The 115,343-nt window shown below is 50.5% G+C and carries 90 protein-coding genes and 2 other RNA genes (1 of these 92 running past the window's edge); 50 read left to right on the forward strand and 42 right to left on the reverse strand.

Annotation, left to right across the window (positions count from 1 at the left end; genetic code table 11):
- Both IXB28_RS04235 and IXB28_RS04240 read right to left on the reverse strand, forming a co-directional pair.
- The coding region (locus tag IXB28_RS04235; protein ID WP_215617292.1) for an nSTAND1 domain-containing NTPase at nt 1–2,492 on the reverse strand (2,492 nt) is incomplete at its 3' end.
- Nucleotides 2,493–2,494: 2 nt separating this feature from the next.
- Nucleotides 2,495–4,081 (reverse strand): toll/interleukin-1 receptor domain-containing protein, encoded by a 1,587-nt coding sequence (locus tag IXB28_RS04240; RefSeq protein WP_215617293.1) that lies wholly within the window; start codon nt 4,079–4,081, stop codon nt 2,495–2,497.
- A 355-nt stretch (nt 4,082–4,436) separates the two neighbouring features.
- On the opposite strand from IXB28_RS04240, the gene IXB28_RS04245 reads away from it, so the two are divergent.
- The 9 genes from IXB28_RS04245 (at nt 4,437) to IXB28_RS04285 (ending at nt 17,939) form a co-directional block, all read left to right on the forward strand.
- Nucleotides 4,437–5,396 carry a putative 2-dehydropantoate 2-reductase gene (locus IXB28_RS04245; protein ID WP_215617294.1) on the forward strand — a complete coding sequence of 320 codons (960 nt, stop codon included), beginning with the start codon at nt 4,437–4,439 and terminating at the stop codon, nt 5,394–5,396.
- A 117-nt stretch (nt 5,397–5,513) separates the two neighbouring features.
- Nucleotides 5,514–6,992 (forward strand): alanine/glycine:cation symporter family protein, encoded by a 1,479-nt coding sequence (locus IXB28_RS04250; protein WP_215617295.1) that lies wholly within the window; start codon nt 5,514–5,516, stop codon nt 6,990–6,992.
- A 99-nt stretch (nt 6,993–7,091) separates the two neighbouring features.
- Nucleotides 7,092–7,982, forward strand: a complete 891-nt coding sequence (locus IXB28_RS04255) for a hypothetical protein (protein WP_215617296.1) — start codon at nt 7,092–7,094, stop codon at nt 7,980–7,982.
- Nucleotides 7,983–8,404: 422 nt separating this feature from the next.
- Entirely contained in the window at nt 8,405–8,998 is a 594-nt protein-coding gene (locus tag IXB28_RS04260) for a LabA-like NYN domain-containing protein (RefSeq protein WP_215617297.1), read from the forward strand.
- A gap of 1,113 nt (nt 8,999–10,111) precedes the next feature.
- Nucleotides 10,112–12,403 carry an ATP-binding protein gene (locus tag IXB28_RS04265; protein ID WP_215617298.1) on the forward strand — a complete coding sequence of 764 codons (2,292 nt, stop codon included), beginning with the start codon at nt 10,112–10,114 and terminating at the stop codon, nt 12,401–12,403.
- Nucleotides 12,404–12,439: 36 nt separating this feature from the next.
- On the forward strand, nt 12,440–12,901 hold the full coding sequence (locus IXB28_RS04270) for a response regulator (RefSeq protein WP_215617299.1): 462 nt from the start codon (nt 12,440–12,442) through the stop codon (nt 12,899–12,901).
- 143 nt (nt 12,902–13,044) lie between these two features.
- Nucleotides 13,045–14,664, forward strand: a complete 1,620-nt coding sequence (locus tag IXB28_RS04275; RefSeq protein ID WP_215617300.1) for a hybrid sensor histidine kinase/response regulator — start codon at nt 13,045–13,047, stop codon at nt 14,662–14,664.
- A 977-nt stretch (nt 14,665–15,641) separates the two neighbouring features.
- On the forward strand, nt 15,642–16,775 hold the full coding sequence (locus IXB28_RS04280) for a glycosyltransferase family 2 protein (protein ID WP_215617301.1): 1,134 nt from the start codon (nt 15,642–15,644) through the stop codon (nt 16,773–16,775).
- A gap of 129 nt (nt 16,776–16,904) precedes the next feature.
- Complete coding sequence (locus IXB28_RS04285) at nt 16,905–17,939, forward strand: glycosyltransferase family 2 protein (protein WP_215617302.1); 1,035 nt, start codon at nt 16,905–16,907, stop codon at nt 17,937–17,939.
- Between the two features lie 524 nt (nt 17,940–18,463).
- Here IXB28_RS04285 and IXB28_RS04290 read toward each other — a convergent pair.
- On the reverse strand, nt 18,464–21,019 hold the full coding sequence (locus tag IXB28_RS04290) for a COR domain-containing protein (protein WP_215617303.1): 2,556 nt from the start codon (nt 21,017–21,019) through the stop codon (nt 18,464–18,466).
- 180 nt (nt 21,020–21,199) lie between these two features.
- On the opposite strand from IXB28_RS04290, the gene IXB28_RS04295 reads away from it, so the two are divergent.
- From IXB28_RS04295 to IXB28_RS04315, 5 genes are all read left to right on the forward strand, one after another.
- Nucleotides 21,200–22,378, forward strand: a complete 1,179-nt coding sequence (locus IXB28_RS04295) for an MFS transporter (protein ID WP_215617304.1) — start codon at nt 21,200–21,202, stop codon at nt 22,376–22,378.
- Between the two features lie 42 nt (nt 22,379–22,420).
- Nucleotides 22,421–22,651 (forward strand): YdeI/OmpD-associated family protein, encoded by a 231-nt coding sequence (locus tag IXB28_RS16505; protein ID WP_246559605.1) that lies wholly within the window; start codon nt 22,421–22,423, stop codon nt 22,649–22,651.
- 114 nt (nt 22,652–22,765) lie between these two features.
- The gene (locus IXB28_RS04305) at nt 22,766–23,248 is read left to right on the forward strand and encodes an MOSC domain-containing protein (RefSeq protein WP_215617306.1); all 483 of its coding nucleotides are present in this window, start codon (nt 22,766–22,768) and stop codon (nt 23,246–23,248) included.
- A gap of 342 nt (nt 23,249–23,590) precedes the next feature.
- The gene (locus tag IXB28_RS04310; protein WP_215617307.1) at nt 23,591–24,385 is read left to right on the forward strand and encodes an ADP-ribosylglycohydrolase family protein; all 795 of its coding nucleotides are present in this window, start codon (nt 23,591–23,593) and stop codon (nt 24,383–24,385) included.
- A gap of 1,230 nt (nt 24,386–25,615) precedes the next feature.
- Nucleotides 25,616–25,915 carry an RNA recognition motif domain-containing protein gene (locus IXB28_RS04315; protein ID WP_215617308.1) on the forward strand — a complete coding sequence of 100 codons (300 nt, stop codon included), beginning with the start codon at nt 25,616–25,618 and terminating at the stop codon, nt 25,913–25,915.
- 202 nt (nt 25,916–26,117) lie between these two features.
- On the opposite strand, the gene IXB28_RS04320 is transcribed toward IXB28_RS04315, so the two are convergent.
- From IXB28_RS04320 to IXB28_RS04330, 3 genes are all read right to left on the reverse strand, one after another.
- Nucleotides 26,118–26,723 carry a DNA-3-methyladenine glycosylase family protein gene (locus IXB28_RS04320; protein ID WP_215617309.1) on the reverse strand — a complete coding sequence of 202 codons (606 nt, stop codon included), beginning with the start codon at nt 26,721–26,723 and terminating at the stop codon, nt 26,118–26,120.
- Between the two features lie 306 nt (nt 26,724–27,029).
- Entirely contained in the window at nt 27,030–27,248 is a 219-nt protein-coding gene (locus IXB28_RS04325; protein ID WP_215617310.1) for a DUF2811 domain-containing protein, read from the reverse strand.
- Nucleotides 27,249–27,758: 510 nt separating this feature from the next.
- Nucleotides 27,759–30,035 carry a transglycosylase domain-containing protein gene (locus IXB28_RS04330; RefSeq protein ID WP_215617311.1) on the reverse strand — a complete coding sequence of 759 codons (2,277 nt, stop codon included), beginning with the start codon at nt 30,033–30,035 and terminating at the stop codon, nt 27,759–27,761.
- 375 nt (nt 30,036–30,410) lie between these two features.
- Between IXB28_RS04330 and IXB28_RS04335 the strand changes: the two genes are divergently transcribed.
- Entirely contained in the window at nt 30,411–31,790 is a 1,380-nt protein-coding gene (locus IXB28_RS04335; RefSeq protein ID WP_215617312.1) for a glycosyltransferase, read from the forward strand.
- Nucleotides 31,791–31,975: 185 nt separating this feature from the next.
- Here IXB28_RS04335 and lspA read toward each other — a convergent pair whose 3' ends face one another.
- Nucleotides 31,976–32,473: a signal peptidase II gene (gene lspA, locus IXB28_RS04340; protein ID WP_215617313.1), complete on the reverse strand. Its 498-nt coding sequence runs from the start codon at nt 32,471–32,473 to the stop codon at nt 31,976–31,978.
- A gap of 36 nt (nt 32,474–32,509) precedes the next feature.
- Nucleotides 32,510–33,106, reverse strand: a complete 597-nt coding sequence (locus IXB28_RS04345; protein WP_215617314.1) for a biotin transporter BioY — start codon at nt 33,104–33,106, stop codon at nt 32,510–32,512.
- A gap of 389 nt (nt 33,107–33,495) precedes the next feature.
- Between IXB28_RS04345 and hemB the strand changes: the two genes are divergently transcribed.
- The 5 genes from hemB to IXB28_RS04370 all read left to right on the forward strand — a co-directional run bounded on the left by hemB (nt 33,496) and on the right by IXB28_RS04370 (nt 38,917).
- Nucleotides 33,496–34,482: a porphobilinogen synthase gene (gene hemB / locus IXB28_RS04350; RefSeq protein ID WP_215617315.1), complete on the forward strand. Its 987-nt coding sequence runs from the start codon at nt 33,496–33,498 to the stop codon at nt 34,480–34,482.
- Nucleotides 34,483–34,617: 135 nt separating this feature from the next.
- Nucleotides 34,618–34,938 carry a metal-sensing transcriptional repressor gene (locus tag IXB28_RS04355; RefSeq protein ID WP_216862955.1) on the forward strand — a complete coding sequence of 107 codons (321 nt, stop codon included), beginning with the start codon at nt 34,618–34,620 and terminating at the stop codon, nt 34,936–34,938.
- Between the two features lie 383 nt (nt 34,939–35,321).
- Nucleotides 35,322–36,038, forward strand: a complete 717-nt coding sequence (locus IXB28_RS04360) for a biliverdin-producing heme oxygenase (protein WP_215617316.1) — start codon at nt 35,322–35,324, stop codon at nt 36,036–36,038.
- Between the two features lie 456 nt (nt 36,039–36,494).
- Nucleotides 36,495–37,037, forward strand: a complete 543-nt coding sequence (locus tag IXB28_RS04365; protein WP_215617317.1) for a hypothetical protein — start codon at nt 36,495–36,497, stop codon at nt 37,035–37,037.
- 101 nt (nt 37,038–37,138) lie between these two features.
- Nucleotides 37,139–38,917: a peptidoglycan D,D-transpeptidase FtsI family protein gene (locus IXB28_RS04370; protein ID WP_246559606.1), complete on the forward strand. Its 1,779-nt coding sequence runs from the start codon at nt 37,139–37,141 to the stop codon at nt 38,915–38,917.
- On the opposite strand, the gene gmk is transcribed toward IXB28_RS04370, so the two are convergent.
- Together gmk and IXB28_RS04380 are read right to left on the reverse strand one after the other, a co-directional pair.
- Nucleotides 38,856–39,515 (reverse strand): guanylate kinase, encoded by a 660-nt coding sequence (gene gmk / locus IXB28_RS04375; protein ID WP_215617318.1) that lies wholly within the window; start codon nt 39,513–39,515, stop codon nt 38,856–38,858. The two genes, IXB28_RS04370 and gmk, sit on opposite strands and share 62 nt — an antisense overlap.
- A 174-nt stretch (nt 39,516–39,689) precedes the next feature.
- Entirely contained in the window at nt 39,690–40,424 is a 735-nt protein-coding gene (locus tag IXB28_RS04380) for a phycocyanobilin:ferredoxin oxidoreductase (RefSeq protein ID WP_215617319.1), read from the reverse strand.
- 520 nt (nt 40,425–40,944) lie between these two features.
- Between IXB28_RS04380 and IXB28_RS04385 the strand changes: the two genes are divergently transcribed.
- Nucleotides 40,945–42,888, forward strand: coding sequence for a tetratricopeptide repeat protein (locus IXB28_RS04385; RefSeq protein WP_215617320.1), 1,944 nt, complete (start codon nt 40,945–40,947; stop codon nt 42,886–42,888).
- Between the two features lie 49 nt (nt 42,889–42,937).
- On the opposite strand, the gene IXB28_RS04390 is transcribed toward IXB28_RS04385, so the two are convergent.
- A complete protein-coding gene (locus IXB28_RS04390) occupies nt 42,938–43,318 on the reverse strand; it encodes a hypothetical protein (protein ID WP_215617321.1) in 381 nt (126 codons plus the stop codon).
- Nucleotides 43,319–43,545: 227 nt separating this feature from the next.
- Here IXB28_RS04390 and IXB28_RS04395 point away from each other — a divergent pair, with 227 nt between their 5' ends.
- From IXB28_RS04395 to ilvD, 4 genes are all read left to right on the forward strand, one after another.
- A complete protein-coding gene (locus IXB28_RS04395) occupies nt 43,546–44,388 on the forward strand; it encodes a lipopolysaccharide assembly protein LapA domain-containing protein (protein ID WP_215617322.1) in 843 nt (280 codons plus the stop codon).
- A gap of 221 nt (nt 44,389–44,609) precedes the next feature.
- Nucleotides 44,610–45,563: a phosphoribulokinase gene (locus IXB28_RS04400; protein WP_215617323.1), complete on the forward strand. Its 954-nt coding sequence runs from the start codon at nt 44,610–44,612 to the stop codon at nt 45,561–45,563.
- Nucleotides 45,564–45,925: 362 nt separating this feature from the next.
- Nucleotides 45,926–47,233, forward strand: coding sequence for an adenylate cyclase (locus IXB28_RS04405; RefSeq protein WP_215617324.1), 1,308 nt, complete (start codon nt 45,926–45,928; stop codon nt 47,231–47,233).
- 130 nt (nt 47,234–47,363) lie between these two features.
- On the forward strand, nt 47,364–49,049 hold the full coding sequence (gene ilvD, locus IXB28_RS04410; RefSeq protein WP_215617325.1) for a dihydroxy-acid dehydratase: 1,686 nt from the start codon (nt 47,364–47,366) through the stop codon (nt 49,047–49,049).
- A 104-nt stretch (nt 49,050–49,153) separates the two neighbouring features.
- Here the strand turns inward: ilvD and IXB28_RS04415 are convergent, their stop codons facing one another.
- Complete coding sequence (locus IXB28_RS04415; RefSeq protein WP_215617326.1) at nt 49,154–49,726, reverse strand: Uma2 family endonuclease; 573 nt, start codon at nt 49,724–49,726, stop codon at nt 49,154–49,156.
- A gap of 212 nt (nt 49,727–49,938) precedes the next feature.
- Between IXB28_RS04415 and IXB28_RS04420 the strand changes: the two genes are divergently transcribed.
- Nucleotides 49,939–50,349: a hypothetical protein gene (locus IXB28_RS04420; protein ID WP_215617327.1), complete on the forward strand. Its 411-nt coding sequence runs from the start codon at nt 49,939–49,941 to the stop codon at nt 50,347–50,349.
- Between the two features lie 27 nt (nt 50,350–50,376).
- Here IXB28_RS04420 and IXB28_RS04425 read toward each other — a convergent pair whose 3' ends face one another.
- The gene (locus IXB28_RS04425; RefSeq protein WP_215617328.1) at nt 50,377–50,979 is read right to left on the reverse strand and encodes a Uma2 family endonuclease; all 603 of its coding nucleotides are present in this window, start codon (nt 50,977–50,979) and stop codon (nt 50,377–50,379) included.
- Between the two features lie 129 nt (nt 50,980–51,108).
- On the reverse strand, nt 51,109–52,314 hold the full coding sequence (locus IXB28_RS04430) for a phosphoglycerate kinase (RefSeq protein ID WP_215617329.1): 1,206 nt from the start codon (nt 52,312–52,314) through the stop codon (nt 51,109–51,111).
- Nucleotides 52,315–52,492: 178 nt separating this feature from the next.
- Here IXB28_RS04430 and IXB28_RS04435 point away from each other — a divergent pair, with 178 nt between their 5' ends.
- From IXB28_RS04435 to IXB28_RS04465, 7 genes are all read left to right on the forward strand, one after another.
- Nucleotides 52,493–52,891, forward strand: coding sequence for a universal stress protein (locus IXB28_RS04435; protein WP_215617330.1), 399 nt, complete (start codon nt 52,493–52,495; stop codon nt 52,889–52,891).
- Nucleotides 52,892–52,984: 93 nt separating this feature from the next.
- Nucleotides 52,985–53,899, forward strand: a complete 915-nt coding sequence (ylqF, locus tag IXB28_RS04440; RefSeq protein ID WP_215617331.1) for a ribosome biogenesis GTPase YlqF — start codon at nt 52,985–52,987, stop codon at nt 53,897–53,899.
- Between the two features lie 399 nt (nt 53,900–54,298).
- On the forward strand, nt 54,299–55,459 hold the full coding sequence (locus IXB28_RS04445; RefSeq protein WP_246559660.1) for a glycosyltransferase family 4 protein: 1,161 nt from the start codon (nt 54,299–54,301) through the stop codon (nt 55,457–55,459).
- Nucleotides 55,460–55,494: 35 nt separating this feature from the next.
- On the forward strand, nt 55,495–57,576 hold the full coding sequence (locus IXB28_RS04450) for an ABC transporter ATP-binding protein (RefSeq protein WP_215617333.1): 2,082 nt from the start codon (nt 55,495–55,497) through the stop codon (nt 57,574–57,576).
- Nucleotides 57,577–57,641: 65 nt separating this feature from the next.
- Nucleotides 57,642–58,640: an Npun_R2821/Npun_R2822 family protein gene (locus IXB28_RS04455; protein WP_215617334.1), complete on the forward strand. Its 999-nt coding sequence runs from the start codon at nt 57,642–57,644 to the stop codon at nt 58,638–58,640.
- Nucleotides 58,641–58,653: 13 nt separating this feature from the next.
- Nucleotides 58,654–59,595 carry an Npun_R2821/Npun_R2822 family protein gene (locus IXB28_RS04460; protein WP_215617335.1) on the forward strand — a complete coding sequence of 314 codons (942 nt, stop codon included), beginning with the start codon at nt 58,654–58,656 and terminating at the stop codon, nt 59,593–59,595.
- Nucleotides 59,596–59,724: 129 nt separating this feature from the next.
- Nucleotides 59,725–60,687, forward strand: a complete 963-nt coding sequence (locus IXB28_RS04465; protein WP_215617913.1) for a hypothetical protein — start codon at nt 59,725–59,727, stop codon at nt 60,685–60,687.
- Nucleotides 60,688–60,711: 24 nt separating this feature from the next.
- Here the strand turns inward: IXB28_RS04465 and IXB28_RS04470 are convergent, their stop codons facing one another.
- Together IXB28_RS04470 and IXB28_RS04475 are read right to left on the reverse strand one after the other, a co-directional pair.
- Nucleotides 60,712–61,500 (reverse strand): N-acetylmuramoyl-L-alanine amidase, encoded by a 789-nt coding sequence (locus tag IXB28_RS04470; protein WP_215617336.1) that lies wholly within the window; start codon nt 61,498–61,500, stop codon nt 60,712–60,714.
- 200 nt (nt 61,501–61,700) lie between these two features.
- On the reverse strand, nt 61,701–62,354 hold the full coding sequence (locus IXB28_RS04475) for a MotA/TolQ/ExbB proton channel family protein (protein WP_215617337.1): 654 nt from the start codon (nt 62,352–62,354) through the stop codon (nt 61,701–61,703).
- A gap of 628 nt (nt 62,355–62,982) precedes the next feature.
- On the opposite strand from IXB28_RS04475, the gene IXB28_RS04480 reads away from it, so the two are divergent.
- Nucleotides 62,983–63,618, forward strand: a complete 636-nt coding sequence (locus tag IXB28_RS04480; RefSeq protein ID WP_215617338.1) for a LabA-like NYN domain-containing protein — start codon at nt 62,983–62,985, stop codon at nt 63,616–63,618.
- Between the two features lie 158 nt (nt 63,619–63,776).
- Nucleotides 63,777–64,931, forward strand: coding sequence for an LPS export ABC transporter periplasmic protein LptC (gene lptC / locus IXB28_RS04485; protein ID WP_215617339.1), 1,155 nt, complete (start codon nt 63,777–63,779; stop codon nt 64,929–64,931).
- Here the strand turns inward: lptC and IXB28_RS04490 are convergent.
- Nucleotides 64,900–66,240, reverse strand: coding sequence for a D-alanyl-D-alanine carboxypeptidase (locus tag IXB28_RS04490; protein WP_326520948.1), 1,341 nt, complete (start codon nt 66,238–66,240; stop codon nt 64,900–64,902). The two genes, lptC and IXB28_RS04490, sit on opposite strands and share 32 nt — an antisense overlap.
- A 175-nt stretch (nt 66,241–66,415) precedes the next feature.
- Between IXB28_RS04490 and IXB28_RS04495 the strand changes: the two genes are divergently transcribed.
- The 3 genes from IXB28_RS04495 (at nt 66,416) to IXB28_RS04505 (ending at nt 68,669) form a co-directional block, all read left to right on the forward strand.
- Nucleotides 66,416–67,069: a cofactor assembly of complex C subunit B gene (locus tag IXB28_RS04495; RefSeq protein ID WP_215617340.1), complete on the forward strand. Its 654-nt coding sequence runs from the start codon at nt 66,416–66,418 to the stop codon at nt 67,067–67,069.
- Between the two features lie 110 nt (nt 67,070–67,179).
- Nucleotides 67,180–67,449, forward strand: coding sequence for a YciI family protein (locus IXB28_RS04500; RefSeq protein WP_215617341.1), 270 nt, complete (start codon nt 67,180–67,182; stop codon nt 67,447–67,449).
- Nucleotides 67,450–67,679: 230 nt separating this feature from the next.
- Nucleotides 67,680–68,669 carry a glycosyltransferase family 2 protein gene (locus tag IXB28_RS04505; protein WP_215617342.1) on the forward strand — a complete coding sequence of 330 codons (990 nt, stop codon included), beginning with the start codon at nt 67,680–67,682 and terminating at the stop codon, nt 68,667–68,669.
- Here IXB28_RS04505 and IXB28_RS04510 read toward each other — a convergent pair.
- The 3 genes from IXB28_RS04510 to IXB28_RS04520 form a co-directional block, all read right to left on the reverse strand.
- Complete coding sequence (locus IXB28_RS04510) at nt 68,666–69,073, reverse strand: DUF4346 domain-containing protein (RefSeq protein ID WP_215617343.1); 408 nt, start codon at nt 69,071–69,073, stop codon at nt 68,666–68,668. The genes IXB28_RS04505 and IXB28_RS04510 overlap by 4 nt on opposite strands.
- Before the next feature lie 68 nt (nt 69,074–69,141).
- Entirely contained in the window at nt 69,142–70,341 is a 1,200-nt protein-coding gene (locus tag IXB28_RS04515; protein WP_215617344.1) for a GNAT family N-acetyltransferase, read from the reverse strand.
- An 18-nt stretch (nt 70,342–70,359) separates the two neighbouring features.
- Nucleotides 70,360–71,091, reverse strand: coding sequence for a RibD family protein (locus IXB28_RS04520; RefSeq protein ID WP_215617345.1), 732 nt, complete (start codon nt 71,089–71,091; stop codon nt 70,360–70,362).
- 419 nt (nt 71,092–71,510) lie between these two features.
- On the opposite strand from IXB28_RS04520, the gene IXB28_RS04525 reads away from it, so the two are divergent.
- On the forward strand, nt 71,511–73,508 hold the full coding sequence (locus IXB28_RS04525; RefSeq protein ID WP_215617346.1) for a sensor histidine kinase: 1,998 nt from the start codon (nt 71,511–71,513) through the stop codon (nt 73,506–73,508).
- Between the two features lie 17 nt (nt 73,509–73,525).
- Here the strand turns inward: IXB28_RS04525 and IXB28_RS04530 are convergent, their stop codons facing one another.
- The 4 genes from IXB28_RS04530 to IXB28_RS04545 form a co-directional block, all read right to left on the reverse strand.
- Nucleotides 73,526–74,542, reverse strand: coding sequence for a Gfo/Idh/MocA family oxidoreductase (locus tag IXB28_RS04530; protein WP_215617347.1), 1,017 nt, complete (start codon nt 74,540–74,542; stop codon nt 73,526–73,528).
- Between the two features lie 33 nt (nt 74,543–74,575).
- A complete protein-coding gene (gene rnc / locus IXB28_RS04535; RefSeq protein WP_215617348.1) occupies nt 74,576–75,337 on the reverse strand; it encodes a ribonuclease III in 762 nt (253 codons plus the stop codon).
- Nucleotides 75,338–75,489: 152 nt separating this feature from the next.
- Nucleotides 75,490–75,906: RNase P RNA component class A (gene rnpB, locus IXB28_RS04540), an RNA gene on the reverse strand.
- Nucleotides 75,907–76,130: 224 nt separating this feature from the next.
- Nucleotides 76,131–76,412, reverse strand: a complete 282-nt coding sequence (locus IXB28_RS04545) for an STAS domain-containing protein (protein ID WP_215617349.1) — start codon at nt 76,410–76,412, stop codon at nt 76,131–76,133.
- A gap of 290 nt (nt 76,413–76,702) precedes the next feature.
- On the opposite strand from IXB28_RS04545, the gene IXB28_RS04550 reads away from it, so the two are divergent.
- A complete protein-coding gene (locus IXB28_RS04550; protein ID WP_215617350.1) occupies nt 76,703–77,470 on the forward strand; it encodes a ZIP family metal transporter in 768 nt (255 codons plus the stop codon).
- Nucleotides 77,471–77,475: 5 nt separating this feature from the next.
- On the opposite strand, the gene IXB28_RS04555 is transcribed toward IXB28_RS04550, so the two are convergent.
- The 3 genes from IXB28_RS04555 to IXB28_RS04565 form a co-directional block, all read right to left on the reverse strand.
- Nucleotides 77,476–77,724, reverse strand: a complete 249-nt coding sequence (locus IXB28_RS04555) for a hypothetical protein (RefSeq protein WP_215617351.1) — start codon at nt 77,722–77,724, stop codon at nt 77,476–77,478.
- An 80-nt stretch (nt 77,725–77,804) separates the two neighbouring features.
- Nucleotides 77,805–78,113 (reverse strand): cupin domain-containing protein, encoded by a 309-nt coding sequence (locus tag IXB28_RS04560; protein WP_215617352.1) that lies wholly within the window; start codon nt 78,111–78,113, stop codon nt 77,805–77,807.
- A gap of 12 nt (nt 78,114–78,125) precedes the next feature.
- Nucleotides 78,126–78,926, reverse strand: a complete 801-nt coding sequence (locus IXB28_RS04565; RefSeq protein ID WP_215617353.1) for a phytanoyl-CoA dioxygenase family protein — start codon at nt 78,924–78,926, stop codon at nt 78,126–78,128.
- 216 nt (nt 78,927–79,142) lie between these two features.
- Between IXB28_RS04565 and IXB28_RS04570 the strand changes: the two genes are divergently transcribed.
- Both IXB28_RS04570 and IXB28_RS04575 read left to right on the forward strand, forming a co-directional pair.
- Nucleotides 79,143–79,625 carry a flavin reductase family protein gene (locus tag IXB28_RS04570; protein ID WP_215617354.1) on the forward strand — a complete coding sequence of 161 codons (483 nt, stop codon included), beginning with the start codon at nt 79,143–79,145 and terminating at the stop codon, nt 79,623–79,625.
- 205 nt (nt 79,626–79,830) lie between these two features.
- Entirely contained in the window at nt 79,831–80,181 is a 351-nt protein-coding gene (locus tag IXB28_RS04575; RefSeq protein WP_215617355.1) for a phenylpyruvate tautomerase MIF-related protein, read from the forward strand.
- A gap of 1,121 nt (nt 80,182–81,302) precedes the next feature.
- On the opposite strand, the gene IXB28_RS04580 is transcribed toward IXB28_RS04575, so the two are convergent.
- From IXB28_RS04580 to IXB28_RS04600, 5 genes are all read right to left on the reverse strand, one after another.
- Nucleotides 81,303–83,888, reverse strand: a complete 2,586-nt coding sequence (locus IXB28_RS04580; protein WP_215617356.1) for a U32 family peptidase — start codon at nt 83,886–83,888, stop codon at nt 81,303–81,305.
- A 95-nt stretch (nt 83,889–83,983) separates the two neighbouring features.
- On the reverse strand, nt 83,984–85,258 hold the full coding sequence (locus tag IXB28_RS04585) for a CHAT domain-containing protein (protein ID WP_215617357.1): 1,275 nt from the start codon (nt 85,256–85,258) through the stop codon (nt 83,984–83,986).
- A gap of 729 nt (nt 85,259–85,987) precedes the next feature.
- Nucleotides 85,988–86,461, reverse strand: coding sequence for a hypothetical protein (locus IXB28_RS04590; RefSeq protein ID WP_215617358.1), 474 nt, complete (start codon nt 86,459–86,461; stop codon nt 85,988–85,990).
- A 108-nt stretch (nt 86,462–86,569) separates the two neighbouring features.
- Nucleotides 86,570–86,753: non-coding RNA, 6S RNA (gene ssrS / locus IXB28_RS04595), on the reverse strand.
- 220 nt (nt 86,754–86,973) lie between these two features.
- Nucleotides 86,974–88,143 carry a 5-(carboxyamino)imidazole ribonucleotide synthase gene (locus IXB28_RS04600; protein WP_215617359.1) on the reverse strand — a complete coding sequence of 390 codons (1,170 nt, stop codon included), beginning with the start codon at nt 88,141–88,143 and terminating at the stop codon, nt 86,974–86,976.
- A 476-nt stretch (nt 88,144–88,619) separates the two neighbouring features.
- Between IXB28_RS04600 and IXB28_RS04605 the strand changes: the two genes are divergently transcribed.
- Nucleotides 88,620–89,138, forward strand: coding sequence for an XdhC family protein (locus IXB28_RS04605; protein ID WP_215617360.1), 519 nt, complete (start codon nt 88,620–88,622; stop codon nt 89,136–89,138).
- 126 nt (nt 89,139–89,264) lie between these two features.
- Here the strand turns inward: IXB28_RS04605 and IXB28_RS04610 are convergent, their stop codons facing one another.
- The 4 genes from IXB28_RS04610 to IXB28_RS04625 form a co-directional block, all read right to left on the reverse strand.
- Nucleotides 89,265–90,119 carry a WecB/TagA/CpsF family glycosyltransferase gene (locus IXB28_RS04610; protein WP_215617361.1) on the reverse strand — a complete coding sequence of 285 codons (855 nt, stop codon included), beginning with the start codon at nt 90,117–90,119 and terminating at the stop codon, nt 89,265–89,267.
- A 1,015-nt stretch (nt 90,120–91,134) separates the two neighbouring features.
- Complete coding sequence (gene modB / locus IXB28_RS04615) at nt 91,135–93,063, reverse strand: molybdate ABC transporter permease subunit (protein WP_215617362.1); 1,929 nt, start codon at nt 93,061–93,063, stop codon at nt 91,135–91,137.
- 39 nt (nt 93,064–93,102) lie between these two features.
- Entirely contained in the window at nt 93,103–93,903 is an 801-nt protein-coding gene (gene modA / locus IXB28_RS04620; RefSeq protein ID WP_215617363.1) for a molybdate ABC transporter substrate-binding protein, read from the reverse strand.
- Between the two features lie 119 nt (nt 93,904–94,022).
- Complete coding sequence (locus IXB28_RS04625) at nt 94,023–94,631, reverse strand: hypothetical protein (RefSeq protein ID WP_215617364.1); 609 nt, start codon at nt 94,629–94,631, stop codon at nt 94,023–94,025.
- A 203-nt stretch (nt 94,632–94,834) separates the two neighbouring features.
- Between IXB28_RS04625 and IXB28_RS04630 the strand changes: the two genes are divergently transcribed.
- Nucleotides 94,835–95,776 (forward strand): phosphodiester glycosidase family protein, encoded by a 942-nt coding sequence (locus tag IXB28_RS04630; protein ID WP_215617365.1) that lies wholly within the window; start codon nt 94,835–94,837, stop codon nt 95,774–95,776.
- Nucleotides 95,777–95,850: 74 nt separating this feature from the next.
- Here IXB28_RS04630 and IXB28_RS04635 read toward each other — a convergent pair whose 3' ends face one another.
- Nucleotides 95,851–98,163 carry an NACHT domain-containing protein gene (locus IXB28_RS04635; RefSeq protein ID WP_215617366.1) on the reverse strand — a complete coding sequence of 771 codons (2,313 nt, stop codon included), beginning with the start codon at nt 98,161–98,163 and terminating at the stop codon, nt 95,851–95,853.
- 1,274 nt (nt 98,164–99,437) lie between these two features.
- Between IXB28_RS04635 and IXB28_RS04640 the strand changes: the two genes are divergently transcribed.
- From IXB28_RS04640 to IXB28_RS04650, 3 genes are all read left to right on the forward strand, one after another.
- Nucleotides 99,438–99,926, forward strand: coding sequence for a YHS domain-containing (seleno)protein (locus IXB28_RS04640; RefSeq protein ID WP_215617367.1), 489 nt, complete (start codon nt 99,438–99,440; stop codon nt 99,924–99,926).
- A gap of 107 nt (nt 99,927–100,033) precedes the next feature.
- Nucleotides 100,034–101,722, forward strand: coding sequence for a hypothetical protein (locus tag IXB28_RS04645; protein WP_215617368.1), 1,689 nt, complete (start codon nt 100,034–100,036; stop codon nt 101,720–101,722).
- Nucleotides 101,723–101,893: 171 nt separating this feature from the next.
- Nucleotides 101,894–103,507, forward strand: coding sequence for a hypothetical protein (locus IXB28_RS04650; protein WP_215617369.1), 1,614 nt, complete (start codon nt 101,894–101,896; stop codon nt 103,505–103,507).
- Between the two features lie 3 nt (nt 103,508–103,510).
- Here IXB28_RS04650 and IXB28_RS04655 read toward each other — a convergent pair whose 3' ends face one another.
- The 5 genes from IXB28_RS04655 to IXB28_RS04675 all read right to left on the reverse strand — a co-directional run bounded on the left by IXB28_RS04655 (nt 103,511) and on the right by IXB28_RS04675 (nt 109,636).
- Entirely contained in the window at nt 103,511–104,311 is an 801-nt protein-coding gene (locus tag IXB28_RS04655) for an outer membrane protein (protein WP_215617370.1), read from the reverse strand.
- Nucleotides 104,312–104,547: 236 nt separating this feature from the next.
- On the reverse strand, nt 104,548–106,752 hold the full coding sequence (locus IXB28_RS04660; RefSeq protein ID WP_215617371.1) for a phosphoketolase family protein: 2,205 nt from the start codon (nt 106,750–106,752) through the stop codon (nt 104,548–104,550).
- A gap of 188 nt (nt 106,753–106,940) precedes the next feature.
- Nucleotides 106,941–108,155, reverse strand: a complete 1,215-nt coding sequence (locus IXB28_RS04665; RefSeq protein WP_215617372.1) for an NAD(P)/FAD-dependent oxidoreductase — start codon at nt 108,153–108,155, stop codon at nt 106,941–106,943.
- 228 nt (nt 108,156–108,383) lie between these two features.
- A complete protein-coding gene (locus IXB28_RS04670; RefSeq protein WP_215617373.1) occupies nt 108,384–108,602 on the reverse strand; it encodes a DUF2811 domain-containing protein in 219 nt (72 codons plus the stop codon).
- Nucleotides 108,603–109,444: 842 nt separating this feature from the next.
- Nucleotides 109,445–109,636 (reverse strand): hypothetical protein, encoded by a 192-nt coding sequence (locus IXB28_RS04675; RefSeq protein WP_215617374.1) that lies wholly within the window; start codon nt 109,634–109,636, stop codon nt 109,445–109,447.
- Nucleotides 109,637–110,500: 864 nt separating this feature from the next.
- Here IXB28_RS04675 and IXB28_RS04680 point away from each other — a divergent pair.
- The 3 genes from IXB28_RS04680 to IXB28_RS04690 all read left to right on the forward strand — a co-directional run.
- A complete protein-coding gene (locus IXB28_RS04680; RefSeq protein WP_215617375.1) occupies nt 110,501–111,217 on the forward strand; it encodes a GGDEF domain-containing protein in 717 nt (238 codons plus the stop codon).
- A 991-nt stretch (nt 111,218–112,208) separates the two neighbouring features.
- A complete protein-coding gene (locus tag IXB28_RS04685) occupies nt 112,209–112,376 on the forward strand; it encodes a hypothetical protein (RefSeq protein WP_215617376.1) in 168 nt (55 codons plus the stop codon).
- Between the two features lie 1,132 nt (nt 112,377–113,508).
- On the forward strand, nt 113,509–115,343 hold the 5' portion of the coding sequence (locus IXB28_RS04690) for a beta strand repeat-containing protein (RefSeq protein ID WP_215617377.1). It continues 763 nt past the right edge of the window; the window shows 1,835 of its 2,598 coding nt (coding positions 1–1,835); it begins with the start codon at nt 113,509–113,511; the stop codon falls past the right edge of the window.

A 115,343-nucleotide genomic window follows, 5' to 3' on the forward strand; every position in this document is an offset into this window, starting at 1 on the left:
GAGGCGAGGGTCTGTCCATCGGGAGAGAAACTCACGCTCCTGACACTCCCCGTATGGCCCTCTAGGGTTTGCAGTTCTCGTCCAGAGCGGTCCCACAGCTTGACGGTGCCATCGTCGCTACCGGAGGCGATGGTCTGGCCATCGGGAGAGAAACTCACGCTCAAGACCCAACCCGTATGGCCCTCTAGGGTTTGCAGTTCTCGGCCTGAGCGGTCCCACAGCTTCACGGTGCCATCGGAGCTACCGGAGGCGATGGTCTGGCCATCGGGAGAGAAACTCACGCTACTGACACTCCCCGTATGGCCTGGAAAGGTATTTTTTTCTGGATAGCTAGGCAGATAGTAAGCCTCTCGTAAGCTAGATGTTGCCTGTAGGCCAAGCTCAGAACGAACAGGGTCTTGATAGGGTGAGGTTCCTGCAGGGTTACGAATGTCTTTACCAAGCTCAATGGCATTGAGTAAAGCCTTAAAATTTAGCTTTGATGCAATTAAGTTCTCAACTGTCAGACTGTCTGCCAGTATCTCTGAGTTAAGAGCTTGCGCTTCTGCTGCGACTGTAGCGGCTTCAGCCCGCAGAGCATTCTCCTGAGAAATTTCAGTCTGCTGGTTAGCAATAACCGTTTGTTCTCTGGCAATACCCGCCTGTCGAGTAGCTTCTGCTTCTCCTTCCTCTGCCCGCTGTAAGGCACCTTCAGCGAGTTGACGCTGCTCCGCCTCGGCTTTTTGTGCTTCTTCAGCCTGTTGTTTTTGCTCCTCAGCTTCTTTTTGTGCTTTATTTGCCCGCTCTTTTTCGGCTAAAGCAATATCTTTTTGGTCCTGTGCCTCAGTTTTTTGCGCCTCCGCTATTTGTGTTTGATCTTCGGCTATTTGCTTCTGGTCTTCGGCTTCCTTTTTCTGTTCAATGGCAATCTTAGCCTGCTCATCAGCTTTTTGTTGCTGGCTAAAAGCAAATACTGATGCTCCCCCTGTCAACAACGACAGCCCACCCAACAATACCAAAAACGTTCTTAACCGATTTATCTCTCGTTTCTTCGCCCGTTCTTTGCTAACCGCTTCCTCTTCCCGAGCATCCGCACTCGCCTGCAAAAAGCCAACGGCCTCATCAAAATTCGACGCATACCGCTCAGCCCACACTGCATTCGGCCTCTGTTCCCTTAGCCAGGTCAAACCAATCGTCAATTCTGGATCGCGCCAGTAATTGGCCTTTCCCTGCTCATACAGCTCCGTTGTCTCCGCCAACCGTCGATAAATATTCGCTGACTGATCTTCCTGATTGACCCAATCCTTAAGCTGCTGCCAGTTACGCATCAAACTCTCATGGGAAATATCAATCACGCTAGTTTCCGTCAGCCCCACCCCCGCAGGCGGCATCAAAAACGACCGACGCGCTCCCCGAAACGCATCAATAACGGCCACCACCTCAGCCACCTCAGCCTCAGCTACTCCACAAAGTTCACCCAACTGCGTCGGCCTACGAATCTCCCGATTATCCGCCCCCCGATCCGTCAGCCGCTTAAACAATATTTCCGCAATATATCGCGAGCGATCATTTGGCAGCCCCTTATAAATCTGATCCGCATGGCGCGATAGGGCCGTCGCCATGCCACCAATCGCTTCATAATGCTTTACATCAATCGGCGTCTCGGGCGTCCCCAAATCTTCCCAATAGTCCCACGTCCGCATCAACGCATGTTGCAAAATCGGCAGCTGGTCCGGGTTATCCCCCACATCATTGAGCAACCGATTAACCAGCTGTGGCGTCATCGTTGCCCCACCCACCGCCACCGGCCCCTCAATCGCCCGCCGCAGCTGCCCCCGCGTCAGCCGGGGAATTAAATACTGACTGTCATTTAACGCCTCCGGCAAATCCCGAAACTGGGCACAGTCCCCCAAAAAGTCCGACCGCATGGTCAGCACCACAAAAATCGGCACCTGCCGCTGCTTCGCCGCCGCCAGCAACAGTTTCACAAACGCCGCCGCCTCATCCTCTGCCGCTAACGAATTCGCCTGCTGCTTAAACCGAAAAATCTCCTCAAACTGGTCCACCACCACCAGCAGGTTTTCATGGGCCTCCATCCGCGCCTGCTGGGTCACCTCCACCAGCCCCAACGCCCCCCGCCGCAGCGTACTCTCCGTCAGGGCTGTACGGATCACCGCATCATCACTGGTGGGCTCCACCCCAAACACCTCGGGGTCATTCAACGCCGCTGCCAGATTGCCCATCGGCGCATTCCCCGGTCGCAAAATCGCCACCCGCCACCCCGAGCTAGCATCGGCTAAAAAGCCGCTATATAGCGATGGCAGCAGCCCCGCCCGCACCAACGACGACTTACCACTGCCGGAGGTGCCCACCACCCCCAAAAATCGGGTGCGATTAAGCCGCACCAGCAGCTCATCCGCCTGGCCTTCGCGACCAAAAAATAAATGCTCCTCATCCAGCTCAAAGGGGCGCAGTCCTGGAAATGGGTTGGTTCTGGTAGATGCTTGCACCATGGTTATGCCCCTCCCATTAGCGGAGCTAAAAACGGCTCCAATAGCCCCGGATTAAATGCCTGCAAACCGTCGATTACTGGCACATCTGACGCTGACAGGCTTTGTTTATTGGGCCGTTGCGGACCGGCCAAATATACGGCCTTGGCGACCAGCGGCTGCGGTCGGTCATAGAGGCTTTTGCGCAGGGCATTGAGCCGTCGCTTTAGCCACAGACCATTGGCCTGACCGTAGTAAATCAACACCCCCTGGCATTGCTTAATCAACGCCTCCGATTCGCTCAGGTTAGTATTGGCATGGTCCGGCAGCACCACCTCCACATTTTGCTCTAGCCACTCATACAGGGGCTCAATCTCCGCCGCATCTAGATCCCGCTGGTCGCAGTCTAGATAAACCCGCCGACCTTCACTCAGTTGGGCAACCGCCGCAGGCGGCACCAACCGATCTTCGATAATCGTCTTCAAACCCTCCAGGGGCGTACTAATAAACTCTGGCTGCCGCTGCAGCTCTTGCAAAAAGGTATCCCCTGCCCCGATTTGCACCGACGGCGGCATCCACAAAATCCGGCTAATGTCCTGCTGCTCTTGGCAGCAGTTAGACGCAATTTCTATTTGCTCCTGACTGCGAGCGGCTAATAAATTCTGCAATGCGCGACTGGACGGCGATTCATTACCTTGCGCCACCGACTGGGGACTGACCAAATGAATTGACATTACACAGTGGGCCAGGTTTTCTTGCACCCGCTGGGCAAAATCTGGCGTCATGGGCAAGGGCTGCTCTGGCAATACCTGATGCCCTGCCATGGTCAGTTCCCGTCGAATATTATCCCTGGCATCGTTCAGGTCAAACGTGGTTTCGGCCAGATAGATTGTCTTGCCAGAGATTTCTCGGACATTCGTTTGGGGCTCAGCAGGATAAGCCAAAAGCGAGTTAATGCCCATTGGTTCGGGATTCCCCTCATATAGCGCGTCTTCAGACAGCGCGTCTAAAGACAGCGTGTCTAAAGACAAAGCGTCTGAAGACAGGGTGTCTAAGGATAAAGCCTCTAAAATTTCTAGAGTTTGGTGAATGTCATAGGCCAGATCATTCAACCGGGCATAAAACTTACGTTCCAGCTCCGGGCCATAGATTTTGTCAAATTCCTGGGGGCGTCCGGCGGCATCAAACTCAAAAAACTCATACCCAATAAAGGATTCAAACTCCGCCGGATATTGCTCCCTGGGCACATAGGTTTTGACCACCTTAAAGAGCCGCCCCTTATTTTCACCCACGTTGAGGCCGCCGGTTTGCTGGGCGGCATTGGCGCAAAAGCTCTGTAGCTCCCGGATGCACCATTCCGACTTGATATATCGTGGCGACACAATGGATAGCAACAGCCCAGCATTTTCCAGCGCTTCGGTAATGGCATCGCCAAAGTAGTCATTACCCTGCAGCTTGGGATCGCGCCAAATCTTTGGCGGCGTGCCGCGAATCTGTGACAAACGAATCGCTAATGCCTTGTGGAACGTAGAAATCCAGCCCTCTTGGTCAGGGATCAGGGATTGGTTATCGATGTGGGCATAGCTAATGAACAGATCCTTGTCGAAATCCATCCTGGCGGCGGTTTAGGGGGCTGTTGACTAGATTAACGAAAGATCGTTGATTAGTCATCAATGGCATCGTATTGCTTAGCAATCGACTGGATGTAGAGGCTGTATATGTAGTATGTGTTGCGGGGTCGCCTACCCGGCCCTAGTACGCGTTTACTGTTAACCGTGCAAGGACGCTAAACATATACGCTAAACACATACGCTAAAGGGAGGCAGTTGCATAACAGCATCCTGTGGGGATTTTATTTTCGTGCGCCCAACCGTCGCTATCTTTGGAACCGTAATATTCGGTCAAACTGGTGCCCAAGGTTAGCATTGGCCCCATACAATTGGGGGCGCAGTAGATGGGAGACTCAGCATGGCGACTAAGCGCTACGCCATTATTGGAACGGGGGCCATTGGTGGTTACTACGGGGCGAGGCTACAGCAAAGTGGCTGTGATGTGCATTTTCTGTTGCGTAGCGACTATGACCATGTAAAAAAGCATGGTCTTGTGGTGCAATCTGTGGATGGTGATATGGAGTTGTCTCAGGTTCATGCTTACAATAGCGCCGCTAAGATGCCACTGATGGATGTTGTTGTTATTGCATTAAAAACAACTCAAAATCATCAGCTCTCAGAGTTAATGCCTCCACTGCGAGAGAACGGGGTTGTTCTTGTATTGCAAAATGGGCTGGACACTGAAGCTGATGTGGCCAAACTGGTGCCGCCACAACAGATTATGGGGGGGCTGTGCTTTATTTGTTCTAACAAGGTGGGGGTGGGCCATATTCGCCATTTGGACTATGGCAAAATCCAACTGGGGGCCTATAGTGCCACCAAGCAACGGCGTGGGCTGACACCCTTGATGACGGAGATTGCGGATGATCTGCGGGGGGCGAATATTCCTATTCATGTGACGGATGATTTGTTTATGGCTCGTTGGCGCAAGTTGGTGTGGAATGTGCCCTATAACGGCCTGTCGGTGGTTTTGGATGCAACGACCAATGAGCTGATGGCGGATGAGGGTATCCGCCAGCGGATTTATGCCTTGATGGCGGAGGTGATTGCCACGGGCAATGGATGGGCGGCTCGGTTGGCGACATCAGCCATGACCGACCGAGAGATTCCAATGAGTTTTGCGACGGATATGCTGGCAGCCACGGCACGGATGAAGCCCTATCGCACCAGTATGAAAATCGACTTTGATGCGGGCCGACCGTTGGAAGTGGAGGCAATTTTAGGGAAACCGTTGCGGGCCGCTAGGGAATTGGGGCTGGCGGTGCCCGCCATGGAAAAACTGTATGGGCAGGTGCAGACGCTGGTTCAGCAGTGTTAGATGTGCGGGTCCATACAGTTGGCCCCAACTGTATGGGGCACTGGCGTTAGGATCGCCGTTTACATAGGTTTACAATGCTAGGGATATGGCACCCTAGCGTTACCTACCCCATCGTTGATGAAAATCGAAGGCTTGAATCAATTGCTTCCCACCATTGACCAGGGCTTTGAGGCTGGGGTGACGCTGTTGGAGCGGACCCTGTTTTTTCAGATCGGGGGGATGCCGCTGATTGTGCTGTGGCTGGTGCTAGGGTCTGCCTATCTCACCCTGCGCATGGGGTTTATTAATGTGCGTGGGTTGGGCCATAGTGTGCGGGTTTTGCGGGGGGACTACGATGACCCCAATGAAGTGGGGGAGGTGAGCCACTTTCAGGCGGTGGCGACGGCGCTGTCGGCCACGGTGGGGTTGGGAAATATTGCGGGCGTTGCGATCGCACTCCAACTCGGTGGACCCGGTGCTGTGCTGTGGATGACCGTGGCCGGGCTGCTGGGCATGACCACAAAATTTACCGAATGTACCCTAGCCCAGCAATATCGCATTATCAACGACGATGGCCAGGTCCAGGGTGGCCCCATGTATTACCTGGGCCAGGGCTTGGCGGAGCGGGGGCTAAAGCCCATGGGGCAGCTGTTGGCCGTTACCTTTGCCGCGCTCTGTATGGTGGGCGTGTTGGGCGGCAGCAACATGTTTCAATCCAACCAATCGGGGATGGCCGTGGCCGCCCTGGGGCAACGGCTACATTGGAGCTGGCTGAGCGACCCACGGGTCTATGGTTTTGGGCTGGCCCTCACCGTGGCCGCAGTGGTGATTGGCGGACTACGGCGCATTGCCCAAGTTGCCGCTACCGTGGTGCCAACCATGGTGGTCCTATATTTGGCGGCGGCCCTGTGGATTGTGGCTCACCACCTCCATGGCATTCCGGGGGCCATGGCACAAATTTGGCAATCTGCCTGGCATCCCAGCGCCGTTGAAGGTGGGGTGATTGGGGTGATGTTGCAGGGGCTGCAGCGGGGCGTATTTTCCAATGGTGCCGGCAATGGCTGCGCGGGCATTGCCCATGCCACCACCAAAAATTCTGAACCCGTGCGGGAGGGCCTGGTTGCCCTGATAGAACCGCTGATCGATACGGTCATTATTTGCAACCTGACTGCCCTGGTGTGTTTACTAACCGGGGTCTATGAACCCGGCAGCGCCGTTAGTGGTATTGAACTCACCACCGCCGCCTTTGCGTCAGATATTCCCCTGATGAGCTGGGGGCTAACCCTAATTGTCTGTCTATTTAGCTTTTCAACTATTATTTCTTGCTATTACTACGGTGCGACCTGTTGGCAATATCTTTTTGGCCAACGTAGCTTGTTCGTTTATAAGCTGATTTATATCTTGAGTTGTTTCGGCGGCACCGTCATTCACCTAGACACGGTGATTCGCTTTAGCGATGTGATGGTGTTTACCCTAGCGATTCCCAACATGTTAGGTCTGCTGTTGCTGTCTAATCAGGTGGCCCATAGCCTCGAAAAATACTGGCAACCCCCGGTTAAATCAGCCGTTCAATCCACATCTGCGACAAATCCGCCAATCCAGGGCAACACTTTCTAAAAATAGGTGTAACCTATAGTCACCTTTTTGTTATATGGGCTATTGCCCTACCTGAAAGGCGCACGCATTCGTACATCGATAGGACTGTGGACAGGTCGCATGGGTAATGACGTTCTGATTCTGACCATCTACTTTTTGGTAGTGATTTATGTGCTTTACCAAATGGCACTGTCGGTGGAAAGCAGTTTAGAAGATAAGCTCAGAATTGTGCTGGATCTGGATTTCCTGAAGGCCCAGGCCCAACAACAGCTAGAGCGGCAGTCGCCAGCCCACCCCAAGATCACGTCAACGGTGGAGCAGCTGCAGTTTAGGGGACGCAAGATGCCCCCCTATTTGGTGCTGAATGTGGCATCACCCCATAATCCATCACAAGTGCGTAAGGTCATGGTGACCGTGGGCCCCATGGGTAATATGAGTCGCAGAACGGCCCTGACAAATTTGACGGTGTCCGTTTCCAATGGCACCGACGATGCCCAGGTATATATCGATTGGGACAATAGTTCGATCACCGTTGATAAGACGCGCCAAACGCAGCGGGTATTTCGGGCCGGTATTCCCATTAGCAGTGATTTATCGCGATCGCAAATCTTCAGCGTGGTGAACCCCGGGGAAAAATTCGACAGCCGCATTACGGGCGAAGGGTGTCTGAGCTTAGATCCTGAATCGAATACATTGCAGCCCCGTCGCCCCTTGGTAAACATGGGGGATTTGATCGAGCTGCTGGCCGATCCGATCATGGCCCCAGACGATGAAAATGACCTGCCCCAAACCCTGGCCTATAGTTTGCAACTGCGCCTGGGCGTGCGCCATATTACCGACCAGCAGGATAGCAACACGACCTATTTGCTGCTTCCCTTTGAATTTATAGCCATTTTGCTACCAGACGAAATCGCCTTTCCTCCGTTACGGTGGTTACTTAATCGTCCGCGCCCCGAAAATGCCCGCGATGCACTCACGTCTCTTTTACTGGGCCGGTCTTACCGCCGTTAGTTTTTGCCGTAGCCGCTTTGTGGGCTGCCATTACTGGGCCTATGGGAAACCGAAACAGCCAGGCTAATAAAGCGGCTAACGCTGGCCAATGGACAAATGTCAGCTCATAACAAGATTTTTTGTAACTTTTCGCAACATGGATTGTAAAGCAATCCTGGAAATCTTAAGATATTATTAAGTTGCTACTGTGACCTAGTTTTACATTTCAGTAGCGTTGGTAAGCGAGTCAAAGTTGCTTTGGTTGGTTTGCCCTGAGAGCTTTCGAAAATTCATTTTGAGTTTAATGAGAGGCTTTAGTTCTTTATTGGGCTGACCTACCTACCAAGCGGGTGAACCTTGCTTGCGTGGGGTCATGCTTCATCCAGAAGAATTCCTCGAATCTCTCTTCAATTTATTGTGTCAGTAGAGGATTCTTGTCTGCGATGTTGAGTCACAACAGCGTTATTGTGGATGAACAGTCAAACTATGGCTATGGTCGGCACTCCGACCGAGTGTCTATTTTTATTGACGCAGCCCATGTGTTTTATGCGGCTTCTACCCTCGGTATCGAGATTGATTACAGTAAGTTGGTGACCCGACTGGTGGACCATGGGCAGCTACTGCGGGCCTATTTTTACACTGGTGTGGATCCGCACAATACTAAACAACAAGGCTTTCTACTGTGGATGAAACGCAATGGCTACCGGGTGATTAGTAAGGAGATTGCGTCGAAAGATGCCACCGATGCTGCCCATAACCATCGACCAGTAGATTTTTGTGTGGAAATCACAACGGATATGCTGACCCAAGCTGCATATTCTGACACCGTGATTTTAGTGACGGGGGATGGTCGTTTTACCCATCTGATGAAACATTTCTCCCGGTCTGGCACCCGGACAAAGCTGGTGAGCCTGCAGTCAATTACCAGCGAGCGCCTCCTAAATGAGGTGGATCAGGTATTGGACGTTGCGAACTTAAAGGATGAGATTGCCAAGCGGCACATTAGCTATAAGCGGTCTCGTTTTAATGTGGCCTAGGGGCGACACAAAGCGGAACGATGTTTTCGGACGTTAGGGTTCGGAAGTCGCGGAAATCGGAGTTTCCGACTTCCGAACCCTAGGGCGTATGTACAAAAAAAGTCCCAGACAGGATTCTGTTAAGCAACGTCTTCCCCTTACGAGGGCTACGGTGTATATACAACTGGAAGATTACTGGCATTAAGCATGTCGTCTAATCAGGGTTTTTCCCCTTGCCCTAGGCTTTAGCTCATGCCTAAAGGTCTTATGGGGGACCCCACGGAGGGGGCTTGGTCTTAGCCGCGCTGAATAGTGGCGAGAGATAGCAACCTGCTGGATGCATGCAGCAGGTTGCTGCGCACATAGCTGTTGTCAGCTAAAGCTTCCAGGGATCATCTATGCATTGAACTATGTGCGCCAAGCTGTATTTTCTATCAGCAGTCATTAAGGCCGATCCTTTCAAAGGTCTTAATGACTGTTTTTTGCTGTTGGCCGGAAATGTGGTTTAAAGTCCCATGCTGGCGGCCCCGTAGAGCTTCCAAAGAATAAAGCAATAAAGGCCCACAGGCACCACCACCAAACTGGCAAAGAATAGGCATGTTGCTTTTACTGGCCAGGATGTGTGGACAATAGCTCGTTTTGTTTTCCAAAGCATTACTGGAGTCCCGATTTTAATTGCGGGGCTAAGCCCCATCCGTTGACAACAGGATTTCAAAACAAATTAAGGAAACGCGGGGCGACAGTCTTAAAAGCTCGGACCAAAAGCCGAGGCCAAAAAACGGTCATAAACCCTGGTGGTTTTACGATTGCTGACTTTAGTCAGTAACAAATAAGCTTGATGAAGGCATGCCAAATTCAGAACCACTGGTCGTTTTTGGCGCATAGGACCCAGATTTTTCCTTCGTTGCAATCGGCTCGGTGATTGGCTGCTTGACCGTGGCTAAATGCTATACACACTAGCTAGGGGCTAGGACTGCACCCACTGGCTAGATAGTTGTAAACAAACTTATAACTAATCCCACGGACAATGTTAAGAGAATTTCAGGTTTGCTTAATATTCTGTAATACCTGCAATGGTAGGAAAATGTATTAAGTTGTTTCCTATGATTCAACACCCTCCCTTTGTCCATCACCATGAGACAGTTCGATCCAAGCCATGGTCCAGGTAGGCTCCAGGAAGATCATGATAGGTTTCCTGTCCATCTAATTGGATTGATTCAGCCCCATGGTGTATTGCTGTTGCTAGACGCTAGCCTGACCATTACCCAGGTGAGTGAAAATAGTGCTCAGCATTTTGGTCTTAGGGCTGAGGCCTTGCTTGGCCAGTCTTTGTTGGAGGTATGTACGCCAGCCACCTCTGTTGATCATTTGCTCCAGGTGGTTGCCACCTGCACCCAAAAGCCGGTTTACATTCCCTTTGATTTTTCTGCGGGGGAGAGTGTTCGCCATTGTGATGGTCTTATCCATCGTATGGAAAATGGCATTGTTTTGGAATTGGAGCCTGCGGTGCCCCGAACAGGTTGGGATGTGACATTGTTGCAAAATACGGTGCAGCGGGCCATTGGCCACCTGCGGTCGATTGAAGCTATTGATGATTTTTTGCAGGCTGCGATCGCACAAATTCAAACCATTACGGGCTACGACCGCGTCATGGTTTACCAATTTGATGAACAAAATGCGGGGGCTGTGATTGCCGAGGTTAAGCCGCCCGAGGCTGTGTCCTATTTGGGGCTGCACTATCCAGCGACGGATATTCCCCAAATCGTACGGGGGTTGTATCACCAAAACCTGTTGCGGCTGATTCCAGACTTAAATGCGACCTTAGTCGAGCTTGTGTCTGTCGATGGGTCAGCAGGGGCTGTGGATTTGAGCCACGCTGTTCTCCGGGGGGTGGCCCCCTGCTGCCTGGAGTATCACCAAAATATGGATGTGACGGCGCTAATGGTGATTGCGCTAGTGCGGGAAAATCAGCTTTGGGGGCTGATTGCCTGCCATCATCCCACGGCCAAGTTTTTGTCCTACCCTGTGCGGGCGGCCTGTGAAATGCTGGGGCAGCTCGTGGCCGCAGAAGTTACCAGCAAGGTGGATCGCGATGCCCTGAACTATCTTCACCAGTTGCGCGCCATCCAAACCGAGTTTGTTAATTCCATTGCCCAGGCCCAGGACTTTAAACAGGCGCTCATCCATCCAGAACCGCGATTATTGGAGATGGTAAATGCCCAGGGGGCGGCCATTTGTTTAGATGACGACATTACGCTGATTGGTGATACGCCCCCGCTGGACGCGATGCAAACGCTGATTCAATGGGCGTTGACCCCATCCTCTGGCGAGTTGTTTCACACGAATTGTTTGGCCAATCACTATGCCCATGCAGATGGCATCCAGGCCAAGGCCAGTGGTTTGATTGTGCTGACCATCTCGCGGCTGCGGCGCTATCTGATTCTTTGGTTTCGGCCAGAAAAGCTACAGGTGGTGAACTGGGCGGGCAATCCTGGGGATTCGGTGCAAACAACGGAGGACGGGGCGATCATGCTGTGCCCCCGGAATTCTTTTGAGGCTTGGAAGGAAACGGTGGAGGCCACGGCCCAACCCTGGCAACCGGCTGAATTGGATAATGCGATCGCGCTCAAGAACGCCATTGTGGGCATTGTGCTCAATAAAGCCGATGAGCTAGCCGAAATTAACCTAGAGCTTGCACGGAGCAACGATGAGCTAGAGTCGTTTGCCTACGCCGCATCCCACGATCTGAAAGAACCTCTGCGCGGGATTACCAATTTCTCCCATCTGCTGCTGCGGCGCTATGGTGAAACCCTTGATGACGTCGGTATTCAGCGTTTAAAGACCCTGGTCAAACTAGCAGAACGCATGGATCGTTTAATTGACGCGCTGCTGAAATTTTCCCGGCTTGGCCAAACCTCATTACGGTGCCAGCCCACGGATCTCAATCAACTATTGCCAAAGGTCATTGAAATTTTGCAGGCCAGCGATCCAGCAAGGTCGCCCCTAACGATTGCAGTGCCCCACCCATTGCCCACGGTGGATGCGGACCCCACCCTGCTAATCGATGTGTTCAGCAATCTGTTGGGTAACGCCCTCAAATATACCGATAGGCCCCAACCCGCCATTGAAGTTGGCAGCCTATTCCCAGAGGCGCCCCAATTGATTCGCCAGGGGAAACATCTTCCCCCCAACACCTGTGCGATTTACGTCAAAGACGATGGCATTGGCATTCAACCGAGGCACTTTCAAAACATATTTCGCCTATTCAAACGCCTGCACGAACGAGACAGTTATGGCGGCGGTACAGGGGTGGGCCTAACGATTGCCAAAAAGATAATTGAACGCCACGGTGGTGAAATCTGGGTAGAGTCTATCCTTGGCGAAGGAACCACTTTTTACTTCGTGCTAAACTGTAAAGAAAAATAATAAACTCTGACAAAAAATTAAGTTTTTCTTAAGCTTATGCGCGATAAGATCAACACTCCTTTAATAGTCGTTGAGGATAGTGACGAAGACTTTGAAGTCCTGCAAATCTTCATGGAAGATATGGACGTTGCTAACCCCATCTATCGCTTTACCACTGGGGATAAAGCCCTCGACTTCCTATATCGCAGCCAGGATGAGAATGTGGTGCAACCCGACCGCCCATCCATGATTTTATTGGATCTAAATTTGCCTGGAACCGATGGCCGTGAAGTGTTAGAACGGCTGAAGCAAGACGAACAATTTCGGGAAATTCCCATTGTTATTTTCACCACTAATTCTGACCCTAGAGATATCAAGTTTTGTTATCGCAAAGGGGCCAATGGCTACTTAATAAAGCCGGTGAAAACGGCACAATTTGAGAAAGCGGTGCAGGCATTTGTAGACTATTGGCTCAACACAAATACCCCGCCAGATTGGGTGGAGTTGACGGGAATGTAGGCACGCCAAGGGGCCAATGGGGTACGTTCAGGTTTTTAAAATCCTCCATGGGTAGGTATTAAAAAACTTGAAGCGATTTTTATATTTTATTAACAATTAAAAAAAGGTGTCACTGTGATGGATGAGAAGCCCTCTTCAAGTCCATGTCTGCAGATCACACCTTGCTCATCGTTGATGATTGTGCAGAGGATCGAGAAGTTTATCGCGACTATCTTTCTCGTGATCCCCACAATACCTATGAATTTTGCGAAGCCGCTTTGGCAGAAGTGGCCTTAGACCTATTTTTGAAACAGCATTTTGATGTGGTGCTGTTGGATTTTTATATGCCCGATATGACCGGGTTGGAGTTTTTGGGGCAGCTGCAGAAGCGGCAAAGCAAGGTGAGCTCGCCCATTATTATGTTGACCGGCCAGGGCAATGAAGAGCTGGCGGTGCAGGCGATGAAGCAGGGGGTGCATGACTATTTAGGAAAACAGCACCTGCAGCCTGAGATTTTGCAACGGACGGTGCGTAGCGTAATTCAACAGTCTCACCTGCATGTGGCGCTCCACAAAACCCGCGAACAGCAGCGGCTGATTGCAACGACGGCCCTACGGATTCGGCAATCCCTAGATCTGGAGCAGGTGTTGGATACAACCGTGGCTGAGGTGCAGCAGCTGCTGGAATGTGATCATGTGGCGGTGTATCAACGGGCCGAGCAGGGTGAGCCTACGATTAAGGCGGAACTGGGTACCCGCTGTGGGCCGCCGTCCTTGTTTCCCACCGGTAATGAAAAGGGAGCGGTCCCCCAGGACGCTCTCCTGGGGCAAACGTATGCTGCCGACGCCGTTGAACCGCAGGACTATCGTGAGTTACAGGCCCCCATTGTTATTCATTCTTCTCCATCTGACCGGGGGCAAACCTGGGGCTATTTGGTGGCGCACCAATGTGCCAAGCTAAAGGCCTGGCAGCCGGAAGAGCATAGTTTGTTGCATGAACTGGCGGTGCAGTTAGCGATCGCAATTCAACAGTCAGAATTGCTTTCCCAAACCCAAACCGCCTTAGAAAAGGCCCAGGAGCTCAGCCATTTCAAGTCCCAAATCCTGGCCACCGTCTCCCACGAATACCGCTCGCCCCTGGCCGCTATTCTAGCGGCGGCGTCCACCATCGCCCGCCATGGTGAGCGGTTAGAGCCTGACCAATGCAAGCGTTTTCTCGGCATGATTCAGGACAAAGCCCGCCATATGACCCGGTTAGTGGACAATATGCTCGTCATGCATCAATGTGAGCTAGATCAAAGCCGATTTGAACCCGCTCCGATGAATTTTCTCCAATTTGTTGCCGATATTGTTGAAGAACATCGAGAAATCTCCCCCGACCATGTCCTTATCCTTCAGGTTAGCGGCAAAACTAGCGGTTGCTGGGGCGACCAAGGCATGTTGCGTCTAGCCATCGACAATGTCCTCTCCAATGCCATCAAATTTTCTCCCCAGGGTGGGCAAATTGATCTGCATCTAGCCGGAGATGCCACCCACATTACCCTGTCGATCTCAGATAGCGGCATTGGCATTCCCACAAAAGATCAGCCCGATTTATTTCAATCCTTTAGCCGTGGCAGTAATGCCAGCCACATTCAAGGGGTGGGGCTAGGCCTTTCCATTGCCAAAGCCTGTATTGACTTACATGGCGGTAGCCTGGGGCTAGAAAGTGAGGAAGATCAAGGCACCCAGGTGTTTTTACGCCTGCCCAAACATCCCAAAGGTGTGGAAGACCTTGTGGCTTAGGTCTTTTGGGAACCCGACATCAAAAGATCCGGATAGGGACGGTGGAATTTATGAAATAAATAATGTCCCATAAGAGCAACGTTAAGGGAAACATAATGGACCCTCCCAACGTTATTTATCCTAGGGGATTGGCCATGGCGTATCCAGTTGGGTAAATCGGCCTAATAGTTTGCCGTCTGCGTATTCGCTAGCAACAATATTTTGTGTTGCCCAATACATTTCTCTCAGTAGCGGTCGCCAAACCTATTTTCTCTTGTCAGTGGGCAATGGCAAGCCCAGCGCCATCGACAGTTTGGGGCTGCCGTCCTCATATAAATGGCCCATTTATTACCATTGCTGTGGGTATTCGTGTATCCATTCATCAACTAATCGTTTATATTGTTGGTGGAACTACTACAGCCTATTCGTAGAAAGCTACATCAGTATATCTGCAGACAATCTTTAGAAAACCTCTCCATATCTAGAGATATTGTTGTTAGACAGCCCAAAACCCTGGTTTCTAATGGGCCAAAAAAAAATACCTATTTATACTGAGTTTTCTTGATGGGAACTCTCCTATGATTTGAGTGCACCGGGCAGCAGCACTTGATATGCTCCTGTAGCAAGTTATCTAAGCTAATGGTTATCTCCAAATGTCATCTGTGGTGGCATTTGCAAGAAAGGGTCTAGGGACGAGGTCACTGGGCTTTAGATGAGACTGCCATGATTTAGCTAGATTTTTGTAGCATTACTACCTTTGTAGTATTTCTATCTGTTAGGCATACAGTAACGCCTTTAAAACCGTTGCTGATTTAGGGCATGGCACGGTCTTTAGGGCCGGGTCATTGTCTTGGGGTAACCAAAAATATCCCAAAGACCAGCAGTGCCCTTTCAAAATATCAGGGAAAGCCAACAATTTGCATATGGACGTTTAATGTCCTCGGTCATTGTGACCGCTACTATCCCTTGCGCCTGCTTACGAATTTTGGATAGTTTCCATGACTGCCACACTTTTAAAGCCAACCACTGTTAGACATGTAACTTCCCAGCCAGCTATTACCATTGTAGTTGTTCCGCAAGAGCGATTTAGCTATACCCAGCAATCTTTAGAGAGTATTTACAGGCACACGCACTGCCCATTTAATCTGATTTATGTTGATGCAGGTTCTCCTAGGCGTATTCAAAAATATTTAACCCGTGAGGCGACTAAGCGGGGCTTTACGCTATTGCGTAGTGAACAGTTTTTGGCCCCCAACCAAGCTCGCAATTTGGGCCTCAGCCAGGTTTCGACGGAGTACGTTGTTTTTGTTGACAATGACATCCATGTGGCGCCCGGTTGGTTAGATCAGCTGTGGCGGTGCGCTAAGGAAACCAATGCGGCTGTGGTCAGCCCGCTCACTTGTGTCGGTCAACCCCTTCACGATCGGATTCAATCTGCAGGTGGGGAAGTTAGAATTTTTATGGATGTTAAGGGCAAACAGATTCGCCGTTGCCTATACGAGAAGAGGTTTTTGGTAAATCGCTCTGCCGCTGGCATTAAGGATCAGCTATATAGGCGGGGCTGTGAATTTGCGACGTTGGACTGCCTCTTGGTAAAGCGCGATATTTTTGACCGCCTAGGGCCGCTGGATGAAAAACTGTTGGGTGCCCAAGAGGATGCTGACTTTTGTTTAGGGGTGAACCGCTTGGGGGGGCAGATGTTTTGTGAGCCCACAGCGCTGGTGACCCATGTGCCCCAAACCTCCTATCGTTGGTCGGATATGGCGTACTTTATGTTGCGCTGGAGCGACACGTGGGAAGTGGAAAGCCTGATGTATTTCCAACAAAAGTGGGATCTAGATATGGACCAATATTTTCTAGACCGCTATAGACAGCTAGGTCATCGTCGGCACAATCGATTTATCTATCCACTACTGGATCAGGTGATGGGCGAGCTCAACCTGCCCTGGCTAGAAAAATTGGCCATTGGTCTAGAACGTTGGTTCAACCAAGTGATCGCCGACCGCCATGCCCGGCTATCTGACAACATCACCATCAAAAAAATCTCCCAAACGCCTGTTGCTAAAACAACAAAACAGCGTCCGCAGCGCCAAGCTGCATCCTTATCCCAGCCTCGTCTGATGCTGCATTAGCAGCCTGCCGTTGCCGATTTGCAGGATATCTGGCTATGTGTCGCTATCCCAACAATCAGCAACGGCCCCACGACATAGCTGGCTAACACTAAACCAACCTTCCTAAAAATCTTCACTTGCCTTCGACCTATGGTTATTAATACACAAACGCTGGCCAAAACTGCCAAAACTGCCGTCAGTACGCCCCCATCCATTACCCTAGTCGTCTCCCCACGGGAGCGGTTTAGCTATATTCAACCTTCCCTAGAAAGTATCTATCGCCATACCCATCTGCCCTTTGATCTCATCTATGTCGATGTCGATTCGCCCAAATATCTGCGGCACTACCTGGCCCAGTCGGCGGCGGAAAAAGCCTTTACCCTGTTGCGCACCAACCACTTCCTATCGCCTAATCAGGTGCGTAATTTAGCCCTGAGCCATGTGACCACGGAGTATGTGCTATTTATCGACAATGATATCCATGTGTCACCGGGTTGGTTAGAGCGGCTGTGGCGCTGCGCCCAGGAAACCGATGCCTCGGTGGTGGCTCCGCTGCTCTGCGTCGGTAAGCCACTGCATGAAAGAATTTTAATGGCCGGTGGTGAAGCGCGCATTGTGACCGAACGCTATGGCAGCACGGTCAACCGTCGGTTATATAAAGAGTGTTACCACGTGAACCGTTCGGCGTCTTTGATGAAGCGGCAGCTAAAGCGCCAGATCTGTGAGTATGCGGAATTAAACTGCGTGCTAGTGAAGCGGGAGATTTTTGAGCAAATTGGGCCGTTTGACGAAAAGCTGTTGAGTGCGCGGGAAAATGTAGACTTTTGTTTGAGTGTGGCTAAGGCTGGCGGCAAGATTTTTTGTGAGCCCCAGGCGGTTGTGACCTGTGTGCCGACCATGCCAAAGCGGTGGTCCGACCTGGCGTATTTTATGTTGCGCTGGAGCGATGCTTGGGAAGCCGCCAGCCTGATCCATTTTCAGGATAAGTGGGACCTGGATATGGACCACAATTTTATGTACAGCTTTAGGCATTTAGGGCATCAGCGGCATCAGTTGTTTTTGTTGCCCCTGCTGCGTCGGTTGATGGTGGGTCGTCGAGTGCGGGTGCTAGAAAAGCTGGCGATTCGGTTTGAGCGTTGGTTGAATCAGTGTATTACTGACCGTCATCGACGATTGGTGAACTGAGTGCCTAGTGGTCTGTCAAGCCTAAGATTTAGGATAAGGTCAGTAAAGAGTAAAGGGTAAACGAGATGAAGCGTGACTCTTGACCCTTTACTCTTCATCAAGGCAGAATCCCAATTTTTAGCGTTGACGCTGCACTAGTGGTCCGTCAAGACTAAATTTTAGGATCGATAAGTGATTGGCAAAAACATTGCTAAACCTCATGCACCACTCACTACTCACCATTCCCCACTCCCTGTTCTTACCCCAATTTTTAGCGTTGACGCTGTACTAGGCACTTTGGGATCACTAATTCCCCTCTTGTGAGGGGCATCGGGGTGGGTTTTCGGAATGTTGAGGCCATAGTTGTCCATCGGCTTTTGCGATGGTGGTTAACCCACCCCGCCCTTTGGGCACCCCTCCCGAGAGGGGATTTTTGGGGTGTAAGGCATTTTTTTTGCAAGCACAGCCTTTATTTTTTGATCAAATGTCTGTAGGCATTTTGGGAGAACTAATTCCCTCCTGGAAGATGCAACGGGGTGGGCTTGCTAGCCACCAAAAGCTGCTTGAATCTGTTTACTAACCTCTACTAAAATTTCCTCTTGGGCTGCGTCGTTTAGTCCTTTCAAAGGCTTGTCTGGATTGCAGGCTGCTTGATAGTTGGCAATATCAGTTTCTGTATACATGCTGTGGCCGATGGGTACCCAAATAATTGTTACCCCTTCCTTCTTTACGGCCTCCAATAGTGGTGGCAGCTCATTTTTATAGATAAAATCTGACGCTAAAAAGTCTTGGCTCACCAGCAACACGGCTACTTTCGTGGTCGCTAGTGCAGTATCGATTTCCTGTCGCCAGTTATCACCGGCTTGGATGCGCCGATCGTCCCATGTGGTCAGTCGGCCTTCCCGCTCGTAGGTTTTTAGGAACTTTTGCAGCTTGGTGAGCCATTCGCCATCCGCATGGCTGTAGCTAATAAAGACCTTGTCCCTGGCTGGATAATATTCAACGTGCTGCGCTTTTAGCTGCTCAAACTTATCCTGCTCGGCTTTTTTGTCGAGTTCATCAAAGCGATCCGATAGCACCACCGCCGTCAGCCTGCGCACATTCACATCAATGCAGCTTCTGTCGCAGGTGATTTCATAACGGCCCTTTTCCAAATAGCGATCCAGCGTTTTCATCCGAAAGAAGTGGGGCTGGGTGTTCCCTTGGCATTCTTCACAGATGCAGGGAATCATTTTAGTGACTCGGATTTTTTCAAAGGAGCCGTTGATTTGGTCAATTTCATTGGCCACGACGCTCAGCAGCTCTTTGCGGTGCACACCGGATACACGAATGCTAAGTTCCCCCTTGTAGGGGCGATAGTTTTCGATCACTTCTGCCCGGGCACGACCGTTGTTGAGCACCACGCCGCTGCGCCATACGATTTGCTGTTGTTCAATCCAGCGATAAAGACGCACAATTAGCTGGGTGGCGATGCCCTTGGGCATAAACTCATATTCGTAGCGCAGCATCAGGTTGTTGCTAGGCTCCCAGTCGTAGTCGGGCGGGTCGAAGTCTAGCAGCTGGGGCGAAATATAATTGTCTTTTAGGCCGGGGATGGGATAGCACAGCTTAAAGTTTTCCATTAGCTGCAGCAGTTCGTCGCCCATGTTGGCATATTGATCGTCATGCCAAATGTCGTCTAGCTGATCGCGGGTGAACTGGCCTTTGGTTTTGGCGACATCTGGGTTGGTGGTGACGGCATAGACGGCATTGGTGGCCCACTCGGGGCGCAGGATAACAACATTTTTTAGCACCCGATCTTTTTGGAAGTGGAGGCAAATGCCCAGCTTGTGGAGAAAGTCGCTGATGCGCAACATTTCGGTGCGCTCCCCAACGCCGTTGCCCCGGCATAGGGCAAAATAGTCGCTCTGGTCGATGTAGTTGCGGGAGTCGTTTTCCAGGGCGTAGCGGACCAGGGCCCACTTTTGCGGTAATGGCGTGCCAACAAACTCTAGTTTGGTAATGTAATAGCGGATGGCTTTTTTAATGGCCTCCAGACCACGACCATCGTCCAGATTGGTGGGGATAAACTCTTCAATATATTGAAAATCTTGTTTAAGCTGGCGTTCATTAACGTTGCAAGGTCTGTTGCCCTTTTCGTTTTTGATTAGTAGCACCGGGCTATCGCCACCAAATAGCTCAATGGAGTTGAGCCAATAGGGGAAGTCGGTATTTTCCTTGCGGGTGTCGGCCACTAGGGCATAGAGGGAACGCTCGGTGAGAAAAAACTGGTGGGTTTGGTGATAGATCTCTTGTCCGCCAAAGTCCCATAAATTCACGCGAAATTCCTGGCCATTGTCTAACGGAAATTTCCATTCAATTACCTGAATGCCATGGGTGGATTCTTCCTCCGGGTCTAAGTTGTAGTTAGGATCTTGAATCTTTTTAGCCAGGGAGGTTTTGCCAGCACCCCCTTCTCCCACGATTAGAAACTTAGCTTCTTGCAAAAAGAAATCTTCTGTTGCTTTAGACGTATCCTCATAAAAATCGATGATAGTTTTGAGGTTTTCATTATCCAGCCATGACGTTTCATCCCCTAAAAGTTCTGGAGGAATTGGGAGAGGATTACCACTTAACCCAATTTCCTCAAGAGGTAACCACTTCAGCACTAGAGGCAGCTTAGAAAACTTATTTTTATCTAACGCAAGAGTATTTAAGTCTCTAAGTTGTTTTATTTCTGAAGGCAGTTCACTGAGCTGGTTATTGCGGAGGTCAAGGGACGTGAGACTGGTTAGCTGTCCAATTTGTGGAGGCAGTTCACTGAGCTGGTTAAAGCTGAGGTAAAGGGACGTGAGACTGGTTAGCTGTCCAATTTGTGGAGGCAGTTCACTGAGCTGGTTAAAGCTGAGGTAAAGGGACGTGAGACTGGTTAGCTGTCCAATTTGTGGAGGCAGTTCACTGAGCTGGTTATTGCTGAGGTCAAGGGACGTGAGACTGGTTAGCTGTCCAATTTGTGGAGGCAGCTCCGTCAGCTCATTCCCCGACAAATCCAACTCCGTCGCCCCAGTTCTGGCCGCTTCCCCAATCACCTCCAACAGCTCATCCCGCGTCATCCCAGCCATCTCCAACCACCATCCCCGCTATTCTGCCAAACCCCCACCCAAAAATCCTAAAATTTAACCCAAACTAAACCTCAGCCGCCCGTTCTCCCCATTTATCCCATCGATGGCCATACTACAAGCCATCAATAGCCCCCACGGGATCACCATGCTAGGCTCAAACCCTACGCATCCACCCATCCCATGAAATCCGCCAAAACCCAGGTCGCCATCCTCGCCCTTTGCCAAGCAACGGCCATGACCACCAACACCGTCATGGTCACCGTTGCCGCCCTCATTGGCTATGCCCTGGCCACCGACAAAGCCCTGGCCACCCTACCCCTAGCCGTGCGCCAGGTGGCTACCATGGTGGCCACCATCCCCGCCTCTTTACTGATGCAGCGCATGGGCCGACGGGGCGGTTTTCTGGCCGGTGCCTGCATCGGTGCGATGGGTGCCGTCCTAGGCATTTATAGCCTCACCCAGGCCAGCTTTTTTCTGTTTAACCTAGCCATGGGGCTGTTGGGGGTGTCCAATAGCTTTGTTGGCTACTACCGCTTTGCCGCTGCCGATGTGGCCGACGAAGCCTTTCGGCCCCAGGCAATTTCCTGGGTGCTGGCGGGGGGCATTCTGGCCGCTATTTTGGGTCCGTGGGTGGCAACGGGTTCCCAGGGCTGGTTCAATGGCGAACTCTACATCGGTGCCCTGGTTGCCATGCTGGGGCTGCAGCTGCTGACGGGGTTCTTGTTGCTTGGTTTAAATATGCCTGCCCCTGCGACCAACCATCGGTCCACCCGCACCCGGCCATTGATCCAAATTATGCGACAGCCAACATTTTTGGTGGCCACCCTGGGCAGCACCGTCAGCTATAGCATCATGGTGTTTGTGATGACCGCCACCCCCCTAGCCATGGCAGCGGTTGAGCATTCCTTTGACCAAACCGCATCGGTGATTCAGTGGCATGTGTTGGGCATGTTTGCCCCATCGTTAATAACGGGCTGGTTAATTAAACGCCTGGGGGTGCTGCGGATTATTTTGACGGGCACCGTGCTTACCCTGGCCTGCATGGGGCTCAACTTGGCGGGCACCACATTTTGGCATTTTGCCATGGCCCTGTTGCTGCTGGGGCTGGGCTGGAATTTTATGTATGTGGGGGCCACCACGCTACTGACCGAAACCCACACCCCTGAAGAAAAGGGAAAAGTGCAGGCGGTGCATGATTTTATTATGTTTAGCTTTGTTGCCCTGGCCACGTTTCTGGCGGGGAGAGTGTTCCACCGATTCGACTGGGCGCTCCTAAATCAGCTAAGCTGGCCCATTGTTTTGTGTACGTTGCTGGTGGTGCTATGGCTACAACGGTGGCGAAAGCAAACGGTCGCCTAGGGGAACGGCGCAAAAATAAATATTTTATGGCGTGAGTGGCCGGTGGCAAACCATATTGATGGCCTACCTCGTAAGCTAGACGCAGACCGTACCATGCTGTTGTTGTCCCCCCGTCGAGCCAAAAGTCCCTGGTCGAAACTGAATAAAGATCGGGTGACCAAAATGGAGGCCCAAGGGCTGATGACCCCCGCCGGTCAGACCAAGATCGATCAAGCGAAAGCCGATGGCTCGTGGCGCCAAACGACCGGCCACCCGACAAAAGCGCATCGCTAAAACAGTGGCACGTGCGGCTCAAAATATTAAGGCAAATGGATAAAGCTGGGGAGGGCTCTCAATCTCGGGTATATAAGAGGAGCTGTTATTGGCGTATTTTTTCTCTCGAACGCTATGGCTGTGCCAGCATCAGGTCGCATCCTTCACATTAATATTTCCGATGGCGGTACGCCGAAGTTGCCGATTCCAACGGTGGATATTGGTGTTGATGGTTTGGTGGGAGACCGCCAGAAAAATCTTAAATACCATGGTGGGCCTGACCGGGCCGTGTGTCTCTGGTCCGCTGAAATTATTCAGATGTTGCAAACTGAGGGCCATCCGATTCACCCCGGGAGTGCGGGGGAAAATATTACGGTGGAAGGTCTGCCTTGGCAGGATCTACAGCCCGATACTCTTTTGCAAGTAGGCGATACGGTGCGTTTGATGATTACTGACTATGCCGCCCCCTGTCGGACGATTGGGAAATGTTTTAGCGATCGCAAATACAGCCGCATCAGCCAAAAACATTTCCCCGGCACCAGCCGTCTCTATGCTCGGGTGCTCACCCCCGGCACCGTTGCCGTTGGCAATTCCATCTTTGTTCCCAACGCCCCCTAACCCCTGGGGCTACCAACCAGCTGCCGCAACAAACCGCCTGGGGCGCACTAGGGCAACTATCAAAAGCAGCGGTCTGCGGCACCAAAACAGCCGCTATCCATTGCAACAGCAACCTAGCACCAGGATAGGGCCATGCCAATTTACATATCCATTACTAAAGTTATGGAATAATGTTAAATCCAAACAAATTGTTTTCCTCACCCCAGAGACAGCCTATTCCAGCGTCTGCCCTAGGACATTTGCAGGATATTTATCAGTTTTTGATAGCAACATTATCCCAGTTGTTCACATATACGCTAGAATGCTGTAGCGAAGAATGTCAATGACACACAAAATTAGAATATGCTTGGAGCAATTCTTGGAGATGCGATTGGCTCTGCCCATCAGCGTATTAAGATCCAAGATTTTGAAATCATCTCTCCAGATAGTCACTGGACAGAGAACACTATCTTCATGTTAGCTACCGCAGACTACTTGCTATATGGTGGTGACTATGAAGAAGCTTACGGTCGTTGGTACGAGTGGTATCCCAAGATCGCAGGCGGATATAACAACAGTTTTAGTAATTGGGTAGCGACAGATTGTTCGAAACCCTACTATAGCTGCCGCAATGATGGCGCCGTTAGGGTTATCCCCATTGCCTATGCCTTCGATACTTTGAAGGAAGTAATGGAAGAAGCAGAACGCTCTGCCACGGTTAGCCACAATCACCCTGAGGGGGTCAAAGGCGCCCAGATAACTGCGGTTGCGGTCTTCCTAGCCAAAACAGGCACGCCGAAAGAGACCATGGCCGCCCTGCTAACCAACATCTTTGGTTATGACTTTCAAACTCCTTACGAGTCTCTTCAAGAAAGTTATCAATATAGTACGCTGGCGCAGGACACCGTTGGGGCTGCGGTGATTGCATTTTTGGCGTCCAGTGACTTTGAAGATGCTATTCGCAAAGCCGTTGCGTTGGGGGGAGATGCAAAAACCCTAGCCGCCATCGCAGGGGGGATTGCAGAAGCGTTTTATCCAAAGATTTTGCCATCCTTACGCAAATGGGGGTTGACCCTCTTGGACGAAGGCCAACAGGATTTGATTACGGAATTTCGCTCCGAATATAGTCAGGATGTGGCCCCCGCCTACGCTGCCTAGGTTGGCGTTCTAGCCCTTGTTCTGCTTCTCCTCATCTATATCCTAGGGACCCAGGGCATTCTATTCCTGAACAGCCGTCAACGCCGTGGTTGCTCATCACTCCGTATAACCTCACCTGATTTCTTAATGTGTTATTTCAAGACCCAAGGGAGGCCCCTGCCTTTACCTTGGGTTCTTTTTTGCTAAATGATGCGATTTTCCAAGTCACGGAATGGTGGCATTGGCTAGTCATCGTCACAGAAAAAATAGCCGCAAAGAGAGACTGATCTAGAAGATCTTAAGAAAGCCTGAAAACTTAGTGCAGTTCGTGTCTCCCGCCTGAAAAGTCAGTGGGAGACACTTCTGTCGTTGTTTTAATTAAGGTTCCGTTAGGGATACCCATGCAAATATAAGATGCTGCTGTAAGCCTGGGCACCTGGTTCCTTTCCAAGGCTGCCGCTTATCCATAAGTCCTGGAGACTGGCGGTTGCCAAACCCCTCTAGCTCCCCTAGCTCCAAAGGACAGGCTACAGCCAACGCCAGGGGAGAAAAGGCACTTCCCTGGCGTTGGTGTATTCACAACTGGAAGCGGCTGGGCATCAGTATGACCAGTAGCGGTTTCCCTAAAGCCTTCCGGGCATGGGCCCTAATCCAAGTGATCCAGCCCCCTCCCTGACGGTTCCCCTAAGTCCACAGGCTAACGCCAACGAAGGGGAACCCAGTATCGCCAATCGCAGCGGTATCTTATTTTCATACGTTGCCTGTAAGGGTAACGCCTCTACCGACTGTTTTTACCCAGCTGTTTATGGGTGGACCGTTTTTCTAAATTATCCGATGGGTGTCTTTTTAGCGGGTCTTTTTCGCCAAAATTTAGGAGACTATTTTAAAAAATCATAGAATGCCAACAACTTTATGTGTAATGTTTGCCTGACAATAGACTCCGGAATGAAGGCGATAAAAGTTCTTTTCCTTACCGGTTTTTGAGCGTACAAACGACTGGTTTTTTTTCGTGCAGCTGCGCTATGTTAACGGTTCCCCAACCAAAAATTTTTAGCTTATTTGCCCGACTATCCCTACAGTCAGTGGCGATTTTTTTGCTGTGAGGGTTCCCAAAGCTTAAAACCAAATGTTAATATTCACCTTGAGTAAGTTTTCGGTAGAGAAGTAAGCTTTGTTGGGATTTCGATTTCAGTAATAGGGATATCTCCGTTTAACTCGCTACGTTGTTTTTTTGATTAAGGGGATTTCCTTATGTCTATTTATGTGGGCAATTTGTCCTATGATGTTACACGCGAAGATTTAGAGTCTGTTTTCAACGAATATGGCCGGGTAAACCGCGTCAGCTTGCCTATGGATCGCGAAGCTGATCGCCCCCGTGGTTTTGCTTTTGTTGAAATGGCTGCTAAGGACGATGAAGCTAAAGCCATTGAAGCGCTTAACGGTGCTGAGTGGATGGGCCGTGTGATGAAGGTCAATGAAGCTAGACCCCGCACGGCTGCTGCTGGCGGCAGTGGTGGTGGCGGTGGTAACTATCGTCGTAACTCTTTCTAAGGGGACAATAGAACCCCTGTAAGGACCACTGTAAAAGGTTGATTATGTCTGGCTTGGTTAAGGATGCTAGCTGTTTATTTTGCAGATTTGCAGATTATTCAACAGTAGGTTTTGCACAGTCAGCAAGATTAGGCTTTTAATGCAGATTCCCAATGGAGGGCGGTTTATGGAAACCGCCCTTTTTGGTGTGTCTGGTTCTTTTTTAGATAATGGGGGCATCGGCTTGGTGCCACATGTACAGGGCCAAGTAGGATCGATACGGGGCAAAGTGAGCTGCCGTTGAAATTGTTGTTTGGTTATTTGTTAGGGTTGCAAGACACTTGCAGGCTGTAGCATCTCCATCGGGCCAGATATCTGGGTCGCCAAAGTAAAAGATTCCCACCATATCTGCAGTCCATGGGCCTACGCCCCAAATTTTGGTGAGCTGCTGGGTGCGTTGTTTGTGGTCGAGGTTGCCTAATGTGGCCGCATCTATTTGGTGGGTGCGGTGGGCTAGGGCAATTTCTCCCATGGCTTTCGCTTTTGCTTTGGATAACCCACAGCTGCGTAGGGTTTCAGGGGACGCGGCGGTAAAATAATCCATTAGTGGTTGCCCCGCGGCTTGGGCTAGTACCCGCGCCCAAATTGATTGGGCGGCTTTGACCGATAGCTGTTGCCCGGCGACGGCGCGACAAAGACGCACGGGAAAAGGTACATCCTGGCGAGGGGCTAATGGTAATGGTCCGGCGGCTACGATCGCACGGGCTAGGTTGTCATTTATCTGCCGAGCGATCGCAACACATTGGCTATGTACTGTTTGGGCCTTCATGGCAAATCATCCTAAATTAGGGGCATTATCCCGATAATCTGTTCGTTGAGGAATATTCTGCCAGGGTGGCGTGATCCTGCAGGAGAGTCTTTTCCTAAACCCCATAATAAAAAAGCCTGGAACCATAGGTCCAGGCATAGGCTTGTTAAAAAGATCATGGCCTTGGGCATTGCAATCATGCTTTAAAGAGCTTTTTAGGCTTAAACCGTGAATTGGTTTTTTAACAGCTCCTTAGACACGTTAGTTAACTATCGGCAAACAAGGATTAGCCTGCGATCGCAAAGCCTGCTAAACAGTTTTGCTGTTTTACACAGCGCAGCCAAACAAACTATCTAAATACAGTCTGTTCACATGGGGCTGGGGGGCACCGTTTTGCATCAAAAAGAGAGAAAGCGCAGCCTGCATCACCCGTTCCTGACTCCAGAGCTCATGGGTATTCAAATAGTCTTGAATGGACACATGTAGGGCTTCAGGAATCTCAATCATCAGGCTAACGGTAGTGGTTGGATTGGTTGCAGAGGGCATAGGGATAACGTAGTTTGAATGGACAGTTACGACAAACTAACGCCTAACTAATAAAGCCTTGCCCAGCTGCTGTAATGAGGTTCGGAACAGCAGTATTGGACCCAGGACAACACTAATTAATCAGGTCGCTTGATTCAGTGGAGCTTCATTGTGCAGGAGACGATAGCAATCCGCAATGCCTGTTGGTCTTTAGAATCTTCTAATGAAAAAAAATACCTAACGAAACCAAGCGGGTTAGAACAATATTTTTGTTACTTTCCGTTACATTTAGGCTGCGATCCCTGCCTGTGTCGTTTTTCCACAGAATTGCTGAATGGTTGATAACGTCGTCATGGGCTGTGGAAAACCGCAGGGTAACTGGGGAAAAGCTTAGGAAAACCCTGGGGAAAAAATCGCCTATTGTTAAGAAAAATAAAGTCGTAAATTTACTGAGATCCGTCTTGATTTATACGAAATTTTTGGGCCCATATACGGGGTCCAAATCATTGCGGGGAAAGGTTTAGAAAGTTTTTACCTGACCACTTGGCCCATGTAGTTGCTCCATAGCTGGGCGGCCTGGGAGCTGCTGCCGTAGGTGGGGGCATTGTCGTCATTTCCTAGCCAGACACCGGTCACTAGGTCTGCGCTGGGGACAAACCCGATAAACCACAGGTCTATGCCATCGTTGGTGGTGCCGGTTTTGCCCGCCTCCCCCAGGCCCAGGTACGCACTGCGGCCGGTGCCCTCGCTGACGGTGCCCCGCATCATGGACGCCATGGTGCGGGCCGTATTCGGAGTCAGTACATCCTGGTTGATGTCGCCGGTGCTGTCCACCGAAAAGTCGAAGATAACGCGGCAGGTGCTGCGATCGCGATTGTTTTCGCAGTCACTACTATCCAATACCCGCTGAATCCCATGGGGACGATTCCACAAGCCATCGTTTGCGATCGCGCCCACGGCTCCGGTAATTTCCAGTGGGGTGACGCTACTTTGGCCCAATACCATCCCCGGCACCGGGTCCAAGTCCGACTCAATGCCCATGGTGCGGGCCAGGTTAGCGATGTTGTCCAACCCCGCTTCCTGAGCCACCCGCAGGGCCACCACATTTTCCGACAGGGCAAAGCCATCGTACATATCCAGAGAGCCACCGCCCGAACGGCAGCCTTGGTAAAACTGACCGCCCCAGTTCAAGTCATTACAGCTAAAGCTGGCACCGGCAGAAATGCCCTGTTCGAGGGCGCTGGCATAGGCAAATACCTTAAAGGTGGACCCTGGCTGACGAATGGCCTGGGAAGCCCGATTAAACTGGCTTTGGTTATAGTCGGCTCCGCCCACTAGGGCTTGGATTTCCCCCGTGGACGATTGCAGCGTTACCAGGGCTCCTTGGGAAAAACCATAGCGGCTCCCCAGGTTATCGATGCCCGTTTGCATCGAGGCCTCGGCCTGGGTTTGAACCGCTAAATTGAGGCTGGTTTCCACATAGAAATTGCCTTCCCGCGCCAGCCCAGCCCCCAAAATTTGGTCTAGCTCATCAAATATATAGCTATAAAAATAGGGGGCGCGAATACTTTGTAGCTGGCGCCGGGCAGCGGGACTAATTTCAATCCGCGATCGGCGGGCCCGACGGCCATCTTCCTGGTTGATCATCCCCAGGACAACCATGCGCTCGATCACGCGGTTGCGATAGTCCAGGGCATCATCGTAGCTTTGCACCGGGTTAAAGGCATTGGGGGCCGGTAAAATCCCCACCAGGGTGGCCGCTTCTTGAATATTCAGGTCCTTAGCCGATTTGCCAAAGTAAAACTGGGAGGCATCTTCAAACCCGTACAGGTTATTGCCCAGGTATACCCGGTTGAGATACAGCAGCATGATCCGGTTCTTGCTGTAAAACGTTTCGAGCTTGAGGGCCACAATCATTTCGCGAATTTTGCGCATGGCGCTGTCGTCGCTGCCCACATATTCGCGGTAAATGTTGCGCGCCATCTGCTGGGTAATGGTGCTGGCCCCTTCGCGGATAGAGCCACTGCTAAGGTTGGTTTTAGCGGCGCGGGCAATGCCCCAAGGGTCCACCCCCAGGTGCCAGTAATAGCGAGAATCTTCCGAGGCCACCACCGCCATGGGGAGATACTTGGAATAGTCTCGCAGCTTGTTTTTTTCAATGTGGGCCTGGTTATTAATCGGATTGATCAATACCCGATCGCCATTTTCATTGCCATATATGGATACAGGCCCCTGTACCGATTCGGGGATGGGCCGAATGGGAATTTTGGGCCATTCAATGGCTACTACCCAAAAGGCGGCCAGGGCAATGCTGCCGGTGATGCCATAGAGGCCGTAGCGAATGGTTTTGAGATACCAGGGGGCGGGGTTTTGAAACCGCACGGTAACGGCATCGTTGAGTTCTTTTGGCCCCAAACTGAGAATGTCTCCATCCTGGAGCTTAAAGGTTTTGAGCCGCTTTTTGCCGCAGTAGGTGCCGTTGGTGGATTTTTGGTCCTTGAGGATAAATGGAGTGCCTGGCTGGCTGCGATCGCGCGTCAACGTCAAATGGGTCTGACTCACCAGGGGGCTGCGCACCACAATGTCACAGCTCTTCGAACTCCGTCCCAGCACATAGTGATCGCCCACCAAATCATAGACCTGGCGTTGGCTTTCATAGTCCACCACCAGCTTCGGCACCCGGGCCCCAGGTTTCAACGCCAGTTTGTTGAAATCCACCCGGGCAACATTTTGAATCACCTGGGTCATCGTCCCCAGGATGGTGCGCGGTGGCGTCGTCGGCGAATTACGGCGGGGCGGCTGAGTCATTCCTGGACGTAGCGATTTTAGAGAAACAAATTAAGCATATTGATGGTATAGCAAACGTCCTGATGTATGAGGGTGTTTGCGTGTCACATTGGCGTTGTAGCTTAATGCTTTTAAGGGATATGGTGTGTCCTAACCAATGTGACCAACGCTGTAACTATTCCACCTGAGCCCGAGGCCCCTGAACTGGTTATTACAGCTATAGCAAAAATAACCAGGATTGCGGACATCATGCCACAGCTCACCTGATTTGCCCACGTTATCTAAATCTTTTCTAAGTCTATGGAGGGATGACAGTCCCCATGTCTATTTTGACCGGTCCTTGATAGACAATGGTTAAAGTAGTACTTCACATGCTATTTCAGCCCACTTGTTTGGATGAAAATTCTTTTTCTACACCCCAATTTCCCGGCTCAGTTTCGTCAGGTAGCGACTCTATTGGGGGCCGATCCAGCTCACCAGGTTGTCTTTATTACCGCCTGCGAAACCGGCCAAATATCCGGGGTGCAGAAGGTCCTTTATCGGCCGTCCCGTCAGGTGAGTGAAACTACCCATCCCTATGTTCGTGAGTTTGAAGGCTCTGTCTTGGCTGGGCAAGCCGCCTGGCGTGTTGCCGATCAGTTAAAGACGAAATATGGTTTTGCACCGGATGTGATTTATTCCCATGTGGGGTGGGGACCGGGACTATTTATGCGAGATTTGTTCCCTAAGGCTCGCTACATTGGCTTTTTTGAGTGGTACTACCGTGTATGTGGCTCAGATTTTGACTTTGACCCGGCTGAACTCAATAACGCCGACAACATAGCGCGGCTGCGGGTGAAAAATGCCTCTATTTTGATTGAGTTGGCGAACTGTGATGCTGGTTTGGTACCCACCCATTGGCAAAAACAACAGTTTCCGGCTGAATTTCATCCCAAACTGATAGTTTTGCACGATGGTATCGACACCACATTTTGTCAGCCTAAGCCCGATGCTAAATTAGTTCTGCCCCCGGTACCGACGCAGACTGTGCCCACCGATAAGGGGGCAATTAGTAAAAGGTCTAAAGGGAATACCGGTAAGGGATTTGGCGTTCAGTCGTCGAATAAGAAAAAGCCAGCCCTCTCGTCTACTGAACGCATTCAGCAAGCCTTTCAGAAAAATGGTTTGGACCTGTCCCATACCCCTGAAGTTGTGACCTATGTTGCCCGTGGCATGGAGCCTTATCGAGGCTTTCCCCAATTTATGGCGGCTATTGCTCAGGTGCAAAAAATGAGATCGCACTGCCATGTTGTTGTCGTGGGCCAAGACCGAGTAGCTTATGGCTCTTCCTTGCCAGATGGTCGCACTTATCGCGAAAAAGCTTTACAGGAAATTGATTTAGACCAATCCCGCCTGCATTTTACTGGTTCCCTGACCTACAATCAGCTGCTTCAGGTTTACCAAGCTTCTTCGGTGCACGTGTATTTGACCTTTCCCTTTGTACTTTCCTGGTCCATGTTAGAAGCCATGGCTTGTGGCTGTGTGGTGTTGGGTTCAAAAACTCCCCCTGTGGAAGAGGTGATTCGCGACGGTGTAAATGGATTTCTTATAGACTTTTGGGATATCAACGCCATTGCCGAAAAAATTAATGACCTTTTAGACCGACAACAGGACCTAGGCGATATACGTCATCAGGCAAGGGCCACTATCCTGGATAGATATGACCTGAAAAAATTGTTGCCGCAACATGTTGACTTTCTAGCAGGAAACCAGAAAAAACAGGAAGAAATTAAGTAGGCCAATCACATAGGACACATTAACCTTGAGCCTGTGGCTGTCAGTTAGACCTTTACAAGGATTGAGCCTTTAGTCTGAGTTTATGCAGCTCAGCCCAAAGGCGATTGATGAATCTAAATTTCAGGATGTTGGTCATGCTGTGTCTGGTGTGAGTTCAAATATCTGGCTATTGCCTCAAACATCCCCTAAGAATGTTTCCCTTCCTGTTGGGCCGTCACCAAAATCGCAATTAACAAGCAGATGATGCCTACATTGATCCAAATATCCGCCAGATTGAAGACGGGAAATCGGGTAATGGGAAATGCCTGAATAAAATCCACCACTTCCCCCGCCTTCACCCGGTCAATGCCATTGCCCAAGGCCCCGGCCAAAATAAACCCCCAACCAGCCCGCTCCCAGCGGTCTTCAATGCGCATCAGCAGACCATAGCCAGCGATGCCGATACTCACAATTACCGACAGCCAGGGCAGCACCCAACGGCAGCCATCGCCACTACAAATGCTCCAGGCCGCGCCCCGGTTGAGCACATAGGTAAAGTTTAAGACTCCAGGAATAATGGGCACGGGTTGACCCAGGGTGAAATTTTGCACCACCCAATGCTTCGTAATCTGATCGAGGAAAAGTCCAATAAAGGCAGCCACCCAGAAGAGGCGATTAATTTGATTTCTCCGTAATCTGGTCATGCTGCGATAACGCTACCTATAAATAAATAGAACAACCTAGTAAAACATCACCTTACGCATTCCATAGGCGAGTACCGAAACGGCACAGACTAATACGAGTTGGCCAGGAATGGGCGCAATTGAATAGGTGAAAATTGCATTAGCCAGAGACGGCGTATTCTCACCAGTCCACTGTAATACATAGGCCAGGGGCAAATACACCAATCCCACCCCATGAATTGTCGCTAACCCGCCCAAACAGCTCAGGGCCAAATTTTCTAACTTCAAGGTTTCTAAAAAGGCCAAATACCCACAAACCCAGGCGGCTGGAATAAATCCTAGAAGGTAGCCAAAGCTAGGTTCTCTCAGGTAGCTCACACCACCGCCCTGGGTAAACACTTGAAGATCAAAGGCCTGAAAAAGCACAATACCTAGGCTTAGATAGGCAATCTGAGATAAGGCCGCCGCATTTTTACCCCCCAGACACCCAATTAGCAAGACCGCCCCCACCTGAAAACTTACGCCCAGAGAAATTACCGCAAATCCGTTACCCCAATGCCATGGCACGTCGGTAATGAAGACTTCTAACCAGGTCCCTCCGATGGTCAAAATTAAACCAATTAATGCCCAGAGCAACTCTGCCGTTGCAAACACTGACCCATTCCTCACGCTGACGGTGGCTTATTCTATCGTTTCTGGTGGTGCGCAAAGTGGTGTTTTTTCGCATGGTGCTGGCCTTGGCCTGCCATGGCACTCAAACCACTGGTGGGCTGGCAAGCCTAAGATTTAGGATCAAATTTAGTGAAGCGTAAAGGGGCAAACGAGATCAAGCGTCACTGTTAACCCCTCACGCTTGATCAAGGCAGAATCCCAATTTTTAGCTTTGACGCTGCCCTAGACCATCGCCCAAACCGAGCCTAGGGTGACTGTCCCGCATGAATACTGTCGAACGTTACTTTTTTTAATGTCTCTGAAAATACACCCCCAACCAGGTTTTAGACTGGTTTTCTGACCCTTTTACATGGCTCTCTCTTTTTAAAAACATGTTTCCAACTCACCGCCCTCGTCGGTTGCGCAGCCATCCCCAATTGCGCCGCATGGTTCGCGAGAACATTGTGACCACCAGCGACTTTATCTATCCGCTGTTTGCGGTTCCCGGTGAGGGGGTGGCTAATGAAGTGAAGTCCATGCCCGGTGTTTACCAGCTTTCGATAGACAAAATCGTAGAAGAAGCGAAGGAAGTCTACGATTTGGGAATTCCATCCATCATTCTCTTCGGCATTCCTGAAGGCAAGGATGATGACGCCACCGGCGCATGGCACGATTGCGGCATTGTGCAAAAGGCTACGGAAGCGGTGAAAAAAGCTGTCCCCGATTTGGTGGTCAGCGTCGATACCTGCCTCTGTGAGTACACCCCCCACGGCCATTGTGGATACCTAGAGGTGGGGGACTTGACCGGGCGAGTGCTCAACGACCCAACCCTAGAACTCCTCAAGAAGACCGCCGTCTCCCAGGCGAATGCAGGGGCTGACATTATTGCGCCTTCTGGCATGATGGATGGCTTTGTGGGGGCAATTCGCTCTGGTCTAGACGAAGCCGGGTTTGAAAATATTCCGATCATGTCTTACGCCGCCAAGTATGCATCCTCCTACTACGGACCTTTTCGGGATGTGGCAGAGTCCGCCCCTCAGTTTGGCGATCGGCGTACGTATCAGATGGATCCGGCTAATGGTAAGGAAGCCATCAAAGAAATTGAGCTGGATATTACTGAAGGCGCAGATATGCTGATGGTGAAACCAGCGCTGGCCTATATGGATATCATTTGGCGAGTGAAGGAAGCGACTAACCTCCCGGTGGCGGCCTATAACGTATCGGGTGAATATTCCATGGTGAAAGCGGCCGCGTTGAATGGCTGGGTGGATGAAGAGAAACTCGTGATGGAAACCATGATGAGCTTCAAGCGGTCAGGGGCTGATTTAATTCTGACTTACCATGCTAAGGACGTTGCTCGCTGGCTGAAGGGACAGTAGGCCAGTCGTCGAATGCATAAAAATTAATCAGGGTGACAAAACCCTATGTAGACGTAACAATAATTAACGAACATTCGCCACCGTGAATGTTCGTTATTTTTTTATCTACTGCTATCCACCTATTAGGTTTAACCCTTGAGCATCTCGCCCGATATCCGCCCCCACTCCCACGATTCCCATGGCCATACCCACAGTGAGGAATCCCTCAAACGTATTGTCAATCGTCTATCCCGGATTGAGGGGCATGTCAGGGGGATCAAAACAATGGTTCATGAAGGCAGAGCCTGCCCGGATGTATTGGTACAGGTCGCGGCTGTGCGAGGAGCCCTAGATCGGGTGGCACGGCTGATTTTAGATGAACACATTAGCGAGTGTATTAGCCGTGCCGTCACTGAAGGCAACATAGAAGAGGAGTTGACTGAGCTAAAAGCGGCCCTAGATCGTTTTTTTGATTAGGTCTGTGCGATGGCAATTGGCTAACGTGTAAACCGGTTGCAACTCAGATTTTTAGAATTGTGCTTGAAAAGTTTCAAAAGATTGCGAAATGATACAAAAGTGACATTTTTGAGGCTGCTGTGAAGCCTAGGCAGAGATAGGGTTATGTCCGTTGAAGCAGGCTCAGGACGGTCTCTTGGTCGTTTGAGTACGTAAAAAAATGTAATGAAAAGCCTCATCAAAACAGTCTAGGGTTCAAATATGGCGATGTCCCGATGGCTAAAGCGGTTCCTGTTTTGGGTGGGGTTGAGTTTTATTCGACCTCTCATCTCAGTGCCCCTTAGTTCGTCGTCACGCGCAGCGGACGATATCAAACTCCATTTAACGTCGAGATAGTTTTTAGTATGAGCAGCAATTTAGCCGAAAAGCTCAAGAAGGGTACGCAGAAAGCGCACACAATGGCCGAGAACGTAGGCTTTGTTCGCTGTTTTTTGCGTGGTGTAGTTGAGAAAAAGTCTTACCGCAAGCTGGTGGGTAACTTTTACTATATTTACGCTGCCATGGAAGAAGAGCTAGAGCGCCATAAGGCGCATCCGGTGGTTTCTTCGGTTTACTACCCTGAGCTCTATCGCAAGGAAACCTTGGAAACTGATCTGGCTTATTACTATGGCCCCAACTGGAAGGAGCAAATTTCCCTTTCTCCAGCTGGGCAGGCCTATGTAGATCGCATTCGCCAGGTGTCCAATGAGGCTCCTGAATTGCTAGTGGGTCACTCCTACACTCGTTACCTGGGTGATTTGTCCGGTGGGCAAATCCTTAAGAACATTGCCCAGCGTGCTATGAACCTAGCCGATGATGAAGGGGTGGCGTTTTATGAGTTCCCCACCATTGAAGATGAAGGGGCTTTTAAGGATAATTATCGCAGCACCATTAATGCAGCTCCTGTAGACGAAGCGATGGCCGATCGCATCGTGGAGGAAGCTAATGATGCCTTTGGTATCAATATGCATTTGTTCAAAGAACTGGAAGGCAACCTGGTCAAGGCCATTGGTCAAATGCTATTCAATAGCCTTACCCGTGGTCGCCGCCGGGGTAGCACTGAGTTGGCTACGGCTGAGTAATAGGGTATTGCTACGGCAATAATGACCAGCGGGGCAGGCTCTCTTTTTGAAGGGCCTGCCCTTTGTTTTCCCTATGGGTTGGGGCCTGGGTGCGGTAGATGTATCTAGTAAGACCTTCGTGCCAGGGTTTCTACTGTTTAAATCTGCTGGCGGAGGCTTGTATCTTGAGTTATGTGCGTGAAACTGTAGGCTAGGGCTTGTTCTTTAGAAAGGACTCGGGTAGCATGGGGCTCACTTCTACATCGGTTTAGATGAGATCGCATCAATCTATCCTGATTACTAGCAAGTGAACTAGAAAAACTCTTATTAGCCATCAGCAATTTCGTATTGGTACCAAAGAACACTTGGGAGACCTGGGTTTTCTGCTATCTTTTGTTGGTGTGTGTGTAAACGTAACCACAACGAGCGTGGCTAGCGATCGCACGTGGGGAAAATTGGTGATTAAGGAGCAATCAAGTGGGGTTTGCCGTTAGGGTTGACGCAGATGGAGCCAGACACAATGACGGCTCTAGTCAAAGCAATTTAGTATCACTGCACTCCCCATCCCATGTGGCTGGAGCGCAGTCTATTCCCGATGCCGTACACAGTCCGGCATCTAAACCGTCGACTCCGGCCGAAGTTAAACAGCTGCCCACAGCGCCACGTTTGCCCCTGGGGTTAAAGCTTCTGGTGGGGTTGCAACAGGGGTCTACTATTTTTACCGGCGGTTTGGTGGCAGCTGCCCTAGTCATTTACAGTTGGACGGTTTATCTAGACAAAAGCGTCGCTCGAGCCTTTCGAGAGTTAGAAGTCCTCAAGGTTTCGACTCAGCAGGTGACCACCGTCAATGAAACTCTGAAGCACAGTATGGCGGAGCAAGCAGAATCCCCAACAGCTGGATTTAAACCGTTTGAGCCTAAGCGTGCTATCTTCTTGGCACCCGCACCTGTTCGGCCCTCCGTAGAGCATGCTCCAATGCCTGAAGCACCTGCTCCGATGTCGCATCCTTTGGGTTACTAAAACTAGCTAACCCGATGACAATTATGGGGTATGCGATGGGTCCGTTCCATGCACCAATCGGCTGAAGATACTCAGCTGGTTGCGCTATTTTGGCGCTAATCATGGGATCAACGGGTGTCCCTTACCTATTGTTGTATCCGTTTATGGTCACGCAGCCATCTAATCCCTTCCAGCGTCCACCGGCCCGTCGGCCTCGCCACTTAGCCTCGCCACGCTTTCGGCTAGTGACCGTTTGGGCCTTTTTGGTGCTGGTGATGCTAGGTCTGAGTGCTCGGCTGATACGGCTGCAGCTGGTGATGGGGGATCAGCTTAAGGTCCAAGCCCAAGAGCAGCGCCAGAGTTTACCTCAAGTGCCCCGGGCCTCCCGCCGCCCCATTATTGATCGCCAGGCCAATGTGCTAGCGGTGGATCGGGTGGTTTACACCATTTATGCCCATCCCATGTTGTTTAGCCGCTCCCGAGAGGAAATGGCGGCGACCCTGGGAAATGTGCTCAATCGTTCTCAGGACACCCTGCTGCAACGATTTCAAGAACAGGAAACCGGAATTCAGGTTGCGGTTGATGTGTCTGAAGAACTGGCCGAGCGGCTGCGCAATTTGCGGCTAGACGGCCTAGATTTATTGCCCAGTCAGCAGCGTTTTTATCCCCAGCAGGCGCTAATGTCCCAGCTGGTGGGGTATATCAATTTGGAAGGCGAGCCCCAGGCTGGGTTGGAATATGCCCTGCAAGACCAGCTGCTATATGACCTGGAGGATGTGCCCTTTCCCAATAGTTTGCAGCAGCAGCAGCCCAATCGAGATGATTTAAGGCTACAGCTAACCTTGGATAGCCGTTTGCAGCGGGTGGCCCAGCGTAATTTAGATGCCACTGTGCGGCGCTACAGCGCTAAGCAGGGGGCGCTGATTGTGATGGATAGTCGGGATGGGGCGATTTTATCCCTGGCGGTTACGCCCACCTATGACCCCAATCGCTATTACGAAGCCAATGTGGAGCAGTTTAAGAACTGGGTCGTGAGCGATCTCTACGAGCCGGGGTCCACGTTTAAGCCAATTAATGTGGCCATTGCCCTAGAAGAAGGGTTAATTGTCCCAGATGAGTATATCTACGATGAAGGCAAGCTGGAGTATGACCAGTGGACCATTCAAAATGTCGATTACAAGGCCGTCGGTGGACGGGGATCGATCAACATTACCGATGTACTGCGCCATTCTAGCAACGTGGGCATGGTGCACATTATGGAGCGCTTAAAGCGGTCTGATTACTACAGTTGGTTGGAAAAAATGGGGCTGGGCTCTTCCACCGGCATTGAACTGCCCGCCGAGGCCTTGGCTCAGTTGAAAAGTCGTTCCCAGTTTGTGAATAACCCGGTGGAAGCGGCCACTACGGCCTTTGGCCAGGGGTTTTCGCTCAATCCTATTCAGCTGGCACAGCTCCATAGTGCCCTGGCCAATGGCGGGCAGTTAGTGAGTCCCCACGTTGTTCGTGGGCTGGTGGATCCAGAGGGCAACCTCGCCTGGCAGCCCCAGCGCCCCGATGGCAAAAAGCTATTTTCTAAAGAAACGACCCAGACCGTGGTCAAGATGATGGAAGCGGTGGTGGAGTCTGGGTCGGGCCAGCCAGCCCAGGTGGCTAACTATCGTTTGGGCGGTAAAACGGGGACAGCCCAAAAGGCGAATGAGTATGGCGAATATGGCGATGGTCGTTTGGTCAGCTTTGTGGGGATTTTGCCGGTTGAAAATCCTCGCTATGTGGTGCTAGCGGTGATTGATGAACCCTTGGGGGAAGATTCCTATGGGTCTACCGTGGCCGCTCCGTTGGTTAAATCTGTGGTGGAGTCTCTGGTGGTGATGGCTGGTGTGCCGCCGTCGACGGCTGAGTAAATACGGCAAGCTCTAGTTGTTTCACGGCGAGCTCCAGATCGTCGTTCAAAATTTGAATATCAAATTCCGACGCGGCCTGGATTTCTATCTGGGCTCGGGCCATGCGTTTTGCGATCGCATCATCCGAATCCTGGCCCCGTTCTCGAATTCTGGCTTCCAACTCTTCCACGCTGGGGGGCAACACAAAAATTTGCCGGGCGGCTGGCAGACTTTCCCGTACCTGGCGGGCCCCGTCCAATTCAATTTCTAAAATTACCGTATGGCCCCGGTCAATCATGTGTTCGAGGGGTTTGCGGGGGGTGCCGTAGAGATTGCCCGCAAACTCAGCCCATTCCAATAAGTCCCCCTGGGCCACCATCGCTTCAAATTCAGGTCTTGAAACAAAATAATAATGTTTGCCATTTTCTTCCCCTTCGCGGGGCTGACGGGTGGTGGCCGAAATGGATAGCTGAATGTCTGGGTGTTGCCCTAGCAAGTGGCGCAGCAAGGTGCCCTTACCCACACCGCTGGGGCCAGTAAAGACAATCAATTGCCCCGTCGGTTGGGATACCCTGTTTTTAGTGGCTTGGTCATTGGGGGGGACCGATGTCGAAGGCATGGCAAATCTCGAAAAAATAGCAGTGACACATCCTCAGGCCAGGCCCCTCTGGGCACCGATGCCTTCAGATCTCCGTTGTAGCAGATAGAGCCATAAAGCTCTGGACAATTTTGCTCCAGCAATGGCGCACTAGCCATGGCCGGGGAATGCCCGAAAACCTATGGTGCCCTGGAGTTACTCCGGAGGCAAGTCAAACAGCACCGTGGTCATGTAGCGCTCGGCCCAGTCTGAATCGAAGGCTTTTTCTAAAATGCGACGGGTTTTATCGTTTTGTTGCTGCTGGGTGCAATAGTTGCGTTGCCCCGCCAAAATGCTGGCCCGCTGGTTGGGGGTGGCCGGTGTGGCCACCGCCTGGTGGCAGTGCACGGTGAGATAGTGTTGGACCTGATCTAAAAAGCGGCGATGTTCCTGCTCATCAACGGGTTTGATAAAACAGCAATAGTCCGAAAAAATATGGCCCCAGCTGGGTAATTCCCTGGGTTGGGCATAGCCGGATGTGCCGGTGCCCTGTAGGGCCAGGTTATAGGCGGCTGGCAGCCCCTGGGGGCTGGTGGGGGACAGATCGACCACGGCGGCACTAATCTGACCGCGCCCGCTGACAATGTCGCAGCCAAACATGGGTAGAGCGTACTCGGGGCGGGGGAACATAACGCAGTGGAGAATGTCCAGATTGGGGCCCACCTTGGCTAGCTCTAGGTGTAATTTTCGAAATTCTGGAGTTTGATAACAGGAATTTTCAATGACCAGCCGTTCGCCCTCTAAACGGCTCTCGACATAGCCCAGGTCTGCCGGTAGATGGTAAGGCGATAGGTTCAGGGTGCGGTGCCAGGTCGCTTCAATAATATCAGCCAGTTCGGATATGACTGCATGCTGAGACTGGCGGATGGAAGACTTTACCGTAATCGACATGGATGAGTGTTCAGTTCACCTAGTAAATGGATTGGACTGCACCATTAGAAAACGGTATCGTCGCAGAAAAATAACCAACAGCCGTATTGACCTTAAGTATGACTGGCCGTTTACGAATTGCAATATGTCAACCGGTTACAGAGAGTTTGTACCCAGAATCAGCAATCCCGCTTAATCCATTTTACAGCAGTGCCTAGGCCTCAGACAGGATTACCGCTGTATGTGCCAAATCATCAGTCGATTCCTGATGTTGACTTTTTCGTGGGGAAAAGATGGATATGCAATTGTTTACTCCCTTAGGGATAGCTGTCGTTGCTGATTGAGAGGATAGATTGCTTCTGCTAACTCGCTTTGGAGCATTGAGTTTACAGAATACACCTTCTTAAATCCGATTGAGGATTAGCGACGACAAAGTTTAAGGGTCTTTCACAGGTTATCTCAACTGGTGTCTGAATGCTGGTTGTTTAATCGTGCCCTTACTTTTGTTGCCCGTTCTTTTCACACTTTTTTCGTCTGCGCTATGGTGGCCACGCAACTTAGAACTCGCCAGGTCTTGGGGTTAAATCAACGTCAGTATGAAGGCCTTAAAACCTCACTTCAGCTTAATCTCCGGCGTCAGCTTTTGATCGCAGTGTGCGACAGCGATACCCTGCAGCACCAGCTGGTGGATCGGCTCCGTTCAGATTTGGCCACCTTGAGTCCCGCTTTGGATGACTTTGGGTCTGTGGCCATAGAGCAGTTGACCTTTGACCCCCGTCAGCCAGATTTGGTGGTGCAGTTGGTGCACTGGCTGAAGCAAGCTCCTAAGCCTACGCCCCATTTGCAGGTGGTGGGTTTGGAGGCGATGACCCACCAGTCTATGCGATCGCAAAACCATTTCCTGCGGTCCCTGGAAAATATTCAATCCCTGCTACCCCATTTAGACAGCAGCCTGGTGATCTGGGTATCGTGGCCCTGGTACCGCACCCTAGAAAAATCTGCCCCCGAGTTTTGGCAGTGGCGCAGTGGTGTGTTCACCTTTGTGAGCGAACCCGTCAATGGGGTGCCGGAATCGGCTGCGACACCGATGGTGAATGGCCTTTACGGTGAAACCCCCACCAGTGAACCCGATGCGGACATTTGGCAAATTCTCAGTGAAGATTTAGCCCAGCTAGATCGGGCCTCTGGGGCTCAACAAGAGACCCAAACCGTGCCCCAGGAAGGGCGTTCCGTCGCTGCCGACGGCCCTGCACCAGCCGGTGGCACAAATATCATCAACTTGGAGAATCCCCTAGAATTTTTGGCCCAGCGGGAGAGTGAAGGGGCAGATGCGGCGGAACTCGTCGAGGGCTATCGCACCCTTGGGCATCACTATCGAGATGTGATTGAAGCGGGGACGATAACGCCCAACCTATTGGATATTGCCATTGCGACCTTTGATCGATATCTGCACTGGCTACCGGAAGGGGATACCCAGCGTGCTGCCGGGCTGAATGATCTAGGTACATTGCATTGGCTTCAGGCCCAACACCAACGCGATCGCACTGCCCTGGTGGCTGGCATGAAACACAGCGCCGACCTATACAAAACCGGGCTGCAATATGCGGATGCGGACGGCGAAATCAGCAGTCGTCTCCACGGCAATTTGGGGGCTGTGTACAGCGCATTAGCCAACTATGACGACTCCGTCACCCACCTCAAAGCAGCCGTGAATGCCTATCGTCAGGCCCTGCCCTTTAGCTCCATAGAAACCGCCCCTGAAGAATATGGCATGTTGCAAAACAGCCTGGGCTCCGTGTACTGGAAGCTGGCCTATTATGAGCAGCCCAAGTCCTACCTCCACCGTGCCATTGCCGCCTATAACGAAGCCCTACGCTGCCACAATCCTGAAACCTCTCCCCTAGACTATGCTGCCGTGCAAAACAATCTCGGCATTGCCTACTGGAGTTTATCGCGCCACGAACGGCCGATCTTTTTGCTCAAGCATGCCATTGCCGCCTACCGTGATGCGCTGAACTATCGGACGCCGGCAACGGATGCGGCCGCCTGTGCCAGCACCTATAACAATCTGGGCACCGCGTTTTGGGAATTGGCGAACCACCCTGAGGCCCCAGCCGATCCCCAGGGGCGCTATAAGCAAAACGCAGTGATTGCCTACGAAGCGGCCCTGAAAGCGTCGGAGTTGGCTCCCTCTAGTTTAGATTTAGCCTCCATTCGCCATTGTTTGGGCAGTATTTACGACAAAATGGCGCGGGGTATGGAAACCGACCCAGAACTGGTGGCGGCCCATTTAACCCGCGCCTTAGAACACTATGTCGTGGCGCTAAAAACCACACCGAAGGAGGCGGCCACCTACGAGCCTATGTTTAAGTCCCTGGTGCGCAATGTGTCTAGCCACTATGAACTCCTAGGCATGGATGGCCAAAAGCAGGCCATGAATCAGGTCCCCGCCGAACTGCTGCCTGAGGTGATGTTGAAGGTATAGGGCTGGGTATACACAGGCCCTGGAGACTAGCACTCACGAGGGAAGGCGATTATCCCTTAGAATTGGCCAGTTTTGGGGCTGATTTAGCTAATACGGCCTGCAGTTCCTTGGTTAGATCATTGTCGTTACGATGGGCCTCCCAAGGACCGCTGTGTTTGGCATCGAATTGCCATTGCCCGGTGATGTGATTGCCATCTTCTGAGACGGTGCCGCTATATTGGATGGTGTAGGTGGGGTTGTTGAAATATTGTTTGGAAAAGGTGATGCGTCGACCTGTGACGTCTCCCTGAATTTGAGCTTCTCCCAGGGGGCCATCGTCCATGGTGCGCCCACTTAGACTATTGTGGGCTTGGACAAAAGTGGCCTCGAAGCGAGTGGGAGTCTCTGCTTGCCAATAAGAGCCGAGCCAGGAACCGGTGAGTTCAGCCATTGCTATGTGTCCTCGCGCCAGCATTGCGCCATATCACTATTATTCTTGATTGTGCGATAACTGGCTTGATTTGGCGCGTTGATTTGGCGTTGATTTTATTGACCCGTTGATGGGGGCGTTGACGGTCTCCATAAAATTGAATAAATGCCCATATTTTCAGATGATAGATGGGCACTTCAGTTTCCCCAAGGCTGAGACCCTACTGTTCCTTTGTTACCCTTCGTCCCATGGCGTTGTTTCTTATTTTTGCCCTGTTGGTTGCATTTATTGCGATCGCATTTGCCCTCCAAAACGATCAGCTGATCAACATCAACCTTTTTGTCTGGCAGCTGCAGGATCAACATCTAGCCACCGTATTATTAGCCACCTCTGGGTTAGGCGTTTTGTTTGGCTTACTCGTCACCATTCCCGCCTTCCTCAAACGAGAGTGGCGGATCTCCCGCAGCAAAAAACAAACCCACAGTTTAGAAGATCAGCTCTTAGCTAAACAGCAGGAAGTCGAGAGCCAGACCCGCAGAGCTAGTACCCTACGCCACAGCTACCAAAATCTGCTGCAATCCCTAGACCTCCTCGATAACACCACCGGTTTCGTCAGCGATGCCGCCGTATCGCGCACCACCCGTTCCTTGCTGCAGCAAATGCCCCAGGGGCAGCTTCCGTCCGTTGGCCTATTGTTGGTGCAGCCCCAACCCCGCCAGAGCCTTGCCAGCGACCTCAAAAAAGAACAAGCCCTCTGGTCTGCCGTTGCCCAAATTTTGCAGCACAATTTAACCGTAGATGCCTGGTTATTTAGCAATAATCAAGGGCTATTCACCTGTAGCCTGACCGGGCTGGACCTAAAAGCCGTCAACCAATATGCAGAAACCCTACGGTCTGTCCTCACCAATGAGCCCGTAACCCTTAGCGATGGCACCCAAACGGCTTTGGATGTCAACATTGGCGGGGCGGTGACCGATACTGAACACCCCACCACCGATGAGCGGCTCCTAATCGCCAAGGCCGAAGAATCCCTGGCCCTAGCGCAGAAACGAGGTCGAAACCGTCTCCGTATTATCTGGGTAACCGATTAGGTGCTTTAGTCATGGATTCAGAATTTTTCTGTTAATTTTTTTACCAAGCTGAAAAAGCATAAAGCCTGGTTTTTCAACGGTTATGAGTATTTTTACTCACTAATTCTAAGGATCCCAAAGCGTATTCCTAGACACAGACTTCTTGAGCCCAGTACCGTTGGTGCATAAGATAAAGCTAACGACTGAGTTTAAGAAAATCTAAAGGAGCAGGAGGTATCCCTATGGCAGAACGCCCAATTATCCTTGGTATTGTAGGAGACAGTGCCGCCGGTAAAACTACTCTGACTCGCGGGATTGCTCAGGTTCTGGGTGAGCATGACGTAACAACCATTTGTACTGACGACTACCACCGTTACGATCGCCAACAGCGTAAAGAAATGGGAATTTCTGCGCTGCACCCCGATTGCAACTATGTGGACATCATTGAGCAGCACCTAGAGCTGCTTCGTCAGGGCGAACCTATTCTGAAGCCCATCTACAACCACACCACCGGTGAGTTTGATGCGCCAGAATATATCGAACCTAAGAAGTTTGTGATCGTTGAAGGCTTGTTGGGCTATTCTAGCCAGCGAGCTCGCAACGCTTACGACGTTAAGGTCTATCTAGCTCCCCCCGAAGATCTGCGCACCAAGTGGAAAATCAAGCGTGATACGCGCAAGCGTGGCTATGACGAGACTGCTGTATTAGCTGCCTTGGCTGCCCGTGAGCCCGACTCCGAGGCCTTTATCCGTCCCCAGCGTAAGTGGGCTGATGTGGTAGTCACCTTTTACCCCCCAGAGAATCCCGAAGAAGCGGCCAACGATCTGCTGCTCAACGTGAATCTGATTCTGCGCCCCACGATCCCTCACCCCGATTTCACCGACATCCTCGATAGCGACTTGGGTAAGGCGATTCGTCTGGGGCTAGAGCGTGACATGGGTAAGCCTGTGGACGTTCTATCCATCGATGGCCATGCCACTCCTGAGCAGGTTCAGCAGCTAGAGCGCACCCTGTGCAGCGATGTCCCTTATCTGGGTCAGTTCTGTAGCCTCGAAGGCAACCAGGAAGTGGGTAAGATTGTCGGCACCACCGGTGAAACTTTGCAGAGCTATCCCCTAGCCCTGACTCAGCTTTTGATCACCTATCACATGCTGATGGCCATGGGGAGTGCTGGCAAGGTTAAGGTCGCTGCATAAACAATTCCGTTGCTAATTCTTTGCGGGATGATTCTATTTGCCACATTTAGGCAATCCGCCAGTGGTGCAGGTCGTTTTATCCTTTGGGTTAGCAGCGGTAGGTGCCAAGCCTATGCTTGGCCGTAGGTGCCAAGCCTATGCTTAGCCGTAGGTGCCAAACATAGGTTTGGCCGTGGGCCTACTGACAATTTTGGAAAAAACGCTCTCCAGAGAGAATCCGGAGGGCGTTTCTTTTGGTGTTTGGCCAGCCATAGCCATTAAGGGAAAACCAGCTTCTGGGTAATGTACGAGTGCCGGAGCCCATGCCGTATGCCACAATGGCCCTGCATCATCATGTTGCGTGGCCTTAGGCCTGCTCTACCATGTTTCGTCTTACCCGGTTACCCGCTATTCACCAGTTTGCTAACTATGACCAGTGGCGTCATCGATTTATGCAGCGGCGACTGCGGCTAGGGCTTGTCTTTGGGTTACTGTACTTTGTCTCTTTTTTACCCCTAGACGCCCTTTCCTATTTTTCTACGGGCCAGGATCCATTCAAGCTGTTGTGGATTGGTATGAACCTAATTCGCATCCTATTGCTATGTCTGTGTTTATGGCTGATGCGAAAACAGGCCTATCAACCCCGCCGGGTGATGGTTGTTTTTTTGTTGGCATCCTGGTCTATCAATCTTTTACATCGATTCTATGAAACGTATCAGGGCGTGGTCACCAACACCCCGATTTCGGATCCCGATCTGTTTAGTTGGGCACTCTCATTCATTGCTCAGGCCACTTTAGTGCCGGTGGTTTGGCCGTTGCATCTGATCTCTCAGGCTGTGGCCATCGTGTATTATTTTGGCGTGAATACGCTGCTGGGGTTGCAGGTGGCTACACCGGGGGTGCCCACGGCAAAGTTGTTGCTCAATACATTTTGGATTTGTTGTATTTGCAACGTTTCTGTTTATTTCTATGAGCGCCTCTCGCGACAAAACTTTGCGATCAACCGCCAGCTACTGGAGGCCCAGGAAAAGTCAGAACGGTTGTTGCTCAATATTTTGCCTCGCTCCATTGCCGAACAGCTTAAGCAGGGGCCCGAAATTATTGCAGAGAGCTTTTCTGAGGTGACGGTGTTGTTCGCCGACATTGTGCACTTTACCCAGCTTACGGAGACCCAGCCCGCTGTGAAAATTGTCGATTTATTGAATCAAGTGTTTTCGCGGTTTGATCAGTTGGCGGAACGTCATGGTTTGGAAAAAATTAAAACCATTGGTGATGCGTATATGGTGGCCGCAGGGTTGCCCCAGCCGACGACCAACCATGCCGCTGCGGTGGCCGCCATGGCGGTGGAAATGCAGGAAACGGTGGCGGAGTTTAATGCCGAGACCCAGCAGAATCTGGCCCTACGCATTGGCATTCACACAGGGCCTGTGGTGGCCGGTGTGATTGGTTTGAAAAAGTTTGCCTACGATCTGTGGGGCGATACGGTCAATACGGCTAGTCGCATGGAGTCCCATGGGTTACCTAACCAGATTCAAATTAGTGAAGCCACGTATCAACATTTGCAGACCGAACATTATGAGTTTCGTTCGCGAGGCCCGATTTTAATTAAGGGTAAGGGGCAGATGGTGACCTATTTATTGGAGCCCTGTGGGACGGATATTCATTTGGATCGAGTCATTGTATCGCCCTAGGCTGGCTGGTTGCTGTTGGGCGAAAACAACTGGAACTCGCTAACTTATTTTTTCGCTGCTGCGACATAATCTGTCTCCGTCCCTAATCTGTAACAATATAGGGTCTGTATGGATCGCGAAGGAATTAACCATGGCTGACAATCGTAAAAGCCGCGCTATTACCCAAGGGGTACAACGTTCGCCCAACCGTGCCATGCTACGGGCCGTGGGCTTTGGAGATGATGATTTTAAGAAGCCCATCGTTGGCCTGGCGAATGGCTATAGCACCATTACCCCTTGCAATATGGGGATTAACACCTTAGCTCTGCGGGGGGAAGCGGCCCTGCGGGATGCCGGTGCCATGCCCCAGATATTTGGCACCATCACCATCAGTGATGGGATCTCCATGGGCACCGAGGGGATGAAGTATTCTTTGGTGTCTCGGGATGTGATTGCGGACTCCATTGAGACGGCCTGCACGGGCCAGAGTATGGATGCGGTGTTGGCCATTGGTGGCTGCGATAAGAATATGCCGGGGGCGGTGATTGCGATCGCACGCATGAATATCCCCGCCGTCTTCGTCTATGGCGGCACCATCAAACCCGGCCACCTCGATGGCGAAGACCTCACCGTGGTCAGCGCCTTTGAAGCCGTGGGCCAATACAGCGCCGGTAAAATCGACGAAGAACGCCTCACCGCCGTCGAGAAAAACGCCTGCCCCGGTGCCGGTTCCTGTGGCGGCATGTTCACCGCCAACACCATGTCCTCCGCCATTGAAGCCATGGGCTTAAGCTTGCCCTACTCGTCCACCATGGCCGCCGAAGACGAAGAAAAAGCAGAAAGCACCGAAAAATCTGCCTATGTTCTCGTAGAAGCGGTGCGTAAGCAGATTTTGCCCAGTCAAATTCTCACCCGCAAAGCCTTTGAAAATGCCATCTCCGTCATTATGGCCGTGGGCGGGTCCACCAACTCCGTGTTGCACCTATTAGCCATTGCCCACACCATCGGCGTCAAACTCACCATCGACGACTTCGAAGAGATTCGGCAGCGGGTGCCCGTTTTCTGTGACCTGAAGCCCTCCGGTCGCTATGTGGCCACCGACCTACACAAAGCAGGTGGTATTCCCCTGGTGATGAAGATGCTGCTAAAGCAAGGTTTGCTCCATGGCGATGCCCTCACCGTCAGCGGTCAAACCATCGAAGAAGTGTTGGCCGATATACCCGATACCCCCAGCCCCGATCAAGACGTGATTCGGCCCTTTGGTCAACCCATGTATGCCCAAGGCCACCTGGGTATTTTGAAAGGCAACCTGGCTACCGAAGGGGCCGTTTCTAAACTGACCGGTATCAAAAAACGCGCGATTACTGGACCTGCCAGAGTTTTCGAATCAGAAGAAGATTGTTTAGACGCAATCTTAGCAGGCAAAATTAAAGCCGGTGATGTGATTGTTGTGCGCTACGAAGGGCCAAGGGGTGGTCCCGGCATGCGAGAGATGTTGGCTCCCACATCGGCCATCATTGGTGCAGGGCTAGGCGATTCCGTCGGCCTGATTACCGACGGTCGTTTTTCCGGCGGTACCTACGGCATGGTGGTGGGTCACGTAGCCCCTGAAGCCTATGTGGGGGGAACCATTGGCCTAGTGGAAGAGGGTGACTCTATCACCATCGATGCGGATCAGCTATTGTTGCAGCTGAATGTGTCGGATGAGGTGTTGGCCAAGCGTCGAGAAGGATGGTCTGCCCCTGAACCTCGCTATAAGCGCGGTGTGCTGGCAAAGTATGCCACCTTAGTCTCGTCTAGCAGTCAAGGTGCCGTGACCGATAAGGATCTGTTTTAGAGCAATCAACACTGCCTAGCTAACCTGTTTCTCAGTATCAACAACCTTTCTGATGGGACAAAGCTCCTGTTAGGAAGGTTGTTTTTATGAAGTGTTAATCTTCTCTACGTTGATAACATGTCAGCCGCTGTCAGCGTCCAATCGGGAAACGTCTTAGAAACAACGACCGTGTTATCCATAAAAACGGATGCTTCGTAGCCATCAGCTGTTAAAAACAATACGGTTACCCGTTGGTTTTCTGGATCGACAATCCAATATTCTGGAATTCCTCTCCATTCATATTGGTTGCGTTTTTCGATATAGTCGCGTCGATGGTTTTCTGGCCCAGGGCTGACTACTTCTACCACCAACATGGGTGGGTGCATATCTAGACGAATGGCCGATTGTCCAGAGGTTTTTAACTGTTCTAAATGCTCTGGTAAGAGTACTGTGATATCTGGAAATCGGTTTTTGGGTTGCCCTGGCATTTCAATGGCAAGCTGATGGCTGCGTACCCGTCGGAAGCCGACTAAGTCTGACAGTGCGAGATCCATGGCCCGAGCGATAATTACGTTTTCGTCAGACCCGTGGGGGATTTCTATCAGTTCTCCGTTGGTTAGCTCATAGCGTGCTTCTGTATCCTTACAATGGGCAAGGTAGTCATCAAAGGTTTTAAGTTTCGGCTTAGCTTGCACCATTGGATATGGCCTCGGTGCGCAAACATTTCTATCCTAATTCAGGACTATCGTGACAGTCTTAAAATGGAGATGTGATTTTACAGTGTGAAGCAAATAATGGCTTCTATTTTTTCCCTAGGTTAATAGGCTAGGACTTGAAGAGCTTAAGCGGTTGAAGCTGAAACTAATCTCCAAGACATTCTGGTTAAAATATTTAATAAGAGGGATTGTTTGTGGGAAATAAAATTCGCTACCTTAATACAGATCTTGAGCTGGTTTCTGCAAGCGATCTCACTTCTCTGGTTTCTGTTTTTGAGGCGATGGATCTTTGTATACTTCACTGTGCTCAGTATGACAGACTTTGGTATGCAACCCTGGAAGTGTCTTCTCAATATGATGAACCGGAAGCTACCATTGCTGAAATGCTGGCTGTTATTGAATCATTAGATCGGGATAGTCGAGCTATATGGAATAGCTGTACGAAGCGCGAGTTTGACATTGGTTATGAATGTTCTCAATCATCGAAGCCTGTGCAGCAGAATCTTTCTAGTCAACTACTTAATCGTATTGCTACTGTCAATGCCTCATTGGGCATCACTCTATATTCCACATTGACGAGTGAAGAACCAGTTTCTACCCGATAGGTTTTGTAGAAAGACTCAACAATATTGTTACCAAATTTTCGCCATAGCTAATGTGAAATCTGGTAGTTCTGGATCACCTGGAACTACATCAGGATCCTTTAAAGTCTCAACAGGTCGGTCTGGGCGATAAACATAAACTGTTTTATTTTTGCGATCAATCAAAAAGCCCAAGCGCAAACCATTGTCTAAATACTCCTGCATTTTCTCTTGCAGACTTTTCAACGTATCGCTACTAGAACGTAGTTCGATAACAAAGTCCGGACAAAGTGGAACAAACGCAGCTTGCTCTTCAGGAGACAGTTGGTTCCAACGCTCAAGGGTTATCCATGCCGCATCGGGTGAACGTGTTGCGCCATTGGGTAGTGTAAAGCCACCAGATGATTCAAACCCAATTCCTGTCCCATCCTTATCTGCCCAGTTAAACAGTTGCTGTACTAAACGCCCATTACTGTGGCTAGTATCTGAAAAAGCAGGTGGCGTCACAATAATTTTCCCTTGGGCTGTCCGTTCAATGCGTAATTCTCGATTTACCAGGCAGAAGTCTATAAAGTCTTGCTCCGTCATGTTAGCCATAGTAGGTAACTCGATGGCTAAGGGTGCATTGAAGGAATTCACATGTAGTGTGCTCATAAATACTAGTGCCCAGAAACCTATCTAACGACCTATTTATAGGTTAGCTCAAAATAAAAAGCCCCCACCGGCCGGCAGGGACTTTCTTAAAAACATTCTCCTAAAAAGAAGAAGGCTTTAGGCTAAGACTTACTTGTCATCAAGAGCAGCAATACCAGGAAGAGTCTTGCCTTCTAGCAGCTCGAGGCTAGCACCACCACCGGTGGAAATGTGGCTCATCTTCTCAGCAACGCCAACCTTCTCAACGGCAGCAACGGAGTCACCACCACCGATGATGGACATGCAGCCAGTGGCAGTAATATCAGCCAAGGTGTTAGCCACAGCTTCAGTACCGGCAGCAAATTTTTCGAACTCAAATACACCCATGGGGCCATTCCAGATAACGCCCTTACAATCAGCAAGAGCTGCCTGGAATACCTTGATGGAGTCGGGGCCGATGTCTAGACCCATCCAACCATCGGGAATTGCTTCAACGCTAACGGTTTGAGCATTGGCATCGGGGGCAAAGTTGTCGGCAACAACAACGTCGGTGGGCAGCAATAGCTCAACGCCCTTCTCTTTGGCCTTAATTTCTAGGGCCTTAGCCAGCTCTAGCTTGTCTTCTTCCACCAGAGACTTACCCACAGCAAGACCACGGGCCTTGTAGAAGGTGAAGATCATGCCGCCGCCGATGAACAGCTTGTCTACTTTCTCGAGTAGAGTTTCGATGACGCCAATTTTGGAGGACACTTTGGAACCACCAACAATGGCTGCGAAAGGACGCTGGGGGCTGTCCACAGCGCTCTGTAGATACTGAAGTTCCTTTTCGATTAGCAGACCGCTAACGGAAGGGCTGAGGTACTCAGTCACACCAGCAGTGGATGCGTGGGCACGGTGGGCAGTACCAAAGGCATCGTTAACGTACATGTCAGCGACGGATGCCAGGTTCTTCGCAAACTCAGGATCGTTGCTGGTTTCGCCGTCGTAGAAACGTACGTTTTCTAGTAGGGCAACCTGACCGTCGGCCATACCGTCTACGGAAGCTTTAACCGCATCGCCGATGCAGTCGTCGCACTTGATCACGTCCTGGCCCAATAGCTCAGATAAACGCACGGCAACGGGCGTTAGACGCATGGCGTCAACCACCTTGCCCTTGGGACGACCAAAGTGGCTGCAAAGGATAACCTTTGCGCCTTTGCTGGTTAATGCTTGGATGGTAGGCAGAGCGGCCCGAATCCGAGTGTCGTCTGTAATTTTGCCCTGATCGTCAAGGGGCACATTGAAGTCTGCCCGCATCAGCACGCGCTTACCTGACAGATCAGCCGCGGACAAATCAGTTACGGATTTCTTTGCCACAGAACTATCCTCCTTATCTCCTAATGCAGTTTTGTAACGTTACGTACGTCCCACTTCAAAGCTAGGACAAGCTTGATTACCCTAGGTGTTAAAGCGTTAATACATTTTCTTTACTCAATAGGTATTATCGCTTATTGCGGCTCGGATTTTTGATCGAAGTCTAGGGTTTTCCCTCGTTATGTTTAAGAACGTTCTCTTTCCGATAGATGCCAGTCCAGAAGCGCAACAGGCGGCATTTAAGGCGGCTGAATTGGTGAAGCATCATCAAAGTCATTTGATTTTACTATCAGTCGTTGAACCCTCTAATGACGCCCATCCTGAACAAGCGTCCCCAGAGGCAGTGGCTCAGTTACTGGAAAAGGCGAAAACTGTATTTACGAATCAAGGAATTGATACGGAGGCGATTGAGCGGGAGGGTAATCCGGCCTTTGTGATCTGTGATGTGGCGGATGAGCTGGCGGCGGATCTGATTGTGATGGGCTGCCGTGGCATTGGGTTAACGCCGGAAGGTCAGTCGGAGAGTGTGAGTGCTCGGGTGATTAACCTGGCGCCCTGTCCGGTGATGGTGGTGCCATAAAAGGCGCGGGGAGTTGACTATTCAAACCCCATTGCCCACTCCCCTTACACCGCTGACCGCTAAAATAGATTGCCGACCTCATCTTGCGTCCCTATGTCTTCGCCTTCTATTCAGTGGTACCCGGGCCATATTGCTAAGGCGGAGCGTTCTTTGAAAGAGCAGCTAAAGCGGGTGGATGTGGTGTTGGAGGTGCGGGATGCGCGGATTCCGTTGGCCACACACCATCCGGAGGTGGATGGCTGGATTGGTGAGAAGGCGCGGGTGCTGGTGCTGAACCGGGTGGATATGATTTCGCCGGAGGCGCGGCAGGCTTGGCAAACGTGGTTTAAGGAAAATGGGCAGGCGGCCTACTTTACCAATGCGAAGCAGGGTAAGGGGGTGCAAAATTTGCTGCGGGCAGCCCAGGATGCGGGCAAGGCGATGAATGATCGTCGTAAGAAGCGGGGGATGAAACCGCGTCCGGTGCGGGCGGTAGTGATTGGGTTTCCCAATGTGGGTAAGTCGGCGCTGATTAACCGGTTGCTAAAGCGCAAGGTGGTGGCCAGTGAACGGCGGGCTGGGGTGACGCGGCAGCTGCGCTGGGTGAGGATTTCGAATGAGATTGAATTATTGGATGCGCCGGGGATTATTCCGCTAAAGCTCAACGATCAGTCGGCGGCGCTGAAGCTGGCAATTTGTGATGACATTGGTAATGCGGCCTACGATACGCAACGGGTGGCGGCGGCATTTGTGGATTTGTTGTTGGGGTTGGACCAGGTGGAGCGGGCCGATGGGGGCTACGGGGATGCGATCGCAGCGCGCTATAGCCTGACCCTTGTTTCGGATGCCGGAGAGCCTTACACAGGGGAGAGCATCCTCGCCAACCTATCTGCACGGCACAATAACGACCTAGAGCGGGCGGCCCATCAACTGCTAAACGACTTTCGCAAAGGCATCTTGGGTAACCTAATACTGGAGCTGCCGCCCATGGAATCCAGCGTAGTGATGTCATCTACCTCACACGGGTAACACACCTTTAACCTAAGAACCCGGTTGTCAATGTAAATCTTAAACAAAGATAAAAACCGTCTGCCGTTTGAGGTTACGGGCTGAGATAGGATGCGGGTTAATCGGGCAAACTTGATGCAAATGCTGTTTGGTGAACAGACCGTGTGTTGTCGCTGATTTGAAGACAGCGCGATCTGAATGCCAGGGCCTAGCAGTTTGTGTCAAATCGGGGCGTCGCTGATGCGCTGTGGTTCAGGTCCGGCTTGCTCCTAAATAGATTTTAGGTTCGCTGATTAATGGCCATGGCCGATTTCGGCAGCGTCTTATTGTTTACAGGGGGAGATCAAAATAACGGTGAACTCATCCAACGCTTCAGCGCTGAAGGTGTCAGTAGTTGCCCCAGACGTTTCTGGTGGTGGCATGACCCGTGTTTACCTGGTAAGCCAGATTTTGCAACGCTTAGGGTATAGCGTAGAAATAGTTGGCTGTCAGTTTGGGCAGAGCATTTATCCCCCTCCCCCAGAAAATTTGCCCGTTATCCCCGTTCCCGGTAAACCACTGCCTGGATTCATGAGCTCCGCCACCCAGCTGTTGAGCCAAATTCGGGGCGACATTATCTACGCGATTAAACCTCGCCCCACCAGTCTGGGCATAGCGCTACTCAAAAAGTTTTATACCCGCCGCCCCGTTTTTCTAGATATTGATGATTGGGAGCTCAGCTGGTTCGGTGGCGATGGCTATGACTATCGGCCATCGCCAAAGGATTTTGTGCGAGATTTTCTCAAGCCAGATGGGGACTTGAGGGATATGGGGCACCATTACTACGTGTCTTTAGGGGAGCGCTGGGTCAATCACGCGGATGTGGTCACGGTTAATAATCAGTTTTTACAACAAAAGTTTGGCGGCCATTATTTACCCAATAGTAAAGACACCCATATGTTTGACCCAGCCCGCTTTGACCCGGCGGCTAGCCGTCAAAAATATGGGCTATCTGACTATCGGGTCCTGATGTTCCCGGGCACGGCTCGTCCCCATAAGGGGTTAGAGGATGTGCTGATGGCCTTAGATCAGCTCAACCAACCGGACCTGCGTTTGGTGATTGTGGGTGGGCGCAAGCCCGATGGCTATGAAGACGACCTCATGGCCCGGTGGCCCCAGTGGTTGATCAAGCTACCCCGGTTTCCCATGGAACAAATGGCGGAGGTGGTCGCGGCGGCCCATGTGGTGGTGGTGCCCCAGCGGGATACACCCACGGCCAAGGCCCAGTTTCCCATCAAACTAACGGATGGCATGTCCATGGCTAAGCCTATTTTGTCGACCCACGTGGGCGATATTCCTAAAATTTTAGGCGATACGGGGTATCTGGTAGCCCCCCATGCACCGGAGGAGTTAGCAAAAATGCTACAAATAATTCTTGATAACCCCGATCAGGCAGCAGCCCAGGGAAGCTTGGGACGGGAACGCTGCATACAGCACTACAGCGTTGATGCCATGGCTGAGCGTTTGGGGCCGCTACTTGAGCGGTATGTCAGGCGGTCCTCCCCTCATGCCTCGCCATCCGCTCACTGCTCCTCTTCCTAAACCTTGCATCTATAGCGTCCCCGGCCTAACTATTTATGTCTTCCACCCGTTTACTTGCTCAGTCGCTTTTTAAATATCCAGTTCTTTTATTTTTTACAGTTCTATTGGGGTTCTCTGGGGCGCTGTTTAACGGTGTGAGCACCCTATTAATTTTGCCAATTTTATTGGAGCTGCTGGGGCAATCGGCTAGCTCTTCCGGGGCATTGCCGCCCATTTTGCAGAAGTTTACGAGCCTGTTTGATGGCCTGCCAGAGGATGCCCGTTTGCCGGTGATGGCAGCTACGGTGGTGGCGGTGATCATATTTAAGAGTTTGTCGACCTATGCCAGCGCCTTGTCGGCGGGGGCCCTGAACCGCAGGTTGGCCATGTCCCTACGGCGGCAGGGGTTGCGGCTGCTGTTGGATGTGGATTTAGGGTACTTTGCCCAAACCAAAATTGGGGATTTGATCAATCAGCTAAATGTGGAGGTTAATCGTACTACCATTGCGATTCGCAATTTGGTGCGCATTGCCATTGTGTTGGTCACCATTGCGGTGTTTTTGGGGTTGTTGTTGTTTACCTCATGGCAACTGACGATTATTTCCATGGTGACCCTGGGGTCAGTTACCCTGCTGAACCAGTTTGTTGTCAAACGCTCTAAGGTGCTGGGTAAGAGACTGTCTACAATCTCTAAGGCCTATTCATCCCGTGTGTTTGAGGTGCTCTCAGGCATTCGTTTGGTCAAATCGACGGCCAATGAGGAACGGGAATATGACTATCTAGACCAAATCATTATTGAGCGTGAAAGTGCTGAGTTTAATTCTCAGCTAATTTTTGCCGGCATTGGCCCGTTCAATGAAATCATCAACATTTTGGCGCTGATGCTGATTGCGGTGCTGGGTCGCGTGGCCTTTAGTAATCAGCTCGAACTGTTTTCGGCGTCGCTGCTCACCTACCTGATTATTTTGTTTCGGATGCTGCCGTTCATTGGGCAGCTCAACAGTCAGCGCAGCACCCTAGCGAATACGTCCGCCAGTGTCGAAATTGTTACGGCGCTGTTGCGGCGGGATGATAAGCCCTTTATGCCTAGGGGGGCAAACCGCTATCGCCCCTTGCAGCAGGGCATTCACTTTAAACAGATTCGGTTTAGTTATCCTAGCCACGATAAGGAAGTTTTAAAGGGGATTGATTTGTTTTTGCCAAAGGGGCAAACCCTGGCCTTGGTGGGGTCGTCTGGGGCGGGTAAATCCACCCTGGCGGATTTGCTGCCGCGCTTTTATGACCCTACGGACGGCACCATTGAGCTGGATGGGGTGGATCTAAAAACCATTGATCTCCAAAGCTATCGGTCGAATTTGGGCATTGTTAGTCAGGAGACGTTTTTGTTTAATACAACCGTGCGGGACAACTTGCTCTATGGCCGACCGGAGGCAACGGAGGCGGAGCTGATCCAGGCGGCGAAGCAGGCCAATGCCTATGAGTTTATTCAACATTTGCCCGATGGGTTTGACACCATGATTGGCGATCGCGGGGTGTTGTTGTCTGGCGGCCAGCGCCAGCGTTTGGCCATTGCCCGGGCGCTGTTGCAGGATCCAGATATTTTAATTTTGGATGAGGCCACCAGTGCCTTGGATACGGTGTCGGAACGGTTGGTGCAAAATGCTATCGATGATTTAAGTCGCGATCGCACCACCCTAGTCATTGCCCACCGCCTGTCCACCATTTACGAAGCTGACCAAATTGCGGTGTTAGACCAGGGCAAGGTGGTGGAGGTGGGCACCCACGGAGACCTACTGGAAAAGCGCGGCGCCTATGCCCGGCTCCACGCCATGCAGTTGGCTAAAAATGTGCGGGAAAATGGCTCCAGTAGTTTGGCTTCGACAATTTTGCCCATCTATCGCAAAGCCATTGGTCAATCGTCCTATGAGCTGCGATCGCAGCTTAATTCCATGATTGGCTTAATCGCCCTGATTCAGGAAGATGTGGATGATCCCTACGAACAGGCAGAACTGATGGTCCATGCCCAAAACATTGCCCTTGACCTACTGAGCGTGGTGGAAAATCTTGAATCCATTACCAAGCCAACGGTAAAGAGTTCATCATCACCGCTGGCGAGATCAGCCACATTTAAGCCCTGATGAATACACTGGATACCGGTGTTGACTGTAATTTTATAAGCCTTTTGTATACATCCTAGCTATTTATGAAACGCGGCATCTATACTCTGGCCAACGATGTTGTTTATGACCAGTTAGTGGCTCTGCTCAACAGCATTGAACAAAACTCTGGCCATATTCCAGTTTGCGTCATTGCTTACAACGATGACATTGAGCGGGTGGCCGCTGAAGTGGCGGGGCGGGACAATGTGTCCCTACTCAACCAGCCCGAACTGTTCAAATTTTGGGAAGACTTTTCGTTGCGGGTGTGGCAAACCCACCCAACGGCGCTAAAGCAATGGAAAGACGCAGGCGTTAAAACCCAGTTTTACCGGGTGGGGGAAAACCATCGCTACGTATCATTTGACCCGGCTGCACCCTTTGATGAATTTATTTATTTAGATGCGGATACCCTGGTACTACAGCCCTTGGACTTTATGTTTGAGCGCCTATCCCAGGCCGATGTGGTGGTCTATGACTTTCAGTTTAAAGACCTGAGCCATATTTTTAATGTGCACTCCGACAAGCTCTCGACGGTGTTTTCCGAAGAGAGACTGAAGCGAGATATTTTTTGCTCTGGGTGTTATGCCTCGAAACGGGGCCTCTTTTCTAATGCAGAGCTAGACCATGTGGTAGACACCCTAGGCCAGGGCAATGCGGAGGTTTTATACATGGGGGCACCAAATCAGTCGTTGCTCAACTATATGGTGCAAATCAACAACCACAGCGTGCACAACGTGGCCCTGGAGTGGCGGCCTGAGGGCAAAGCCACGGGCAATGCGGTGTCGTCGAAGCACTTTGAAGAAAAAGACGGGTTGGTGTACGACCATGGTAAGCGGCTGAGCTATCTCCACTACATTGGGCTGTCGTCTAAGCTATTCCGTCGTTTGTGCGGGGGGGAAAATATTGACTTTCCCTATCGGCGCACATTTCTGCACTATCGCTATTTACACGGTGCGATGCCGGTTTTTGAAGGGGTACCCAAGGCGTATAACCAGCCGCCATCTTTACAAAAGCGGTTGTTGAAAAAAATTGGTCTGGCCTGAGGAGTATGCATCCATGACTAACTCAAAAACTCGCGGTGTGTATATTGTTGCCAATGGTAAGGTGGCGGAAAATGCGATCGCACTCCTGGCCAGCATCCGGGCTCATGATCCGGATGTGCCGGTATACATGATTCCTTTTAACGATGACTACCAAAACCTATTCCAAAAACTCAATACCCTGTATCAGGTGCAGCTGTTTCCCGACCTGGAGTTTCTAGAGGCCTTTACCCAAAAAATCAGCGACATTTTCCCCAGAGACTTTCTGGCCCTACCCAACAAAATGCGCAAGCTGGCCGCCTGGTTTGGCCCCCTGGATGAATTTCTCTATGTGGATACCGATATTCTCTTTTTTGAACCCATTGGCAATACCCTAGCCTATTTAGATCGGGCCGATTTTATCTGTTGCGACTACCACTTCAAGGGGCGCAAGCTGCGGGATGTGTTTTCCCCCAGCGTCATAGAGCGGGGTATTTTTCCAGCGGATATCGTCAATTCCCTATTCAACAGCGGTTTGTGGGGCTCCAAAAAAGGCACCATCACCCTGGAGCAAATGTATGCCCGGTTGGGCGAATGTGCCCAAAACCGCGACTACTTTGATTTTTCGGGGGGCACCACCGACCAGCCCGTCATGAATTATTTGGTGCTGAATAGCATCGACCAACGGTTGAATATTACCCAGGTAGAGCCAAATGAACCCGGTAGCTGGGGCGGCATGAAACACTTTGTTCCCCGCGATCATGTGCTCTATGACGGGGACACTCGGCTGCGCTATTTGCACTGGGCCGGAACACCCATGAGGCCGGGCGGTCCCTACCGGGATCTTTGGGAATATTATCGATATCTAGATGAGCCGGAGGCGCGTCCGCCTGCGGGGGACTCCACAGGGGCTTCACCCCAATCGGTGCATCGATTAAAAACAATGCTGCGACGGTTGACCCAACGGATTAAACGTTGATCCGTATTTTATTCTCCATTGCTCGGTGTTTGGCGATGGTGATCGATGGTTGGGGGTTAGCAAGTGCAGCCCAACCTACGGCAATTTCCCATTTCCCATTTCCCGGTGGGCGGTGCCCACCCTACTTTTATGACTCCTGCCCGTTGTTCCCTGTCCATCATGGTGGCCCGCACCGACATTCCATTCATGATGGAAACGATCCCCCATTTGGTGCGCACGAGCCAATATCCTTTTGTGGAAAAGGTCTTATTTTTAGATACGGCACCCTTGACTGGGGATAAAGTGAATCGTCCCGGCATTGGCACCCTAGAACAGCTGCGGGAAAACTGCGCCCAGCTAATGTCCATGGGGGTGGTAGATCGCCTGGTGGATATGGACTATGACGATGCCTATCGCCGGCGGGTGTATAAAAAACATTTTGGCTCGGTGCCCAAACCCACCCACAACTGGAAGGGGTATCCCATCCTAGGCACAATTTTCTCCCTGGAAGAAACCGTGGGGGACTATGTGGTGCACTTTGACAGCGATATGCTGCAGTACCAAAAGCAGGGCCACAGTTGGATTACTGAGGGCATTGAGCTAATGGAAAAGCGGCCCGACGTGTTGTTTATCCGTCCCTTATCGGGACCGCCCAGGGCAGATGGCACAATGCACCAACGCGTGCCCTATGAGCAAGATCAGGGGTTCTATCGGTTTAAGTTTTTTGGCAGTCGGGCCTACTTGCTTAAAAAGCAAAGCTTTGATGCCTTTTTGCCCATCCCGGTGCTGTGGATGGACTATAAAAACGAGTGGCTAAAGCAGCTGCCTGCGCGGACGCTCACCTGGCTAAACTACTGGACCTCTCGGGGCAAGTTAGATTCTTGGGAGGTGATGATTTCCCGTGAGCTAGAGCGCACAAATGGCTGGCGTGCCACCCTGTCTAACCCCGATGCCTGGACGCTTCATCCCGTGGCCCGTGGCCAATACTATATTGCCGCCTTGCCCAGCATTATCCAATCCATTGAGCAAGGTGAATACCCTGCTGGCCAGGAAGGCTACTACGATTTAAACCTAGAACTTTGGCTCGAAAAGGTCAGCGCTGGCTCTTTGTAATCGTATGTTGGGGCTATAGTTGGCCTAGGCCTGCCGGTTTGGATACTGGTGTAAATCCTCTAGAAAATGGGGCCAGTTAAAGCTGCGGGGATCTTGACGAGACCCTGACCGATCCACCATGGCATGGGTCGTAATCCGCTCCTCTGGAATCGTAGTGCGGGCCAGGAGCCAGGCAAGGGACTGGTACTGGGCTTCAGTGTAGCCGCTGTGGCTGGGGGCATTGTTTTGCCCATCCGATGGCGTTACCAACGAGATGTGATAGGCAAAATTATTCACCGATGAGGCAAATTCTGGATTGGTAACCACGCTTTCTTGTCCATTGGCCCCGTCGAATACTGAGTTGCCAGCACCGTAGGCCCGTTTGTCGGGGGGCACCACATAAATTACGGTGCCGTCGCGGTCAATGATGGTGTGATAGCTGGACTGGTCCTCGTCCCGGGGGTGGTGGGTCTGAAATGTATTGATGGCGCTATTGGCACTCCAGACGGTTTCGTGGAGAACGGCAATATAGTCGTTGGTGAGGGGCTGCCCGTAGGCATCGATGGTGTAGCGATCGCCATAGTTCGATGGATCGGCCAGGGCCACTCGTTCGTTTGGGGTATAAGCGGGGCCGCTGTTGTCGGCGGCATAGATCAACTGACTGCCGGAGCGTTCTGGCTGGTTCGCTGGTTCGACCACCTCTGTAGGCGCGGCTACCACTTGGGGGGGGCCAAAAACTGCCTTATAGGTGGTGGCTAAAAAGATCGTGACCACCATGGCAAGGCAAAACGCTCCCACATAAATTCCAATTTTTACCCAACGACGATCGCCCATAAAACTTTCGATACCAGAACCTGATGGTGTGCAGACGCAGTAGCGATACCTAGATGGCCTGTGTAGCCATTAAGCAATGATACGTGCATCTTTTCTATTCTCTAGATTATTTATATTTTCTAGATTATTCTGTGCATCCCGACCGTAAAAGTAACCAAATACGCAAATTATCTAATTAACTTCTAGGGATTGGCCCAGTTTTAGTTATGGGTCAGCCCCTGACGGTTGGCAAATTGTCGGTAATAACGTCCGTAGGCGATTTCTAACTGGCCACCGTAGTCTGCGATCGCAGCGCGCTGCCGCCGATATAACCCCTGAAACGTATTCGCAAACAACAAGGTCACCATGGCCACCACTAACCCAACGGCCGTTGAAACCAAGGCTTCACCAATGCCCGCTGTCACTCCAGCCGCCTTGGCCGTACCCACATCGCCAATCTGTAACGATGACAGGGCACTAATCAGGCCCAAAATGGTGCCCAATAACCCTAACAAAGGTGCTAGCCCCACTACTGTTTCAAAGACCGTACTAAATCGCTTTAACAGTGGAATTTCAGCCTGGGCGGCACTTTCTAAGGCCAGCTTAAATTCATCCGGTGTCGCCTGGTCAAGGGATAACGCGGCCAAAAAAATCCGTACCATTGGCAGCGACTGCTCATCTTCCAGTTGCTGAATCGCGGGCTTCGGGTGCTGGGCATAGTCAACCAAAAAACGCTTCACCACCTGATCTTGCCGCCTATAGATTTGCCACCAAAATAAACTACGTTCCAAAATAAGTGCCACCACCAAAATGGACGCTGCCAGTAGGGGCCATACCACCACACCACCGGACGTAAATAATTTCGAAAATTCCACAAAATTGTTTCCTTTGATCTGGGTATGTGCGGTTGGGACATAGCAACGGACTAAATATATTTAGCAGATTTCACCGCCGCCGCCTTCTAAAACCTTTTAATTCACCGATGCTGTAAATAATTAGCGAAAACTTATGTTTTCACACTTTATTTAGTGATACTAATCTGCTTTTATCATCGTTTCAAGACATGTGGTTTTGTCTCGCAAAATAAATCCTTGTTAACTTATTTATTTATGGCTATAGATAGATGGCAAAAACGATTAATTTCACCTCAGATTTCCAATAGTCATGATCAAATTTTCTCAATTACATTTATTTCCCACTTCTTGAGAAGAAATTAAGTTACGGCTCCATGGCTTTCATCTCTAAAAGCCTCATGTATGATGAGGGTAATAGCATCAACTTTGAAGACATGCAGGTTTTTATTGGCCCGACAACCAACTATTTAAGGCACTTTAAAAGTATGTGTGGCAACTTGGTTTTTGGTTGGTTTTCTGTTGCTGATAGCCTTTGTAAACTCTTAGAGAATATCCCTCGCTCATCTGTGAATGCTGAGGGCTTATTTAAGGTCGATTTTAGCTACGTGTTTGGGACGTTAATCATAAATAAAACGGACAGGATTAAGTTATGTTGAATCACCGTAATACCCTTAGCCACGATCCCGGCTTTACCCCCGAGCAAGTATTAGAAAATCGCGGGAGAGTAGCGATTTTCATTGACGGTTCCAATTTATTTTACGCCGCACTCCAGCTTGGTATTGAAATCGACTACACCAAGCTCCTTTGCCGGCTGACAGCAGGGTCTCGCTTATTTCGTGCCTTTTTCTATACCGGTGTAGATAGAACCAACGAAAAGCAGCAGGGCTTTCTCCTGTGGATGCGTCGCAATGGCTATCGCGTAATTGCTAAAGATCTAGTGCAACTGCCCGATGGTTCCAAAAAAGCCAATTTAGACGTAGAAATTGCCGTTGATATGATGGCCTTGGTCGGGTGCTATGACACAGCGATTTTGGTCAGTGGCGATGGTGATTTAGCCTATGCCGTAGATGCTGCTAGCTATCGCGGTGTGCGTGTTGAGGTTGTTAGTCTCCGGTCTATGACCAGCGATAGCCTGATCAATGTGTCCGACCGCTATATCGATTTAGATACGGTGAAGGACGATATCAAAAAGACCAACCGTAGCCATAGCCATGGCTACACATATCGCCCATTGACCGGCTTAAATGTAATGGAAGAAGAGGAAGTCACTAGCGATCAGAGCTAGGCTCTGATAATCCGTTAGTATGGTCTGAAAAGTCGCTGGTCCTTGGTTTAATAACGTTTGTCAAAGCATCGATGAGCATTTTCTGTAAATCGATGCATGCGTTTCCTCGGCAACGGCAGTTTAGGCAACATACTTACTGGTGTGTAACGTGACCCCCCATGAGCAAATGGTATCGGTTTACAATAATTGCGGCTTTGATCGCTGTGATAGTTGTAGCCGTACGTACGTGTCAATCCTCGGGTGATACCTTAGAAAGCATTCAAAATCAGGAGCCTACCGAGCAAACTGAGCCGGAGTTAACCTTAAAAGATGTCACCCTAGAGCAGCCCGGTGAAAACGGTGGGCTGCTTTGGCGTGTTAAGGCTAAGGAAGCAACCTATAGCCCCGATCGGCGATTGGCCAGTTTAAAGTCGCCAGAAGGGGAGCTATTTCAAGATGGCAAGGTCATCTACAAAGTCAAGGCTGATCAGGGCGAGATTCGAGAAGATGGCAAATCTATTTTTCTCCAGGGCAATATCGTCGCGACTAGTCCGGATGAAGATATTGTTCTCAAGGGCAAGAGCCTAGAGTGGATTCCGGAAGACGATTTGCTCATGGTCAAGGACAGTATTGTTGGTGAGCACCCCCAGCTAAGTGCCACCGCCCAAGAGGCCCGGTTGTTTAATAAGACCAAGCGTCTGGAGCTTTTTGGAGGCGTGGTGGCTAACACCACCGAAGAACCATGGATGGGGTTTAAGTCTGACAAACTTGTGTTTTTGTTGGACGAAAACAAGCTGCAAACGGATGTCCCCGTGCAGATGGAACGCTATGTTGCCAAAAAGGATAAGACAGTCACAGATCGCCTAGTCGGTAATCAAGGAGAATTTGACCTCACCAAACAACAGGCTCTTCTCCAGCAGCAAGTGCAGATGAATGCCCTGAAGCTGCCTCTGCAAGCCAATAGTGACGAGGCCCTATGGGAGGTGGCAGACGGAATCGTCGTGCTGAAGCAGTCCGTCAAAATTGAGCACCCTAAGCGTAAACTAACGGCCAATGCGATGCAGGGGCGTCTAAATCTCGACAGTCAGATGTTGCTGCTTGATGGCAAGGTGCAGGCTGTTTCTAAGGATCGACAGTCGTTGTTGCTGGCCGATCAGCTAACTTGGAATATTCAAACTCAGGATGTGGATGGGAGGGGCAATGTTAGCTACAGTCAGCAAGACCCAGCCGCCACGGTAAACGGTGACCGAGCCGTTGGTAACCTGGAGCGTCAAACGGTAGTCGTCACGGGGAATAATGTTGTTACTGAGATTGTGCCGTTGGGGGTTGAATAAGCTCGTTGCGTTTAGGGTCGCCCAGCCTGTAGGGACCCTGGTTGAACTGTAGGGTGGCCTTAATCTGAGGGGGGACCTGGCTGGCTTTTGCCCATTGCTGTTCAATGCCTGCCAGTAGTCTATCCTGACGGGCACGTAGGGTTTCTAACCCCGAGCCATAGTTCACAATGGCAAACCAAACTAAATCTTTTTTTTCGGTGGGAAAGACTCCAGCTAAGGCGCTGACCACAGCTAAACTGCCGGTTTTAACCGATGCATTTTGGGGGATGGTGCGGTCAATCAGGGTGCCGACATCGGTGCCAGATACTGGAAACAGATCAGCAAAATTCAGGTTTTGCGTCTGTAGTTTGGTTTGGATAGCCTGCATCAGCACAATCACGGCGCGGGCAGATAGCTGATTGTCTTCTCCTAGGCCAGAGCCATTAACCAGGCTGATTTCCCCCGGAGCCACCCCGGTTTGTTCTGCAATTTTGACCACATTGGCCGGTCCACCCGCCAATGTCGCTACCATCTCTGCCATGACATTGTTGCTATAAATATTCATGGCTTTCAGGATGACCGCCAGGGGCAAGGATTTGTGGCGTACCAGCCAGCCCGATGCTTGGTCAATGGTGGGGCCCGCTGAGGCGAGCTGTACTTGGCCCTGGATTTTGAGCGTGGGTTTGGGGGTGCCAGGGGGGAGAGTGGCATATTGTTTGTCGACCTGCCAACCCCAGGTGGCCGAGTCCATGGCCTGTTTTAATAATTTGCCAGACTCCAACGGGTCTGTGTTGAAATTCATCACAAACCGGTCCACAACAATTAGGCTGCCTGTGACCCGTTGAATGCCTAGCTGTTGCAGAGTATTGCCCAAGGCAATGCCCTCTTCCCATACAAACAGTGGGTCGTAGGCTCCCTTGATAATTAAATCTCCTTGCAGAACGCCATTGGCGATGGTGCCGCGCCAGCCGATAAAGGTCTCGAACTGATGGTTAATGCCGTAGGTTTCTAAGGCCGCTAGGGTGGTCGCAATTTTGGTTAATGAAGCTGCGGGTAAGCGACGGGACTCTTTGTGGCGGGCCACTGGGTAACGCCCTGCATCGATGGCCACGCTCTGTTGTTCGGTGGAAAAGCCCAGGCTCGCTAAATCGGCGATGTAACCGTTGAGAATGTTTTCAATGGCGGGGTCAGCCGCCAAGCGTTGCTGCAGCCAGGGAGAGTCCCAGGTAGGGCGAATATCCACAGTGGCAATGTTGACGCTTTTGATCGGTTGCCAGGGGCGAGGGCCAATGAGTGCAGAAATAAAGGCTAGGGATAGAAGCCAGGTCACAGCAGAGTCGAGTCGTGGGGTTTAATGGCTAACGATACACCAGGAATTGTCCCAGGGGACCAGTTAATTAGCGGATTTTGAGTTGGTGATCATGGGGCAATGGTACGGTAAGCATGGCCCCCACATCGTTGAACGAATAGGCCCTTAAACCGGGGCGGCTCTTGGGAGAGAATGCATGGCTAAAGCAGATGAAAATCAGTGGTTGAGACGGTTGCCTTTGATCGTGGGCACCGTGGGCGGTACGCTGCTTATGCTGAATCGTTTGCTAACGCCTGTGGTGACTGACTCCCAAGCGCGGGCAGATGTTGTCGGTGTGTTTCTCAGTGCGATTTTAATTTTGACTACGTTGCTGTGGCGACAGATTCAGCCCATACCGCCAGAGGCCGTGGTGTTGGATGGCGAAGAGGGGTTTGAGCTGGCCGATGGGTTGGCGGATACTGTGGCGACTGAACTGGCCTGGGCTTCCCATCTGTTATTGACCAATACGGTAACGCGTTCATTGGTGGCCTATTACGATGGTCAGGTGTTGATGCGGCGAGGGGTGTTGGGGCCAAATAAGGAGGTGACCGTTGGGCCTATTTTGGAGCGTGCCCTCACCCAAAAGAAGCCGGTTTATTTGGTGAGTTTGAAGCTTTACCCTGGCAAGGTGGAGTTTAATTATTTGCCCGAAAATACCCAGGGGGTTATTTGTCAGCCCATGGGGGAGAAAGGGGTATTGATTTTAGGGGCTAACGCTCCCCGTAGCTATACTAAGCAGGATGAAAACTGGGTGGAAGGCGTTGCTGACAAGGTGGGTGCCAGTTTGGATGCTGCAGTCGTTATCCCATAGGGCTATGGGCGCTTTATCTAAGTATCCTGGCCATTGAAAAGTTTGCCATAGGGCACTGGTCGCTTTGTCTAGTATCCTGGCTATTGAAAAACAGACAGGGGGGAATCGCCATGGCGAAGTTTGTAATGTGGGGTAGCTATTGCGAGGATGCGTTGGAAAAGCGCACCCCCTACCGTGCGGATCACCTGGCAGGACTTGAGGCGCAGAAAGAAAAAGGGTTGTTGTTGTCTTTGGGGCCGACGACGGATAACGCTAAGGTGTTTGGGACCTATGAAGCTGCCGATGAGGCCACGGTGCGCCAGTTGGTGGAAAATGACCCCTATTGGCAAAATGGCATTTGGACCGAATATGAAGTGTATGGGTGGAACCAGGTGTTTTAGTTAGGCCTCCAAAAGCTCCATGGCGATGGGCCAGCATGGTGCAGGTTCCTTGTTTTTGAAAATTTTCCTTTGTGTAGGGGCGGATGTGTAGAGGTTGAGCTTTTTCAAATGTTTGAAGAGCGATCGCAAACTATGGTTCCTGCGTTAACCTGATCATTCATCAATTTTCAGGGACTATTCAGGGTGATATGTTTGACTATTATTGCTCTGCTCATTCTTCCCCCTCCCCCATGGCCATTCCTTCTAGCTCATTGTCCCAGCGTGGTAGTCGTTATGAGCTATCGGTGGTTGTGCCAATTTTCAACGAATATGAGAGCATTCCGCTGCTGGTGGAAAAAATCACCAAAGTGGCCCAGTTCATGGGAGTCACCTACGAACTCATCTGCGTCGATGACGGTTCCTCCGATGGCTCAGCGGATTTGCTCAAAGACATTGCCCGGGAACGCCACGATTTACGGGTGATTTTGCTGCGGCGCAACTATGGCCAAACCCCCGCCATGGCAGCAGGGTTTAACTACTCCAGAGGCCGCGTGATCGTTACCCTGGACGGCGACTTACAAAACGAACCCGAGGACATTGCCACGGTTTACAACAAGCTCCATGAGGGGTTTGACCTGGTGAGCGGTTGGCGCAAAAATCGCCAGGATAATGCGGTTACCCGGTTGTTGCCCTCCAAAATCGCCAACTGGCTAATTGCCAAAGTTACAGGGGTAAAGCTCCATGACTATGGCTGTTCTTTGAAAGCTTATAGTGCCGATGTGGTGAAGGATATGAACCTCTACGGTGAACTGCATCGGTTTTTGCCAGCGTTGGCCTATATCGAAGGTGCGCGCATTAGCGAAGTGCCCGTACGTCACCATGCGCGCCAGTTTGGCCAAAGCAAGTACGGATTAGGGCGCACCTTTCGAGTCGCCCTAGATTTGTTGACCATCTATTTCATGAAGACATTTCTGACTCGGCCGATGCATGTGTTTGGTCCCTTTGGGGCGATTTCAGTCATCAGCGGTGTGTTGTTGAGTTTGTATCTCGCCTTTGTGAAATTTATTCTCAACGCTGAAATTGGCAATCGCCCCCTGTTGTTATTGGCGGTGGTGTTGTTTATCTCAGGGATTCAGCTTTTAAGTGTGGGGCTCCTCGCTGAGCTGATGATGCGTACGTATCACGAGTCTCAAAAGCGCCCCATCTATCGGGTCAGAGAAGTGGTGGGCGGTAAGGTTTAATCCTGAATGTATTCGCCACCATTAATTAGGGCAATTTCCGCCCTGACAAACTCTCGCCCTAGGTAGGCGGCATGGTCCAGATAGCTAATGGGGCATGGGTTTTCTTTGTCTTCGAAGATTTTCATGCACAGTTCTTTGGCCGTGCGACCCTGGTAAATGCGAGTTTCTTGGCGGGGGGGGGCATTTTTCTTGGCGATTAAGGGTTTCCCTGTTTCTGGATCGCAGGCCACCCCTTTGTCGTTAATCACGTTGGTGAAATGCTTGGCGCAGATTAAGGCTTGCTCCGGATCGAGATAAATCAAGAAATAGCCGTTGGGGTCGAGTTCAATGAAGCGTTTGGACAGTTTATCGTCCAAGGCTTTCAGGGCAACGGTCGTGGGATGAATATTTGGGCGAGTGGTCATGGTAGTAGCAAGCGGCCCAGGCGAGGCCAGAAAGTGAGCACATATTTTACCTTGGGATATCTATGATTTCACTTGCCTGGATCCTCAGCCACCAGTGGTTTGAGGGGTAAATCGGCATTGATGGCGTTAATTTCTTGGTTTTCGACGGTGTTGATCCGGTCGATGTAGTTGTCCAGCACCTGGGCTAGGGCAGGATGGTAAAACTTGTGCAGGCTGTGGTTTGGGGCCGCTGGGAACCCTCGTCGTTTTTTGTGGCGGCCACCGGCACCGGGGTCAAATAGCTGAATGCCGTTGGCAATGGCCCAGTCGATGGGCTCGTAGTAGCAGGCGTTGAAGTGCAGGTGGTTATAGTCTTCGAAGGCTCCCCAGTAGCGGCCATACAGACGGTCGCCCTTGGTGAGGCAAAAGGACATGCCCACGGGGTCGTTGCTGTCGTCGACATAGGCGGCAAAGACTACGGTGCGATCGCAATACCCCGGATGCAGCTGTTGAAAAAACTGACGAGTCAGATACTTACTACCCCACCAGCCAAACTTATCGCAGGTGTCGCTATAAAAGTCGTATACCAGGTTGCACAGCTGGTCCGACAGCCCAGCGCCGGTGTGCACCTCAAAATGTAACCCGGCCTTGGTGACCGATTTGCGTTCACGCTTAATATTGCGTCGCTGGTTGGCATTAAACCGAGCCAGATAATCATCAAATGTGGCGTAGCCCTCATTCTTCCAAATGTAGCTATGGTGCAGCCATTTATGAAAACCCAAAGATTCCAGTAACCTGCGCCAGTCTGGATCGGCATACAAAAAATGGCAGCCAGAAATTTGATTTTGCAAACAAAATTGATCGATGGCCGATACCATCACCTGGGTCAGGGTGGCCTCATCTTCTCCATCCGCAATTAAAAATCGATACCCCTCTGCTGGGGTAAAGGGCGACATGCCAAGCAGTTTCGGATAATACTCAATCCCCAATTGCTCCGCTAGGTCGGCCCACTGGTGGTCAAACACAAACTCACCCCGGCTGTGGCCTTTGAGGTAAAGCGGAGCGGCGGCCACTAGCCGATCTTTGCACCACACCGTTAAATGATTGGGCAACCAGCCTGTTTGGGCGCGAGTGCTACCAGACGTCTCCATCGAATTTAGCCAAAACCACTCAAAGAATGGAGTCTTGAGGGGTTTTGCCATGGCATCCCAATCGGCGATGGGTAGGTCCGCCATGTGGTTGACCCAACGCAGTGAATAGTCGGTTAGTAACTCAGCAGTTATCCCCATGGCTAGCCTATTGGTTCACTACGGTAATGTAGCGCGTTGTCTACGGTAATGCAGAAACACCTCATCGTCGATGGTTTTGTGCCCAACTAAGGTCAATCGCGGGGCGTCTTGCAGCGAAAACCCCGAACCATCGCAGGGGGTAGGCGCTGTTTGCCCGCCAATAATAAGTGGGCAAATGGTTAACCGCAGCTCATCGATCAGATCATGGGCCATCAGGTCGGCCACTAGCTGCCCGCCGCCCATAATTAGCAGATGATGGATCCGTCGGGTTTTTAGCTCAGCAAAAATGGTGGGCCAATGGAAGCGCTCCTCGGTCCCCTGGTGGGGGGCAGTCCACACCCGTTCAAACTGCTGTTGCCCTTGCCATCCCTGACTCCCAGCTGCGGTTGTCAAAAGCCATCGCGGTACCGGTTGCCGAAAAAATGGAATGTCCGGCGGCAGCTGTCCGGAGGGTGAACAGACAATGTGAATCGGTTGGGGGGGCCGCTGTTGCCGGTGTCTTATGGCCAAAAGGGATGTATCTTTCACCAAGGCTGTGGTGCCATAGGCCCGCAGTGTGGCGGCACCGAATAAGGTAGCATCGGCATCAGCCACCCAGGTTTCCAGGTGCCGTTTATCCGCTGCTGAAGGAAACCGAGCGGCTGTGCGATGGGCGTCGCTAATTTTGCCATCAGCGCTCATGGCTAGAATAGCGGTTGCAAAGGGCCGAGATTTGGCCTGGGAGCTAGCTAGGCAAGCGGGCGATGGCATGTTCTGAAGTTAGTGTGAAATCCTGCTAAATATCTACTTCCATAGAATTAAATTACCTTTGGCAAGGCTTCATCTATGTAAGTGATGTTTCAACTTTTGGTGGTGTGGCCGGTAGGTAGGTGAAACCAGTCGATAAACTAGTTGAGTGTTAATACCGGTATCAGTGATAACACAACGATCGGAACTACGGTCATTGCTAAAGCGAACATCGGTAGATGGTGGTTTCCCCGTAGGGATAACATCGAAGGAGTGTGATTCAATTTCGATTGGTCTATTGTGTGGTCGAACCTATAGTCGGCCCTAGGATTCATTCGACGATATCAGCATCACTTTTGTTGGTATTGGCTGCCCTTTACATCCATTCAGTTTTCCGTTTCCTGTTGAAATTAACGACAGTTTTCCTAAGTTGTTAGCGGTTTATGGCTAAGCGTCCCCTTTCATTTCGCCGGTTATTGATACTGCGTATCTTGCTGTTGAGTACACCGATCCTACTCATCGGTCAGGCGATTACCCTACGCAAGGCCCGTAGCAGCTTGCTAGAAACGGCCCGGCAAAATTTAACCAGCAGTGCCATTAATAAGGCCACTGGGTTACAGGAGAGCGTTCGGGCGGTGGAGTCCGAAATGCTACTTTTGGCCGACAGTCAGGCACTGAAGGTGGGAGACACCAATGCTGTGTCCGATGCCCTCAGTCGGTATTCTAAGGTGGCTTCCCACACGGTGGTGTGCCTGGAGCTAACGGAGGCAGAAACCGGAACGGTGATTTCCACCACCTGCAGCACCCCGCTATTGCCCACCCCCCTACAACTACCGTGGCAGCAAGAGCCAACGGGCAATCCAGACTTTTATTTAGTGGACCTAGACAGTCCCCGGGAGGGTGGGTCAACCTTTACCCGAGATACCTACGAAGAGCCGGGGATGCGCCCGTCGCTGCTGGATTTGATTGTGGCCGCCCCGATTTACAATCCCGAGGGGGAGCTGCGCTATACCCTATCGGCCCAGCTCGGCTTTACCCAATTAGAAGACACCAACCCCCGATCCTTGGTGGGTAAAACGGTCATCATTGACCCCAATGGCATTGTGGTGACCCATCCCAATCCTGACCTGGTGGGTCTCTCAGCGGTGGACGATCTCCACGGTAGCGATCGCTTTGAGAGCATCATCAGCAGCATTCGGGTAGGCAATGCGGATACGCTGCACCTGTTTGGTTTATTAGAGGGGGGCGATGAGTGGTTGGCGGGGTATAGCGGTGCTGAGCTGCCTGTCTCCACATCCCAAACCCAAACCTGGAATGTGCTGGCGGTGACCCCCATTAATCAGGCGCTCCACGCCCTGGGTGAAATTCGATTTATTTTACTGCTGCTTACCCTGGGCCTATTGGCTGCCAATGCGTTGCTGGCGCTCTATGTGGCCCGTAGTTTGTCTTTACCGGTGGAACGCTTGATCCATTACACCCAGCAGGTGCAAGATCTATCGTCTGAGGTGAAAACGGCCCCCACCACCCACAATATTTGGGAATTGGACTATTTGGGCAAGGTGCTAGAGCGGATGCTGCGGCGTTTGGAAGGCGGCGCTCAGGAACTGCGCCAGGCTTGGGAAAATGCCCAAATGGCTAACCAGCTCAAGAATGAGTTTTTGGCCACCACCTCCCACGAGCTCCGCACTCCTTTGAACGCGATCCTTGGCTGTATTCGGCTAGTGCGCGATGGCTCCTGCGATGACCGTGAAGAGGAACTGGAATTTCTTGAGCGAGCCGATAATGCGGCCATTCACCTGCTGAAAATCATTAACGATATTTTGGATATTGCCAAAATTGAGTCGGGTACGGTCAGTCTCGATTTAGAGACCGTTAATCTGGATAAGATCGTCCAAGATGTCTTGGATATGCAGGGGCTGCAGATTCAGCAAAAGGGCCTCACACTGCATCGCCCTGAGCATACCCAGGAAACCTGGGTGAAAGGTGATGCGGATAAGCTCAAGCAGGTGCTGCTGAACATTGTGTACAACGCCATTAAGTTCACCCACGAGGGCAGCATTACGGCCACGGTGGAGGTGGTCCAGGCTGGGGAAGAGACGGAGGAATCACCGCCGATACCGGCACCGCGAGTCAGTGTGACCATTGCTGATACGGGCATTGGCATTGACCCTAAGGATCAAAAAAAGCTGTTCCATCCCTTTGTGATGGTGGATGGCAGCCGCACCCGCAGCTACGAGGGTACGGGGCTAGGACTGGCGATTTCCAAGAATTTTATGAAGCTGATGGAGGGCAATATTACCCTCTACAGTGCTGGAGAAGACCAGGGAACGTCCGTGACCTTGAGTTTGCCGCTGTTGGCCAATCCTGATGTGACCGGAGTGGATGCTGACAACGGGGATGGGGAAGTTCCGGTGTTGGTTTCCCAGCAGGCCGAAGGCTAGTGTAGCCGCTGCTGTCGTTATTGATTCAGGTCAATCCAGCTGCCTTGCTGCCCTAAGGATTGGGATAGTGCTTCTAAAACGGCCACCAGTTGGGTGCCCACATGGCCTGAGGAAATGGGGCAGGGCTGATTGGTGAGGGTGCTATTGACGAAGTGCTGACACATGGTGGCCAGGGGTTCTTGGTCGGGAACTGCCAGGGAAACGGTCTCTAGATTCTGGGGGTGAAACGTTTCTGGGGCGGGGTGACCCCGCTGGAGGGTGAGGGGGGAGCTGGCTTGCATTTCATCAAAGATCAGGCTGCCGCGATCGCACACCATCGAAACCTGTCGCTGCTTGTGGGTATTGGCCCAGGACACATGGATGGTGGCTTCAAATCCGCTGGCATAGTGCAGGCGACACCACACCACATCGGCTAAGGCCTGGGGCCGTTGCAACCATTGCAACCCATGGGCCTGCACCCGAGTGGGACTGTCCCCGAGCCAATGGTTAAAAATAGCAATGTCATGGATGGCTAGATCCCAGAGGGCATCCACATCATGGCGGACTGGTCCTAAATTCGTGCGAGAGGCATAGCCGTAGCGGGGCGTTGCTAGCTGGTCCAGATGATTTTTAGCCGTGATGACGGCGGGATGAAACAGATAGGTGTGGTCGATAAATAGCTGGCGATTTTGTTGCTGGGCCAGCTGACATAGTTTGCTAGACGTTGCCCCGGTGAGGGTGAGGGGTTTTTCGCACAGCACATGGAGCTGCCGTTCCAGGGCCGCCGTCACAATGGCCTCGTGGGTGGTGGCGGGGGTGGCCACGGCGATGGCCGTTAACCCGTCAAGGCTGAGGGCCTCTTGCCAATGGTCCAGCAGGGCAATGGATTGATCTAGGTTGAATTTTTCAGCGATGGCCGCTCGCTGCTGGGGCCGAGGATCGACAATGGCCCGCACCTGAATTTGAGGATGGGCCAAAAAATTGCGCAGCAGATGGGTGCCCCAGCGACCCACCCCCATGAGTGCCAGCTGAATTTGCTCGGTTTTTGGCTCCATCCTGTTTATTCCTCTAAGGCGTTTCCCCGCTGCCTACCCTGGAGTAATGAGTGGTTCTAGCTGTTGATAGGCTTCCTGGGCGGCACGCTGTTCAGCTTGTTTAATCGATGGTCCTTTGCCATCTCCCCACAGTTTGCCCTGATATTCCACCTGGGCATAAAACCGCTCTGGATCGCCATGGCTCTGGCTAATTTCTGAGACGGTATAGTTGGGCAATTGTTTGCTGTGGGCCTGGGTTAGTTCCTGTAGGGCGGCCTTATAGTTTTGGCGGGCGGGGTCGTTTTTGATGGTGTGGGTGAGCCGTTCAAAATGGATATCTAGCCAGGGGCGAATCATGCTCAAGTCGTGGGTGCTCAGGTAAAGCGCTCCCAGCACCGCTTCAAAGGCATCCGCTAAACGGGAACTGCGTCCGGCCCGATCCCCAGCGGCACTAGATGATATTTGCAGGTAGCGGTCGAAGTTATGGTCTCGGGCCAGGATGGCGAGGGTGCGATCGCTGACGAGCTGAGAGCGCACAGCGGCCATATCTCCCACGGACATGTGGGCCTGGGTTTCTTGCAAAAATTCTGCCGCCGCCAGTCGCAGAGCCGCATCGCCCAAAAACTCTAAAACCTCGTTATTGTGGTCAGCGGATCGAGAAATATCTACCAGCGCCTGATGTAGCAAGTCCCAGCGAATGGATGCACTTTCTGATATGCCTAAATTAGCGATTAACGCTGCCAACTCTTGCCTTCGTCGCGGATCCGCCTCCATTGCCATTTGCCTATTGCCATTTACCCGTTGGCCAGTTGCCATGCACCACTATTCGGTGGGAATTGCCCACCCTCCTCATAATCATAAATAGACGCGTTGCCGATCCCCATAAGGACTGATTCGCTAGGGATGAGTGCGCGCCTGATAGACCGATTTGCATACCCCAAATCAGCAGCCCCAAATCAGCAACAGTAAGGAAAGAGTTGGCCGTAAGCCGGGTTCTGTTCTCGCTGATGTCACCATCAACGGGCGGTTATCTATCTGGGACAGCTGTTACCAACTGCCTCTAGCGGTACACCAAAAACGGGGCTGGAAAAAGGTCAACCAATTGCCCCTGCGACCTTGCTCCTGGCCGGGGTTTACCGAGCCAGCACCTCTCGATGCTGCTGGTGCGCTCTTACCGCACCTTTGCACCCTTACCTGTGGCAAGAGGCACCTCTGTAGAACAGCGGTACCTTTGCCCATCGGCGGTATGTTTCTGTGGCACTATCCTCACGGTCACCCGCACTGGGCGTTACCCAGCAAGCCTGACCTTTCAGGAGCCCGGACTTTCCTCAGGCTAAAGATTAGCGAAGCTAAGCCTTTAGCCCGCAACCGCAGCACCAACTCTTTCCGACTACCTATAATATCGCCTGTGGTGCTTAGATGACCGCGAATGGGGCGAGGCTAAAAAATTGCTGACAATTGAACCTAGTGATCGGGCCAAGCTAACGATGAGGGTTAGTCTTGCTAGATCACTAGGCTGCATTCTATAGAAAATGATTGTGGCTGTGGGGGCCGCCCAATTTTGTTGTACTCTGCTGGCCCCCAAATTGCCTTGAAGGCCAGCCACGCTCTACTGCAAATGGGGCAACAGGCCGGATCTCTCTAAAACTAGCGAGACCTGCTGGTTCATGCCTTTTGCCACGAGTGTACAGCCTTCTTTTTGGCAATGTAGTACGCCATCCCAAAAGACTGAGGCTGTCGCAGGTTCAATAAACTGGGTATTGGCCATATCGATGGTGACAGTAACGCCAGGACGCAACTTTTGTTTTAGATCCTGTGCAAAGAAGGGGGAAATGAAACTGTCTAACCGCTTGGGTAAACGGATAATGGCCTGAGATGTAGAGTTAGCCATGTGTATGTGTAGCAAATATTACTCGGTACATTAATACAATAGGCGTAACTATTGCCGCTACGTGTACGTCGTTTTACCGGGAAAACCTATAATTCACAGTCTTTTCATAAGCAGGCTTGAGTTTTAAAGGATTGATGTTGCCTCAGTGAAATTGCTTAGGTAAACGTGCCACCCTGCCTAGGACAGATAGTTTAGAGGCCGTGGGGACAGACACCCGGTTTATGTGATCAATCTCACGCATACTCATAATGAGTTTGAGTTAAGATTGAGCCATGAGTTGGACATTTGCTATGGAACACCTTTCCCAATCCTGGTCTAATGTCGCTGCCGATGGAGTGGCGTCAAGCGCATTGGCAAGTCTGGGCACTGGTCTAGGGGCCCTGCCCGTGGTGTTTACTTCGCAGCTGAGCGATCGCTGGAAAGCCGTTTTGCTCAGCGTGGGTAGTGGTGTCATGCTGTCGGCCGCTGCCTTTTCGTTGCTGATGCCGGCCTTTGGCCTCATGGGCAATACGATGAGCTGGTGGGGGAAGGGGCTAACCCTATCGATGGCGATGGTGCTGGGGGCTGCGATCTTTTATGGCCTAGAAACATTGTTGCCTGAGCCTACGTTAGATGAGCCATCCCAAATGCGCTCCATTTGGTTGTTTGTCTTAGCGATCGCACTGCATCACTTTCCAGAAGGGCTGGCCGTGGGGCTAGGGGTGGCGACCACCCACGATGCCACCGTGGCCATTGGTATCGCCTTGCAAAATTTGCCCGAGGGGCTGATGGTTGCCCTCGCATTGCGCCAGCTGGGCTATGGTGCCGCCGTAGCCGTTGTTTTTGCAACAATCTCTGGTTGGTTGGAGCCCTTAGGCGGCATGGTAGGTGTGGCCCTGGCCGATGTAGGTGCCACGATTGCGCCGCTGGGTATGGCCTTGGCCGCTGGGGCCATGATATTTGTAGTGCTACATGGGGTATTGCCAAATGTGAAGCTCACAACCCCCCATGGGCAAGGCCCCGTAGGTTTGCTAGCGGGCGTGCTTATGATGGGAATGGTGCAACAGTTTCTAGGGTAGTGGGACTAAATTGCACAGGCCCCTTCGTTTTTGTTGTCATTAAACTGTTCAATGCGATCTAGGCGAATGAGGGTGCCGTTGTCTAACTTGCACCAGTCGGCGCCCTCTGCGGCATAGATATCGCGAATTTTAGCCTCGACCTCCTGTCGCTGGTTATGCTCATCCAAATAGATAATGCGAGCTACCTGGTGTAGAACAGCGGCGGCTTCGAGATAATCGGTAAAGCTACAGGCAGGGGGAATGTAGGGGGCCATGGGTCTCAGAGGTTGGGGATGTTATTGGCAAGTCTAGTGGCTTGTGAAGGCTAATATCCAAGATTAGCTTTGACGCTGCCTTAGGGTGCTTGAAACCAGAATTCAATCTCCGATGTCGCTTGTTCAAACCGGGCGGCATGGACTTTCTTCGCGGGGACATGGTACCAGTCACCCGGCTTAAAGCGATGCTCCTGTCCGTCCATAATTAAAATCAATTCCCCTGCGGTGATCACGCCAACATTGTCGGTATCGTGGCTGTGGGGGGCAATGTCAGTGCCGTCAGGGTAGCTGGCAAAGAGCACATCGCAGTTTTCAGCCGTGAGCCTATAGGCATCAAATGGGCCGTCAAACTTCGGTAAATTGCGTAGCTGTGGTGGAAAGTGGGCCATCGTGTTCATCTGTTAATCAGGGGTTAATTCTGTACTGGCGGCAATGGTTCTCGCTAAGGTATACCAGCGCGTCTGGTGAATGTGCTCTAGTTCTTGGTCGTTGGGTAAGCCATTGCTATTCAAGAATCCTGCCACGAGTCGATGGGGTTTGCCTAAGCACAGGTCTAGCGCCTTACGTTCATGGTTGAGGGCATAGTTGCCTCGATGGATCATCTGGGCGTTGAAAATAAGCACATCCCCAAGGTGTAGCTCAACCAAAACCGAGTCTGGCAGCGGTTCATCATTGCGGTGGCCCTGGCGCTCTAGCCTGACATTGTGTTCCAGGTTCGTATCCCATCGTTTGTGGGTGCCGGGGATCAGTTCTACCCCTTTTTCAGCCACCAAGGGAATGCGCACATGGAGGCTGAGCATCTGGTGTTGTTCAGCCGCTTGGACGTTGTCGTCTATGGGACTATATTGCAGGTCACGGTGCCAGTAGGGTCGTTTTTGGTGACTCTGGGGATTAAAAAAGAGTTGGGTATTGTGGAAATAAATCTCTGTGCTAAAGAGTTGTTCTAATGCACGGGTAAGCTTTGTCGAAGCGATCAGGTTAAAAAAGCGAATCCGTTCTGCTGGGTGATGTTGAAAGTATTGGGGATCTGTCAGGGAATGCATATTAATCAGCTGTTGCTCGATTAATGCATGGTGGTTGTCGGTGCGCCACTGGTTATAGATGCGGTCAACGATGCTGCTAATTTGTGCTATTTCTGCTGGCTGGAAGAACTGCTTGAGAATGGTGTAGCCCTGAGCTTCAAACTGCTGACTCGCATTCATGGGTTTGGAAGATGGCTAGTATGCACCCGTCGAGGCTATCTACGATTCAATTTTAGTCATTTCCATTGGAAATAAATGTTTAAGCCGATCCTTTTGAATAGACTCCCATTCTGGGTATTAATCAAATTTGGACAGTTCTTTAGGGAGAATTGAATTCTCCTCGTAATTCAATTCGTTTACACTAGAGCGTTGTAAACACCATAAAGGGTTGAATCTATGCTGGACGAACAAGCCAAAAAAACGATGCTGCGCAAGATTCCCCATGCGCTTTACATCTGTGGTGTCAAAGACGGGGAAGAAGTTAACGGTTTTACCGCTAGCTGGGTCATGCAAGCCTCCTTTTCCCCACCCCTTGTGGTCAACTGCGTCAAGGCCGACTCCACCTCCCATGCCATGATCAAAGCCAGCGGCGTCTTTGCCCTCAGCGTGCTAGAAGATGGCCAAAAAGACATGGCCCAAAACTTCTTTAAGCCCCTACGCCGTGTCGGCAACAAATTCGAAGAAATTGAATTTTACCCAGGTCCCGAAACCGGTTGTCCCATTATTCAAGACACCCTGGGCTATGTGGAATGCAACGTCGTCAGTGCCGTAGAACATGGGGACCACACCGTCTTTATCGGTGAAGTTATTGGTGCCGGTATCCATCGTGAAGGCGATGCCCTGCTGCTATCAACAACGGGCTGGAACTACGGTGGCTAGTTTGGGGCGCACCCTCCTAAAATTTGGCAATTTCCCCAGTAGCGAGAGTTCGGAAGGCTCTGCAAGAAAGACAAAGTTGTACGAAGTTAGGGACGCTCGCCCTTTCCCCCTTCCTCATTCCGACTTCACTTGTGTGGATATCCTCCGTTGGCAAAGGGCTCCACAAATTTAGACAATCAGAACAGTTGTTTATCCCTAGATACATATGCCTCTAATCAAGGTACAGACATCGGTTGATGCCCCTTCGAAAGGTGCTGTGGAAGATATGCTCAAGCAGCTATCGGCTAGCTTGGCAAAACACATTGGCAAACCCGAATCCTATGTGATGACGGCATTTCAGCCCAGCACCCCCATGACCTTTGGTGGCAGCACCGATCCCACCTGCTATATCGAAATCAAAAGCGTTGGCACCATGGGCAGTAAAACGAAAACCATGAGCCAGGAGTTTTGCGCCCAAGTGCAAGCTGCCCTGGGGGTTCCCCCAGACCGCACTTACATTGAATTTGCCGATTCGGCAGGAGCCATGTGGGGTTGGAACGGTAGAACCTTTGGCTAAATCTTGTTCTGGAGATGGATGCTGTGCAATGCGGTTTCCATCTCCGCTAAACGATATAACTAACTTTCTTTAGATTTTCTTTAAGTGGTTTTACTGTGTATTCACGACAGTAAACTTCAAAAATGGTTACATTGGTTTTTTTCTTGCAACACAATCTATATAAACACCTTATGTGTAAACCACCCCGGCAATCATGCTGGGGTTATTTATTGGCAAAATTCCTATTAATAAGTGAAAGTGTTCTTACTACAGAGCGTTCGATGGTAATCAGGATAGTTTCTAGGGTTTAGAAAACTATTTTTCAGTAATTGAGTAGTTTTTTATAGGTCGCTATCTAAACCGTGTCAGGCAACTGAATTGATCCCGATTTAAAGATGAATAAACTTATTTTGAATGGAGATAGAAACCTCTGTTGTACCAATAATTTTTTATAAAAAATAAAATTGATGTGTTTTAGCTTTAGGTGCTGTATTCTTTTTCCTGTAAGGGATCTAGTTTTTTAGTGGGTTGCTATAACCATCCCTTTAGTCATTCTTAAAGCAGATTTATCATGGGTTTATGGCGTATCAGTCCAAAAATAAGTACATTAGGGATGTGCTTAAGGCACACCTTATGAAAAACCAATTATGTGTAATCAGCCCCGGCAGTAATGCTGGGGTTATTTGTTTGGTTTTTAATGTTTTTGCATCTATTTAAAGAGGTTCTAAATTCATTGATTTGAGTCGATGTATTGGGTGATCTATGTCACAAATTATTTTTATTTAGCCATTCTTTAAGTGGTTTTACAGGGGATTTATGGTGTGGCTAGCCAAATTTGATTACAGTGTAATTGTCCGCATAGGACACTTATGAAAAACCAATTATGTGTAACCCGCCCCGGCAGTAATGCTGGGGTTATTTGTTGTTTTGGGTATGTGTTTATGCTGATTTAGGTATTATTTTTAACCCTTAAAATGAACCTGAATGTATCAATGGAAATCACTAAATACGGTGATATAAATCACACTTTTGAGCGGGGTAAGGACTGGGTGCGGAATTTGGGCCGGGCTTTGGTTGAATACCGGCTTATTTGACGAATGCATTCGAGGGCAATGCCCGCGTTGTTGATCGGTGCGGGCGTATTAATGGCGTTCTAGGGTGCCGCGGGTGACGCCTAGCTGACTGGATAGCTTGAGGGTTCGCCATAGCTGATGCCCAGTCATATCACCGTTTAGGAGCTGTTGATAGCAGGTCAAGATTTGCTGAACTTGGGTGGGACTTTCGTTGAGGAAATCAATGCGGAAGCGGCGGGCTCCTTGGTCCATGAGACGGGGGATAAATTCGGCTCCAGTTTGGGCGACACCGTTGTATAGGGTGTTGCGACAGCCGGCATCGGCCTGGAGCACATGGTCGGTGCCTGTGCGATCGCGCAGCACTACGTCATGGTTTTCACAGGGGCGACCACAGTTGGTAAAGTCAGTGCCCTCAGAAAGAAAGGCACAAAACACACAGTGCTCCATATGGAACATGGGCATATGTTGATGAATGGTGATATCGAACCAATTGGCCGGGGCCGACGTGAGTAAGTCCATCAGCTGGGCCACATTCAAGTCGTAGCTGGCGGTTAATTTTTCCAGACCAAACTCTGTTTTGAAATAGGCAGCGGTAATCGGGTTGGCCACATTTAAGGAAAAGTCGCCAATGCAGGGCTGGTCGGCGAAAAATTGCAGGTGGTCATAGTTGCGCACCAGGTACCCATCGGCATTGGACTGGCGCACCTGTTTGAGGATATATTGCTCGCCGGGTTTGGTGATGCGCGGCGGGGCGACATAGAGTTTGGCCCTAGGGTTGAGCTCGCGGGTGAGGGCGACGGCCGCTCGATAGTGCACTGGATTTTCTAATTCGCAGTAGACGGTGGTGAGGCCACATTGCAGCACCGTCCGCAGCTGATCGCCATTGCGCACCAGCGGCACCAGCGTGGCTGGGTTTGAGGGTGTTTCGGCCGGATCGGGCAACAAGTCACGATGGGAGCGCTCCACGGCCATGGCCCACACCTTGGGCTGCTGCCGTTGTTCCAGGAGCTGCTCCACTAGCTGCCGTCGCAGACGATTGAGTTCGCTGACGGGCACAATCAAGCCATCCGCCAGCTGATTGGTGAATTGGCCGAGTTTGAATGGGGTATTGCCTAAACGGGCAAGTTGTTGCTGTAGTTTTTCTGTTGTGAGGGGTTTGTTACGCGCGGTTTCGAGGACTTTTTCTGAGGCCGCTTGGGCGATGTGGCCCTGGGGATCGGTTGCGATCGCAACCACCGGTTCCCCGGCCACCCCATGGACTTCAATATCAATGGGCTGTTGCACCGCAGGTTGTTCAACCCTGTAGCTTTGGCGCAGGGTTTTCTCTAATTCAGGGTCCGATGTTTTCCATACCTTCTGGCCCGGCTGCACCCGGCGCAAATTCATACTATGTTTGCCAAAACTCAAACAAATATTGCGACCCCGCTGTTCTACACCGTAGATGCGGCCCCCCTGATCCGTATCTGGATGGCCGGAGTCAAATACAATGCCGTCCCCAGCCTTGACTGGAATGGTTGTCTTCAGTTCCACCTGGTGTTTGGTAACCCGTTCCACATCCCCCAAATACACCCCGCGCTTTTTGGCAAATCGGGCGTGCACCAGTTCCTGGTTATTAATGCCGCGAAACCAGCCGGTATATAGACCGCGGGAAAAGGCCATTTCCAGGTTATAGCGTTCATCCGCTGTGGGCTCATAGGAGATGGGGCGATTGCCCAGCTTTAAGGCCAATTTTTCTGTTGGCGTAGGCGTTGTCGCACTGTTTGTACCGTTCTTTGTGCCACTTTTCATAGCACTGTTTGTGCCACTCTTTATCGCACTGTTTGTGCCATTCTCTTGCCAGGCTCGATCTAAGGCTTGGCGGTACACCCGGGTCACATTCGCCACATATTCTGGGGCCTTGAGGCGCCCTTCTATTTTGAGGCAGCTCACCCCCGATTTAATCAAATCGGGGAGAACGGGCAACCCGGAGAGATCCTGGGGGCTGAGCAGATATTGTTTATCTCCTAGGTCGATTAATTCTCCATCCACCTTCATGTCGTAGGTCATGCGGCAGGCCTGGGCGCATTCTCCCCGATTGGCCGACCGGCCACCGAGGGCTTCACTGGTGAGACATTGCCCCGAGTAGGCGACGCATAAGGCCCCGTGGACAAAGACTTCCAGGGGAAGGGCAATGTCTTTTGTTTGTTGTTGAATTTTCTCGATGTCTTTGAGAGAACATTCCCGCGCCAACACCACGAGCTGTGCCCCGAGACTGTGGGCAAATTCCACCCCTGCGGCTGAGGTGACGGTCATTTGGGTGGACCCATGGATGGGGAAGTCGGCAGACAGGTGGCGGATCAGCCGACACATGCCCACATCCTGCACAATGGCAGCGTCCACACCGGCGGCCATCATGGTGCGTAGATAGCGTTCGGCGGCGGCCAGTTCCTGGGGAAAAATAAGCGTGTTGAAGGTGACATAGCCCTTCACCCCCCGGCTGTGGAGAAAGGCCATGAGTTCGGGCAGGTCGGCTTCGGTGAAGTTTTGCGATCGCATCCTCGCATTAAACCGATCCAAACCAAAGTAAATGGCATCGGCACCATTTTCCACCGCCGCCTTAGCACAGTCCCAGGTGCCAGCGGGGGCTAATAATTCAGGACAGTGGCCCGTTGTCATGCTGTAAATCCAAGACTCTACATTCAATGCAAGAGGCAACTATTCATAATGCCTTGAGTAGCCATTATAAACGCTGTGTCGATTGTCAATAGATGTTACCAAGGACTGCCCACCAGTGTATAAGTGGACCAATAAAATGGATGTTCGAAGGCCCAACGTCCGGAATACTTCTGTTCTGGAAAATGAGCTAAAGGTGTCCCATGGACGCCGTATAAGGTGCCATCAACGAACTGCAAGTCTCCTTGCAGCATCGTCAGCTGGGCCTGGCGTAGGGCAGTAGCGCGCACTGGTTGTTGCTTTAGCTGATCATAGAAATAGCTCATCACCCCTAATGTGCCTTCATCACTAATGGGCCAAAGACTAGCCAATGCCGTTTGGATACCTAAATTTACAGCTAGCCCAGCAAAGCCATATTCTGATTCAAGATCCCCAAAAGCTGTGTTGCAGGCACTTAACACCATCAAAGCAATATCCGAATCCATTAAGCCTAGGGTATGGAACCGATTCATTTGTAACGGCTGATCCCATAGTTGAATATAAGAATTATGGGGCTCACCAGAGGAAAAAACGCCATGACTCGCTAAATGAACAATGTCGTATCGCTCCTGGGCAATTTGCTGCTGCAAGTTTCTTAAAGTGAACTCTTCATTTAGAAAAACATCACTGTTATTAAAGGTCTGAGCAATGATATCTAATTCTTGTGACACAGCAGGCAAAGCTTGCTGTGATGGAAATTCTGAAGCTCCCATCGCTAAAAGCTGGGTATTCTCCAGGGGAGTCGAGATAAAATTCTCAGAATCAAAATTTGTTAACCGGATGCTGGGAATAAGGCCCAAACTATAGCGTTCAATTAAAAACTCACTGCCATTGTGCAGGGCCGCTAGTGGCAATACTCGCAACCCGCAACCCATCGCAAACGCTAAACTTTCAATGCCCTGTGCTTGCAGCTCGGTTTCAATGGGTTTAATAAACCAGTCATAGAGTTGTTGTGCAGGTGGCAAATACTGAGATTCTCCAGATATCGCATTAGTTACCTGAGCGTAGAACTCTTCAGCAACAGGCATCACATCTCGACGCGTTACCGATGTCAGTTCTTTGTGAATCGGTTGACCTTCCTGGGTAATCAGGAATACCCCTAGGACATCATCAGGATGCTCTGTAGCAGCATCCTGGAACTGGTTATTAGGATGATCATGGGAGGATGAAAAATAAACATATAGGACACCAGGCTTAATGCCGGTAGCGCTGGCAACTTGCTTCAGTGTGGTTTGAACAGCGGGAATGTTGGTTGCTAATGAGCTAACTTGACCATCCAAATTTAGATAGGAGCTAAATTCCTCTGTAAACAAACTTTCTAATTCTTCCAACAAAATAGTGGGATTACTTGCAGAATTGTTAACAACATTTGTTGCTTCTAGTTTCTGCCTTAAAGGCTGTCCCTCTAATAAGTCAGGCGTCGAAGATATCGCGATCGCAGTCTCGGAAAGTTCTGTGACGTTACGTTGAGACCAAGCCGGTAATCCCAGAAAAAGAACACTTAGCCCGATGACTATGCCTATAGCCTGATAACTATATTTTTTCCGGCCTGAATGTCCCATGGTGGTCAGTGAAGAATGATATGTGCAAACAGATAGTTGGGCGTTGTTAGATCCTCGAAATGTTTTCACATAAGGGATGCAGCTCAATAAACGCCGTTGCCAGATCGGTCTATCCCTTAAACCAGCAACGGCGTTTATTGAGTCGTAACAATCGTCTTTTTCTGATTACAGCTAATCTTGAGGGGCCAACGCTTCCTCAATAACACTGCTTTTCATTGCTATAATCGCGCTCAAATCACTCGCAATAGAGTTAGGACTCACAAGAATGACCCCATCCAAAAATGCTACAGGTTCCTGGGGCTAGGACTCACAGCATCAATGGGGATAACGAAATCCACGTTTGGCGGGCTTTATGCCTTTCGCATCACTTTTCGCATCACTACCATTCCTGCAGGTAATCGATCCCAGGCCCATATGACTGGCCACGTAGGCTGAACTTCATTGAGCGCGGTGGAGTTCACCTCTCCCCTTAAACCTATTTAGATGTATTTAGAACTGTCCCTAGTTGCCTAAGGCAGCATCCAGCACCTTGCGCGCATCCTCCGCATTGGCCCGCGCATCCTTATAGCGCAGATTACTTTGGGCAAAGGTCTTCAGCACCTTAAACCCGCTTTTTAACTCATCCAGCTGTTCATCATCAATCACATCATCACTAAACAGCAGGTCCACCAGCTCTCGCACCTTCAGGGCCTCACTGCGGGAGCCCTGAACCTTGATTTTCAAATTTGCCAGATTGCTAAGCACCTGCACCGCATCCACAACTGCATTTTCCTCAGCGGTTGGTTCCGTTGGTTGGTCTTTCACTTCAATAAAATCCTTTGGGGTAAAGCCATCATCCAAATCAGTCGTTAGATCACCACTACCCATCATTTCCAAAAGCTGATCCATCGCCTTTTCACGGGCTTTAGCCGAATCACGCCCAGAAATGGTGATCAAAACATCTTCAGGACTTTGGGGAATCGTATACTGAACCATGGGATAGTATGTTTGTACCCATTAACAATATCCATAATACTACCGAATCCTGAGCCATTACAGCAAAAAGCACCTGATCTAAGGACCAGGTGCTTTTCAATTCTTAAAAGTTTCACCGCAGCGCCGTCTTACCTCAGTTTTTGACCTGGAAAATCCAGGTGGGCCCGTGGTTGCGATTTATAGTTTCCGGGTACAAGCCCGGTATACTGCCACCGCACTCCTGTTCGATGCCCTTAAGTGAAAAGCATAGATCAAGAAACATTGTTGGCAGTCACCAACGCCGTAGTGAAACTAGAGTCATCATAACTAACTGTCCTGGTAAATCGACAGGGGTAAACCGATAGGGATGATTGAGCGATTTTTCGTCTCTCAATTACGATTTCAAATAGAAGAAAATCCCTGATATTCCAGAAAAGCTTGCTTGTTAGGGGTGATAGCTCCCTTTTGCGTGAAATCTGACGAAAATCTTTGGTTGCTTAATGGTTGGTTATCAAAAACTTAAACGTTTGCCCTCAAGCATTGTCGGCCGGGTACCAATGGGATTCCACCTGGTTTATCAGCTGATTGAGTTCATCCCGACTGTGAATGCGGTCTAATGTCAAGGTGATATGACCTAGTTTTCGACCTGGGCGCGATTCTTGTTTGCCATACCAATAAAGATGGGCGTTGGCTAGGGCGGCCAATGAGTTTTGGTGCTCCTGGTAGTCTGATGTGGCGGTTTCGAACCCCAGCAGATTGATCATTACAGCCTGGGCGCATTTCATATCAGCCGATCCCAGCGGTAGGCCGCTAACGGCGCGCAGCTGCTGCTCAAACTGGGAGGTGAAACACGCATCCAAGGTGTAATGGCCAGAATTGTGGGTGCGGGGGGCAATTTCGTTGATCAACACCTGCCCGTCTGCTGTGAGGAATAGTTCTATGCCAAAGATGCCGACCACATCTAGTTTTGTGACTAGCTGGGTGGCAATGTGGTTGACCTGTTGCACCACGGCCTCGCCCACGGCCGCTGGTGCGATCACACGGCGGCACACTTGATTGATCTGCTGGGATTCCACCACGGGGTAAACGGCCACCTTGCCGTCCTGGGATCGGGCCACCATGACGGCGAGTTCCCGTTCAAAGGGGACAAAGGCTTCTAATAGAACGGGCTGATAGGTCAATTGGGCCCAGGTGGTTTTCACCTGCTCGAGGCTTTTTAGAATGAATGTGCCTTGCCCGTCGTAACCATGGCGTCGGGTTTTGAGGGCTATGGGAAACCCAATCGAGGCGGCACGTTTGTCTAACTGGCCTAGGTCTGCCTCGGATTCTAGGGTGGTAAACCGAGGGGAGGGTAGCCCCAATTGTTGGCAGTAGCGACGTTGGTCGTATTTATCTAAAAGGGGGGCCAGGCATCGCAGCTGGGGATAAAACCCAGTGCCCTGTTGGGCCAGTTTTTGTAGGGCGGGTAGGTCAATAAATTCGTTTTCGAAGCTGATGACGTTGCATTGCTTTGCCAACGCTGCGGTGATAGTGGCATCGGCCACAGCCCCTAGCTCTAACCCATCAGCTATGGCCACGGCTGGATCGGAGGGGTGGGGCGTTTGAATAATTAATCGTAAGCCCAACTTTTTTGCGGCTGGCCCCATCATCCAGGCCAGTTGCCCGCCACCAATAATGCCAATATTTTGTGCTGTCTGTCCCATAGCTGATGCGAAGAATAGAAATGATCGGTAAGGGCAACGTTTGCCATTACTGATTTAGGGGGGACCCAACCGATTATGAAACCACACTGGGGATCGGTAATGCTAGTTTTCTATGGCTGATATGGAGGCTTAACCCGCTGATGATGGCGACATGATGAGGCTCCGCCATGCCAACTTCTAAAGTGTCCTTTGTCATGGGCCAAGCAATGTCGTTTTTAAGAATGCTTGTCATAATATTTGACATCCGCGCGTCAGATACTTGTATCTGGTTGCCCAGCGGACCGATCTGAACGACTAAAGCCTGGAGCGATATCAACTCTGCCGAAAACTCTATAAAGCATCGTGCCCGTGGTACCTCACCCTGTGAGGTTTAGGTCTCACCCTGTGAGGTTTAGGCCTCACAAAGTGGAGGCCCAACCACGTAATTTGTATCAATGTCTGTTTGCGATATTGCAAAGCGCATTCTTTAAATATTTATGGCTCAGATAACGGTCAATCCTAAAACGTCTTCTTTAGCAATTTTTTCTTGTCTTCTAGAGCAACTGACCCGTGGTCCTGTTGTTTTGGCCATTGTCACGGCTACCCAAGGGGACGTGATGTCTCAGGTGGGAGATAAGTTATTGGTGTGGGGAGATGCTCAGAGCGAAGGCTCCTTACTCGAACATACGGTTAGGGCTACGGTCTTGACTCAATCGTTTGCGGTGATGAAAACCGGCGGTGCCCAGCGCATGGTGATTGATCCCGGTGACAATATGTTTGCGGTCTCTTCGGATCCGGATGCTGATTCTGTTGATCAGGTGCATGTGTGGTTAACCTGTTGGCAAGGAGACGATGCGATCGCAACCGCTAAAACGGCCCTAGCTTCCTTAGAAACCGAACAGCCTAGCCGTTTAGTCGTTCCGTTAGTGACAGGTCAATTTCCCTATGTGCTTGGCCCTGACAGCCCATCACTGCGTAACCTGCAAGGACAAGATGCCTACATAGAAGATCTATAATGTGCGTCTTGGCATAAAAAAAATCTGGAGGGGATATCCCCTCCAGATTGATTGCCTACCGAAAATCATACTTAGCGGCCCGTCGCTCTTCCCGTATCCACCTATGGAAGAGCGACGGGCTAAAAATTAAGCAGACTTGCGCTGCCTACGGGCTGCCAACCACTGTTGGAACACCAACCCAAAGAAGGGCATATCTTCAATTAGATAGCGACGCCATAGACGCTTGGGTTCAGACATTGTGCGATAGAGCCACTCTAGGCCCAAATCAGTAACAAATTGAGGAGAACGGGGCTTATGACCGGCCTCAAAATCAATGGCTGCACCAACCGCCAAAAATGTCTTAATGCTGGGCAACTGGTCTCTGTGCTTGACAATCCACTTTTCCTGTTTGGGCGCGCCTACACCCACCACCAACACATTGGCCTCGGACTCACTAATCAGTTTAATGATGGCATCGCATTCCTCGGTGCTCTTCTCAAAGCCAAAGGAGGGAGAGTGCGCGTCGACAATAATCTCACGGCCAATGCTGGCATTGATTCGCTGTTGCGCTAGCTTGGCCACACCGGGCGCTGCCCCTAGCATGAAAATCTTTACGTCAGGGTTATTTTTGTTGTGCTCACAGAACCAAGGCAACAAGTCAGAGCCTGAAATCTTATCCTTAATCGGTGTGCCCAAAAACTTGGCCGCGTACATCAAAATTTTGCTATCACACACACGAAAGTCTGCAGCAGAGTATACCTCTTTAAATTCCTGGTCATGCTGCAGTTTCATCAAATGGTCCACATTGGGCGTAACTACGACACCACCCTCAGCGTCTAAATGAGCTAACAGCTCATCCTTAGAAAGATTGTCAATCTCCACATCCAAAATATTGACCGTCTCCACCTTGTTAGCTTTATCAGCCGCTAACACTGATGACGTAGTGTAGGAATCTTCAACGTTATTAGGATCTGAAGAGATGACCGAGCCTTGGTACTGCATGATTTCCAGAGGTTACCTTACTAATTAATACAAAAATTAAAACTGAGGTTGAATGACAAAAAAGCTGCTTTTGGCTCACACAAACAGCAAGCCCCACTTGCCAACCTTCAGGGTCTATAGGTGGATGAGACGACAATCTAAGCGGTTATCTCAATAGCGTTATACGACACTTTCCCTTCCACTCCACCCATTAACCCCCACTCATCGAATAAACTTAATCAGACAATAAAGAAGCGATGAGACAGCACCCTACCTAATTCCTAAATGCACAATTACAGTTAGTCCCCGAGCATTGCCAGATATAACTTTCAGCCCGATGTCTTGCACGTTTTAGGTCGCATCGAACAGTTTAGATGTACGAACATCATGCCGATAGCTAACCCGTTGATTCCTTAGACTCAGTGTTATCACGAATAGTTTCCAGAAACAAGCCAACAAAAATCGGTGATATATCTATTGCCATAAAAGGCCTTTTGTGAGTAACGGCCGATAAGGAAGGCCTGTTCGGTGGCTGTATGATTTTTTACAGACAAGTGAAGTTGATGCGTCTGAATTAGCCCTTGATTGGCGTCCTTATGCCTTCACCATCAGCCTTTAAATAAGTTGGCGTCTTTTTTGTAAGTCTTTCATTGCAATGGGTTTGGCTATTTTAAAGTCGTCTGTTTTTGTGGGAGAAATTAGCGATGGCCTCGGGGTGATTAGTCTGCATACTGAGTTAAATAAGTGTGTGCGTTGTTCGGTATGGGACTTCATATCAGAAAAAACTGTTCAAAAAATGGGTTGCAGGGTGGATGATGTGCCTAATAAAGGAGATTGATAACTCACGCTTTAAAGCTGAATTAGGTGAAAAACTCAACCCATCATTTCAGAGATATCATCGATGCTTTAAGGTCTCCTCATGGAGCTACATCATTCCTTTACGAAAAGCCTAGGGCGGATTCTCAACGTCAACCGGCAACAGAGTGGTCTGGTTCTCTGTTCAAGGGGGCACGGCTGTAAAGGGTATTTTGTGCAATTAATGTTCGCTCATAACATCTTGGGGCTGGCGGTGCAATGCAGCCTCACGTTCAGTGAAGAGCAGTAATCGCTTGGGGGCTAGGTGAACCAGCCAGGGAGCAGGTTGCGGCTTGATCAATTGCCATTGGGATTCGGTAACGTGTGCTTGCAGGTGATAGTCCTGGTCGTGGGTGGGTGGGGTATGCAGCTTTAGGTATAGGGTCATGGTGTGGGGCAGGGTGCTGGTGGCCGTTAGCCAACAGGGAAACGTATTGATGTTGGGGCCTGTTGTTGGATCTGGGGTTGATGTGAGTATTTCAATGTGATGGCTACGGATGCCTATGGCTTGCAGGTTTGATGGTGGGGGTGTCTGCGTTTGTAAATGACACTGCCAGTGATGGGCGTTGACTGAGCGATGGTTGAGGGCCATTGCGGGGGAAAGATTTTTGCAGCCGGTTAACTGGGCAACCCGTGGGGTGCTGGGATGCTCAAAAATATGCTGTTTGGGGCCGTGGGCTATGGTGCTGCCCTGATCTAACACCAGGAGGCGATCGCAAATTCGGTAGGCTTCGTCTAAATTGTGGGTAACCAGTAGGGTAATGCCTGGAAAGGTTTGGAGTTGCTGGGTTAGCTGTTGTTCTATGTGATCTCGTAGGTGGGTATCGAGGGCCGCGAAGGGTTCGTCGAGGAGTAGCATGGCTGGCTGGTTGGCTAGGGCGCGGGCTAAGGCGATGCGCTGCTGTTGGCCCCCCGACAGTTGATGGGGGTAATGGTTGGCCAGGGTTGCTAGATGCATAGCCTTGAGCTGCTGCATGACGCTAGCTGTGGTTTCCCTTGGGGTTAAATGGTTTGGTAGGCCAAAGGCAATGTTTTGGGCAATGGTGAGGTGGGGAAACAGGGCATAGTTTTGAAAGAGAATGCCAATGTTGCGATCGCAAATCGGCACATCAATGCCCTGGGCGGCATCAAACAATACCCGACCGTTCAGCACAATGCGCCCGGTGTCCGGGGTTTCCAGTCCGGCTAAACAGCGTAACAATAAGCTTTTCCCCGCCCCCGATGCCCCCAGCAGCCCCAGCGGTTGCTGGGTCGTAGAAAACTCAACATTTAGCGTAAAGTGAGGCAACTGTTTGGTAAGCGCCACCTCTAGGACAGGCTGGTGTGGGCGCTTGTCATTAATCCCTGGAGGCTGACGCTCACGGTGCCGAACGCTAACGTCTCCTAAAGGTTGACCATCCAGGGGGGCTGGAAGTGACCAGATGAATGGTCCCGCAGACTGTTTTCTGGGTCTTCTATTTTGTTGTGTTGACCATCGGTTAACAGCGACTATTCCCCCTAACGCCACCGTCAAAATTACCGCACTCCATAGGGCCGCCTCCCGTACATCGCCCCGTTCCACTGCAAAATAAATTGCCATGGGCAACGTTTGAGTCCGCCCCGGAATATTGCCAGCCAGCATTAGGGTGGCCCCAAATTCCCCCAGGGCCCTAGCAAACGATAGTGTCATCCCGGCTACCAATCCAGGCAGGGCTAAAGGCAATGTAATGCGAAAAAATACACTGGTTTCATTTGCCCCCAAGGTACGAGCTACCTGCAACAGCGATCTGTCGATTTGCTCAAAGGCGCCCAGGGTTGTTTTGTACATCAGCGGCAGGGCCACCACCGTGGCTGTGATCACCGCCGCATACCAGGTAAACACAACGCCTAGATTGACTGAGTGCAAAAGCTGCCCTAGGGGGCCCTGTTTGCCCAACACCATCAAAAGGAAAAAACCCAGCACCGTGGGGGGCAAAACCATGGGGGCCAGCAAAATACTATCTAAGCAAGAACGCCACCGGCCCCGATAGTGATACATAAAATAGGCGACAGCCACCCCCAAAAATGAGGTGAAAATGGTGGCGATGGCGGCAATGCGTAACGAGATCCAAAGCGGTGAAAAATCTAGCATTCGATAGAGGCAAGGTAACGAGGGACCCGTTCTCTATGATTAGATAGCACCAAATCCAAAGTCTTGGAATATGGATTGGGCAATGTCGGTGGTGAGAAAATCAATAAAGGCCTGGGCCGCCTCGGGCTGACCACTGCCCTGCACCAGCGCAATGGGATAAATAATCGGACGATGTAAATTAGCGGGTACCGTCATCAATACTTTGGTCTGTTGGGAGATGGCCGCATCGGTAGCATAGACAATGCCTAAATCCACATGGCCACTTTCTACCGCAGCTAAAACGCTACGAACATTGTTACCAAAGACAAATTTGCTATGGAACGCCTTTAGAAGATTGAGGTTTTCAAAAACCTGTTGTGTATATTGCCCTGCGGGAACGCTACGAAACTCCCCCACGGCCAAGCGACTGACACGCATAGCGTCAAGCTGGGAGACATCGCCAATCGCCAAGGGTGAATCTAGGGGGGCCACCACCGCCAAGCGATTGCGAAGAATATTTTGGCGAGAGTGTGGCTCAATTAAGTCTTGTTGTTCCAACTCATCCATCGGCTGTGTTGCGGCCGCAAAAAAAATATCCACAGGGGCCCCTTGCTCAATTTGCCGTTGGAGTGCCCCCGAAGCACCAAAATTGTAATCTATAGCAATTGTAGGATGAGCGTTGATAAACTGATGGGCAATCTCATCCAACACATCTTGCAAACTTGTTGCTGCTGATACGGTCAGCCTGCTTTTTGTTTCTGTGCTCACATCAGTGGCTAGACGGGGGGCGCCACAGCCCATGGCCATCAGCCAAGTAAAAAGGCTTGCCCAAACCAGTTTGAGCATTTTAGAACGTTGCATAACAAACACAGACACCCGTGATTGGCCAAGTTTTTATGGTGTTGCCGGGGCTGATGTAAGGGATGAAGCAACTTCGGCCATGGGTCAGGAGCCCTGGATATAGCGACTCAAGGTCATCCTCAAGAGCGGCAACGCCTGATTTTTTTTACGTAATTTTGCCACTGATAGTAGGTCCATTTCAAGCTTCGTTGGGTAATCCACAAATATGCGATAGCCAATAGTCCTAGTGCCAGCATAATGCCCCAACGCTGGGATGTGGCGGCTGCAATGGTCCATCCGCTTAAGCCGAAGGCTGCGCCGTAGGCACATAGACTGCCAATTAGGGCCATGACGACACGCTCAAAGCCAGCGCGACGGGTGGTCCAAATGCCTAAACCACCGCCCACAAGTATCCCCAACGGAACACCCAATACGGCGGCTTTTTGCCCTGCTAGTTGACCCGTGAGGTAGGCAAAAACCAACGCCATGGAGGATGCGCCGCTAATTAGGGCGGGCAGCCACCCAGATTTTGTTGGCGAAGACTGTAGAGATTGAATACCAACCGTTGCTCCAGCCACCATAAACAAGATGGCCAGGACCAACGCCACTGTCCATTGAGGGCTGCTAGGAGCCAATACTAATGCTGTGAATACCAGGCTGCTAAGGCCATGGAATGTGAAAAGTGCGATCGCAACTAGTCCCAATGCATATATACCATCAGGGCGATTCCAAGAACGACGTAGGACCATAAATTCAGGTTTCAAACGGATCGATTCTGAGCGTAGCTACAGACTTATAGAACCCCATAGCCCCCGCCAAATACTTCATCATCTCCTTAAAGCCATTACAAATTTATGCATGCATTCGTAAATCCTAAGGAAATGAATGGCTACTTTAACCAGTGAGCATCGTCATAGCCCGATAACCCACCTTTTATTTTCAGCAGATAACCATGTTTTTCCGGCGTAAAGCAAATAAAGGCTTACTGTGGCTCGGCATATTACTGCCGATTGTGCTGTATAGCTGTACCGTTTGGCGTCGGCCACAGCCCACAGCCATTGATCGCCAGCCCTTATTTCAAGGAATTACCTACAGTCGGCAGGTAATGGAGACTCCCCGGCCTTACATTGTGCACATTGTCGATATCGATCTGACAACGCCAGGGTTGCGGCCATTTGTGACGCCCAAATATGCCGGCATAGAAGTCACTAAGCGGGGTATTTCCAAAAGTCATAAAGCTCGGGCTCAGCGCACATCTGACTTTTTAGAAACCCATCAATTACAGCTAGCGGTCAACGCCAACTTTTTTCTGCCGTTTAAGGAAGTCACCCCATGGCACTACGAACCCCGCCCTGGACAACAAATGAACTTGCTGGGGGTGGCCATCTCTGACGGAGAAGTCGTCGAGCAGGTTAATCCCATTAATCTGCCACCGCCACCGTCTATCTGTTTCACCGATCAACGAGCCCTGATTAACCCCATTGGCACCTGTGCAGAGGGCACTGACTATGCAGTGGCCGGTAATCTGCCACTGTTAGAACACGGTCAACCTACGGATCGGTTAAAAAAGGTAATTGAGCAGGAGGGGCTCAAACCCTATTCATTTACGGTGGCGGCCTTAGACGAAACCGGCACTCGCCTGTGGCTAGTATTGGTGGATGGAAAACAACCGTTCTACAGCGAAGGTATAACCTTAGGAGAGGTTACTGATCTGGTCATGGAGTTGGGCGCTGATGCCGCCGTACGCTTAGATGGTGGGGGCTCCACCACACTGGCCATGGAATCCTCTAGGGGGCCAAAGTTGTTGAATACCCCGATCCATGCCAAAGTGCCAGGGAAAGAACGACCCGTGGGGAACCATCTTGGCTTTTTTGCCCAACCCATCGCACCGTAGGCGCTGTTACGACACTACGTCACGGTGGTGGCAGCCTACCCTGGCGGCGCTGATGGTACTCCAGGGTAGGCCGGTCAGTCCCGGGGCGGCAGGGCTTGAATCGTTAGCATCGAATCAACAATGTTCTGCCGTTGCGAATCTTCTAATAGGGAACGGGTCATACAGGTGGAGAATAGCTTGGTCACATTGTAGTAAGCATGGAGTTTGTCTTTTTGCTTTTGGGTTAACTCTATCGCGCAAGGCATTTGAAGCTTTTGCATAAATGTGATGATCCGTTCTCTCCAATAGCTTTGTTTGGATTGCCACCATTCCGCCGGGGTATCGAAGGCTCTTTTTTGCTGAGGTATAAACTTCAACCATCCTCTGATAACTTCAGCATTTTGGTGATCGTCTAGGAATAGTTGCTCCAACCGTTGCAGGGAGGCCATGAAACTTTCTGGTGTTTTCATCCCTTTTTCGAAGGCGTAAAAGGTTTTATAAACACACTCATGGATTTCTAGAACCTTGCCATCAATCATGCTGGTGGCGAATTCAAAATCTGGTAGATCGAAATATTTGTATATCAGCCCCCGATTGGTGACACTGCCTGTCTCTTTGAGGGCAGAGACAAAGTACCAGGCACGGGCATATACCTCGAGATGGGGCTGTCTTGAGTCTAAGGATTGAGATGTGCCCATTGCAGTTTCATTGACCATAGCCAGGAACTCTACGAGGCTTGTGTCTTCAGCAACCATGGCATCGGCTCTATGTTTAAACTCACGGAAAAAATCCCATAGGGCTCTATCGGAAAGCGATTCTGAGATTAACCCAATCACAAAATGCCAGCGGTTTTTCTCGAGATGATTGAAGACTTCTGGATACTGCCCTGTGCTTACCAGATTGTCGGCGGTGAAAAACTCCTGGTAGGTTAAGTGGGAAAACGTACAAAAGTTATCTGCCCAGCGTACTAGTAACCCGTTGGAATTTTCAATGCCTTGTAGGATCTTTCGGGTTGGGACTAAACTCCTATTTTCGTTGTAATTTGTTGCGTAATAGTCCTGGATTATTCGCTCTACCTCTAGTGTGGGAAAGATGATCCGACGCTTTAGAAAAAAGTGATTGGCCAGCTTAGATAGGATATTGCGGACATCGACTTCCCGCAGCATGGCGAAGGTCGTTGTTCCGTGTGCGATCGCAATATTTTTGCGCGTCATCAGGTCAATGCCCCGCCGGAAGACCTCAAAGCGCCTATTGGGAAGAGCGGCCTGATTCTCAAAGACAACACATAGCAGATCGAGCAAAATAGGCCGCTGGGAAAGCTCTCGTATTCCCCGGTATGTCTTCGAACGCAATGTTTTAAGCATTTGCGCGGCCAGCTGTCTATCCTTGTCTGGTTGACTAAACCAATTCTCGACAAACTGCTGGATCTGTCGTTTCTGTAGGGGGGCAATAATAACCTGCTGAAACCCTTCAGAAAAAGGAAACTCACGCCCTAAACGAGAACTAAAAATAAATCGGCACTGGCCGTAGTGATGCAGCAAGCGTTCAAGCTCGGCTTCAATCCGTTCTCGCTCTCCGGATGCGGTTTCATCAATGCCATCAAAAATAAAAATGGCCTGGCCAGATGCTAAAATTTCACGCCGCTCCGCATGACTACAGTTCCATTCGCTAAATCGTTGCTCAATCCATCCTTGGAGAGTGTCATGGCCAGAAACAGAAGCAAACCATCGTGCCCCAATAAAAATCGGAACAAAATCCTGCAAAATCTCTCTCTGGGCACACTTGAGGGTAATCCACTGTAGGCACGTTGTTTTGCCAGAGCCCGGATCCCCATAGACAAAAACATTGTGATGATCCCCGATGACTTCTTTAATTGCGCGTTTTTTACCCCGCAGCAACTGGACGCCAATGCGGTCAAAGTCCTCGTCCGTAAGACTTGCGCTATTCACCAGGGCATGGGGATCTGCCACAGGCGGATATTCCGACGGTAACGCCTGGACTTCAATTAAATAAAGCTCAATAAAGTCCCTAGTGAGTTTTCGACTCAGTTGCTGGGTATTGGCGCGTCTTTGTTTAGCAAAAAACGTTGTAGCTATTTGTTTACGAATCCTGTCAATGCATGGATCGATGCCCAGGACGTAATCTCCTTGGACACAGGCCTCATGCCACTGGACCTGAAAAAAAACGCAAATAGTCTCTACATTTTCTCGCAGTCCCTTGTAATTATCTATGGTTAAGATGCGGCGAATCGTGTCATCACTAATTTTGGCATCATCACTTCTGATTTCATTGATTGCTTCCCATGTCCCCTTAAAGTGCCGTCTTGGAAATCTTGATTTTGCCTCCTCTAAAAATTGTTTACGATATTCTGGTTTGAGTGTCAGATAAGCGTAGATGTTTTCGGACATGCGTTTAACTGGAAACGAAACCCTAGGGCCCTGATTATTTTTCCTAGGGGTATTTTCACCCCTTAGGACATTCCAATGTGTGAATTGGCATACATTTTTAATATGCAGCTACCTATCCAGCGGCAACCTCAATAGGGAGTATTGAGCCCAACACCGTCAAGCCACGACGCTACGGCGACCATTGAACGACTATGCAGTTGGTATTGGCTTTTTTAGGAAAAGATTAGATTTTTTGGAGCTATCGGGGCCGTTGAATCGTCGTTGTCTGATTTGCCCATATTTTGAGCTTTTTATGCTAATGTCAAAAACGGCACGTATCTCGGTTGTAGTAAATAGCAGTGGCTACTACCTGAATGTCGCCGGTTAAGGTCTACGGTTAAGGCTCTTCGCAACGGTGCTTCAGCTGTATTTGTGGTTTAAGCCAAGTAATTAAAGCCTTTGGGGAGCATGCTGCAGGGGTAAAAAATCCAAGCAGTATTAAGGAAATGAAATTTTCATAACCGCAGCCGCCGCATGGACGACCGCATGGAAAATTTTAGGTCCTATTCTAAGGGTGTCAACGCACAGGTTGTCCTGGCTGCGTTGGCAGCCCTCTTTAATTCCTACTACTCACATGACTAGCCAAATTCCCTCCCTTAGCTATGGCATGCCTAACTGTCCTTCCTGTAGCAAGCAAGGATTAGTTTTAACCACCAAAGACCGGGTTGCATGCATCTTCTGCGACTTTAGGCGAGACCTCGCAACAACCCCTCCCAAAAAGCCTGCTAAAAACCCCACATCCGATGTGTGGTCAGTGTTTTTGCTGCTTTTAATCATCACTTTTTTGATTGTTGTGCTCACATAATATAAGTGGTGAGAGACTCTGTTTTGTATACGCTGAAAGTCGTTCGAATAAATTGTTTGGGGTGATCTCTGCGGATTTCCCCAAACAATTTGCACCCTGTTTGCGCTCCCCCTTCATGCATCGAGTGCTAACCGTTGGGAAAGAGACGCGCACGTCTCGTAAAAAGTATTGAAAGAACATCCAGTGGTCTGTTAATCCTAAATTTTAGGATGGATGAGTGATTGGCTAAAACGCGCCTAAACCCCGATACACCACACAGGGCCTACCGCTTATCCACGGTTACCCGTAGGTCGAGCTTGTCGAAGCCCGCTTAACCCTGTTTTTTAGCTTTGACGCTGCACTAGGCGTAAATCAGACGCATCGAAGATGTTTCTCAGACAGTTTTCAGGATCAGGGCGTTTAATAAATACAGATCCTTTTTCCCGATGTTATGAAACGCTCAATCCTTATTTCATTAGCATTGGCTAGCACCATGTTCTTGGCTAGCTGCGCCACCTCTAATACCTCCACCGCCCCTGCCCCTGCTGGGCAAGCTGCTGCCACATATGCGGTCTTTGCTGACGATGGTGTGGCGATTCTTGGTGCGGATCCGGTGGCCTATTTTACCGTGGGGGAATACACCCCCGGTAGCGGCGAGTTCACCTATGAATGGGAAGGTGCCCTATGGCAGTTCGCTTCAGCGGAAAATCGTGACCTCTTTGCTGCCAACCCCGAGGACTACGCACCCCAGTATGGTGGCTTTTGTGCCTATGCGGTCAGCCAAGGTAACACCGCCCCTATTGAGCCTACTGCCTGGAAAATTGTAGATGGCAAACTTTATTTAAACTTTAACGATAAGATCCAGAAACGCTGGGCGAAGGATATTCCTGGCTATATTGCGCAGGCAGATGAAAATTGGCCCGGAGTGCTAGCCAACTAGTTCTAAGCTGCGTGGTAGCTTGCGTAAGACGGCTAAGCTAGCGGGTTGTCGTTATGACTTAGCGACTATTGGGATGATAAACTGACGCAGTCAAAGGTGCTTAGACTTTGACTGCGTCAGTGTTTGGTGTAAATTCTGTGATTTTTCTGAATCAGAAGCAGTCTACTCTTCAAAGCTGGGTATTACCCATTGCAATCATTACGCTGTTTCTGTGCATCAAGTTTTTATTTATTCGCAATATGGGTGGGGTAAATGAATTGCACCATTTGCCATTATCTCGCCATTTAATGGATCCAGGCTGGCTCGATAAAGATATTTACTATAGTGAGCCACCTGGATATCGGTTGCTGTTTCAACTGTTGTTTGGGCCATTGACGGTCAGTTTAGGCTTTCTGGCTACTTCAATTATTGGGCGCATTCTTGGATATTTGGCCATTGCTGTGAGTTTGTGGATACTGGCCCGTAGTTTGGGAATGCGTTTTTTGACGTTATTTCTGGCCCTTTGTTTGTTTGTGTATGTGAATAAACACCAGGGCATGATGGCGGGAGAATGGTTAGTGGGGGTGGGGGGCATTGAGCCCAAGATATTTGCCTACAGTGCCATTTTTATTGCCCTGACAGCCTTATTCAAAGAGCACTATCTATGGATGGTGGCTTGGCTAGGGTTGGCTACCTCTTTCCATGCGTTAGTGGGGGGCTGGACAGCGATTAGCTTGCTGGTTTGGTTGTTTTGGCGACGCAGGAATATATTGTTTGATGGTCGACGATGGTTGGCGGCAATCCCGATATATGCGGTGACTGGGGTGTTTGCTGTTACGGCTGTTTTGACGCAGCTGTTGAGTCCGGTAGAAGAGAGTGATATTTCACCATCTTCAATTTATTCTTTTTTGCGAAACCCCCACCATGTCAATCCCTTAAGTTGGCACTGGGATGTCTGGCTAGGTTTGTTGGCTTATTTGGTGATCTTGGTGGGCTGTGCTTTTTATCTTCGACAGGCAGATAAACATGAGCAAAAAAACAACCAGCAGATTACTCGCAACCAGCAGATTACTCGCAATCGTGCAGACTTTCTCTGTTTTGTGCTCTGTACGTTAGTGCCTTTCGGGGCCGGGGTAATCTTGGCTCCCTTCGATACGAATGGTCAATTGTTGCAATACTATCCTTTCCGGGTGGGGGATGTGATGGTGCCCTTGGGGGCTGCTTTTTTTCTGGCGATGGCGTTAGATCAATGGCTGTTTCGACATCGTATGGGTGCGATCGCACTGAGCCTGATTGTCCTCATCACCTTTGGTCTAGAGCTGCCTAACTTCCATCAAAAAGTACTGGCTCTGCAAGACTTTCCTGGTCAAGAACAGGGAGTCAGCCCCGAGCTAAAGGCTACGGCTAACTGGATTAAACAACATGTCCCCGATGGAGAATTAATTATTTCATCCCCTGTAGATATAGATGTTTTAGCCTGGATTTCCGAGCATTCCACCATTGCTAAATTTCGGTTTGTGCCCAGTGCCTCTTCGGCCGATGTTTCAGCCTGGTATGAACGCATAACGGATTTGGGGGGTGGGGTGGATATCCTCAATTATGTCGATCGCCGCGTTGATAATAGTCGCCCTGTGCAACAACGGTTGCGGGAGGCCTACAATGGCCTAAATACGGACCAAATGAGTCACCTCATGGACAAGTACCGCAGCCGCTACGTGCTTACCAACGCATCCCAACAGCTAGAACTGCCGGTATTATACGAAAATGGTGGCTATCGACTCTACGGCCACCCTGGGAATTTGCTCAACGATAGTTAGGGAGACGATGAAATCCCGTTTCGTTGTTTCTTTTTTTGTCCTAGGTTCTCTCTTTGGAAAAGTGTTTCCCCTGCCGTTGGTCTTCCACCTCGAGGCGCCCGGTTATATGTATGCCTAGGGTTGTTGCCTGTCAACGCGATTTGTTAGCTATTGCCGTGAGTTAATATCCTTGTGAGTGTTTTGTCTCAGCCGCAGTCTATCCTGAAAAACTGGGTCTTACCAGTTCTCACAATTACCCTATTCTTTTGTCTGCGGTTTTTGTGTGACCGCAATATGGGGGCCGTTAATGAGCTCCATCATTTGCCCCTGGCTCGGCATTTTGTAGACCCAAGCTGGTTGGCCCAGGACATTTACTACAGTGAACCACCAGGGTATCGCCTACTGTTTCAATTATTGTTTGGTCCTTTAACGGTCACCATTGGTTTCCTCGCCACCTCCATCCTGGGGCGCATCCTGGGGTATTTAGCCATTGCCGTGGGGCTCTGGACATTGGCCCGTAGCTTAGGCCTACGCTTACTCACCCTCTTGGTGGCCATTGGTTTATTTTTTTATGTGCGTGGTCCCCAGGGGGTGATGGCCGGGGAGTGGCTGATTGGTGGCATAGAACCCAAAATCTTTGCCTATGGTGCTATTTTTATGGCGCTCCATGCCATGTTGTTTGGGCGATATCTTTGGCTGACGGCATGGTTGGGGCTTGCTGCCTCGTTCCATGCCTTGGTGGGGGGGTGGACCTCCATTGCCGTGCTGGTTTGGTTGGGTTGGCGACGGTTCGATGTTTTGAGCGATGGTCGTCGGTGGTTAGCGGCCATCCCCATCTATGGGCTGACCAGTATCTTTGCCCTCATTGCCGTGCTTACCCAGCTGCTGAGCCCAGTGGAGGACAGTACTATTTCCCCCGCCTATATCTATTCATTTTTGCGCAACCCTCACCATGTGAATCCGATGGCTTGGCCAGCCGAAGAGTGGCACTATCTATTGGCCACCCTTGTTATCTTTGGTGGCAGCGCCTTCTATGTCCTGCGATCCGCCGTGCAAAAAACGCCCCAGGGGTTGCCCATCGCAACCCGCCGTGCCGATTTTATGTGTTTTGTTCTGTGTATGCTAGTGCCATTTGGTGCTGGTATTTTGGCGGCTCCGTTTGATCAAAATGGGCAATTTTTGCAATATTATCCCTTTCGCGTAGGGGACATTATGTTGCCCTTAGGCACAGCTTTTTTCTTGGCCTTGGCCCTAGAAAAGCTCGTGTTTCGCCATCGAAAGGGTGCGATCGCAATCGTACTCATAATCTTATTTGGCTTTGGCTTAGAAGCTACCCGTTGTTACCGAGGGGCCATTGCCCTGCAACAATTTCCCAGCCAAGAACAGGGGGTCAATCCGCCGCTACAGGCTGCCGCCACCTGGCTAAAACAGCATGTGCCCGAGGGCCAACCGGTGGTGTCACCCCCTGTGGATCTAACCGCGTTGCCCTGGCTGTCAGATCATCCTTCCATCGCCAAGTTTCGGTTTGTGCCCAGTGCCTCCTCCGCAGATGTCCAAGCCTGGTTTGAACGTATCACCGATCTGGGGGGCGGCATCGACCTCCTGAGCTATACAGATCGCCGTACCGATGCCCGCCGTAAAATTCGTAGCGCCCTGACCGATGCCTACAACGCATTAGATACAGAGCAAATGAGCCGTTTAATGCAGAAATACCAAAGTGATTACGCCGTTACCAATGTAGAGCAGACGCTAGAGTTGCCCCTGCTCTATGAAAATGCGCGCTATCGCATTTATGGTGTAGGTTAAACCCTAGAATTCGTACCGGGCGCCTAACTGTATGGAATGGATGAGAACCGTATCCGCATCAAAATCCGCATCAAACGCTCTAAAATTTTGCCCCGGTAGTCCGTGCAGACGGTAGCCGACAAAAGCACTGGCTTGGTCATTAATTGCATAGGCAACACCGGCTTTGGCCTGAAATACAAAGCTTGCGCCGGTATCATCTAGGGCTAAATCACCAAGGCCAGGAATGTTGGTTTCTACATCATTCGCAGTTAGGGTGGCAACACCCACACCGCCGCCAATATAAGGGCTAAAGCGGCTATTGGTAGGAATGTCATAGTAGCCATTCACCATCACTTGAGCCGATTCAATGCCTCCATCCAGCGGAATTTCCGCTAAGTTGTTGACGGTGACTCCATTGACATCATTGTTGGTGTAAGCAACCTCTAGCTCTACCCGAGCATCATCAAAGCGGTAGCCTGCGGCACCGTTGATGCCAAAGCCCGTGTCCGTATCTAGGGAGATATCGATGGGAATATCCGTAACAATTGCAGGTCCTCCTGGAAATAGGGGTGCAGTGGTAATGGGTACCGTGCCATCGGAGGCAATATCAACAGGATAGCCAAATACCAGGTTAGGGCCTATGGAAACATACCAGCCATTGTCTCGAAATGTATCGGGGGTAGATTGCGCAATAGATTGCTCAATAGTACGGTCAATATTTGCTGGGATTTCAGATGATGTCTGGGCAAAGGCAGGCAGGGCCATGCCTACCAGGGCAAGGGTACAAATCGACGACTGGGAGAACAGATGCTTGAGAGAATACATATCATCAACCTTCTGTCGTTGTGTGGATAGCCAGCAGTATGGCACTACTGTCGTAGAAGACTACAACTCCATCGGTCAACAATGGGCAAAATTGCTGAGAAACCCTAGGCAAACTTGCGGCAGGGACCACAAATCACCCTAAACACGACAAAAAACACCTAAGATTGTGGGCTTTGGTAGGCCACAATCTTAGGTGTCACAAAAAGTCTTTCAATAATACAAACTTGCAGTTGAAATTAACCTAATAACAGCGCCTGGCTGCGGGCTGTGATTGCTTCTGCCGTTAAGCCATTGAAAGCAAACAACTGTCCCGCACTGGCTGTGGTGTCACCCCGTTTCCACGCCAGCACATCGCGACGAAGATTGCTGCGTAACATAACGGGTTCTAGCATAGCGCTGGAACCACCAGTCACACCCAATACAACATCGCCGGCAAAGAGCGCATCGAAGTCAGCGTCACTTAAGAAGGTATCATCCCCTTTGCGACAGGTTGCCCAAGCCACATCGCTGGACCGATAAAGACGACGTGGGCTCACAATGCCGACGACCTTAGAGCCGATGCCGTCTTTGGCTAAAGCGGCTGCAGCTTCTAGAACGGGCAATAGCATCATGTCGCCAACCACTGCAAAGACAACGGTTTTCTCTCCGGGCGTTTCTTGTAACACAATGGCCCCCGTTTCGATGGCGGCACGGGTTTGGGCCAGGGTGGTGCGAATGGGGAGAGGAGATTTACTAGCCGTAATGGTAATTCCTTTATTGCTAGTGTTTACGGCCCACTCATAACAGGCTTGGATGCTGTTAGCATCCACCGGAAAGAGGGGAAACACATTGCCATTGCGCATCATGGCGGCGAAGTAGTTCTCAATCTCAGGGCGCTGGTGGGTCCAGCCATTCCGGCCTTGCTCTAGGGCCCCGGCGGTAAAGAGACAAATGGTGGAAGGGGTGTCACGGCGTAATTCTGCCATGGCTTGGGTGACGGTTTGCCAAATGGGTAGGCCGTTAATGGCAAAGGATTCGTAGGAACACCACAGGCTACGACCACCAAATAGGGCTTGGGCCGCCGCCATCCCCGCACAGGCATCTTCACTCAGGGGTTCATATACCTGACCGCCAGGGCCTTGGAAATACAGTTCATCTGGGGTGGGGTGAACGATCTTGAGGGCCTGGTTGATGTTGTTGATGCCGGAGGCCGCATTGCCATCGGCGTTGGTTACAACAAAGTTGGAGTCCTGTTGGCCCACATACCCCACCAGGGCACCCATGGCTGTGGTGGCCACCTGTTTGTCGCCCCCGACAGGAAATTCGTTTAGGGGCAGAGTGCCAAGATCGGCCAGGGGGAGTTCGGATTCTGTGACCGCAGTGTTGACGTTGGGGCCACCGTTGGCCCGCTCAAAATTGCTACGGACTAATTCCCACCCGGCGGTGGGTAGGGCTCGAGTTTTAAGGGCTGCGGCAATATAGTCTTTATCGAGGGTGTCGCCGGGGTAGAGGTTATGGGACTTGGCCCCACGCTTGTGCACCCCTGCCCCTTTGAGCTGTTTGACGATGAGCACCGTTAAAGTGCCCGAGAGAGCTTGTTTGGCTGCTTTATCGGTGGCTTCTAACAGGGCCTGGGTAAAGGCCATGCGCTGTTTTAGGGAAAAGGCTGTGCTATCGACGTAGGGGCCTGGCTGATTAGCATCGTCGTAATCCTTGGCATCTACCAAAATCACATCTTTAAAGCCGTTGCCCTGCCAATAGGCAACCATGGCTTCGTTAGATTGGGTGGACACCATGCTGTGGTGTTCCTGGGAGAATCCGTTCCATACCAAAATGGGGAGGAAATTGGTGGATTGGGGATAGGCCGTGGTGAAGTGGCCTATGCTGCTTATGATGTAGGGTTCTCCCAAACCACCATCCCCAATGGTGACTGGGAAGAGGGTGCCGGGGTGCAGCTTGGCACCAGCCATGGCAAAATGTTGTCCCTGGCCTAAGGGACCGGCGGGATTTAGCAGTCCTGGGATTTGTCCAGACAGGTGACCCAATAGACCGTCGGTTTCGCGGAAGCGATCGCACATCTGACGGACGGTGTTAATTCCCATGGCTTCTAGGGAGCGATCCAAAAAGACCGTACTGTAAAAACCAGGGGCATGGTGGCCCACTTCGGTAATCAAATTTTTATAGCCCAACATCACCAGCGCGGCGATGCCATCGGCGATACTGGCAAAACCACCGGGGTGGCCGGACTGCTTGCTTGCTGTCATTTGTAGCGTTAAATAACGCAGCGCATCGGCGGCCAATATTGTTTGGTAAACGGCTTTCGGATCGCTGGGGGATGGGATTGCCTGATCCCCTTCACTAATGGCAGCCGACTCCAAATAGGGCATCACGTCGCTGGGGGCTTCACTGAAATATTGAATCCCTTCACAGAATGCCGGAGCAGCGTAAGCAGTTGCCGTCATGGTTCTAAAACCCCTGAATTAAAGACTGGTGAACAGTGGATCCGTAAAGCACCCCACATCGAAGTTGAATCATAGCTTATTTTCTATGGTAGTGCTTGCAACCATAGACAAAAGCATCGTTCACTACAGAAATCCTAATTCCATGACAAACCAATGGCAGCCCGCTACCATTGAGGCATTCAAATTATTTAATTGGCGATTGGGGTTTTGGGGGTGGATGCTTGCGAAAATCTTGTCACCTGCATTTTGTCTAGGAGACCATCGGAGTCGTGGGAACTGCGGCAGACCCAGCGGGCAAATCGTTGGGCGATGGGCAACAGCATGGCAAATGGACTGGTAAATCCAGCAAATATATGCAGCCCATCCACGCCGGGTAAGGGACCTAGCAGGGGTAACCCATCGCGACTGAAGGTGACTAACGAGTGTCGCCATTGGCCCGGTGCATGGGCGAGACAAGGGAGCTGCTCCGTGATGGCCTGCCTCATGTCGGCTTCACTTGTGGCGACATCAACCGGGTTGGGGGCAAGGTCGGTGCGAAAGCGGCTAATTTGCCCAATGTAGGTGGTGCCGTCTAAAAACTGCACCACCCCTGAATCTAAAATCGGTGACGCAATTTCATGGGGCCCCCCTTCCCATAGATGGTCGGTGTTGGCGCTACTGGCGGTGTGTTCTGCCGTAAACCGCTGGGCCACAGCGGGCATGATTAATGTCTGTAGGTGGGCGTCCACCTTTGGTAAGGTGACCATCTCTGCATGGGTGTGATAAAGCGGCACCCTCAGGTTGTTACTGCGCAAGAGTTGGCGACTGTAGCCACCGGCGGCGACAACGATATTGCTGGCGGCATAGGCTTGGGTGGCGGTCAAAATCCCTGTAACTTTATTTTTTATGGTGACTAGGCCTGTAACGGTGGCCATCATTTGTTGTCCACCCAAACGTCGAAAAGCTTGATTAAGGGCCGAGAGAGTTTTTATGGGGTTGACATGACCATGTTTGACGGTAAATGCGCCCCCTAGGTTGGCCATGGTCAGCTGGGGTTCAAGACCTTTGGCCTCTGTTGCGGAAATAAGCTGGGGTGCGATCTCAAATTTATCATATTGTTCCACTAAGCTCGTCCCATCAACCTCCACACCAAACGTCAGCAACAAATCGAGTTCTCGAAACTCTGTCGTCGCCCCTAACTCTTCCGACAACTGTCGATGACGCTCAATTCCAAGATCACAGAGTGTTTGGGTGATCGGATTTGTCCCAGACCAATAGGCAATTCCCCCGTAGCTACAGCGGGTGGCACTGTCAGGGTTGCCATCATCCACCAGCAATACCGACAGTCCTTGGCAGACCAGCTCATAGCTTAAAGCCGCCCCCGCTAGACCATTGCCGATTACGATCCAATCAAACGTATCCATCCAACTTCCTACCGCTGTTACCCCAAAGCATAGTAACGCTTCTCACCGTAGGAAATAGCTCGTAGAACCGTTCTATATGCTATGGGGCCAAAATTAGCGCGCAGCCCATGGCATCTCCCATGGCATTAGGCGACCGACTTAACCCTAAAGTGAAGCCCCTGACCTATCCATAGATCAGGGGCTCGCAATATGCCAGATAGTTACGTCACTATCTACAATCGTCTATCCCTAAGCGGCACAACCAAAGAGACTGTCGAGATACAAACTATTCACCTGGGCCTGATTGACGCCATTCTGCATTAGAAACAAAGAAAGTGCAGCCTGCATCATCCGTTCTTGACTCCACATTTCATGGGTATCTAAATAATCCTGCATCGATAAGTGGAGGGCTTCGGGAATTTCGACCATGAGGCTAACAGTGGTCTGACCTGTTGTAACTGGAGGCATTGGATCTAAAGCTCCTTCAAAACATAAACACAAGCCGTTGCCAATTGAGAAAATGGAATGTCCGCAGAGCAAGCTGCGTAGCTATGTCGTGCAGACAAAATCACACTGGAGTTAGCAACGTCCATAAAAATCTAGTGCCTAATAATTCTCCTGACCGAACATGTCAACAAGCGTGGTAGAGCATCCTGAACGCAGTGCAACAAGGGAAAATTACTAGGTCACTTGGGTGAGTGGAGTTTTATTGTGCAAGACCCGATGGGAATTAGCAACGGGCATTAATCTTTAGATTTTCCTAACAACTTTTTTTGAAGTACGAGACAATCAGGCATGGACAGTTCTTTTCGTTACATCCATTTACGTACCCACCATGATCCCCACTACCTAAAAGTTTTCCACAGAAGTAAAAAAAATCCCGAGGCTTCGTTAATTTCTGGGGAGAACTTACGTTTACCTGTGGAAAACGTGAGGAAATCTCTGGGGAAAAACTATCGAAATATGAATAAATGTTTCGTTTGCTGCGATTGCCAGCCTAAACTCCATGTGATCAGGCCTTAGGTCCTACTGAGTAAGGGGTTCAGTCTATGGAAATACTGTATGTATCCTGGTCGGCTTTAGCTCTTTTGTTGCGAAATATTGCAATCGACTAATTTTCTTGATCACTCAAGGAGGGGCAGCTGGTGCCGCAATGCGTAAAAAAATCCCCTGGCAAGCTGCTAGGGGACTAGGGTTGTGCTGTATTAAAAAGCAAGACCTTAATAAAGATGCTTGTTTGCCTAAGTAGGCGGCTGGTCGAGATCGATTCCTGGCGTTTGAAGGCTGTGTTCGCTTAATACTTAAAATGATTACAATTCTTCCGGCACGCCAAACTTTTCAGCTAGGGCTTCAATAATCACGTCGGTCATTGTCACCCCATGTAACTTTGAGTGTGCAACCCACCACTGACGCCAACTCAGGGGGACTTTAATGCATAAATTGGCTTGTTTCTCCTCCATGGTTTCTGAAGAAGATTTTGATTTCTGCATTTGTCTATTCATGGTGATGGTAGTTAAAAGTGCGTCTGGAAATACTAATCCTTCCTTGAACTATCTCGGTTGAGTTCAGAGACTAATTTGGGGAATGACTCAATCTCCAAGATCGATAACCTTGCTGCCTATGGCAGTCAGGTGCCTTCCGAAGCCTTGCCAAGGCTAGTTTCTGTATCAACATCAAGGAATAAACTTACCCATCGAAAGTTATCAATATTAACGAACGTCAACAGGCTTGATCCTCAACTGACAGTGATACCACTGAACCTAGCTCGTGATTCAAAATGCTAATGCGAGTCTGAACAAAGCACAGAACGAGGCATTCAGTCAAAAAACCAGAATTTATATTACCTACCCATGGCGCTGTTGAGTCACCGTAAGTTTTCGTATTTACTTCACGTCCTATGCGGTCATCTATTCGTACATTTACGGGATAAAAAGCGTTGCTGACCTACGCAAGCTATGGTGCACCATGGCCTCTCTTTAGGAACTTTCAGGGCTGTTTTCGTAGTGGTTTGAGTAAAAACCGCAATAAACCAAAAAGCCAGAAAACCAGAAAACTGTAAATCAACTGATGTCGTTATGGCGAGACATTATTTATCCTAAGTTTAAGTAGAGCGCAAGGCCGATTCAACATGATGGGGTGGTGATAGCCCCCCATCCGTGTCCTTGCACTACTGGGGGACGTGGGGGAGTTGCTTTAGCAGAACCGCATGCCATGACCATAAAAGGCTGTATTGAACAATTGTGGCAAGCCCATACCTGTAATGGTATGTCGCTAAAATCAGCAGCTGATATAGGTTTTGTTTAAATGTGTTTGGCATAGGCAACAGTGTGCATGTGACGGGCAGGAATGTGGAGGAATCAGCGATCGTGGTTTCGTTAGCTATACATCAAACAACAACAGAATTTAAGGCAATAACGGCTAAGCAATTTTTAATCCTCAAAAAAATTAAACGCTATAGTCGTGAACGTCTTCGTCTAGATAGGTTTGTCCGCGCGCTTCCCCATTCGCCACGAGCTCGACAGCAAGACGTTTACCGATTGCAGCGGGAGATGCAAGAGCTTCGAAACCACTGTGTAAAACTCCTAGAGGAGAACCAGCGGTTAGCCTATGAAGTAAACCACGATAGTCTTACGGGGCTATATAATCGTCGATATTTTGACAACTATTGTCCACAGGCCTGCCAAACCGCTGCGGCCATGGGGCATCAACTATCACTCTTAGTGCTGGATATTGACCATTTTAAGGCGTACAACGATACCCATAGCCATCAAGCCGGAGATCAATTGTTGCAGAGGCTCGGTCAGTATTTGTTGGCGCAGGTACAAACAGCTGAAAATTGTGTTGCCAGATATGGTGGCGAGGAATTTGTAGTGGTGTTGCCTCGACATGATTTTGCTGCTGCGTATGCCATTGCCCAAACTATTCAGACTATTGTTAGTACATTCAATATTACTGTGTCCATTGGAATTGCCTGTTATGGTATTGATGGAGCAACACCTAAGGATTTGTTCTCCTGTGCAGATCGACGTCTCTATGCAGCTAAACAAAATGGTCGAAATTGCATTGTGGGGTCTATGGAATAGGCCCACACCTATAAATTGTCGCTGATACTGTGTGATCTGTTGCACAAGCTTGTATGACACAGCTTACAGCGTATGTGATTTTTGCTGGTATGGCACTCTGTTTTCAATAAGAAACCCCTGTGGGCCTATGGCCCACAGGGGTTTCGGTTTAGTTATAGAGGGTTCAGAATAAAGGGGTCAGTCTAGATATAGGGTTAGGTATAGGGGGTAATGCAATAAAGGTTTCTGTCTATGAATCTACTATAGGCAACGGGGGTAGAGGTGTCTCTGTTTGGCAATAATACCTATGGTCTGCTCACACAAGCATCAATTTTTGGGTGATTGTGCTGATGATCACAGCCAGGGATTGTAAATAGTTAGGCGCCACCGTACATTTACTGCACTTTTGTAGATGCAAAGGTACGTCTTCGGCCAAGTGGCTGAAAAAAAGACAGATTGTGTTGCTGACCTATCTACTCAATTCTGTGTGTTAATAACAGCTTTAAACTCTTTAGGGAATTAGTCTCGCTGCTAGCACTGAACTTTATCTACAAGCTCCACAATTTCCTAGATGATTTAGCGGAGCGGCACTGCTTTAATGGATACAACGCTTTTCAAAGCTCTTTGAGCTAAATCCATTTGCCGCTTGCTGTTAAGAAATGCTGGCTTAATTAGGAGGATATCGTCATGGTGTCCTGCTGGTTCGTGGTCGGGTGAGAACATTCATCAAAAGTTTTCTCAATCTTTAGGCTCCAGCGCTTTTTTGGCAACGGCTATTATCCATTCATGAGGGCATCCAAAATGCAAAATAATCAATCCAATACTCAAGCTCAGAAACCATCTCAGCCGCTTTGGCAAACACTGACGACCGCACAGCAAGAAATCATTAAAGGCAGTGCAGGTCCTCACTTTAGACAAGGTATCCCCAATCGACGTGGTTAATTTGAAGTCCTGGCTTGATGTCGTTCCAAATTTGATGGTTCAGCGGTTCTAATTTACGAGACTCAAAAAAATGAACAATAGTCAATCCTCTGCTCAGATGCAGGGCAAATCTAGTCAGGCCCAAGCCAAACCTGCCAAGTTTTGGCAGCCATTAACCGTTGCCCAGCAGGAAGCTATGCAAGGTGGATATCGCCATGGACGTCCCATTCGGCGTGGTGAGGTCCCTACTTATTATTAATGGGTTTAGGGCGAACAGCTTAAAACTCTTCTAAAGTCTGGTTTCATATTCCCTGTATAAGGTTATTTAAGATGCAAAACGATTCATCTTATGCTCCATTAAAGAGCATGTTTTCTAAATCCCAAACCATATCCCAATCTCTTTGGCAACCGCTCACAGTCGAGCAGCAGGAAGTCACGAAAGGTGGATATTCTCGTGGAATTATTATGCCGCCAAATCGTCGTGGGACTCCTGGGGGCCATTAGAAAAGACTTAAACTGGCTGCTTTGGACTTATTTGTTGAGGGGGGGCATTCCATCGATAGTTCTTTGAAGTTATGGGATTAATTAAGGGCTTGTTAAAAAATAAAATCATGACCTTGTTCCTTGACATCATGGCTTAACAAGCCTTTTAGAACTAAACCATGAAGTAGTTTCTTAACAGATCCTAGCATGAACAAATAGCCAGCCCGTTCAACGAACTGCCTCCTCTGGTACTGCGTTCCAAAGGGGGCAGTCAACTATTCAGGGTGATACATCATCTCAGTGGTCTTGCAAGGGTGCACTTTATCTAGGTCATCTACGTGGATGATTTTGCTTTATTTTTTTGTTTTTTACAACACCTAACTGGCCATGCGAAACAATCAAGACATGTCTCAAGCTGAAAACGCATCCGATAGCCTTTGGCAGCCGCTCACAGTTTCACAGCAGGAAACTACCAGGGGTGGTTGCTGTTGGCTCAGATGGTTTTATTCGCAGTTATATATTCGTCGTGGTTAATTCTTGCTTAACGTGAGGCCATAAGCCTGGTTTCGTGGGTTCAAATGGCCCATTTCTGGTGTTTTTGTGGTTCTCGTGACGTTTTTAGAAACTCTCGTGGCGAATTTGTCATGCTACCTAGTCGATTGTCTTCTTTTCGTCGATTGTGTTTGTTAGGGGCAATTGCCCTTTGACCCATAGCGCATGAGGAATTGTGATTCGTTATATCAGCGGCTGTATGGAAACATTCCGTGCAACCGCTGTTGTTTGTTGGCTTGCTTGCCAACAAGGGCACTTTAGGTAGAAATGTCTATCTGACTTTGAGGCTGGAGCCTATGCGACTCTACCAAGCTTATTCTAGATGGCGGGCATGTCTAAGTTTTATAGGCGTGTTAATGATAGCTAACCCTGGCTATGCACAAACTCAAGTCTCAGGGGATGGCACCGTTGGCACGTTGGTCAATGGTGCGTTGTCTTCAGCTTGCAATACGGGTGTGTGCTCCATTACGGGAGGCACTACCGTTGGCAACAGTCTATTCCACAGCTTTGATCAATTTTCTCTTCAGGCTGGTGATCAAGCTCAGTTTGAGAATATAGGGGTCGATGCTATTTTTAGTCGGGTAACGGGGGGCATCTCTTCGATTGATGGCATTATTAGTACGACTACGACGGCCCCGACAGATATTTTTCTTCTAAATCCCCAGGGGATTATTTTTGGTGCTAACGCATCTCTCAATATTGGCGGTTCTTTTCTGGCCAGTACGGCAGATACTATGGTGTTTGATAATGGTGCTGCATTTAGTGCCAGTAACCCCACACAGCTAGGTGGTCTTTTAAGCATTAGCACCCCTGTGGGTTTGCAGTATGGTACCAATCCGGGGGGGATCGAGCTACAGGGCCCTGGACATCAAATGAGCCTATCTCCTTTCTTTGAGTTTGTGCGCACGAACCGACCTGATGGTTTACGGGTAAATAGTGGAGAAACCCTTGCACTTTTAGGCGGTCCCGTTACGCTCAATGGTGGCAATGTGACGGCCTTTGGTGGCAATGTTGAGCTTGCGAGCGTCGGTGGCAATAGTGTGATTGGGCTGCAGCAAAACGATTGGCAGTTTGACTATGCCCAAGCGGCTAATGTGCAAGATATTACCCTGGGCAATGCTAGCTCTGTGGATGTTAGTGCAGCGGATGGTGGCTCTGTAAATGTCCGTGCTGGCAACCTATCTTTGGTGGATGGCTCAGTCATTGCGGCTAATCTGCAAGGTCCAGGTACAGGGGGGGGGATCACGATTGAAACCGATAGCATTTTGGTGCGCGATCGCAGTGGCGACATCAAAAGTGGTTTATACAGTGATGTGGAATTTCCCGCCACAGGTCAGGGGGGGGATCTCACTATTCAAACCCAACAACTTTCTGTGCTAAATGCCGGTGAACTCTCTGCAAATACCTACTGGGACGGCAACACAGGTAACGTCTACGTACAGGCCGATACAATCACCATGACCGGCGAGAGTTTTATTGTTTCATTTGGTGATTTTGCCGCCTTTGGTAACACCGGGGATGTCACCGTGACAGCCAACATCATTGACCTGCGAGACGGTGCCCAAATTGCCACGACAAACCTTGGCGCTGGGGCCACAGGTGTGATGCGGGTGAATGCAGATCAACTATTTTTCCAGGGGTCTAGTGCTGATGGCATTACCCAAAGCGGTTTAGAGTCCATAGGCCGCATTAGCGATGGTGGCACCATCCTTGTTGATGCAGATACTATCCAAATGTTAGATGGCGGGTTGATTGCCGCCAGCACCTTTGGCAGTGCCCCAGGGGGAGATATCACCATTAGCGCCAATAGCCTAAATGCCACTGGGGGTACCCCCAATGGCGGGCCCAGTGGTGTGCTTAGTTCTGTGTTGCCCAATGGCATTGGCGATGGTGGCAACGTCTTGTTAATGGTGGATCAAATTAGCTTAGCCGATGGCGCTAATGTGGGGGTGAATACCTTCGGCGATGGCAATGCCGGTAGTCTTACCATCAATGCCCAGACCATTGACCTTGCCGGGGCGGCTGCAGACGGCCGCACCGCGATATTAGCCAATGCCATTGAGGGGAGTGGTAATGGTGGAAATATTGATATTACTGCCCAGCAAGTGAATATTCGCGATGGTGCAACGATTACCGTGGGCAACTTTCAAACCGTGGGTAATGCAACTCCAGGGCAGGGGGCACCGGGCAA

This window comes from Leptothoe kymatousa TAU-MAC 1615 (assembly GCF_018739865.1).
Lineage (GTDB): Bacteria > Cyanobacteriota > Cyanobacteriia > Phormidesmidales > Phormidesmidaceae > Leptothoe > Leptothoe kymatousa.

Excerpts from the sequence above, each read along its gene's own strand:
- IXB28_RS04240 (WP_215617293.1), bottom strand. The coding sequence starts at position 4,081 with ATGGATTTCGACAAGGATCTGTTCATTAGCTATGCCCACATCGATAAC.
- IXB28_RS04245 (WP_215617294.1), top strand. The coding sequence starts at position 4,437 with ATGGCGACTAAGCGCTACGCCATTATTGGAACGGGGGCCATTGGTGGT.
- IXB28_RS04250 (WP_215617295.1), top strand. The coding sequence starts at position 5,514 with ATGAAAATCGAAGGCTTGAATCAATTGCTTCCCACCATTGACCAGGGC.
- IXB28_RS04255 (WP_215617296.1), top strand. The coding sequence starts at position 7,092 with ATGGGTAATGACGTTCTGATTCTGACCATCTACTTTTTGGTAGTGATT.
- IXB28_RS04260 (WP_215617297.1), top strand. The coding sequence starts at position 8,405 with ATGTTGAGTCACAACAGCGTTATTGTGGATGAACAGTCAAACTATGGC.
- IXB28_RS04265 (WP_215617298.1), top strand. The coding sequence starts at position 10,112 with ATGAGACAGTTCGATCCAAGCCATGGTCCAGGTAGGCTCCAGGAAGAT.
- IXB28_RS04270 (WP_215617299.1), top strand. The coding sequence starts at position 12,440 with ATGCGCGATAAGATCAACACTCCTTTAATAGTCGTTGAGGATAGTGAC.
- IXB28_RS04275 (WP_215617300.1), top strand. The coding sequence starts at position 13,045 with ATGTCTGCAGATCACACCTTGCTCATCGTTGATGATTGTGCAGAGGAT.
- IXB28_RS04280 (WP_215617301.1), top strand. The coding sequence starts at position 15,642 with ATGACTGCCACACTTTTAAAGCCAACCACTGTTAGACATGTAACTTCC.
- IXB28_RS04285 (WP_215617302.1), top strand. The coding sequence starts at position 16,905 with ATGGTTATTAATACACAAACGCTGGCCAAAACTGCCAAAACTGCCGTC.
- IXB28_RS04290 (WP_215617303.1), bottom strand. The coding sequence starts at position 21,019 with ATGGCTGGGATGACGCGGGATGAGCTGTTGGAGGTGATTGGGGAAGCG.
- IXB28_RS04295 (WP_215617304.1), top strand. The coding sequence starts at position 21,200 with ATGAAATCCGCCAAAACCCAGGTCGCCATCCTCGCCCTTTGCCAAGCA.
- IXB28_RS04305 (WP_215617306.1), top strand. The coding sequence starts at position 22,766 with ATGGCTGTGCCAGCATCAGGTCGCATCCTTCACATTAATATTTCCGAT.
- IXB28_RS04310 (WP_215617307.1), top strand. The coding sequence starts at position 23,591 with ATGCTTGGAGCAATTCTTGGAGATGCGATTGGCTCTGCCCATCAGCGT.
- IXB28_RS04315 (WP_215617308.1), top strand. The coding sequence starts at position 25,616 with ATGTCTATTTATGTGGGCAATTTGTCCTATGATGTTACACGCGAAGAT.
- IXB28_RS04320 (WP_215617309.1), bottom strand. The coding sequence starts at position 26,723 with ATGAAGGCCCAAACAGTACATAGCCAATGTGTTGCGATCGCTCGGCAG.
- IXB28_RS04325 (WP_215617310.1), bottom strand. The coding sequence starts at position 27,248 with ATGCCCTCTGCAACCAATCCAACCACTACCGTTAGCCTGATGATTGAG.
- IXB28_RS04330 (WP_215617311.1), bottom strand. The coding sequence starts at position 30,035 with ATGACTCAGCCGCCCCGCCGTAATTCGCCGACGACGCCACCGCGCACC.
- IXB28_RS04335 (WP_215617312.1), top strand. The coding sequence starts at position 30,411 with ATGAAAATTCTTTTTCTACACCCCAATTTCCCGGCTCAGTTTCGTCAG.
- lspA (WP_215617313.1), bottom strand. The coding sequence starts at position 32,473 with ATGACCAGATTACGGAGAAATCAAATTAATCGCCTCTTCTGGGTGGCT.
- hemB (WP_215617315.1), top strand. The coding sequence starts at position 33,496 with ATGTTTCCAACTCACCGCCCTCGTCGGTTGCGCAGCCATCCCCAATTG.
- IXB28_RS04360 (WP_215617316.1), top strand. The coding sequence starts at position 35,322 with ATGAGCAGCAATTTAGCCGAAAAGCTCAAGAAGGGTACGCAGAAAGCG.
- IXB28_RS04370 (WP_246559606.1), top strand. The coding sequence starts at position 37,139 with ATGGGATCAACGGGTGTCCCTTACCTATTGTTGTATCCGTTTATGGTC.
- gmk (WP_215617318.1), bottom strand. The coding sequence starts at position 39,515 with ATGCCTTCGACATCGGTCCCCCCCAATGACCAAGCCACTAAAAACAGG.
- IXB28_RS04380 (WP_215617319.1), bottom strand. The coding sequence starts at position 40,424 with ATGTCGATTACGGTAAAGTCTTCCATCCGCCAGTCTCAGCATGCAGTC.
- IXB28_RS04385 (WP_215617320.1), top strand. The coding sequence starts at position 40,945 with ATGGTGGCCACGCAACTTAGAACTCGCCAGGTCTTGGGGTTAAATCAA.
- IXB28_RS04390 (WP_215617321.1), bottom strand. The coding sequence starts at position 43,318 with ATGGCTGAACTCACCGGTTCCTGGCTCGGCTCTTATTGGCAAGCAGAG.
- IXB28_RS04395 (WP_215617322.1), top strand. The coding sequence starts at position 43,546 with ATGGCGTTGTTTCTTATTTTTGCCCTGTTGGTTGCATTTATTGCGATC.
- IXB28_RS04400 (WP_215617323.1), top strand. The coding sequence starts at position 44,610 with ATGGCAGAACGCCCAATTATCCTTGGTATTGTAGGAGACAGTGCCGCC.
- IXB28_RS04405 (WP_215617324.1), top strand. The coding sequence starts at position 45,926 with ATGTTTCGTCTTACCCGGTTACCCGCTATTCACCAGTTTGCTAACTAT.
- ilvD (WP_215617325.1), top strand. The coding sequence starts at position 47,364 with ATGGCTGACAATCGTAAAAGCCGCGCTATTACCCAAGGGGTACAACGT.
- IXB28_RS04415 (WP_215617326.1), bottom strand. The coding sequence starts at position 49,726 with ATGGTGCAAGCTAAGCCGAAACTTAAAACCTTTGATGACTACCTTGCC.
- IXB28_RS04425 (WP_215617328.1), bottom strand. The coding sequence starts at position 50,979 with ATGAGCACACTACATGTGAATTCCTTCAATGCACCCTTAGCCATCGAG.
- IXB28_RS04435 (WP_215617330.1), top strand. The coding sequence starts at position 52,493 with ATGTTTAAGAACGTTCTCTTTCCGATAGATGCCAGTCCAGAAGCGCAA.
- ylqF (WP_215617331.1), top strand. The coding sequence starts at position 52,985 with ATGTCTTCGCCTTCTATTCAGTGGTACCCGGGCCATATTGCTAAGGCG.
- IXB28_RS04445 (WP_246559660.1), top strand. The coding sequence starts at position 54,299 with ATGACCCGTGTTTACCTGGTAAGCCAGATTTTGCAACGCTTAGGGTAT.
- IXB28_RS04450 (WP_215617333.1), top strand. The coding sequence starts at position 55,495 with ATGTCTTCCACCCGTTTACTTGCTCAGTCGCTTTTTAAATATCCAGTT.
- IXB28_RS04455 (WP_215617334.1), top strand. The coding sequence starts at position 57,642 with ATGAAACGCGGCATCTATACTCTGGCCAACGATGTTGTTTATGACCAG.
- IXB28_RS04460 (WP_215617335.1), top strand. The coding sequence starts at position 58,654 with ATGACTAACTCAAAAACTCGCGGTGTGTATATTGTTGCCAATGGTAAG.
- IXB28_RS04465 (WP_215617913.1), top strand. The coding sequence starts at position 59,725 with ATGACTCCTGCCCGTTGTTCCCTGTCCATCATGGTGGCCCGCACCGAC.
- IXB28_RS04470 (WP_215617336.1), bottom strand. The coding sequence starts at position 61,500 with ATGGGCGATCGTCGTTGGGTAAAAATTGGAATTTATGTGGGAGCGTTT.
- IXB28_RS04480 (WP_215617338.1), top strand. The coding sequence starts at position 62,983 with ATGTTGAATCACCGTAATACCCTTAGCCACGATCCCGGCTTTACCCCC.
- lptC (WP_215617339.1), top strand. The coding sequence starts at position 63,777 with ATGAGCAAATGGTATCGGTTTACAATAATTGCGGCTTTGATCGCTGTG.
- IXB28_RS04495 (WP_215617340.1), top strand. The coding sequence starts at position 66,416 with ATGGCTAAAGCAGATGAAAATCAGTGGTTGAGACGGTTGCCTTTGATC.
- IXB28_RS04500 (WP_215617341.1), top strand. The coding sequence starts at position 67,180 with ATGGCGAAGTTTGTAATGTGGGGTAGCTATTGCGAGGATGCGTTGGAA.
- IXB28_RS04505 (WP_215617342.1), top strand. The coding sequence starts at position 67,680 with ATGGCCATTCCTTCTAGCTCATTGTCCCAGCGTGGTAGTCGTTATGAG.
- IXB28_RS04510 (WP_215617343.1), bottom strand. The coding sequence starts at position 69,073 with ATGACCACTCGCCCAAATATTCATCCCACGACCGTTGCCCTGAAAGCC.
- IXB28_RS04515 (WP_215617344.1), bottom strand. The coding sequence starts at position 70,341 with ATGGGGATAACTGCTGAGTTACTAACCGACTATTCACTGCGTTGGGTC.
- IXB28_RS04520 (WP_215617345.1), bottom strand. The coding sequence starts at position 71,091 with ATGCCATCGCCCGCTTGCCTAGCTAGCTCCCAGGCCAAATCTCGGCCC.
- IXB28_RS04525 (WP_215617346.1), top strand. The coding sequence starts at position 71,511 with ATGGCTAAGCGTCCCCTTTCATTTCGCCGGTTATTGATACTGCGTATC.
- IXB28_RS04530 (WP_215617347.1), bottom strand. The coding sequence starts at position 74,542 with ATGGAGCCAAAAACCGAGCAAATTCAGCTGGCACTCATGGGGGTGGGT.
- rnc (WP_215617348.1), bottom strand. The coding sequence starts at position 75,337 with ATGGCAACTGGCCAACGGGTAAATGGCAATAGGCAAATGGCAATGGAG.
- IXB28_RS04545 (WP_215617349.1), bottom strand. The coding sequence starts at position 76,412 with ATGGCTAACTCTACATCTCAGGCCATTATCCGTTTACCCAAGCGGTTA.
- IXB28_RS04550 (WP_215617350.1), top strand. The coding sequence starts at position 76,703 with ATGGAACACCTTTCCCAATCCTGGTCTAATGTCGCTGCCGATGGAGTG.
- IXB28_RS04555 (WP_215617351.1), bottom strand. The coding sequence starts at position 77,724 with ATGGCCCCCTACATTCCCCCTGCCTGTAGCTTTACCGATTATCTCGAA.
- IXB28_RS04560 (WP_215617352.1), bottom strand. The coding sequence starts at position 78,113 with ATGGCCCACTTTCCACCACAGCTACGCAATTTACCGAAGTTTGACGGC.
- IXB28_RS04565 (WP_215617353.1), bottom strand. The coding sequence starts at position 78,926 with ATGAATGCGAGTCAGCAGTTTGAAGCTCAGGGCTACACCATTCTCAAG.
- IXB28_RS04570 (WP_215617354.1), top strand. The coding sequence starts at position 79,143 with ATGCTGGACGAACAAGCCAAAAAAACGATGCTGCGCAAGATTCCCCAT.
- IXB28_RS04575 (WP_215617355.1), top strand. The coding sequence starts at position 79,831 with ATGCCTCTAATCAAGGTACAGACATCGGTTGATGCCCCTTCGAAAGGT.
- IXB28_RS04580 (WP_215617356.1), bottom strand. The coding sequence starts at position 83,888 with ATGACAACGGGCCACTGTCCTGAATTATTAGCCCCCGCTGGCACCTGG.
- IXB28_RS04590 (WP_215617358.1), bottom strand. The coding sequence starts at position 86,461 with ATGGTTCAGTATACGATTCCCCAAAGTCCTGAAGATGTTTTGATCACC.
- IXB28_RS04600 (WP_215617359.1), bottom strand. The coding sequence starts at position 88,143 with ATGGGACAGACAGCACAAAATATTGGCATTATTGGTGGCGGGCAACTG.
- IXB28_RS04605 (WP_215617360.1), top strand. The coding sequence starts at position 88,620 with ATGGCTCAGATAACGGTCAATCCTAAAACGTCTTCTTTAGCAATTTTT.
- IXB28_RS04610 (WP_215617361.1), bottom strand. The coding sequence starts at position 90,119 with ATGCAGTACCAAGGCTCGGTCATCTCTTCAGATCCTAATAACGTTGAA.
- modB (WP_215617362.1), bottom strand. The coding sequence starts at position 93,063 with ATGCTAGATTTTTCACCGCTTTGGATCTCGTTACGCATTGCCGCCATC.
- modA (WP_215617363.1), bottom strand. The coding sequence starts at position 93,903 with ATGCAACGTTCTAAAATGCTCAAACTGGTTTGGGCAAGCCTTTTTACT.
- IXB28_RS04625 (WP_215617364.1), bottom strand. The coding sequence starts at position 94,631 with ATGGTCCTACGTCGTTCTTGGAATCGCCCTGATGGTATATATGCATTG.
- IXB28_RS04630 (WP_215617365.1), top strand. The coding sequence starts at position 94,835 with ATGTTTTTCCGGCGTAAAGCAAATAAAGGCTTACTGTGGCTCGGCATA.
- IXB28_RS04635 (WP_215617366.1), bottom strand. The coding sequence starts at position 98,163 with ATGTCCGAAAACATCTACGCTTATCTGACACTCAAACCAGAATATCGT.
- IXB28_RS04640 (WP_215617367.1), top strand. The coding sequence starts at position 99,438 with ATGAAACGCTCAATCCTTATTTCATTAGCATTGGCTAGCACCATGTTC.
- IXB28_RS04655 (WP_215617370.1), bottom strand. The coding sequence starts at position 104,311 with ATGTATTCTCTCAAGCATCTGTTCTCCCAGTCGTCGATTTGTACCCTT.
- IXB28_RS04660 (WP_215617371.1), bottom strand. The coding sequence starts at position 106,752 with ATGACGGCAACTGCTTACGCTGCTCCGGCATTCTGTGAAGGGATTCAA.
- IXB28_RS04665 (WP_215617372.1), bottom strand. The coding sequence starts at position 108,155 with ATGGATACGTTTGATTGGATCGTAATCGGCAATGGTCTAGCGGGGGCG.
- IXB28_RS04670 (WP_215617373.1), bottom strand. The coding sequence starts at position 108,602 with ATGCCTCCAGTTACAACAGGTCAGACCACTGTTAGCCTCATGGTCGAA.
- IXB28_RS04675 (WP_215617374.1), bottom strand. The coding sequence starts at position 109,636 with ATGAATAGACAAATGCAGAAATCAAAATCTTCTTCAGAAACCATGGAG.
- IXB28_RS04685 (WP_215617376.1), top strand. The coding sequence starts at position 112,209 with ATGAACAATAGTCAATCCTCTGCTCAGATGCAGGGCAAATCTAGTCAG.